At 72.5% G+C, this 111,302-nt stretch carries 113 protein-coding genes (2 of these 113 cut by a window edge); 69 read left to right on the forward strand and 44 right to left on the reverse strand.

All coding sequences use genetic code 11. From position 1 onward, the window contains the following. A protein-coding gene (locus ACZ7OH_RS06460) for a TetR/AcrR family transcriptional regulator (protein WP_257918778.1) crosses the window boundary here: on the reverse strand, positions 1–559 show its 5' portion. The gene continues 23 nt to the left of window position 1, outside the view; only the first 559 of its 582 coding nucleotides appear in the window; it begins with the start codon at positions 557–559; its stop codon lies beyond the left edge, outside the window. A gap of 186 nt (positions 560–745) precedes the next feature. Between ACZ7OH_RS06460 and ACZ7OH_RS06465 the strand changes: the two genes are divergently transcribed. From ACZ7OH_RS06465 to pip, 5 genes are all read left to right on the forward strand, one after another. Then, positions 746–1,147, forward strand: coding sequence for a hypothetical protein (locus ACZ7OH_RS06465; RefSeq protein ID WP_470279907.1), 402 nt, complete (start codon positions 746–748; stop codon positions 1,145–1,147). A gap of 2 nt (positions 1,148–1,149) precedes the next feature. Then, positions 1,150–1,773 (forward strand): DUF3558 domain-containing protein, encoded by a 624-nt coding sequence (locus ACZ7OH_RS06470; RefSeq protein WP_470279908.1) that lies wholly within the window; start codon positions 1,150–1,152, stop codon positions 1,771–1,773. Between the two features lie 3 nt (positions 1,774–1,776). Beyond that, complete coding sequence (locus ACZ7OH_RS06475; RefSeq protein WP_470279909.1) at positions 1,777–3,138, forward strand: WXG100 family type VII secretion target; 1,362 nt, start codon at positions 1,777–1,779, stop codon at positions 3,136–3,138. 35 nt (positions 3,139–3,173) lie between these two features. Then, entirely contained in the window at positions 3,174–3,902 is a 729-nt protein-coding gene (locus tag ACZ7OH_RS06480) for an ESX secretion-associated protein EspG (protein WP_470279910.1), read from the forward strand. A gap of 79 nt (positions 3,903–3,981) precedes the next feature. Then, positions 3,982–4,923: a prolyl aminopeptidase gene (gene pip, locus ACZ7OH_RS06485; RefSeq protein ID WP_470279911.1), complete on the forward strand. Its 942-nt coding sequence runs from the start codon at positions 3,982–3,984 to the stop codon at positions 4,921–4,923. 48 nt (positions 4,924–4,971) lie between these two features. Here pip and ACZ7OH_RS06490 read toward each other — a convergent pair whose 3' ends face one another. Beyond that, on the reverse strand, positions 4,972–6,171 hold the full coding sequence (locus tag ACZ7OH_RS06490; protein WP_470279912.1) for a Glu/Leu/Phe/Val dehydrogenase dimerization domain-containing protein: 1,200 nt from the start codon (positions 6,169–6,171) through the stop codon (positions 4,972–4,974). Between the two features lie 125 nt (positions 6,172–6,296). Between ACZ7OH_RS06490 and ACZ7OH_RS06495 the strand changes: the two genes are divergently transcribed. From ACZ7OH_RS06495 to ACZ7OH_RS06525, 7 genes are all read left to right on the forward strand, one after another. Continuing rightward, positions 6,297–7,223 carry a LysR family transcriptional regulator gene (locus tag ACZ7OH_RS06495; protein WP_470279913.1) on the forward strand — a complete coding sequence of 309 codons (927 nt, stop codon included), beginning with the start codon at positions 6,297–6,299 and terminating at the stop codon, positions 7,221–7,223. A 129-nt stretch (positions 7,224–7,352) separates the two neighbouring features. Next, complete coding sequence (locus tag ACZ7OH_RS06500) at positions 7,353–8,615, forward strand: glutamate-cysteine ligase family protein (RefSeq protein ID WP_470280313.1); 1,263 nt, start codon at positions 7,353–7,355, stop codon at positions 8,613–8,615. Beyond that, complete coding sequence (gene egtB, locus ACZ7OH_RS06505) at positions 8,612–9,949, forward strand: ergothioneine biosynthesis protein EgtB (protein ID WP_470279914.1); 1,338 nt, start codon at positions 8,612–8,614, stop codon at positions 9,947–9,949. Before ACZ7OH_RS06500 ends, egtB begins: the two co-directional genes overlap by 4 nt. A gap of 5 nt (positions 9,950–9,954) precedes the next feature. Continuing rightward, on the forward strand, positions 9,955–10,710 hold the full coding sequence (gene egtC, locus ACZ7OH_RS06510) for an ergothioneine biosynthesis protein EgtC (RefSeq protein WP_470279915.1): 756 nt from the start codon (positions 9,955–9,957) through the stop codon (positions 10,708–10,710). Next, positions 10,707–11,684, forward strand: a complete 978-nt coding sequence (gene egtD, locus ACZ7OH_RS06515) for an L-histidine N(alpha)-methyltransferase (protein ID WP_470279916.1) — start codon at positions 10,707–10,709, stop codon at positions 11,682–11,684. The genes egtC and egtD overlap by 4 nt, the downstream gene beginning before the upstream one ends. Before the next feature lie 46 nt (positions 11,685–11,730). Further along, complete coding sequence (locus ACZ7OH_RS06520; RefSeq protein ID WP_470280314.1) at positions 11,731–12,153, forward strand: nitroreductase family deazaflavin-dependent oxidoreductase; 423 nt, start codon at positions 11,731–11,733, stop codon at positions 12,151–12,153. A 141-nt stretch (positions 12,154–12,294) separates the two neighbouring features. Further along, a complete protein-coding gene (locus ACZ7OH_RS06525; RefSeq protein ID WP_470280315.1) occupies positions 12,295–13,899 on the forward strand; it encodes an alpha/beta hydrolase in 1,605 nt (534 codons plus the stop codon). A gap of 45 nt (positions 13,900–13,944) precedes the next feature. Here the strand turns inward: ACZ7OH_RS06525 and ACZ7OH_RS06530 are convergent, their stop codons facing one another. Beyond that, the gene (locus ACZ7OH_RS06530) at positions 13,945–14,523 is read right to left on the reverse strand and encodes a TetR/AcrR family transcriptional regulator (protein WP_470279917.1); all 579 of its coding nucleotides are present in this window, start codon (positions 14,521–14,523) and stop codon (positions 13,945–13,947) included. Positions 14,524–14,614: 91 nt separating this feature from the next. Between ACZ7OH_RS06530 and ACZ7OH_RS06535 the strand changes: the two genes are divergently transcribed. Together ACZ7OH_RS06535 and ACZ7OH_RS06540 are read left to right on the forward strand one after the other, a co-directional pair. Beyond that, a complete protein-coding gene (locus ACZ7OH_RS06535; RefSeq protein WP_470279918.1) occupies positions 14,615–15,469 on the forward strand; it encodes an alpha/beta fold hydrolase in 855 nt (284 codons plus the stop codon). Positions 15,470–15,642: 173 nt separating this feature from the next. Next, positions 15,643–16,347, forward strand: a complete 705-nt coding sequence (locus ACZ7OH_RS06540; RefSeq protein ID WP_470279919.1) for an MgtC/SapB family protein — start codon at positions 15,643–15,645, stop codon at positions 16,345–16,347. Here ACZ7OH_RS06540 and ACZ7OH_RS06545 read toward each other — a convergent pair. Then, on the reverse strand, positions 16,344–17,135 hold the full coding sequence (locus tag ACZ7OH_RS06545) for an alpha/beta fold hydrolase (protein ID WP_470279920.1): 792 nt from the start codon (positions 17,133–17,135) through the stop codon (positions 16,344–16,346). The genes ACZ7OH_RS06540 and ACZ7OH_RS06545 overlap by 4 nt on opposite strands. A 68-nt stretch (positions 17,136–17,203) precedes the next feature. Continuing rightward, the gene (locus ACZ7OH_RS06550) at positions 17,204–20,017 is read right to left on the reverse strand and encodes an aconitate hydratase (RefSeq protein WP_470279921.1); all 2,814 of its coding nucleotides are present in this window, start codon (positions 20,015–20,017) and stop codon (positions 17,204–17,206) included. Positions 20,018–20,365: 348 nt separating this feature from the next. Between ACZ7OH_RS06550 and ACZ7OH_RS06555 the strand changes: the two genes are divergently transcribed. From ACZ7OH_RS06555 to ACZ7OH_RS06580, 6 genes are all read left to right on the forward strand, one after another. Then, positions 20,366–21,682 carry an NlpC/P60 family protein gene (locus tag ACZ7OH_RS06555; protein ID WP_470280316.1) on the forward strand — a complete coding sequence of 439 codons (1,317 nt, stop codon included), beginning with the start codon at positions 20,366–20,368 and terminating at the stop codon, positions 21,680–21,682. 44 nt (positions 21,683–21,726) lie between these two features. Continuing rightward, the gene (locus ACZ7OH_RS06560; RefSeq protein ID WP_470279922.1) at positions 21,727–22,440 is read left to right on the forward strand and encodes an SAM-dependent methyltransferase; all 714 of its coding nucleotides are present in this window, start codon (positions 21,727–21,729) and stop codon (positions 22,438–22,440) included. Between the two features lie 203 nt (positions 22,441–22,643). Next, positions 22,644–23,189 (forward strand): molybdenum cofactor guanylyltransferase, encoded by a 546-nt coding sequence (gene mobA / locus ACZ7OH_RS06565; RefSeq protein ID WP_470279923.1) that lies wholly within the window; start codon positions 22,644–22,646, stop codon positions 23,187–23,189. 170 nt (positions 23,190–23,359) lie between these two features. After that, positions 23,360–24,430, forward strand: a complete 1,071-nt coding sequence (locus ACZ7OH_RS06570) for an AAA family ATPase (RefSeq protein WP_400907460.1) — start codon at positions 23,360–23,362, stop codon at positions 24,428–24,430. 7 nt (positions 24,431–24,437) lie between these two features. Further along, positions 24,438–25,382, forward strand: a complete 945-nt coding sequence (locus ACZ7OH_RS06575) for a DUF58 domain-containing protein (RefSeq protein WP_470279924.1) — start codon at positions 24,438–24,440, stop codon at positions 25,380–25,382. Further along, a complete protein-coding gene (locus ACZ7OH_RS06580; protein WP_400907454.1) occupies positions 25,379–26,359 on the forward strand; it encodes a VWA domain-containing protein in 981 nt (326 codons plus the stop codon). Before ACZ7OH_RS06575 ends, ACZ7OH_RS06580 begins: the two co-directional genes overlap by 4 nt. Position 26,360: 1 nt before the next feature. Here ACZ7OH_RS06580 and ACZ7OH_RS06585 read toward each other — a convergent pair whose 3' ends face one another. The 7 genes from ACZ7OH_RS06585 to ACZ7OH_RS06615 are packed head-to-tail and all read right to left on the reverse strand — an operon-like array spanning position 26,361 to position 32,128. Then, positions 26,361–26,870 (reverse strand): hypothetical protein, encoded by a 510-nt coding sequence (locus tag ACZ7OH_RS06585; RefSeq protein ID WP_470279925.1) that lies wholly within the window; start codon positions 26,868–26,870, stop codon positions 26,361–26,363. Positions 26,871–26,893: 23 nt separating this feature from the next. Beyond that, the gene (locus ACZ7OH_RS06590) at positions 26,894–27,355 is read right to left on the reverse strand and encodes a tRNA (cytidine(34)-2'-O)-methyltransferase (RefSeq protein ID WP_364457063.1); all 462 of its coding nucleotides are present in this window, start codon (positions 27,353–27,355) and stop codon (positions 26,894–26,896) included. Between the two features lie 5 nt (positions 27,356–27,360). After that, on the reverse strand, positions 27,361–27,783 hold the full coding sequence (locus tag ACZ7OH_RS06595) for an acyl-CoA thioesterase (protein ID WP_470279926.1): 423 nt from the start codon (positions 27,781–27,783) through the stop codon (positions 27,361–27,363). A gap of 16 nt (positions 27,784–27,799) precedes the next feature. After that, positions 27,800–28,744, reverse strand: coding sequence for a TAXI family TRAP transporter solute-binding subunit (locus tag ACZ7OH_RS06600; RefSeq protein ID WP_470279927.1), 945 nt, complete (start codon positions 28,742–28,744; stop codon positions 27,800–27,802). After that, positions 28,741–30,132 (reverse strand): sensor histidine kinase, encoded by a 1,392-nt coding sequence (locus ACZ7OH_RS06605; RefSeq protein ID WP_400907443.1) that lies wholly within the window; start codon positions 30,130–30,132, stop codon positions 28,741–28,743. The genes ACZ7OH_RS06600 and ACZ7OH_RS06605 overlap by 4 nt, the downstream gene beginning before the upstream one ends. A 4-nt stretch (positions 30,133–30,136) precedes the next feature. Continuing rightward, on the reverse strand, positions 30,137–30,805 hold the full coding sequence (locus ACZ7OH_RS06610) for a response regulator transcription factor (RefSeq protein ID WP_470279928.1): 669 nt from the start codon (positions 30,803–30,805) through the stop codon (positions 30,137–30,139). 6 nt (positions 30,806–30,811) lie between these two features. Next, positions 30,812–32,128, reverse strand: coding sequence for an MFS transporter (locus ACZ7OH_RS06615; RefSeq protein WP_470279929.1), 1,317 nt, complete (start codon positions 32,126–32,128; stop codon positions 30,812–30,814). Between the two features lie 184 nt (positions 32,129–32,312). On the opposite strand from ACZ7OH_RS06615, the gene fabG reads away from it, so the two are divergent. Together fabG and fabI are read left to right on the forward strand one after the other, a co-directional pair. After that, entirely contained in the window at positions 32,313–33,017 is a 705-nt protein-coding gene (gene fabG / locus ACZ7OH_RS06620; RefSeq protein ID WP_470279930.1) for a 3-oxoacyl-ACP reductase FabG, read from the forward strand. Positions 33,018–33,071: 54 nt separating this feature from the next. Then, positions 33,072–33,839, forward strand: a complete 768-nt coding sequence (gene fabI, locus ACZ7OH_RS06625) for an enoyl-ACP reductase FabI (RefSeq protein WP_013226770.1) — start codon at positions 33,072–33,074, stop codon at positions 33,837–33,839. Positions 33,840–33,842: 3 nt separating this feature from the next. Here fabI and ACZ7OH_RS06630 read toward each other — a convergent pair whose 3' ends face one another. Both ACZ7OH_RS06630 and ACZ7OH_RS06635 read right to left on the reverse strand, forming a co-directional pair. Continuing rightward, on the reverse strand, positions 33,843–35,003 hold the full coding sequence (locus tag ACZ7OH_RS06630; RefSeq protein ID WP_470279931.1) for a Cmx/CmrA family chloramphenicol efflux MFS transporter: 1,161 nt from the start codon (positions 35,001–35,003) through the stop codon (positions 33,843–33,845). Positions 35,004–35,071: 68 nt separating this feature from the next. Continuing rightward, a complete protein-coding gene (locus ACZ7OH_RS06635; protein ID WP_470279932.1) occupies positions 35,072–35,653 on the reverse strand; it encodes a TetR/AcrR family transcriptional regulator in 582 nt (193 codons plus the stop codon). 87 nt (positions 35,654–35,740) lie between these two features. On the opposite strand from ACZ7OH_RS06635, the gene ACZ7OH_RS06640 reads away from it, so the two are divergent. From ACZ7OH_RS06640 to ACZ7OH_RS06650, 3 genes are all read left to right on the forward strand, one after another. Further along, positions 35,741–36,784 (forward strand): ferrochelatase, encoded by a 1,044-nt coding sequence (locus ACZ7OH_RS06640; protein ID WP_470279933.1) that lies wholly within the window; start codon positions 35,741–35,743, stop codon positions 36,782–36,784. Between the two features lie 93 nt (positions 36,785–36,877). After that, on the forward strand, positions 36,878–37,534 hold the full coding sequence (locus ACZ7OH_RS06645) for a hypothetical protein (RefSeq protein WP_470279934.1): 657 nt from the start codon (positions 36,878–36,880) through the stop codon (positions 37,532–37,534). Further along, entirely contained in the window at positions 37,468–37,653 is a 186-nt protein-coding gene (locus tag ACZ7OH_RS06650) for a pentapeptide repeat-containing protein (RefSeq protein ID WP_470279935.1), read from the forward strand. The genes ACZ7OH_RS06645 and ACZ7OH_RS06650 overlap by 67 nt, the downstream gene beginning before the upstream one ends. 12 nt (positions 37,654–37,665) lie before the next feature. On the opposite strand, the gene ACZ7OH_RS06655 is transcribed toward ACZ7OH_RS06650, so the two are convergent. Next, a complete protein-coding gene (locus ACZ7OH_RS06655; protein WP_470279936.1) occupies positions 37,666–38,460 on the reverse strand; it encodes a hypothetical protein in 795 nt (264 codons plus the stop codon). A 100-nt stretch (positions 38,461–38,560) separates the two neighbouring features. Between ACZ7OH_RS06655 and ACZ7OH_RS06660 the strand changes: the two genes are divergently transcribed. Together ACZ7OH_RS06660 and ACZ7OH_RS06665 are read left to right on the forward strand one after the other, a co-directional pair. Beyond that, complete coding sequence (locus ACZ7OH_RS06660) at positions 38,561–39,958, forward strand: ATP-binding protein (protein ID WP_470279937.1); 1,398 nt, start codon at positions 38,561–38,563, stop codon at positions 39,956–39,958. After that, positions 39,955–41,919: a hypothetical protein gene (locus ACZ7OH_RS06665; protein WP_470279938.1), complete on the forward strand. Its 1,965-nt coding sequence runs from the start codon at positions 39,955–39,957 to the stop codon at positions 41,917–41,919. The genes ACZ7OH_RS06660 and ACZ7OH_RS06665 overlap by 4 nt, the downstream gene beginning before the upstream one ends. On the opposite strand, the gene ACZ7OH_RS06670 is transcribed toward ACZ7OH_RS06665, so the two are convergent. From ACZ7OH_RS06670 to ACZ7OH_RS06680, 3 genes are read right to left on the reverse strand one after another with little or no spacing between them, the layout of a single operon-like run. Further along, on the reverse strand, positions 41,895–43,223 hold the full coding sequence (locus tag ACZ7OH_RS06670) for a hypothetical protein (protein ID WP_470279939.1): 1,329 nt from the start codon (positions 43,221–43,223) through the stop codon (positions 41,895–41,897). The two genes, ACZ7OH_RS06665 and ACZ7OH_RS06670, sit on opposite strands and share 25 nt — an antisense overlap. A gap of 57 nt (positions 43,224–43,280) precedes the next feature. Then, on the reverse strand, positions 43,281–43,619 hold the full coding sequence (locus ACZ7OH_RS06675) for a hypothetical protein (protein ID WP_470279940.1): 339 nt from the start codon (positions 43,617–43,619) through the stop codon (positions 43,281–43,283). Further along, positions 43,616–44,893: an amidohydrolase family protein gene (locus ACZ7OH_RS06680; RefSeq protein ID WP_470279941.1), complete on the reverse strand. Its 1,278-nt coding sequence runs from the start codon at positions 44,891–44,893 to the stop codon at positions 43,616–43,618. The genes ACZ7OH_RS06675 and ACZ7OH_RS06680 overlap by 4 nt, the downstream gene beginning before the upstream one ends. Before the next feature lie 54 nt (positions 44,894–44,947). Here ACZ7OH_RS06680 and ACZ7OH_RS06685 point away from each other — a divergent pair, with 54 nt between their 5' ends. Then, positions 44,948–45,724, forward strand: coding sequence for a MerR family transcriptional regulator (locus tag ACZ7OH_RS06685; protein ID WP_470279942.1), 777 nt, complete (start codon positions 44,948–44,950; stop codon positions 45,722–45,724). Positions 45,725–45,749: 25 nt separating this feature from the next. Continuing rightward, positions 45,750–46,988: a cysteine--1-D-myo-inosityl 2-amino-2-deoxy-alpha-D-glucopyranoside ligase gene (gene mshC / locus ACZ7OH_RS06690; RefSeq protein WP_470279943.1), complete on the forward strand. Its 1,239-nt coding sequence runs from the start codon at positions 45,750–45,752 to the stop codon at positions 46,986–46,988. 52 nt (positions 46,989–47,040) lie between these two features. Here mshC and ACZ7OH_RS06695 read toward each other — a convergent pair whose 3' ends face one another. Both ACZ7OH_RS06695 and ACZ7OH_RS06700 read right to left on the reverse strand, forming a co-directional pair. Beyond that, complete coding sequence (locus ACZ7OH_RS06695; protein ID WP_470279944.1) at positions 47,041–48,672, reverse strand: ABC-F family ATP-binding cassette domain-containing protein; 1,632 nt, start codon at positions 48,670–48,672, stop codon at positions 47,041–47,043. 158 nt (positions 48,673–48,830) lie between these two features. Beyond that, entirely contained in the window at positions 48,831–49,307 is a 477-nt protein-coding gene (locus ACZ7OH_RS06700; protein WP_470279945.1) for a MarR family transcriptional regulator, read from the reverse strand. A gap of 147 nt (positions 49,308–49,454) precedes the next feature. On the opposite strand from ACZ7OH_RS06700, the gene ACZ7OH_RS06705 reads away from it, so the two are divergent. Genes ACZ7OH_RS06705 through ACZ7OH_RS06715 form a run of 3 tightly spaced genes read left to right on the forward strand, consistent with a single transcriptional unit; the run spans position 49,455 to position 52,110 of the window. Next, positions 49,455–50,042 carry an ArsR/SmtB family transcription factor gene (locus ACZ7OH_RS06705; RefSeq protein WP_470279946.1) on the forward strand — a complete coding sequence of 196 codons (588 nt, stop codon included), beginning with the start codon at positions 49,455–49,457 and terminating at the stop codon, positions 50,040–50,042. Then, positions 50,039–51,313 carry an MFS transporter gene (locus tag ACZ7OH_RS06710; protein WP_470279947.1) on the forward strand — a complete coding sequence of 425 codons (1,275 nt, stop codon included), beginning with the start codon at positions 50,039–50,041 and terminating at the stop codon, positions 51,311–51,313. Before ACZ7OH_RS06705 ends, ACZ7OH_RS06710 begins: the two co-directional genes overlap by 4 nt. Then, a complete protein-coding gene (locus ACZ7OH_RS06715) occupies positions 51,277–52,110 on the forward strand; it encodes a metallophosphoesterase family protein (protein WP_470279948.1) in 834 nt (277 codons plus the stop codon). The genes ACZ7OH_RS06710 and ACZ7OH_RS06715 overlap by 37 nt, the downstream gene beginning before the upstream one ends. On the opposite strand, the gene ACZ7OH_RS06720 is transcribed toward ACZ7OH_RS06715, so the two are convergent. After that, positions 52,105–52,650: a CGNR zinc finger domain-containing protein gene (locus tag ACZ7OH_RS06720; RefSeq protein WP_470279949.1), complete on the reverse strand. Its 546-nt coding sequence runs from the start codon at positions 52,648–52,650 to the stop codon at positions 52,105–52,107. The two genes, ACZ7OH_RS06715 and ACZ7OH_RS06720, sit on opposite strands and share 6 nt — an antisense overlap. A gap of 38 nt (positions 52,651–52,688) precedes the next feature. Here ACZ7OH_RS06720 and ACZ7OH_RS06725 point away from each other — a divergent pair, with 38 nt between their 5' ends. Then, a complete protein-coding gene (locus tag ACZ7OH_RS06725; protein WP_470279950.1) occupies positions 52,689–53,624 on the forward strand; it encodes a phosphotriesterase family protein in 936 nt (311 codons plus the stop codon). 3 nt (positions 53,625–53,627) lie between these two features. Here ACZ7OH_RS06725 and ACZ7OH_RS06730 read toward each other — a convergent pair whose 3' ends face one another. Continuing rightward, entirely contained in the window at positions 53,628–54,533 is a 906-nt protein-coding gene (locus tag ACZ7OH_RS06730; protein WP_400907377.1) for a PAC2 family protein, read from the reverse strand. 38 nt (positions 54,534–54,571) lie between these two features. Between ACZ7OH_RS06730 and metH the strand changes: the two genes are divergently transcribed. The 6 genes from metH (at position 54,572) to hisG (ending at position 62,066) form a co-directional block, all read left to right on the forward strand. After that, on the forward strand, positions 54,572–58,126 hold the full coding sequence (metH, locus tag ACZ7OH_RS06735; RefSeq protein WP_470279951.1) for a methionine synthase: 3,555 nt from the start codon (positions 54,572–54,574) through the stop codon (positions 58,124–58,126). A gap of 43 nt (positions 58,127–58,169) precedes the next feature. Beyond that, the gene (locus ACZ7OH_RS06740) at positions 58,170–58,802 is read left to right on the forward strand and encodes an HAD family hydrolase (RefSeq protein ID WP_470280317.1); all 633 of its coding nucleotides are present in this window, start codon (positions 58,170–58,172) and stop codon (positions 58,800–58,802) included. Between the two features lie 59 nt (positions 58,803–58,861). After that, on the forward strand, positions 58,862–60,334 hold the full coding sequence (locus tag ACZ7OH_RS06745) for an AlkA N-terminal domain-containing protein (protein ID WP_470279952.1): 1,473 nt from the start codon (positions 58,862–58,864) through the stop codon (positions 60,332–60,334). Positions 60,335–60,342: 8 nt separating this feature from the next. Further along, positions 60,343–60,849 carry a methylated-DNA--[protein]-cysteine S-methyltransferase gene (locus ACZ7OH_RS06750; RefSeq protein ID WP_470279953.1) on the forward strand — a complete coding sequence of 169 codons (507 nt, stop codon included), beginning with the start codon at positions 60,343–60,345 and terminating at the stop codon, positions 60,847–60,849. A 66-nt stretch (positions 60,850–60,915) separates the two neighbouring features. After that, positions 60,916–61,179, forward strand: a complete 264-nt coding sequence (locus tag ACZ7OH_RS06755) for a phosphoribosyl-ATP diphosphatase (protein ID WP_086681128.1) — start codon at positions 60,916–60,918, stop codon at positions 61,177–61,179. 41 nt (positions 61,180–61,220) lie between these two features. Beyond that, positions 61,221–62,066 (forward strand): ATP phosphoribosyltransferase, encoded by an 846-nt coding sequence (hisG, locus tag ACZ7OH_RS06760; RefSeq protein WP_470279954.1) that lies wholly within the window; start codon positions 61,221–61,223, stop codon positions 62,064–62,066. A 27-nt stretch (positions 62,067–62,093) separates the two neighbouring features. Here the strand turns inward: hisG and ACZ7OH_RS06765 are convergent, their stop codons facing one another. From ACZ7OH_RS06765 to ACZ7OH_RS06775, 3 genes are all read right to left on the reverse strand, one after another. Then, positions 62,094–63,029 (reverse strand): ParA family protein, encoded by a 936-nt coding sequence (locus ACZ7OH_RS06765; protein ID WP_400907358.1) that lies wholly within the window; start codon positions 63,027–63,029, stop codon positions 62,094–62,096. Between the two features lie 64 nt (positions 63,030–63,093). Continuing rightward, on the reverse strand, positions 63,094–63,885 hold the full coding sequence (locus ACZ7OH_RS06770) for a thioesterase family protein (protein WP_470279955.1): 792 nt from the start codon (positions 63,883–63,885) through the stop codon (positions 63,094–63,096). Beyond that, positions 63,885–64,787, reverse strand: coding sequence for a RecB family exonuclease (locus tag ACZ7OH_RS06775; protein WP_400907352.1), 903 nt, complete (start codon positions 64,785–64,787; stop codon positions 63,885–63,887). Before ACZ7OH_RS06775 ends, ACZ7OH_RS06770 begins: the two co-directional genes overlap by 1 nt. A 144-nt stretch (positions 64,788–64,931) precedes the next feature. Between ACZ7OH_RS06775 and ACZ7OH_RS06780 the strand changes: the two genes are divergently transcribed. From ACZ7OH_RS06780 to ACZ7OH_RS06790, 3 genes are all read left to right on the forward strand, one after another. Next, on the forward strand, positions 64,932–66,083 hold the full coding sequence (locus ACZ7OH_RS06780) for a site-2 protease family protein (protein ID WP_470279956.1): 1,152 nt from the start codon (positions 64,932–64,934) through the stop codon (positions 66,081–66,083). A gap of 62 nt (positions 66,084–66,145) precedes the next feature. After that, positions 66,146–66,976, forward strand: coding sequence for a tRNA (adenine-N1)-methyltransferase (locus tag ACZ7OH_RS06785; protein ID WP_400907346.1), 831 nt, complete (start codon positions 66,146–66,148; stop codon positions 66,974–66,976). Between the two features lie 50 nt (positions 66,977–67,026). After that, positions 67,027–67,764, forward strand: a complete 738-nt coding sequence (locus ACZ7OH_RS06790) for a pentapeptide repeat-containing protein (RefSeq protein WP_470279957.1) — start codon at positions 67,027–67,029, stop codon at positions 67,762–67,764. Here ACZ7OH_RS06790 and ACZ7OH_RS06795 read toward each other — a convergent pair. Both ACZ7OH_RS06795 and ACZ7OH_RS06800 read right to left on the reverse strand, forming a co-directional pair. After that, complete coding sequence (locus tag ACZ7OH_RS06795; RefSeq protein ID WP_470279958.1) at positions 67,761–68,207, reverse strand: hypothetical protein; 447 nt, start codon at positions 68,205–68,207, stop codon at positions 67,761–67,763. The genes ACZ7OH_RS06790 and ACZ7OH_RS06795 overlap by 4 nt on opposite strands. Positions 68,208–68,220: 13 nt before the next feature. Next, positions 68,221–69,087 (reverse strand): hypothetical protein, encoded by an 867-nt coding sequence (locus ACZ7OH_RS06800; protein WP_470279959.1) that lies wholly within the window; start codon positions 69,085–69,087, stop codon positions 68,221–68,223. A gap of 364 nt (positions 69,088–69,451) precedes the next feature. Here ACZ7OH_RS06800 and arc point away from each other — a divergent pair, with 364 nt between their 5' ends. Continuing rightward, positions 69,452–71,254 (forward strand): proteasome ATPase, encoded by a 1,803-nt coding sequence (gene arc / locus ACZ7OH_RS06805; protein ID WP_470279960.1) that lies wholly within the window; start codon positions 69,452–69,454, stop codon positions 71,252–71,254. Between the two features lie 51 nt (positions 71,255–71,305). On the opposite strand, the gene ACZ7OH_RS06810 is transcribed toward arc, so the two are convergent. Further along, a complete protein-coding gene (locus ACZ7OH_RS06810; protein ID WP_470279961.1) occupies positions 71,306–72,229 on the reverse strand; it encodes a DMT family transporter in 924 nt (307 codons plus the stop codon). A 97-nt stretch (positions 72,230–72,326) separates the two neighbouring features. Here ACZ7OH_RS06810 and ACZ7OH_RS06815 point away from each other — a divergent pair, with 97 nt between their 5' ends. Then, positions 72,327–73,166: a DUF3626 domain-containing protein gene (locus ACZ7OH_RS06815; RefSeq protein WP_470279962.1), complete on the forward strand. Its 840-nt coding sequence runs from the start codon at positions 72,327–72,329 to the stop codon at positions 73,164–73,166. Here the strand turns inward: ACZ7OH_RS06815 and ACZ7OH_RS06820 are convergent. Beyond that, complete coding sequence (locus ACZ7OH_RS06820; RefSeq protein WP_470279963.1) at positions 73,149–74,027, reverse strand: TIGR03620 family F420-dependent LLM class oxidoreductase; 879 nt, start codon at positions 74,025–74,027, stop codon at positions 73,149–73,151. The genes ACZ7OH_RS06815 and ACZ7OH_RS06820 overlap by 18 nt on opposite strands. Before the next feature lie 100 nt (positions 74,028–74,127). Here ACZ7OH_RS06820 and ACZ7OH_RS06825 point away from each other — a divergent pair, with 100 nt between their 5' ends. The 3 genes from ACZ7OH_RS06825 (at position 74,128) to ACZ7OH_RS06835 (ending at position 76,072) form a co-directional block, all read left to right on the forward strand. Next, positions 74,128–74,466, forward strand: coding sequence for a hypothetical protein (locus tag ACZ7OH_RS06825; RefSeq protein ID WP_400873441.1), 339 nt, complete (start codon positions 74,128–74,130; stop codon positions 74,464–74,466). Continuing rightward, the gene (locus tag ACZ7OH_RS06830; RefSeq protein ID WP_470279964.1) at positions 74,463–75,404 is read left to right on the forward strand and encodes an aldo/keto reductase; all 942 of its coding nucleotides are present in this window, start codon (positions 74,463–74,465) and stop codon (positions 75,402–75,404) included. Before ACZ7OH_RS06825 ends, ACZ7OH_RS06830 begins: the two co-directional genes overlap by 4 nt. Positions 75,405–75,472: 68 nt before the next feature. Beyond that, on the forward strand, positions 75,473–76,072 hold the full coding sequence (locus tag ACZ7OH_RS06835) for a hypothetical protein (protein ID WP_470279965.1): 600 nt from the start codon (positions 75,473–75,475) through the stop codon (positions 76,070–76,072). Here ACZ7OH_RS06835 and ACZ7OH_RS06840 read toward each other — a convergent pair. After that, positions 76,063–76,581 carry an NUDIX domain-containing protein gene (locus tag ACZ7OH_RS06840; protein ID WP_470279966.1) on the reverse strand — a complete coding sequence of 173 codons (519 nt, stop codon included), beginning with the start codon at positions 76,579–76,581 and terminating at the stop codon, positions 76,063–76,065. The genes ACZ7OH_RS06835 and ACZ7OH_RS06840 overlap by 10 nt on opposite strands. A 42-nt stretch (positions 76,582–76,623) precedes the next feature. Here ACZ7OH_RS06840 and dop point away from each other — a divergent pair, with 42 nt between their 5' ends. The 4 genes from dop to prcA all read left to right on the forward strand — a co-directional run bounded on the left by dop (position 76,624) and on the right by prcA (position 80,231). Further along, positions 76,624–78,126 carry a depupylase/deamidase Dop gene (gene dop / locus ACZ7OH_RS06845; protein WP_470279967.1) on the forward strand — a complete coding sequence of 501 codons (1,503 nt, stop codon included), beginning with the start codon at positions 76,624–76,626 and terminating at the stop codon, positions 78,124–78,126. An 86-nt stretch (positions 78,127–78,212) separates the two neighbouring features. Beyond that, positions 78,213–78,407, forward strand: a complete 195-nt coding sequence (locus ACZ7OH_RS06850) for a ubiquitin-like protein Pup (protein ID WP_013226725.1) — start codon at positions 78,213–78,215, stop codon at positions 78,405–78,407. 111 nt (positions 78,408–78,518) lie between these two features. After that, complete coding sequence (prcB, locus tag ACZ7OH_RS06855; RefSeq protein WP_400907318.1) at positions 78,519–79,373, forward strand: proteasome subunit beta; 855 nt, start codon at positions 78,519–78,521, stop codon at positions 79,371–79,373. A 54-nt stretch (positions 79,374–79,427) separates the two neighbouring features. Next, positions 79,428–80,231, forward strand: coding sequence for a proteasome subunit alpha (prcA, locus tag ACZ7OH_RS06860; protein WP_470279968.1), 804 nt, complete (start codon positions 79,428–79,430; stop codon positions 80,229–80,231). 49 nt (positions 80,232–80,280) lie between these two features. Here the strand turns inward: prcA and ACZ7OH_RS06865 are convergent, their stop codons facing one another. The 3 genes from ACZ7OH_RS06865 to ACZ7OH_RS06875 all read right to left on the reverse strand — a co-directional run bounded on the left by ACZ7OH_RS06865 (position 80,281) and on the right by ACZ7OH_RS06875 (position 83,819). Further along, on the reverse strand, positions 80,281–81,057 hold the full coding sequence (locus ACZ7OH_RS06865) for a class I SAM-dependent methyltransferase (RefSeq protein WP_470279969.1): 777 nt from the start codon (positions 81,055–81,057) through the stop codon (positions 80,281–80,283). A gap of 31 nt (positions 81,058–81,088) precedes the next feature. Further along, on the reverse strand, positions 81,089–82,291 hold the full coding sequence (locus ACZ7OH_RS06870) for an alpha/beta hydrolase (RefSeq protein ID WP_470279970.1): 1,203 nt from the start codon (positions 82,289–82,291) through the stop codon (positions 81,089–81,091). A gap of 103 nt (positions 82,292–82,394) precedes the next feature. Next, positions 82,395–83,819 (reverse strand): phosphatase PAP2 family protein, encoded by a 1,425-nt coding sequence (locus ACZ7OH_RS06875; protein ID WP_470280318.1) that lies wholly within the window; start codon positions 83,817–83,819, stop codon positions 82,395–82,397. 199 nt (positions 83,820–84,018) lie between these two features. Between ACZ7OH_RS06875 and pafA the strand changes: the two genes are divergently transcribed. Then, entirely contained in the window at positions 84,019–85,377 is a 1,359-nt protein-coding gene (gene pafA, locus ACZ7OH_RS06880; RefSeq protein ID WP_470279971.1) for a Pup--protein ligase, read from the forward strand. Between the two features lie 63 nt (positions 85,378–85,440). Next, a complete protein-coding gene (locus tag ACZ7OH_RS06885) occupies positions 85,441–86,463 on the forward strand; it encodes a WD40/YVTN/BNR-like repeat-containing protein (RefSeq protein WP_470279972.1) in 1,023 nt (340 codons plus the stop codon). On the opposite strand, the gene ACZ7OH_RS06890 is transcribed toward ACZ7OH_RS06885, so the two are convergent. Beyond that, positions 86,460–87,158, reverse strand: a complete 699-nt coding sequence (locus ACZ7OH_RS06890) for an SDR family oxidoreductase (protein WP_470279973.1) — start codon at positions 87,156–87,158, stop codon at positions 86,460–86,462. The two genes, ACZ7OH_RS06885 and ACZ7OH_RS06890, sit on opposite strands and share 4 nt — an antisense overlap. Before the next feature lie 21 nt (positions 87,159–87,179). Next, on the reverse strand, positions 87,180–88,103 hold the full coding sequence (locus tag ACZ7OH_RS06895) for an NADP-dependent oxidoreductase (protein WP_470279974.1): 924 nt from the start codon (positions 88,101–88,103) through the stop codon (positions 87,180–87,182). Positions 88,104–88,210: 107 nt separating this feature from the next. Here ACZ7OH_RS06895 and ACZ7OH_RS06900 point away from each other — a divergent pair, with 107 nt between their 5' ends. From ACZ7OH_RS06900 to ACZ7OH_RS06930, 7 genes are all read left to right on the forward strand, one after another. After that, positions 88,211–88,642 carry a winged helix-turn-helix transcriptional regulator gene (locus ACZ7OH_RS06900; protein ID WP_470279975.1) on the forward strand — a complete coding sequence of 144 codons (432 nt, stop codon included), beginning with the start codon at positions 88,211–88,213 and terminating at the stop codon, positions 88,640–88,642. Between the two features lie 10 nt (positions 88,643–88,652). Next, positions 88,653–89,636 carry a helix-turn-helix transcriptional regulator gene (locus tag ACZ7OH_RS06905; RefSeq protein ID WP_470279976.1) on the forward strand — a complete coding sequence of 328 codons (984 nt, stop codon included), beginning with the start codon at positions 88,653–88,655 and terminating at the stop codon, positions 89,634–89,636. Further along, entirely contained in the window at positions 89,633–90,613 is a 981-nt protein-coding gene (locus tag ACZ7OH_RS06910) for a helix-turn-helix transcriptional regulator (protein WP_470279977.1), read from the forward strand. The genes ACZ7OH_RS06905 and ACZ7OH_RS06910 overlap by 4 nt, the downstream gene beginning before the upstream one ends. A gap of 10 nt (positions 90,614–90,623) precedes the next feature. Continuing rightward, positions 90,624–90,836, forward strand: a complete 213-nt coding sequence (locus tag ACZ7OH_RS06915; protein ID WP_400907288.1) for a bacteriophage holin — start codon at positions 90,624–90,626, stop codon at positions 90,834–90,836. Between the two features lie 61 nt (positions 90,837–90,897). Further along, on the forward strand, positions 90,898–91,188 hold the full coding sequence (tatA, locus tag ACZ7OH_RS06920; RefSeq protein ID WP_470279978.1) for a Sec-independent protein translocase subunit TatA: 291 nt from the start codon (positions 90,898–90,900) through the stop codon (positions 91,186–91,188). An 84-nt stretch (positions 91,189–91,272) separates the two neighbouring features. Then, positions 91,273–92,247, forward strand: a complete 975-nt coding sequence (gene tatC / locus ACZ7OH_RS06925; RefSeq protein ID WP_470279979.1) for a twin-arginine translocase subunit TatC — start codon at positions 91,273–91,275, stop codon at positions 92,245–92,247. Next, entirely contained in the window at positions 92,247–93,128 is an 882-nt protein-coding gene (locus ACZ7OH_RS06930) for a diacylglycerol/lipid kinase family protein (protein WP_470279980.1), read from the forward strand. Before tatC ends, ACZ7OH_RS06930 begins: the two co-directional genes overlap by 1 nt. Here the strand turns inward: ACZ7OH_RS06930 and ACZ7OH_RS06935 are convergent. Further along, positions 93,125–93,688, reverse strand: coding sequence for a hypothetical protein (locus ACZ7OH_RS06935; RefSeq protein ID WP_470279981.1), 564 nt, complete (start codon positions 93,686–93,688; stop codon positions 93,125–93,127). The genes ACZ7OH_RS06930 and ACZ7OH_RS06935 overlap by 4 nt on opposite strands. A gap of 149 nt (positions 93,689–93,837) precedes the next feature. Between ACZ7OH_RS06935 and ACZ7OH_RS06940 the strand changes: the two genes are divergently transcribed. The 4 genes from ACZ7OH_RS06940 (at position 93,838) to ACZ7OH_RS06955 (ending at position 100,115) form a co-directional block, all read left to right on the forward strand. Further along, positions 93,838–96,636: a DEAD/DEAH box helicase gene (locus ACZ7OH_RS06940; RefSeq protein WP_470279982.1), complete on the forward strand. Its 2,799-nt coding sequence runs from the start codon at positions 93,838–93,840 to the stop codon at positions 96,634–96,636. A 160-nt stretch (positions 96,637–96,796) separates the two neighbouring features. Beyond that, a complete protein-coding gene (locus tag ACZ7OH_RS06945; RefSeq protein ID WP_470279983.1) occupies positions 96,797–97,567 on the forward strand; it encodes a DUF4333 domain-containing protein in 771 nt (256 codons plus the stop codon). Positions 97,568–97,638: 71 nt separating this feature from the next. Next, positions 97,639–98,841 carry a GNAT family N-acetyltransferase gene (locus ACZ7OH_RS06950; RefSeq protein ID WP_470279984.1) on the forward strand — a complete coding sequence of 401 codons (1,203 nt, stop codon included), beginning with the start codon at positions 97,639–97,641 and terminating at the stop codon, positions 98,839–98,841. 56 nt (positions 98,842–98,897) lie between these two features. After that, on the forward strand, positions 98,898–100,115 hold the full coding sequence (locus ACZ7OH_RS06955) for a GNAT family N-acetyltransferase (RefSeq protein ID WP_470279985.1): 1,218 nt from the start codon (positions 98,898–98,900) through the stop codon (positions 100,113–100,115). Here the strand turns inward: ACZ7OH_RS06955 and ACZ7OH_RS06960 are convergent. Beyond that, positions 100,112–101,059, reverse strand: a complete 948-nt coding sequence (locus ACZ7OH_RS06960) for a 5'-3' exonuclease (protein ID WP_470279986.1) — start codon at positions 101,057–101,059, stop codon at positions 100,112–100,114. The genes ACZ7OH_RS06955 and ACZ7OH_RS06960 overlap by 4 nt on opposite strands. A gap of 184 nt (positions 101,060–101,243) precedes the next feature. Between ACZ7OH_RS06960 and ACZ7OH_RS06965 the strand changes: the two genes are divergently transcribed. From ACZ7OH_RS06965 to ACZ7OH_RS06980, 4 genes are read left to right on the forward strand one after another with little or no spacing between them, the layout of a single operon-like run. Continuing rightward, positions 101,244–102,386 (forward strand): M24 family metallopeptidase, encoded by a 1,143-nt coding sequence (locus tag ACZ7OH_RS06965; RefSeq protein ID WP_470279987.1) that lies wholly within the window; start codon positions 101,244–101,246, stop codon positions 102,384–102,386. After that, on the forward strand, positions 102,383–102,838 hold the full coding sequence (locus ACZ7OH_RS06970; RefSeq protein ID WP_400907257.1) for an Lrp/AsnC family transcriptional regulator: 456 nt from the start codon (positions 102,383–102,385) through the stop codon (positions 102,836–102,838). Before ACZ7OH_RS06965 ends, ACZ7OH_RS06970 begins: the two co-directional genes overlap by 4 nt. 46 nt (positions 102,839–102,884) lie before the next feature. Beyond that, positions 102,885–103,109: a hypothetical protein gene (locus ACZ7OH_RS06975; protein ID WP_400873520.1), complete on the forward strand. Its 225-nt coding sequence runs from the start codon at positions 102,885–102,887 to the stop codon at positions 103,107–103,109. Beyond that, positions 103,096–103,395 (forward strand): hypothetical protein, encoded by a 300-nt coding sequence (locus ACZ7OH_RS06980; protein WP_086682453.1) that lies wholly within the window; start codon positions 103,096–103,098, stop codon positions 103,393–103,395. Before ACZ7OH_RS06975 ends, ACZ7OH_RS06980 begins: the two co-directional genes overlap by 14 nt. Before the next feature lie 82 nt (positions 103,396–103,477). Here the strand turns inward: ACZ7OH_RS06980 and ACZ7OH_RS06985 are convergent, their stop codons facing one another. From ACZ7OH_RS06985 to ACZ7OH_RS06995, 3 genes are all read right to left on the reverse strand, one after another. After that, entirely contained in the window at positions 103,478–104,557 is a 1,080-nt protein-coding gene (locus ACZ7OH_RS06985) for a GDSL-type esterase/lipase family protein (RefSeq protein ID WP_470279988.1), read from the reverse strand. Positions 104,558–104,606: 49 nt separating this feature from the next. Further along, the gene (locus ACZ7OH_RS06990; RefSeq protein WP_470279989.1) at positions 104,607–105,791 is read right to left on the reverse strand and encodes a cytochrome P450; all 1,185 of its coding nucleotides are present in this window, start codon (positions 105,789–105,791) and stop codon (positions 104,607–104,609) included. Between the two features lie 162 nt (positions 105,792–105,953). Next, positions 105,954–106,856 (reverse strand): LysR family transcriptional regulator, encoded by a 903-nt coding sequence (locus ACZ7OH_RS06995; RefSeq protein WP_470279990.1) that lies wholly within the window; start codon positions 106,854–106,856, stop codon positions 105,954–105,956. Between the two features lie 96 nt (positions 106,857–106,952). On the opposite strand from ACZ7OH_RS06995, the gene ACZ7OH_RS07000 reads away from it, so the two are divergent. Next, the gene (locus ACZ7OH_RS07000; RefSeq protein WP_470279991.1) at positions 106,953–107,792 is read left to right on the forward strand and encodes an oxidoreductase; all 840 of its coding nucleotides are present in this window, start codon (positions 106,953–106,955) and stop codon (positions 107,790–107,792) included. On the opposite strand, the gene ACZ7OH_RS07005 is transcribed toward ACZ7OH_RS07000, so the two are convergent. From ACZ7OH_RS07005 to ACZ7OH_RS07020, 4 genes are all read right to left on the reverse strand, one after another. Continuing rightward, positions 107,789–108,136, reverse strand: coding sequence for a VOC family protein (locus ACZ7OH_RS07005; protein WP_470279992.1), 348 nt, complete (start codon positions 108,134–108,136; stop codon positions 107,789–107,791). The two genes, ACZ7OH_RS07000 and ACZ7OH_RS07005, sit on opposite strands and share 4 nt — an antisense overlap. 92 nt (positions 108,137–108,228) lie before the next feature. Then, positions 108,229–108,897 (reverse strand): ABC transporter ATP-binding protein, encoded by a 669-nt coding sequence (locus tag ACZ7OH_RS07010; protein WP_470279993.1) that lies wholly within the window; start codon positions 108,895–108,897, stop codon positions 108,229–108,231. Beyond that, positions 108,894–109,586, reverse strand: coding sequence for an ABC transporter ATP-binding protein (locus tag ACZ7OH_RS07015; protein WP_470279994.1), 693 nt, complete (start codon positions 109,584–109,586; stop codon positions 108,894–108,896). Before ACZ7OH_RS07015 ends, ACZ7OH_RS07010 begins: the two co-directional genes overlap by 4 nt. Then, positions 109,579–111,302 carry the 3' portion of an FtsX-like permease family protein gene (locus ACZ7OH_RS07020; protein WP_470279995.1) on the reverse strand. It continues 859 nt past the right edge of the window, so 1,724 of the gene's 2,583 nt are visible here — the last part of the coding sequence; its start codon lies off the right edge, out of view; it ends in the stop codon at positions 109,579–109,581. Before ACZ7OH_RS07020 ends, ACZ7OH_RS07015 begins: the two co-directional genes overlap by 8 nt.

Genomic DNA, 111,302 nt, shown 5'->3' on the forward strand with positions numbered 1-111,302 from the left:
GCCGCACGGTCTCCTCGACGAGGTCGAGCACCGGCCCCAGGCCGGCGGCGGGCAGACCCATCGCGAGGTGCGAGACGAGTCCTTCGAGGACGAGCTCCAGGAACGCGGTCAGCACGTCGACGTCGACGTCGTCGCGCAGGTTCCCGGCTTCCCGTTGGCGCAGCAGCCGCAGCCGGGTGGCGGTGGTGAGCTGTTCGGACCGTTCGGCCCAGCGCGCGCGGAACTCGGGGTCGGTGCGCAGCCGCCGGCTGACCTCGAGCCGCGTCCCGAGCCAGTCGGCGGGGTGGTCGCCGCCGGCGAGCAGGTCGCGCATGACCTGGACGAGACCCTGTTCGGCGACGACGTCGGCCATCCGGATGGCGTCGTCTTCGGCGAGGGCGAGGAAGAGCGACTCCTTGTCGCGGAAGTGGTGGAAGATGGCCCCGCGCGACAGGCCGGTGGCTTCCTCCAGGCGCCGGACTGTGGCACCTTCATAGCCGTAGCGCGCGAAGCAGACGCGCGAGCCGTCGAGGATCTGGCGCCGGCGTGCGTCGAGGTGATCCTGGCTTACGCGTGGCATCCTGAAATCCTGGCACCGAGAGCCCGGACTTCGCAATCCGTACGTACGTACTGTGACCCGGAGTGCCCGGGAACCGAACCGAAGCCCCCATCGTCGGAACGTTGCAGCGATTCGCTGACACGGCGTGAGACAGTTGGCTAATCTTTGCACCATCACGGTGGGTGAACTGAGGGGAAGGTGCGCGGCGTGATCATCGGCGAAGCCGGGCAGGCGGTCCAGGCGGTCTGGGGTGGCGACATCCTCGGCCAGAGTGGCCGGGTCTACGGCGGCGGTGGCGGCGGGGGCGGCAAGTTCCAGATGGACCCCGAGGAGCTCGCCTCGGTGATCGGTCTCTGGGAAGACGAGCTGGACAAGATCGTCGAAGACAAGGACAAGATCAACTTCATCATCGCGTCGTTGCAGGCGCCCGGCAAGGACGCCGTCAGCAGTGGCTACGTCTCGACCACCATGGACTCCCTTTCCGCGCTTCAGGCGCAAAACGACTCGATGCTGAAGTATGTGCAGAACTACGTGAAGAAACTCAAGGAAGCCCAAACCAAGACCGTCGCCACCGACCAGGGCATGGCCGACCCGTTCCGGACGGTGTGACCGTGCGCCTGCCCGTACGCGTCCTGGCCGGTGCCCTGGCCATCGCGGCGCTGTTCGCCGGCTGCTCGACCGAAAAGTCTGGGACTGCATCGCCCGCGCCGAGCCAGCCGGTGTCGTCCGGTGCCTCCGCCAATCCGGACGTACCCAAAGTGACCACGCCGCTCGACGTTTCGAAGTACGCCACCAAGCCGTGCGACATAGTCCCCGCTTCGACGTTGTCGTCACTGCAGTTCACCGACCCCGGGGAGACCCAGTTGCAGGACAACGGAATCGGTGCCGCCGGTCCGGGCTGCAGCTGGAAAATCGCGGGCGCAGGCGTGAGCATGCAGGTCATCATCGGCACCGGTAACCGGGACCGAGGGCTGGGTGGTCTGGCGGGGTTGTACACCGCTCACCAAGACGGCCAATTGCCATTTCTCGAGAAGGCGCCGGACGTCGAGGGCTACCCGGCGATCTACATCGACAAGCGTGATCGGCGCCCGCTGGGCAACTGCAGCTTGGACATGGGGGTCGCCGATGACCTCGCGGTCGGTGTGCTGTCCGGTGGCTACCAAGGGCAGGACGATTCTTGCGCTGCGGCGAGCCAGGTGGCGGCCGCGATCATCACCACACTCAAGGGGGCATGACGAGTGGATGGCAAGCAGATCTACGACAACTTCACACAAGGCAACACCACCGGTCTGCGCTCGGCCGCCGACGAGGTCGCGAACCTCTCGAACGCCTACCTGGACCGTGCTCAAGGCATCAAGTCGCTGCAGGACCGCATGAAGCAGGCCTGGACCGGCAACGCGGCCGACGCCGCGAATGCCGGGGCCGGTCCGCTCGAACAGGCTTTCGCCGAAACCGCCCAGCCGCTGGATGTCACCAAGGCCTCGGTCGACTCCCAGGCAGCCGCGTTCGACCACTCCAGCAGCGCGGTCGTCGAGGTTCCGCCGAAGCCGGAGAAGCCGAGTGCGTGGAGCATCGGCCTCAAGGCCGCCATCCCGATCGCCGGGCCCTTCATGGCCAAGGACGACATCGACAGCTACCAAGCCGGGATCGCGAAGTACAACGCAGCCAACGAAACCAACGTCCGGGTGATGGACCAGTACAGCAGCGTCACCGACAGCACCCGGTCCGCGCTGCCCACCGACTACGGCGTCCTCGAGTCCGACGGCGCCGCCATCTCGGTCAACACGCCCGAGGGGCCTGGCCGGATCACCGAACCCACCGACCGGAGCAAGTGGCTTCCGGGCGGCCCCGGCGGCGACCCCGGCAGCAACGGCCACACCTCGACCACCGGCTTCGACCCCGGTCAGAACGGCGGCTCCGACAAGCCGGGCGGTACGGGAGGCACCGGCGGCACGGGAGGAACCGGCGGAACTGGCGGCACGGGAGGAACCGGGGGGACCGGCGGTACGGGAGGAACCGGGGGGACCGGCGGTACGGGAGGCACCGGCGACGACACCCACACCACCGGCTCCGGACGCCCGACCGTTCCCACCATCCCGACCAGGCCGGGCCAGTCCACCGACCAGCCGGGCAAGACGCCGCCCAGCGCCGGCGGGATCGACTTCTACCCCACCAACACCGGTGGGGGCGGAGGCCAGAACTACTCGAACACCTTCGGCAACGACCCCGAGTCGAGCACCGGCGGACGCGGGGCGGCCGGCGGGAACGCCGGCAGCCGGCTCCTGGACTCCAACGGCCGGCCGATCAGCGGGAGCGGCGGCACCGGAGGCAGCGGAAGCGGCGCGGCGGGGGAGCGCGGCCTCGGCAGCGGCCGCGGTTCCGGCATGGGCGGTCTGGGCAACGCGGCCGCCGCGGAGGCGGCCGCGGCGAGGTCGGCCGCGGGGCGCTCCGGGCAGATGGGGCCGATGGGCCCCGGGGGCCGGCGGGGCGAGGGCGAGGAAGATGATGAGCACCAGCGCCCGGACTTCCTGATCGAAGCGGACCCGGACGCGATCTTCGGCACCGACCAGCGGACCAGTCCGCCGGTCATCGGCGAGTAGAAGCGAACAGGCGGGTGGACGTGGCAACAGGCCGGGTGGACGTTCCGGTCGAGGCGCTGGCCGCACTGGCGGAGCGCGAGCAGGTCGGTCAGCTGCACCTCACCCTCCGTCCGGAGCCGCTGTGGCTCTCGGACGCGGAGCGCGCCGAGGCGGACAAGCGGGTCGACGCCGCGCTGGCCGAGGCCGGCTTGGTCGACTCGCGCGGCCGGGCCGGCGTCGACTTCCTCGACTGGCTCCCGCTGCTGGTCAACCCGGCGCGGGAGTGCTACGGCTGGGTCGGGGTCGACGGCCGGACCTACGGCGTGCTCGCCGCCGCGAAGGGCCTCCAAGCCGTCCTGGCCGTCTCCGACGGCACGCACGTCGGCGTCCAGGAGATCGACCGGAACCGGCTCGCCGAGTCGCTCGTCGAGCAGCTGCCACCGGTGGGGGCCGGCGGCGGCCACCCGCGCACCGTCCGGGTGGCGGACCTGGCTGAAGCGGCCCGCCGCGGTCAGGACGCCTACCCGCTCGACCCGGCGATCGCCGACGTCGTCAGCCTGGTGCAGCGGCCGGTCTCGGGCAGCGGCGAGCTCTACGTCGGCCGCCGCGACGAGGTCGGCCGGCACACCTGCCTGCAGCAGCCGCTGCACTACGCCGACACGGACTGGGGCCGCTACCTCAGCTACACCTCCGGCGCGGGCGACGACGCCGTCATCCACATCGGCCCGGCGGGCCCGCGCGAACTGGCCGACACGCTCATGGAGCTGGCCGGCGCCCTGGTCTGAGCGGCTAAAGCCCGCGCGTCCAGCCGAGCCGGGCGCTAATGTGACAGCGCTGTTGTATTCCGGGCGGAAGGACGCGCTGATGCTGTACCCCGAGATCGAGCCCTACGAGCACGGCCTGCTCGACGTCGGCGACGGGCACGAGATCTACTGGGAGACCTGCGGGAACCCGGACGGGAAACCGGCGCTCGTCGTGCACGGCGGCCCGGGTACGGGCTGCTCGGCGAACCTGCGCCGCTACTTCGACCCGGCGCGCTACCGGGTCGTGCTCGTCGACCAGCGCGGCTGCGGCCGCAGCACCCCGCACGCCGGCGCCCCGGTCGCCGACCTGTCCGCCAACACCACCGACCACCTCGTCGCGGACTTCGAGCTCCTCCGGACGCGGCTCGGCATCGAGAAGTGGCTGCTGTTCGGCGGTTCCTGGGGCTCGGTGCTCAGCCTGACGTACGCGCTGCGGCACACCGGGCGGGTCAGCGAGATGGTCCTCATGGGACTGGCGACCGACCGCTTCATCGAGATCGAAATGCTCATCCGCGGCCTGGGAGCGTACTTCCCCGAGGCCTTCGAGAAGTTCCGCCAGGGCGTGCCGGAGAGCGAGCGGGACGGCGACCTGTCCGCCGCCTACCACCGGTTGCTGATGGATCCCGACCCGGCCGTCCACCGCAAGGCGGCCGACGACTGGTGCGCCTGGGAAGACGCGATGCTCCCGGGCGTGCCCGCGTACAAGTCTTTCGAGGACCCGGCCTTCCAGCTCTGCTTCGCCCGGCTGGTCACGCACTACTTCAGCAACCGGGCCTTCCTGCCCGACGGCGAAATCTTGCGCAACCTCGGCAAGCTCGCCGGCATCCCCGCCGTGCTGGCCCAAGGTGTGCTCGACACGAGCAACATGGTCGGCACGCCCTGGCTGATGCACCACGCTTGGCCGGGCAGCGAGCTGGTGATGCTGGAGAACATCGGGCACTCGACGCAGGACGCCCCGATGCAGGACGTGCTCGTCGGCGCGACCGACCGCTTCGCGCGGTGATGAAACCGCGCGGCGCCCCCACCCGAGGCGCCGCGCGGAACCCCCGGCTCACGGGATGAGCAGCGCCGGCTCACCTTCCGGCGCGAGCGCCGCCTCGGCCCGCTGGGCCCGGTTGGCCTCGGCCAGCTTCAGCCCGGTGATGCGCAGCGGCAGCCGGTCCATGTTCCACTCGGCCAGCAGCAGCGCCACCTTCGACTGCATTTCCGTGCGCAGCCGCAGGAACGAGTCGGCCGGGTCCGCGCCGACCTCGCCCAGCAGCAGCCACCACGCCCACGCGGCCGCGCCCGCGTTGGCGACGAAGTCGGGCACGACCGCGACGCCCCGGGCCGACAGCGCGGCCTCGGCTTCCGGTGTCGTGGCCGCGTTGGCCGCCTCGACGACCACGGCCGCCTTGACCAGGTTCTCGTTGTCCGGCCGCAACGCGTAGGAGATCGCGGCCGGCACGAAGATGTCCGCGTCGACGCCGACGACCGTCTCGCGGGGCAGCGAGCGCACGCCGGCGGGCAGCCGGGACCGGTCCACCTCGCCGAAGCGGTCGCGCAGCTCCAGCAGCGCCGGGACGTCGAGCCCGACCGGGTCGTAGAGCGTGCCCGCGGCGTCGGCCACGGCGACCACCTTCATCCCGGCTTCGTGCAGGTACCAGGCCGCGCCGCCGCCCATGGTCCCGATGCCCTGGATCGCCACGGTCGTCTCGCGCACGTCCCAGTCCCACGCCGCCGCGACGCCGAGGCACGCCTGCGCCACGCCGTAGCCGCCGACGACGTCGCCGAGCAGCAGCCCGCCGGGCACCGGCGCGTTCAGGCCGGCCTGCACCCGGCGCAGGGTGCGCGCCGGATCCGCCGAACGGCCGATCGCCGCGTGGTACGACTGCTCCAGCCCGAGCTCGGCGAACACCTCGTCGATCAGGTGCTGGGGCACGCCGAGGTCCTCGGCGGTCACCCAGTGCGCGTCCAGCCACGGCCGCAGGAACGCGCAGAACCGCTTCAGCACGCCGAACGCCCGCGGGTCCTTCGGGTCGAAGTCGATGCCGCCCTTCGCCCCGCCGACCGGCAGGTTGAAGGTCGCGGTCTTGTTGGCCATGCCCCGGGCGAGGTCCTCGACCTCGCTCATCGTGCAGCCCGCCCGCATCCGGGTGCCGCCGGTGGCGACGCCCGAGACCAGGCTGTGCACCACCAGGTAGCCGTGCGCGCCGGTGATGGAATCGGTCCAGGTCAGTCGCATCAGCGGCTCGGCGTTGCGGGGGGTCATCAGGGCCACTCACCTCCAGGGAAGTCCGGGGGCGGCCCCGTCGTGACCGCCTTCCCCGAGCGTGCGCCCCGGACCGCCCACGCGTCCATTTAACGAACCTGCACGATCTCGTTTAGGTTTGGTGTATGGAGCTTTCGTTGCACCGCCTGCGGATGCTGCGCGAGCTGCACCGCCGGGGCACGGTGACAGCGGCCGCCGCTTCGCTGCACTACACCGCTTCGGCGGTATCGCAGCAGCTCGCGCAGCTCGAACGCGACGTCGGCGCGAAGCTGTTCGAGCGGCTCGGCCGGCGCGTCCAGCTGACCGAGCTGGGCAACCTCCTGACGGAGCACGCCGAGGAGATCCTCGGCTCCGTCGAACGGGCGACACTCGCCCTGGAGGAGGCCCAGGAGGCCCGCACGGTCCGGCTGACCGCCGGCGTCTGGGCGTCGGTGGCCTCGGGGCTGCTGCCGACGGCGCTGACCGCGCTGGCCGACGAACACCCCGGCATCGAGGTGCGCACGCGCGAACTGGCGCCGGAGGACACCGCCGAGGCGGTCCGCGACGGCTCGCTCGACCTGTCGTTCGTCATCGACTACTCGGACGCGCCGACGCCGTGGGACGCCGGGCTGGAACGTGCCGTCGTGGCGGTCGAGCGGCTGCACGCGGCGGTGCCGCGGGGCGCGGTGCCCTCCGGTTCGGCCTCCCTCGACGACCTCGCCGAGCACCCGTGGATCCTGGCCAGCCCGAAGTCGCACTTCGGCCGGGCGATGCGCACGGCCTGCCAGCGGCACGGCTTCGCGCCGAAGATCAACCACGAGGTCGAAGAGCAGTCCACGGCGATGGCGATGGTGGGTGCCGGGCTGGGCGTCACGCTCGTCTCGGACCTGGGCCTGCGGCTGCTGCGGCCACCCGGGATCGACGTCGTCGCACTCACCACGCCGCTGCTGCGGACGGTGTCGATCGCTTACCGGCGCACCGCGTTCCGGCTGCCCGCGCTGCACCTGGTGATCGAGGCCGTGCGGGCGTCGGCGGCCTCGCTGGGTCTCGGCACGGAGTCCGCTTTGCCCTGATCCGGGACTTCTTACGGAGTGGTGAACCCGTCTTGCACCGCAAGATCCGGCCTGATTTTGTCGTACCCCGCGTGTAGCGTCCGAAGTCAAGAAGTTCCACCACACGGAACAGGAACGGACATGACTGAGGTGTCCACGATGCACCATTTTCCCGAGAAGTCGGGGAGTGCGTCGAACCGTACCGCGCGGGTCCTGGCGGACCGCGCGGCCGGGGAGGCGTACGTCGCATCGGTGTGTTTCAAGCACGGACCGCCCCGCCTGACCGGCGTGGAGCTGGAGTTCACCGTGCACCACGCCGACGACCCGGCCAGACCCCTCGATCCCGACGTCCTCGCCGCGGCACTGGGTCCGCACACCCCGCGGACGCTCCGCCCCGACAGCCCCGCTTCACCGCTCCCGGCCGGTTCACCAGTGAGCCTCGAACCCGGGTGCCAGGTCGAAATCTCCGCTCTTCCCCAGGCCTCCCTGCGCGACCTCGACGCAGCCGTCACGGCCGACCTCCACCACCTGCGTGACCGCCTCTCCCGGCACGGCCTCGTGCTGGGCGAAACGGGCATCGACGCCCACCGCGCGCCACGCCGGCTCCTGCACACACCGCGCTACGCGGCGATGGAACGGCGGTTCGCGCCGATCGGTCCCGGGGGCATCACGATGATGTGCAGCACGGCCGGCCTGCAGGTCTGCGTCGACGCGGGGGAGCCCGAGCACTACGCCGCCCGCTGGGCGGCGGCCCACGCGATGGGCCCGCCGCTGCTCGCCCTCTTCGCCAACTCCCGCGTCCACGCCGGACGGGACACGGGACACGCCTCCGCCCGCTGGCTCGCGGTGCACGACACGGAGGCGGTCCGCACGCGCACGTCCGGCGTCGCGGACGACGACCCCGCCGGGTGGTGGGCCCAGCGCCTGATGGACACCCCGCTGATGGTGCTGCCCCGCGGCGACCGGCCGTGGGACGCGCCGGAGGGGCTGACCTTCGCCGACTGGATCGACGGCAAGGGCGCGGCCGCGCTGCTGCCGAAGCCGACGGCGGCGGACCTCGACTACCACCTCACCACGATGTTCACCCCGGTCCGGCCCCAGGGCTACCTGGAGATCCGGTACCTCGACGCGCAACCGCCGGACGAGTGGCTGGCGCCGGTGGCGCTGGTCTCGGCGCTGCTCGCCCGGCCGTCCACTGTGGACAAGGTGCGGGCGATCTGCGCGCCGGTCGTGGACCGGTGGACCGAGGCGGCGCGGCGGGGCCTGGCCGATGCGGACCTGGCGGCCGTCGCCGCGGCGCTGGCCGACCTCGGCTGCGCCGAGCTGGGCGTCACCGGGCTGGCGGCGGAGTCGATCACCGAGATCAGCGAGAGCGTGCAGGGGCGCGCGTACCGATCGAGGAGCGAAGCATGAGCACGGAAGCACTGGGTGACCTGAGCGCGCAGGACCTGCGTGCCCGGGCCGCCGAAGCACTGACCCGGGCGCGGGCGCGCAGCGTGGCGCTGACCGACGCCGTGGACGACGAAGACCTGGTCCGCCAGCACTCCAAGCTGATGTCGCCGCTGGTCTGGGACCTCGCGCACATCGGCGTCCAGGAGGAGCTGTGGCTGGTCCGCGACGTCGGCGGCCGCGAGCCGCTGCGCCCGGACATCGACGACATCTACGACGCGTTCCAGCACGCCCGCGCCGACCGGCCGGAGCTGCCGCTGCTCGGCCCGGCCGAGGCGCGCGCGTACGTCAAGCAGGTCCGCGAGAAGGCGTTCGACGTGCTGGAGCACGCGCCGATGGAGGGGCGGCGGCTGACCGAGCAGGCCTTCGCGTTCGGCATGATCACCCAGCACGAGCAGCAGCACGACGAGACCATGCTGGCCACCCACCAGCTGCGCCAGGGCGATCCGGTGCTGCACGCGCCGCAGCCGCCGCCCGCCCGGTCGGGCCCGCTGCCCGCCGAGGTGCTGGTGCCGGGGGGCACGTTCACGATGGGCACGTCGGCCGAGCCGTGGGCGCTGGACAACGAGCGCCCGGCGCACGAGATCGCCGTCGAGGCGTTCTGGATGGACACCGTCCCGGTGACGGGCGGCGCCTACGCGCGGTTCCTCGACAGCGGCGGCTACGACGACGAGCGATGGTGGAGCCCGGCGGGCTGGGCCTACCGGACGGAGCACGGCATCAGCGCGCCGCGGTTCTGGAAGCGGGAGCAGGACGGCTGGTGGCGGACCGCGTTCGGCGTCTACGAGCGCGTCCCCGCCGACGAGCCGGTCGTGCACGTCTCCTTCTACGAAGCCGAGGCGTACGCGGCCTGGGCCGGGCGGCGGCTGCCGACGGAGGCGGAGTGGGAGAAGGCCGCGCGGTTCGACCTGGCGACCGGCCGGTCGCGGCGGTTCCCGTGGGGTGACGGGGAACCGACGGCCGAGCACGCCAACCTCGGCCAGCGGCACCTGCGCCCGGCGCCGGCGGGGGCGTACCCGGCCGGCGCGTCACCGACCGGCGTGCACCAGCTGATCGGCGACGTCTGGGAGTGGACGAGCACCGACTTCCACGGCTATCCGGGCTTCGCGCCGTTCCCGTACCGGGAGTACTCGGAGGTGTTCTTCGGCCCGGAGTACAAGGTGCTGCGCGGTGGCTCGTTCGGCACCGACTCGGCGGCGATCCGGGGTACGTTCCGCAACTGGGACTACCCGATCCGGCGGCAGATCTTCGCCGGGTTCCGGACGGCCCGCGACGCGGCACCCGGCGAGGTGGGCTAGGCGTCATGTGCAGGCACCTCGCCTACCTCGGCGAGCCGGTTTCGCCCGCCGAGGCGGTTTTCCGCGCGCCGCACGCGCTGCTGGTGCAGTCCTACGCACCCGCGGACATGCGCGGCGGCGGTTCGGTCAACGCCGACGGGTTCGGGCTGGGATGGTACCCCGGCCCGGGCTCGGCGCCGCTGCGCCACCGCCGTTCGACTCCACTGTGGACGGACGAGACGCTGCCGCCGCTCGCCGCGGCGGTGACCTCGGGCGCGTTCGTCGCCGCGGTCCGCAACGGCACCACCGGCCTACCGGTGACCGAAGCGGCCGCGGCGCCGTTCACCGCCGGGCGCTGGTTGTTCAGCCACAACGGCGTCGTCCGCGGCTACCCCGACTCGCTGGCCGAACCGGCCAAGACCCTGCCGGTGACCGAACTGCTGACGCTGGAGGCGCCGACGGACTCGGTGGTGCTCTGGGCGCTGCTGCGCGCCCGGCTCGCCACGGGGGACGACCCGCTGACGGCGGTGGCGGAGCTGACCACCGCCGTCGAAGCGGCCGCGCCCGGTTCCCGGCTCAACTTCCTGCTCACCGACGGCGAAACGCTGATCGGTACCGCCTGGACGCACGCGCTGTCCGTGCTGGAGACCCCGGCCGGCGTGTGGCTCGCGTCCGAACCCCTCGACGGCGACCCGCGCTGGCGGCCCGTCCCCGACCACCACGCCGTGCGCGCCACCGCGGCCGGCGTCGACCTGCTTCCCCTGACCCAGGAGCGTTCATGACCGAGATCGACCTCGACCACCACCGCTCCGGCGACACCGTCACCGCGGAACTGCGCGCGGACGTCGTCGCCGGGCTCACCGCCGAGCGCAAGTGGCTGCCGCCCAAGTGGTTCTACGACGCCGAGGGCAGCGAGCTGTTCGAGAAGATCACCCAGCTGCCGGAGTACTACCCGACCCGCAGCGAGCGCGAGGTGCTGGCCGCGCACGCGGGCGACGTCGCAGAGCTGTCCGGGGCGCACACGCTCGTCGAGCTCGGTTCCGGTTCGAGCGAGAAGACCCGCCTGCTGCTCGACGCGCTCACCGGGCACGGCACGCTGGAGGCGTTCGTCCCGCTCGACGTGTCCGAGTCCGCGCTGGCCGAGGCCGCCGAGGCGATCTCGAAGGACTACCCGGGCCTGACCGTGCGCGGGGTCGTCGGCGACTTCACCCAGCACCTCGACCTGCTGCCCGGCGGGCAGCCGCGGGTGGTGGCGTTCCTCGGCGGCACGATCGGCAACTTCCTGCCCGCCGAGCGCGCGACCTTCCTGCGCTCGGTGCGCGAAGTGCTCGACGAAGGGGAGTGGCTGCTGCTCGGCACCGATCTCGTCAAGGACCCGGGCATCCTCGAACGCGCCTACGACGACGCCGCCGGCGTCACGGCCGAGTTCAACAAGAACGTGCTGCGCGTGATCAACGCCCTCCTCGGCGCGAACTTCGACCTCGACGAGTTCGAGCACGTGTCGCACTGGGACGCCGGCAACGAGTGGATCGAGATGCGCCTGCGCGCCCGCCGGGCGCTGACCGTCGAGATCCCCGGCGCGGACCTCACCGTCAGCTTCGCCGAGGGTGAGCACATCCGCACGGAGATCTCGGCCAAGTTCCGGCCCGCCGGCGTCGAGGCGGAGCTGGCCGCGGCCGGGTTCGCGCTGGATCGCTGGTGGACCGACTCCCAGCAGCGGTTCGGGGTGAGCCTGGCAAGATCTGTGCGTGGCTAATCCTCTCCGGGCGCTGGCCCGGGCCCTCGGAACCCGGCCGTGGCTGATGCGCACGGCCGGGTTCGTCGTGTGGGCGGACAAGAAACTGCACCGCGCGTTCGGCGGCCGGGTGAGCCTCGTGGCGCTCGCCGGGCTGCCGTCGCTGCGCATCACGACCACCGGCCGCAAGAGCGGGCAGCCCCGCGGCACGAACCTCCTGTACTTTCCCCACGGCGACGACATCGTCCTGACCGCTTCCAACTGGGGCCGCCCGAACGACCCGGCGTGGGCGCTGAACCTGCGCGCGAACCCGAAGGCGCAGGTCGCGCTGAAGGGGCGGCCCGGCGAGGTGGTGGCCCGCGAGCTGCACGGCGAGGAGTACGACGCGATGTGGCAGGAGCTGCTCGCGTTCTGGCCGGGGTACCGGATGGAGCAACGCGAGGCGGGCCGGCCGTTACCGGTTTTCGTACTCACCCGCGTCGACGGGTAGGTGCCCACCATCCTTTTGGCCGGTGACGGCTTTCACCGGTTTGTGCCAGTCTCTCCGGGGTAACGCGCCGTGACGGCTCGACCGCGCGGCTCATGCGTCACCAAGGGAGGAGACGTCTTGCCGAGATCCACACAGGGCCGGGTGCGGTCGTTCGCACTGGTGGGGGCGCTCGTGGCCGGCGCGGGACTGGCCGGGCCGGCCGGCACCGCCGTGGCGGCCGAAGACACCGTCGCCCAACCCGCCGTCGTCGGGGCGACCGCCGCGGTCGCCTGGGGTACCTGTTCGAGCGACACCCTCGCCGGCGTGCCCGCGGACCAGGTCAAGTTCTACAGCTGCGCGCGCTACCGCGTGCCGATCGACCACGACAACGCCGCGTTGGGCACCATCGACATCGCGCTGCTCAAGCGCGCCGCCCGCACGCCCGACAAGCGCGTCGGCTCGCTGTTCCTCAACCCCGGCGGCCCCGGCGGCTCGGGCCTGCGGATGCCGATCAGCGGGCAGTACTACTTCCAGCCGCAGGTGCTCGACCGGTTCGACCTCGTCGGGTTCGACCCGCGCGGCGTCGGGCAGAGCAACCCGCTGCGCTGCTTCACCACCCAGGAGGACGCCGACGAGGTCTTCGGCGCCCAGATCCCGGTGCCGCTGACCCGCGCCGAGATCTCCGGCACCCTCGCGAGCTACCGCGACTACGGCCGGTTCTGCAAGAACAACGCGGGATCGCTGCTGAACCACATGTCCACCAAGGACGTCGTGCGCGACCTCGACACGCTGCGCGCGGCGGTCGGCGACCAGAAGCTGACCTACGTCGGCTTCTCCTACGGGACGCTGATCGGCTCGACCTACACGTCGATGTTCCCCAAGCAGTCCCGGGCGATCGTCATCGACGGCAACGTCGACCCGGCGCTGCGCACCAGCGACGGCGTGGAGTACGACCGGGAACGCGCCCAGGGCTTCGAGATCTCGCTCGACGGCTTCCTGAAGCGGTGTGACCAGGCCGGCGCCAAGTGCGCGTTCAGCGGCGGCACGCCACGCGCGAAGTTCGACGAACTGCGCGAGTACCTCCGCAAGCAACCGATCACCATCCCCGGTGGCGGCACCGTGGACATCAACGCGTTCACCGGCGGGGTCTCCAGCGTCCTGTACTCGCCGGCGGCGTTCCCCGGCCTGGCCGAGGACCTGCAGGCGCTGTACACCGCGATCCACCCGGCGGGCGCGCAGGCGCAGACACTGCAGGCCAAGCAGCTGAAGGTGCTCACCGGCGGCAAGCAGGGCCTGGCCGACCAGAACCCGGACAGCCCCTACACCAGCGACGACTCGTACTTCGCCGTCAACTGCTCCGACAAGCCGTTCAAGATCAAGCAGGAGCAGGTGCCGGACATCGCCGCGAAGTGGGAGCGCGAGTCGCCCACCTTCGGCCGCTACCAGGCGTTCGCCGACACGGCGGCCTGCCCGGTGTGGCCGGCGAAGAAGCCGGACGCCTACCGCGGCCCGTGGCGGGCCAAGACCGACGTCCCGGTGGTCGTGGTGAGCAACTACTACGACCCGGCGACGCGGTACCAGTTCGGCCGGCGGATGGCGGCCGAACTCGGCAACTCGCGGCTGCTGTCGGTCGACGCGTTCGGCCACTGCATCCTCGGCGACGCGCTCGGCGTCGACAAGGCCGTGGCGGACTACCTGACCGACCTCAAGGTGCCGGCGAACGGCCAGGTGTTCCAGCCGAACGTCCAGCCGTTCGAAACCTCTTAGCAGCAAGGAAAGCGGGCCGGGGTGACACTGTCGCCCCGGCCCGTTTCACGTCCCCAGCAAGCGGTCCAGCAGGTCCCCGGCGGCCGCTTCCGCTTCGGCGGCGGTGCTCGCGTGGTCGTCGGCGCGGGCGACCAGCATCGCGATTTCGTTCATCCCGGCGAGCAGCACGTGCGCGAAGAGGTCCACGCGCGCCGCCGGGATCCGGCCGTCGCGCCGCAGCGCCGCCTTGATCTTGCCGAGCGTGCGTTCCTCGTCGATCTCCCGCCACCGCTGCCAGCCGAGCACCGCCGGCGCGTCGATGAGCATCACCTGCCGCACCACCGGATCGCGGGTGCTCCGGACCCAGGCGAGACACGCGGCGCGCAAGGCCGTCATCGGGTCGGTCAGGCCCTCCACGGCTCGCGCGCCCTCCGCGCCGACCCGCTCGTAGACGGTGTCCAGGACCGCCGCGAAGAGCGCGTCCTTGCCGGGGAAGTGGTGGTAGAGCGCGCCGCGGCTCACGTCGGCGGCCCGCAGGACGGCCTCGATCGAGGTGCCGTCGTAGCCGTGCTCGGTGAACAGGCCGGTCGCGACCGCGACGAGGTGCTCGCGGGTCGCCTGACCCCGGTCGATCTTCTTGTTCATGTGGGTTCGGCAGCCTCCGTCGTTGACAAACCGACTGTCGGTCTGTTGATACTAGACCGTCAGTCGGTTTACTTCTGGAGGGACTCTACCGATGGACTTGCGAACCTGGGAGGACCAGCGCGGACGCGTGTCGGCGGCGTCCGGCGACGTGAGCTACATCGACGTCGGCGAAGGGCCGGTGGCGCTCTTCGTGCACGGCGTCGGCACGAACAACCTGTTGTGGCGCAAGGTGATGACCGAACTGGCGGGGGAGCGCCGGTGCGTCGCGCCCGACCTGCCCGGGCACGGCGCTTCGCCGGTGACGCCGGAGCAGGACCTCAGCCTGACCGGCGTCGCCCGGCTGCTCGAAGACTTCTGCGACTCGCTGGAACTCGGCGCGGTCGACCTGGTCGCCAACGACACCGGCGGCGCGGTCGCGCAGGTCTTCGCCGCGCACCACCCCGACCGGGTCCGCACGCTCACCCTGACCAACTGCGACACGCAGGGCAACCTGCCGCCGGAGCCGTTCCGCCCGGTCGTCGAGCTGGCCGAACGCGGGAAGCTCGCGCCGCTGCTGGTCCGGCTCGCCGCGGACCCCGAACGGGCGCGGACCGCTGCGCTCGGCGGGGGCTACGAGCACCCCGAGCAGCTGTCCGACGAGGTCCTGGCCGCGTTCGTGCGGCCGGTCGGCGCCACGCTGGAGGCGGCGCGGCAGTTCGAGCGGCTGCTGACGTCGGTCCGCGGCGAGGAACTGGACGCGATCGAGCCGCTGCTCAAGGAGTTCCGCGTGCCGACTTTGCTCGTCTGGGGGACCGGCGACCCGAACTTCGGTGTCGAGTGGGCCTACCGGTTCCGCGACGCGGTGCCCGGCGTCACCGAGGTCGTCGAGGTGCCTGGAGCCAAGCTGTTCTTCCCCGACGAGCGTCCCGAGGACCTCGTGCCGCACCTGCGCCGGCACTGGAGGTAGCGCTACAGTGGGGGAGTTGATCAACCACGAGCGACGGAAGCGAGGTGAGCGGCACATGCCAGCGGACAGTCACGGGACGACCGGGCGTGCGCTCACCGGAGGCTTCCGGCTGGGCTGATCTCGTCCGGTCTCCCCTGTCCGGCAGTGCGCGCACGCCGGAAAAGAGCGAGATCATGACCATCTTCGAAATGCTGCTGCGCGTCGGCACGGGCGTCGGCCTGGGTGCCGTCATCGGGGTCGAGCGCCAGTTCCGCGCCCGGATGGCGGGGCTGCGCACCAACGCCCTGGTCGCCGTCGGCGCGACGCTGTTCGTGCTGCTGTCCGCGCACGGCTTCGGCGGGCTGACCACGAGCGGCGACGCCGACCCGACGCGGGTCGCGGCCCAGATCGTCTCGGGCATCGGGTTCCTCGGCGCCGGCGTCATCATGCGTGACGGCCTGAACGTCCGCGGCCTCAACACCGCGGCGACGCTGTGGTGCTCGGCCGCGGTCGGCGCGCTGGCCGGGGCCGGGCTGTACGCGGTCGCGGCAGCCGGGACCGCCGTCGTCGTCGGCGTGAACGTCGTGCTGCGGCCGCTGGGCCGGGTCGTCGACCGCCGGCCGGAGGCGGGCGACGAGACGCCGACGAGGTACGCGTTCCAGGCCGTCACCCGCGACGCGACCGAGGCGCACGTGCGGGCGCTGCTCGTGCAGTCGCTGACCCGCACGGACTTCCGGCTGCTGTCGGTGCTGAGCACCGATCGCGAGGACCGCACGGTCGAGGTCCGCGCCGAGCTGGTCGGCGACCAGCGCGACGACGCCCAGATGGAAGCGGCCGTCTCGCGGCTTTCACTGGAGCCGTCGGTGTCCAGCGTCCGCTGGGAAGCCGTGCCCGCTTAACGAGGGAACTCCTCGAGCAGCTCGCCGAACCGGGCGGGCTGTTCGGCGTTGACCTGGTGGCCCGCGCCGACGAGGGAGACCCGGCGGGCGTGGGGTGCTTCGCGCTCGATCAGGTCCGCGACGGCGTGGATGTCGGTGGTGTCCAGGGAACCCGTGACGACCAGGATCCGCGCCCGGAGCTCGGCGGTCCGCGTGATCGCGTGCAGTTCCGCGCCGGTGCCGAAGCCGCGGTGGCCTTTTCGCGCGTTGTCGATCAGCATGGCCGCGTAACGCGCCCGGACGTCCGGGTCGACCTGGTCCGGCATCCGGTGTGGGCCGTCGACGAGCATGCGGAGCACGCACTCGAGGGCCAGCGCGTTGTCCTGCGCGGCGATCGCCTCGGCGAACAACCGCCATTGCTCCAGGGTGAACGGGTCGCGTTCGACCATGCCGCTGATACCCGGTGAGCTCAGCAGCAGCCCGTCGACGCGGTCCGGGTGCAGGAGCGCGAAGTCGATCGCCGTACGGCTGCCCATCGAACAGCCCACCAGCACCGCGCGGTCGATCCCCAGGGCGTCGAGCAGCCGCCGGAGGTCTTCGTGGTGGGAGAACCCGGGTAGCTGGCCCGACGATTCGCCGTGGCCACGGGCGTCGTAGCGGACGACCCGGTGGTCCACGGCGAACCGGGTGACCTGCTCGTCCCAGACCGCGCTGTGGAAGGCACCCGGGTGCAGGAACACCACCGGCCGGCCGTGGCCGCGGACTTCGCAGGACAGCCCGCCGTCACCGAGCTCGAGAAAGTCCCCCATGGCACGACGGTACCGAAAACGAAGGCCTCCCCGCCGCGAGCGACGGGGAGGCCTTTCGGGCAGGAGCCTTACGCCTGCGTCATCTTCCGCAGCACGTACTGCAGGATGCCGCCGTTGCGGTAGTAGTCCGCCTCACCCGGGGTGTCGATGCGGACGTCCGCCTCGAACTCCACCATGGAGCCGTCCGCCTTGGTGGCGGTGACGTGCACCGTGCGCGGGGTCTCGCCGTCGTTCAGCTTGGTGATGCCCGAGATGTCGAACGTCTCGGTGCCGTCCAGGCCGAGCGACGAGGCCGACTCGCCCTGCGGGAACTGCAGCGGGATGACGCCCATGCCGATCAGGTTCGACCGGTGGATGCGCTCGAACGACTCGGTGATGACCGCGCGCACGCCCAGCAGCGAGGTGCCCTTGGCCGCCCAGTCACGCGACGAGCCCGAGCCGTACTCCTTGCCGCCCAGCACGACCAGCGGGGTGCCGGCCGCCGCGTAGTTCTGCGCCGCATCGTAGATGAACGCCTGCGGGGCGCCCTCCTGCGTGAAGTCGCGGGTGTAGCCGCCCTGCACGTCGTCGAGGAGCTGGTTGCGCAGCCGGATGTTCGCGAACGTGCCGCGGATCATCACCTCGTGGTTGCCGCGTCGCGAGCCGTAGGAGTTGAAGTCCTTCTTCTCCACGCCGTGCTCGGTGAGGTACTGCGCGGCCGGGGTGCCCGGCTTGATCGCGCCGGCGGGGGAGATGTGGTCGGTGGTGACCGAGTCGCCCAGCTTCGCCAGCACGCGCGCGCCGGTGATGTCGGTGACCGCCGCCGGCTCCGGGGTCATGCCCTCGAAGTACGGGGGCTTCCGGACGTAGGTGGACTCGGCGTCCCACTCGAAGGTCTTGCCCTCCGGGGTGGGCAGCGACTTCCAGCGCTCGCCGCCGTCGAAGACGTCGGCGTAGTCCTTGGTGAACATCTCCTGCGTGATCGCGTAGTCGATGGTCTCCTGGATCTCCTGCGCCGTCGGCCAGATGTCCTTCAGGAAGACGTCGTTGCCGTCCGTGTCCTGGCCCAGGGGCTGGTTCGCGAAGTCGAAGTCCATCGTGCCGGCCAGCGCGTAGGCGATGACCAGCGGCGGCGACGCGAGGTAGTTCATCTTCACGTCGGGGTTGATCCGGCCTTCGAAGTTCCGGTTGCCCGAGAGCACCGAGACCGCGGTGAGGTCGTTCTCCTGGATGGCCGCGGAGATCTCGTCCGAGAGCGGGCCGGAGTTGCCGATGCACGTGGTGCAGCCGTAGCCGACCAGGTGGTAGCCCAGCTTCTCCAGGTACGGCCACAGGTTGGCCTTGGTGTAGTAGTCGGTGACGACCTGCGAGCCGGGCGCCATCGACGTCTTCACCCACGGCTTGACCGCGAGGCCCTTGTCCACGGCGTTGCGCGCGAGCAGCGCGGCGCCGAGCATGACCGACGGGTTCGAGGTGTTGGTGCACGAGGTGATCGAGGCGATCACCACGGCGCCGTGGTCGAGGACGAACTCGCCGCGGTCCGGCGTGGAGACCTTGACCGGCTTGCTCGGGCGGCCCGACGCGCCGTTCGCGGCGGAGCTGGTGACCGGCACGGCGTCGTCCTCGGCGAACGACAGCGACGGCGCGTCGCTGGCCGGGAAGGACTCCTCCGAAGCCTCGTCCATCTTGGTGTGCGGGGTGGTGTCTTCGCCGTCCACGTAGTCGTGGATCGACTTGCGGAACGACGACTTCGCGTCCGACAGCTCGATGCGGTCCTGCGGGCGCTTCGGGCCGGCGATCGACGGGACGACCGTCGAGAGGTCCAGCTCGAGGTACTCGGAGTAGGACGCCTCGCGCGACGGGTCGTGCCAGAGGCCCTGCTCCTTGGCGTACGCCTCGACCAGCGCGACCTGCTCGGCCGAGCGGCCGGTCAGCTTGAGGTAGCGGACGGTCTCCTCGTCGATCGGGAAGATCGCCGCGGTGGAGCCGAACTCGGGGCTCATGTTGCCGATGGTCGCGCGGTTGGCCAGCGGCACCGCGGAAACGCTCTCGCCGTAGAACTCGACGAACTTGCCGACCACGCCGTGGCGGCGCAGCATCTCGGTGATCGTGAGCACGACGTCGGTGGCGGTGACGCCGGCGGGGATCTCGCCGGTCAGCTTGAAGCCGACGACGCGCGGGATCAGCATCGACACCGGCTGGCCCAGCATGGCCGCCTCGGCCTCGATGCCGCCGACGCCCCAGCCCAGCACGCCCAGGCCGTTGACCATGGTGGTGTGCGAGTCGGTGCCGACGCAGGAGTCGGGGTAGGCCTGCCCGTTGCGGGCCATCACCGTGCGGGCGAGGTGCTCGATGTTGACCTGGTGCACGATGCCGGTGCCCGGCGGGACGACCTTGAACTCGTCGAAGGCGCCCTGGCCCCAGCGCAGGAACTGGTAGCGCTCGCGGTTGCGCTCGTACTCGATCTCGACGTTGCGCTCGAAGGCGTCGGGGCGGCCGAAGACGTCGATGATGACCGAGTGGTCGATGACCAGCTCGGCCGGCGCGAGCGGGTTGACCTTGTCGGGGTCGCCGCCGAGGTCGGTGACCGCCTCGCGCATGGTGGCGAGGTCGACGACGCACGGCACGCCGGTGAAGTCCTGCATGATCACGCGGGCGGGCGTGAACTGGATCTCGATCGACGGGTCGGCGTTCGGGTCCCACGAGCCGAGCGCGGTGATGTGGTCGGCGGTGATGTTCGCGCCGTCCTCGGTGCGCAGCAGGTTCTCGAGCAGGATCTTCAGGCTGTAGGGCAGCCGCTCGGCGCCCTCGACCTTGTTCAGGCGGAACACCTCGTACGAGGCGTCGCCGACCTTCAGCGTGTCTTTGGCGCCGAAGCTGTCCTTGCTGGCAGGTGCGGTCACGTCTAACTCCAGTGGCGTGGACTTCCGCGCCGGTGCGGCGGTCGAGTCCCGGGTCAGTTCGGTCGGGTTCGGTGGTGGCGAGTCTTGCGCACCCCCACCGTAGGACCGGATTCGGGATGCCACACCTCGCGGTGCCTCAAACAGTACGCGTGTCCTGTTTACCGGACAAGACGACACGCGGTGTGGGCTGCGCCATCCGCGCCGAGGGTCCCTCAATAAGGGGAATTGGTGCCTACGGTGTGTAAGTTTCCGGTGATGCTTGTGATAGTGGTGTGACTGCAGTGACGCGCGATGTGCGCAGGTGAGCGGAGGTGGGCGGTCGTGGCGGGACGGCGTGGGGGTCCGGAGGTGCCGCGGGCCCGCCGTGGACTCACCGTGAGCGCGCTCACGCTGGTGATCTTGTTCGGCGCCGGCGGCACGGGCCTCGCGGCGCCCCCTCCGCCGCCCAACCCCAGCGACTCCGACCTCAGCTCGAGCAAGGCCGACGCCAACGCGAAGGCCGGCGAGGTCGGCCGGCTGACCAACCAGCTGGCTCAGGCCGAGCAGAAGCTGTCGCAGCTGCAGGACGACGTCGAGCTCAAGCAGGAAGAGGCCAACAAGGCCCTGGTCGACCTGCAGTCCGCGCAGGACGCGGCGGCGCAGGCGGAGAACGACGCCAAGGCCGCCCGCACCGAGGCGGACGCGGCGGCCGCGGCGATCGAGAAGGCCCGCAACGACCTCAAGACGTTCGCCGCCGCGAGCTTCCAGCAGGGCAGCACGGTCGGCTCGCTCTCGGCCTACCTGAGCGCCGACAGCCCCAAGGACATGCTGGCCCGCGCGCAGCTGCTCGACGCCGTCGGCGGCGACCGGCTCAACGCCCTCGACCGGCTCCAGCAGGCGCAGACCGAGAAGTCGAACAAGGACGCCGCGGCCCGCAAGGCCGCCGAGATCGCCCAGCAGAAGCAGGACGCCGCGCACCAGGCGAAGACCAGCGCGGACTCCGCGCAGGCCAGGGCGATCAGCGCGCAGGACAGCCAGGCCACGCAGAACACGCAGCTCGAGAAGAACAAGTCCGACGTCGAGCAGCAGCTCTACGCCGCCCAGGCGAAGGTCAACGGCCTGCAGGGCCAGCGGCAGCGCTACCAGGACTGGCTCGCCGAGAAGCAGCGCGAGGACGACGAACGCGCCCGTCAGGCCGCGCTGGGCTCGTCCGGTGGTGGTGGCGGCGGCCGGCCGGCGAGCAAGCCGGCGTCGGGGCCGGCCGGCTCGTCGATCGAGGCGGTCATCGCGCGGGCGCTGTCGAAGATCGGCCTGCCGTACGCGTGGGGCGGCGGCAACGCGAGCGGCCCGACCCGCGGCATCCGCGACGGCGGCGTCGCCGACAGCTACGGCGACTACAACAAGATCGGTTTCGACTGCTCCGGCCTGATGATCTACGCCTTCGCCGGGGTGACGTCCCTGTCGCACTACAGCGGCTACCAGTACACGGCCGGGCGGCAAGTCCCGCTGTCGCAGATGCGCCGCGGCGACATGCTGTTCTACGGCGGCCCGGGCGGCATCCACCACGTCGCGCTCTACCTCGGCAACGGCCAGATGGTCGAAGCACCGCAGTCCGGCTTGCGGGTCCGGGTCGCGCCGGTGCGCTACGGCGGGATCATGCCGTTCGCGACCCGTTTGATCGGCTGAAACTCGCTCGACGGCGGTGGCGTCCCGCCGACAGGATCGGGCGCGTGGACGACGAACTGAACGCGCTGCGGCGCTCGCGGATGCGCTGGAACACACCCCTGTCCGAGGCCCAGGCTTCGCTGCTGCTCGACCGGATGGCCCTGGGCGACGGACACCTCGTCGATCTCGGCTGCGGCTGGGGCGAGCTGCTGCTGCGGGCTTTCGAGAGGGCGCCGGGCCTGCGGGCGACGGGCGTCGACACCGACCCGACCGGCCTCGAGCGCGGGCGGGTGGCGGCCGCGGAGCGCGGCCTGGCGGTGGAGTTCTCCGAGGCGGACGCCGCGACCTGGGACGTTCCCGTCGAGCGGGCCTTCTGCGTCGGCGCCGCCCACATCTTCGGCTCCACCAAGGCGGCGCTGGAGGGGCTCGCCCGGGTGGTGCGGCCGGGCGGGCGGCTGCTCTACGGCGACGGCTTCTGGGCGGCCCCGCCGGCCCCGGCGGCGCTGGAGATCTTCGGCCCGGACACGCTGACGCTGCCGGAGCTGGTCGAGGCCGCCGGTGCCGCCGGCTGGCGCGTGCTGCACCTCAGCACCGCCGACCAGCTCGAGTGGGACGACTTCGAGTCGACCTCGCGCGCGGGCTGGGCGGAGTGGCTGGCGGCGCACCCGGCCGACCCGCGGGCGGCAGAGGTCCGGGACTGGCTCGACCGGCGGCTGCTCGAGTACGTCCGGGACTACCGGGGCGTGCTGGGCCTCGCGTACCTCGTGCTGACCCGCTGACGGCCGGGCTCGCCCGGTTGCCCGGTGCGGGAATCAGGGCCGGTGCGGGCTCACTTGATCGGCGCGGAGCCGGTTCGCGCCGGCCGTCGGCGCGGGCGCGCCGTTCGGCTCGTTGCGGCGTCAGGCAGCCGTCCGCACGGTCTCGATGCCGATACCCGGGCGCGGGCTTCACCTTCCTCGTCCCGGGCCGCTAGCCTCGCCGGATGCGCTACGCGGGGATCGTGGTGGCCGGGGGTTCGGCCCGCAGGCTGTCCGGTGTGGACAAGCCGGCGCTGTCGGTGGGGGGCAAGCCCTTGCTGGCCCGCGCGATCCACGCCCTCTCCGGGGCCGAACGCGTGATCGCCGTCGGCCCGCGGCGGCCCGGCTTCGACGTCGTGTGGACGCGCGAACCGGTGCCCGGCACCGGGCCCGTCGCGGCGCTGGCCGCCGGTCTCGCCTTCGTCCCGGACGACGTCGAGGTGGTCGTCGTGCTGGCCGCCGACCTGCCGGGGGTCCGGCGGTCCACAGTGGACCGCCTGGTCGCCGCGCTCGGCGACGGTGACGGCGCGGTCCTCGTCGACGCCGCCGGCGCCCGGCAGTGGCTGCTGGGCGCCTGGCGGGCCGCGGCGCTGCGGGCCGCGTTGCCCGAGCGGGTGGAGAACGCGGCGCTGCGGCGGGTGCTGGGGGGACTCAGCGTCACCGACGTCCCGGCGGAGCGGGGCGAAGCGGACGACATCGACACCCCCGAGGACCTCGAGCGCCACCGCTGACCCCGGGAACCGGATCAGCTTCACAGATGTCACACCGGGGGAGGTGTTGGCTACACACGGGCGAACCCGTGCGTCCGCGTGCCGGACGGACGGACGACCGGGGGACGCAGTACGGTCGCACCGCGTGATCACCGTCGCGGGGGCGGCGCACGAACTTTCGAGGAGGCAGAGTGACCGAGCCCGGCTACGCCGAGGGCGGGAACGGCCAGCAGGCGACACCGGCGCGGGACGCCCAGCTGCTGGAGCGGACCGTGTTCGAGGTCAAGCGGATCATCGTCGGCCAGGACCGCCTGGTCGAGCGGATGCTGGTCGGCCTGCTGGCCAAGGGCCACCTGCTGCTCGAAGGCGTGCCCGGCGTGGCGAAGACCCTCGCCGTCGAGACGTTCGCCCGGGTCGTCGGCGGCTCGTTCTCGCGCGTCCAGTTCACGCCGGACCTGGTGCCCGCCGACATCCTCGGCACCCGCATCTACCGCCAGGGCGCCGAGCGGTTCGACGTCGAGCTCGGCCCGGTCGTGGCGAACTTCGTGCTCGCCGACGAGATCAACCGCGCGCCCGCCAAGGTCCAGTCGGCGATGCTCGAGGTGATGGCCGAGCGGCACGTGTCGATCGGCGGGCAGACGTTCCCGATGCCCGACCCGTTCCTCGTGCTGGCCACCCAGAACCCGATCGAGAACGAGGGCGTGTACCCGCTGCCCGAAGCGCAGCGCGACCGCTTCCTGTTCAAGATCGTCGTCGAGTACCCCTCCGCCGAGGAGGAGCGCGAGATCATCTACCGGATGGGCGTCGCCCCGCCCACCCCGCACGAGGTGCTCAGCCCGGCCGAGCTGGTCCGGCTGCAGGGCGTCGCGTCGCAGGTGTTCGTGCACCACGCGCTGGTCGACTACGTCGTGCGGCTGGTGCTGACCACCCGGACGCCGAACGAGCACGGCCTCGCCGACGTCGCCGGCTGGGTGTCCTACGGCGCCTCGCCGCGCGCGAGCCTCGGCATCATCGCCGCCGCCCGCGCGCTGGCGCTGGTCCGCGGCCGCGACTACGTGCTGCCGCAGGACGTCGTCGACGTCGTGCCGGACGTCCTGCGCCACCGGCTCGTGCTGTCCTACGACGCGCTGGCCGACGGCGTGCCCATCGACCACATCATCACGCGCGTGCTGCAGACCGTGCCGCTGCCGCAGGTCTCGGCCCGGCCGCAGGGCGGGGCCGGCCAGGGCGGCCCGGTCCCGGCGGGCGCGCCGGTCAGGTAACCCGGCGATGGCGAAGAACGAGAAGGGCGACCGCCCTTCGTGGGCGCCCCCGGTGCTGCGGGGCGACCGGCTGGAGGCCGGGCTCCGGACGCTGGAGCTCGACGTCCGCCGCCGGCTCGACGGGCTGCTGCAGGGCAACCACCTCGGCCTCGTGCCGGGGCCGGGGTCCGAGCCGGGCGAGGCCCGCCCGTACCAGCCCGGCGACGACGTCCGCCGGATGGACTGGGCGGTCACCGCCCGCACCACGACCCCGCACATCCGCGAGACCGTGGCCGACCGCGAGCTGGAGACGTGGGTGGTCGCCGACCTGTCGGCGAGCCTCGACTTCGGCACGGCGCTGTGCGAGAAGCGCGATCTGGTGGTCTGCGCGGTCGCGGCGGTCGCGCACCTGACCGGGGGCGGCGGCAACCGGATCGGCGCGCTGGTCTCGACCGGCGCCGAGATGACCCGCATCCCGGCGCGCGGCGGCCTCGCGCACGCCCGCAGCATCGTGCGGAAGCTGGCCGAGACGCCCCGGGCGGCCGAAGGCACCCGCGGTGACTTCGCGCAGGCCCTCGAGGCGTTGCGCCGGCCGCCGCGGCGGCGTGGCCTGGCCGTGGTGATCTCCGACTTCCTGGGCGACACGTCCTGGGAGCGGCCGCTGCGGGCGCTGGGCGGGCGGCACGAACTGATCGCGATCGAAGTCCTCGACCCGCGCGACGTCGACCTGCCCGAAGTGGGCACCGTCGTGCTGGCCGACCCGGAGACAGGGAAGCAGCGCGAAGTGCATGCGTCGGCCTTGCTGCGCAAGGAGTTCGGGGCCGCGGCCCACGCCCACCGGCAGCAGGTGGCGGCCGGCCTGCGGCGCGCGGGCGCGGCCCACCTGACGCTGCGCACCGACGCCGACTGGATCGCCGACATGGTGCGGTTCGTCGTCGCCCGCAAGCGCCGCTGGTCGGGGGGTGTGGCGTGAGTCTGACGGGTTTCGCCGCGCCGTGGTGGTTCCTGCTGCTGCTCGCCGTCGCGGCGGTCGCGATCGGGTACGTCCTGGCGCAGCGCGCGCGGCGGAAGCGGACCATGCGGTTCGCCAACCTCGCGCTGCTGGAGAAGGTCGCGCCGAAGAGCCAGGGCTGGGTGCGGCACCTGCCGGCGGTGCTGATCGTGCTGTCGCTGCTGATCCTCACCGTGGCGCTGGCCGGCCCGACCGCTGAGCAGAAGGTCCCGCGCAACCGGGCGACCGTGATGCTGGTGATCGACGTGTCGCTGTCCATGGAGGCCACCGACGTCGCCCCGACGCGGCTGAAGGCAGCCCAGGACGCGGCGACGCAGTTCGCGCGGAACATGACCCCCGGGATCAACCTGGGCCTGATCTCGTTCGCGGGCACGGCGACGGTGCTGGTCAACCCGACCACCGACCGCAACGGCGTGATCAAGGCGATCGAGAACCTCAAGCTGGCTCAGTCGACGGCGACCGGCGAAGGCATCTTCGCGGCCCTGCAGTCGGTGGAGAGCTTCTCCAGCGTCGTAGGTGGCGCGGACGGGCCACCGCCGGCCCGGATCGTGCTGATGTCCGACGGCAAGCAGACGGTGCCGGAAGACCTGTACGCGGCGCGCGGCGGCTACACGGCCGCGCAGGCGGCGAAGCAGGCCGGGGTGCCGATCTCGTCGATCTCGTTCGGCACGACGCACGGCTCGGTCGACATCGACGGCAAGGCCCAGCCGGTGAGCGTGGACGACGAGTCGCTGCGCGAGATCGCGAGGCTGTCGGGCGGCGAGTTCTACAAGGCGGCCAGCGCCGAGGAGCTGAAGAAGGTCTACGCGGACCTCGGGGAGCAGATCGGCTACGAGCTGAAGGACGCCGACGCGAGCAAGCCGTGGGTGGTCGTGGGGACGCTGTTCCTCATGCTCGGCGCGGCGGCGAGCTTGTTCTTCGGGCAGAGACTGCCGTGACTCAGGCTCGGCGGACGCCGTAGAGGCTTCCGCCGAGCAGGGTCACCCCGGAGAGCACGCCGCTGACGAACGGCACCCACGCGGCGGCGCTCCCCAGCAGAGCGAGACCCACCACCCCGAGCACGGTCAGGACCACTCCCACCACCAGGATCGAGCGGGTCTTCCACGCCGACGCGAGCGCGACGAAGTGCAGGCCGACGATGGTGGCGATCCACGCGACGTTCGCCTGCACCGGCGCGTCGAGCAGGCTGAGGACGAAGAACCCGGCGATCAGCAGGACGACCTCGCCGATGACGATCACCCGGTAGCTGGGCCCGAACATCGGCCGGCCTTCGAGGGTGGGCCGCCCGCCGGCGCGGACGCCGAGGACCACCACGGCCGCGAGCGCGAGCACGGCGAGGGCGCGCAGCACCCAGCCGATCGCCGCGGGGAGCGGGTCGCCGGAGTTGACCAGGACGAACACGGTGCCGAACGCGGCGCCGATGAGCGCCCCCAGGAACTGCTGTCGCATCCGGCGAACCTACCGGACGGTGATCACGCGCCCGCGAAGCCGTTCTGCCGCCAGGCTTCGTAAACCGTGATGGCCGCCGTGTTGGCGACGTTCAGCGAGCGGCTCGTCGGCAGCATCGGCAGCCGCACGCGGTCGGTCACCTCCGGCGCCTCCTGCACGGAAGCCGGCAGCCCCACCGATTCCGGCCCGAACATCAGCACATCACCCGGTCCGTACGCGACATCCGTGTACAGCCGGGTCGCCGACGCGCTGAACGCGTACACCTTGGCCGGCAGCAACACTTCCCAAGCCGCGGCCAGCGACGCGTGGACGTGCACCCTTGCCAGGTCGTGGTAGTCGAGCCCGGCGCGGCGCAGCTGCTTGTCCTCCAGCGTGAAGCCGAGCGGCTCGACCAGGTGCAGCTCGCAGCCGGTGTTCGCGGCGAGCCGGATCGCGTTGCCCGTGTTCGGCGGGATTTCCGGCTGGTAGAAGAGAACGCGGAACACGGGGCTCAGTCCTCGAGCAGGGCCGCGTAGGCCTTGCGGACCGCGTCCGGCGGCGCCTGCGGGCGCAGCGTCTCCGGGTCGATGAACACGTACCGGAGGGTCGCCGCCGCGATCAGGGTCTCGCCGCGGTGGATCTCGAAGTCGAAGATCAGCGACGTCGTGCCGAGGTGGGTCAGGTACTGCGACACCACGAGTTCGTCGTCGTACCGGGCCGGCGCGCGGAACTTCAGGTTCGCCTCCGCCACGACGACGTCCGTGCGGTGGGCCAGGAACTCCTCGTGCGAACCGAAGAGCGCCTTCTCCGCCTCGAAGGAGCACATGTCCACATAGGCCAGGTAGTGGGCGTTGAACACGATGCCCTGGCCGTCGCACTCGTGGTAGCGCACGCGCAGCGGCATCTCGACGACTCTGCGGCGGGGTTCGGTCACCGGCCCAATCTAGCGCTCAGCCGTGCAGCGCCCGGTACGCGGCCGCCGCGCCCGGCTGCAGCGGCACCGGCTGCGTGCCGATGAGCGTCCGCACGTCGAGGAACTGCGTCCCGACGGCTTCGGCGGGCACCAGGTCGGTCGCCCGCTCGACGAGCAGCCGGACGACGGCCGCGGCGACGTCGTCGGGCAGGGCGGGGGAGCAGACCAGCAGGTTCGCGACGCCGATCGTGCCCAAGGCGCCGACCCCGCGGTACGCGCCGTCGGGCACCTGGACCTGGTCGTACACCGGCCCGTACGCGGCGCGCAGCGCGGGCACCACCGCGTCCAGGGACAGCAAGGCGATCGGGGTCGTGCGAGTGAGGTCGGCGAGCTTCGGCGTCGGCACCCCGCCGGACCACAGCATCGCGTCGATCCGGCGGCCGGCCAGCGCGCGGACGGCGTCGTCGAAGAGCAGGTGCCGGGCGTCCACGGTGACCCCGGCCTTCGCGAAGAGGCGCTCGCCGAGCTGGGCCGCGCCGGAGCCGCCCGCGCCGAGCGACACCGGCCGGCCGGTCAGGTCGGCGAGCCGGCGCACCGGCCCGTCCGCGCGCACCACGAGCTGCAGGTAGTTCTCGTAGACGCGGCCGAGCGCGAGCAGCGGCACCTTCCCGGCGAACGGCGCTCCGCCGGTCAACGCCGTCTGGGCGACGTCGGCCAGCACGAGCCCGAGGTCGGCCTGCCCGCGGCGCACGAGGTCGACGTTGGCGACGCTCGCCTCGGTCGGCACGGCGGTGGCGTGCAGCTTCGGCTCGGCGCGGCTCAGCTGAGCGGCGAGCAGTTCGGCGAAGGCGAGGTAGAAACCACCGCGCTCGCCGGCCGAGATGGTGACCGTCCGTTCGGGGCCGCCATAGCCGGACGTCGAGCAGCCGGCCAGCGCCAGTCCGAGGCCGCCGAGCACGGCGGTGCGCCGCGTGATCGTCATGGCGCCTCCGCCAACGGCAGCGTGACGCGGACTTCGAGCCCGCGCGGCAGTGCTTGGCGCAGTTCGAGGACGCCGCCGCGGGTGCGCACCTGCTGGTGCGCGATGGCCAGGCCGAGCCCGGTACCGCGCGGGGCGCCTTCGCCGCCGGCGCGCCAGAACCGCTCGGTCGCCCGCGCCCGGTCCTCAGTGGACAGTCCGGGTCCGTCGTCGGCGACGACCAGCGTCGCCGTGTCCGCGCCGGCTTCCCAGCCGGTCGTGATCTTCGCGCCGCGCCCGGCGTAGTGGACGGCGTTGTCCAGCAGCACATCGAGGATCTGCGCGAGTTCGCCCTCGGGGCAGCGCACGGTGACCGGCTCGTCGTGCCCCGGCGGCGGGAGGAGCGTCGCACCGGCGTCTTCGGCGGCCGGACGCCAGGCGTCGACGCGCTCGGCGAGCACCGACGCGAGGTCGCACGACTCGTCCGCGCCCCCGGCCGCGACCCGCGTCGCCGTGCTCTCGGCCAGTGCGAGGGCCAGCAGCCCGTCGAGGAGCTTCTCCAGGCGTTCGACTTCGGCGACGGTCGCCCGGTACGTCGTGTCGTCGCCCTCGACCCGCCCGGCGAGCGAGTCGACGCGCAGCCGCAACGCCGCCATGGGGTTGCGCAGCTGGTGCGAGGCGTCGGCGACCAGCCGGTGCTGCTGCTCGGCCGCCTCGAGCACGGCCTCCGACATGCGGTTGACCTCGCCGGCCAGCACCCGCAGCTCCCGCGGCCCGGCGCGCTCCGGGACGTGCGCGCGGTGCCCGGCTGCGACGGCGAGGACGCCGGTCTCCAGCTCGTGCAGCGGCCGGACCATCCACCGGGCCAACACCACGGCGAGGAGCACGAACACGACCGCGACCAGCAGCGCGCCGGCGCCGATGGTGCCCCAGCGGGTCGCGACGTCCGCGGCCGCCGTCGTCACCGACGCCCGCAGCACGACCACGCCGGACACGCGGGTGCCGGTGCCGACCGGCCGCGCGAAGTACGCGGGCCCGGCCGACCACGGGCCGAGCCGGCCGACCTGCGGCGCCGGTTGGTTGCGCATGGTCGCTTCCACCAGCGCGTGCACCGCCGGGTCGGCCGCCGTCAGCCCGCCCGCCTGGACCAGCGGATCGCGGCGCGCGTCGACGATGACAACGCCTTCGCCGTACAGCTCGGCGTAGCGGGCCGCGTCGGCCACGAGCGCCGCCGGGTCGCGCGTGTCGACGGCCTGCTGAGCCAGCACGACGAACCGGTCGACGTCGGCGGTGCGGGAGATGACCAACTGCTGGGTGCGCTGCTCGGCCGTGGACGCCAGCAGCGGCACGGCGAACGCGGCGACCACGGCGAGCGCGAGGGCGACCAGCACGACCAGCAGCCGGGTGCGCACGGGGTCAGTCCCGGCCGAGCCGGTAGCCGAAGCCGCGGATCGTCGTGAGCAGGCCCGGCCGGTCCAGCTTCGCGCGCAACCCGGTCAGGTGGACGTCGAGCGAGCGCGAGACGGCGAGGTAGGCGTCGCCCCAGACCTCGTCCATCAGCTGCTGGCGGCTGACCGCGGTGCCGGGGCGGGCCGCGAGCACCGCCAGGATCTCGAACTCCTTGGTCGTGAGCCCGATGTCGTGCCCGGCGACGAGCACCCGGCGGGCACCGAGGTCGATCTCGACGTCTTCGATCCGCACGACGTCCCCGGCGGGAGCGTCACGGGCCACCGCGCGGCGCACCACGGCGTCCATCCGGGCCAGCAGCTCGGCCAGCCGGACGGGCTTGGTGAGGTAGTCGTCCGCGCCGAGGCGCAGGCCGCGCACCACCGAGCGTTCGTCGCCGCGGGCGGTCAGCACGATGACCGGGACCGCCGACACCGCGCGGATCTTGCGGAGCACGTCCAGGCCGTCGAGGTCGGGGAGCCCGAGGTCGAGCAGGACCAGGTCGGCGTCGCGGTGGCGGTGCAGCGCGTCCGCGCCACGGCCGACGCTGGTGACGGGATGACCGCGCGCGTGCAGCGACTCGGCGAGCGCGCCGGCGACACCCGCGTCGTCTTCGACGAGGAGGACGCGCACGGCCATCCCTTCTCAGCGTTCTTCCAGCTCCGAGGTCCTGGAGGTCTCCCGCATTGTGCCGTAGACGATCAGGGAGACCAGGACGCAGCCCGCGACGTACCAGAAGAAGACCGACTCGTGGCCGGCGCTCTTCAGCGCCTGCGCGATGAGCTCCGCGGTGCCGCCGAAGATCGCGACGGTGAGCGCGTAGGGCAGGCCGACGCCGATGGCGCGGATCTTCGTGGGGAACAGCTCGGCCTTCACGATCGCGTTGATCGACGTGTAGCCCGCCACGACCACGAGCCCGGCCAGGACGAGCAGGAACGCGCCGACCGGGTTCCGGGTCGAGCCCATCACGGTCATGATCGGGACGGTGAGCAGCGTGCCCGCGATGCCGAAGAACAGCAGCAGCGGGCGGCGGCCGATCCGGTCGGACAGCTTGCCCGCCAGGGGCTGCAGGATCGCCGCGAGGAGGATCGCCGAGAACAGGATGATCGTGACCGTGCGCCGCGGGATGTGCGCGGTGTTCTCGAGGAACTTCTGGCTGTAGGTGGCGAAGGTGTAGAACGCCACCGTGCCGCCGAGCGTCAGCCCCACGACGAGCGCGATCTCCTTGGGGTACTTGGCGAGCGCGCGCAGGGTGCCGCGTTCGCCGGTCGTCCCGGCCTCGTCCGCTTCGCGGGTGTAGCTCTCGGACTCGTCCATCCCGCGGCGCAGCCACATGACGCTGAGCGCGGCCACCGTTCCGACGCCGAACGCGATCCGCCAGCCCCACGCCGTCAGCTGCTGTTCGGTGAGCAGGCCCTGCAGGATCAGCTGGAGCCCCAGCGCCAGCAGCTGGCCGCCGTAGAGCGTCACGTACTGGAAGCTCGAGTAGAAGCCGCGCTTGCCGGGAGTGGCCACTTCGGACAGGTAGGTCGCCGAGGTGGAGTATTCGCCGCCGACGGACAAGCCCTGGATGAGCCGGGCGACCAGCAACAGGATCGGAGCCGCCAGCCCGATCGTGCCGTAGCTCGGCGTGACGGCGATGAGCAGCGAGCCACCGGCCATCAGCGTGACCGAAAGCACCAGGGCGCTGCGGCGGCCGAAGCGGTCGGCGAACCGGCCGAGCATCCAGCCGCCGAGCGGGCGCATGAGGAACCCGACCGCGAACACCGCGGCCGTGCCGAGGAAGGCCGCCGTCGTGTCGGTCGTCGGGAAGAAGGACTTGGCGAAGTACGTGGTGAACGCCGCGTAGGCGTACCAGTCGTACCACTCGACCAGATTGCCGATGGAGCCGCGCAGCACGTTGCCGATCACGCGTTTCTCGCTCACGGGCCCCGTGGTCGCGGAGCTGATCCGGGTTGTCATCGTCGACCTCCTGTGTTGCGACTCACGGTGACCAACCAGCGGGTAACCAGCAAGGTCGGGAGGCAGTTCCTAACACCCGCTTAGGGCGGTCGCGGGCACCGCCGGGCGCGGGTGCGCGGCCCGGCGGAGCTGCCGATAACCTCGTGCCCGGCATCAGCGCACGTCGACGAAGAGGGAGAACACTGTGGGACGGTCGGTTCTGGTCACCGGGGGCAACCGGGGCATCGGTCTGGCGATCGCCCGGGACCTGGCGGAGCAGGGTCACCGGGTCGCCGTCACGCACCGTGGCTCGGGCGCGCCCGAAGGTCTCTTCGGGGTCCAGGCGGACGTCACCGACACCGAGCAGGTCGACGCCGCGTTCAAGCTCGTCGAGGAGCACCAGGGCCCGGTCGAGGTGCTGGTGTCCAACGCCGGGCTGACCGACGACACGCTGCTGATGCGGATGAGCGACGAGCAGTTCGAGCGCGTCGTCAACGCGAACCTCACCGGTGCCTTCCGCGTCGCGAAGCGGGCTTCGCGCGGCATGCTGCGCGGCAAGTGGGGCCGGTTCGTCTTCATCTCCTCGGTGGTCGGCCTCTCCGGCTCGGCGGGCCAGGCCAACTACGCGGCGTCGAAGGCCGGCCTGGTCGGCTTCGCGCGTTCGCTGGCGCGCGAGCTCGGCTCCCGCAACATCACCTCGAACGTCATCGCCCCCGGCTTCGTGCACACCGACATGACCGACGAGCTGCCCGAGGCACGCAAGAAGGAGATCCTCGCGCAGGTGCCCTCCGGCCGGTACGCCGAGCCGTCGGAGATCGCCGCCGCGGTCCGCTACCTGGCGTCCGAGGAAGCCGGCTACGTCAACGGCGCGGTGCTGCCGGTCGACGGCGGCCTCGGCATCGGTCACTGACGCTTTTCGAAGACACCGCGTTTCCCGTTCACCGAACCAAGACCTGGAGGACCCGTGCCCGGACTGCTCGAAGGCAAGCGCCTGCTGATCACCGGCATCATCACCGACGCTTCGCTCGCCTTCCACGCGGCCAAGATCGCGCAGCAGGAGGGTGCGAAGGTGGTGCTGACCGGCTTCGGCCGCATGTCGCTCGTCGAGCGCATCGCGAAGCGGCTGCCCGAAGAGGCGCCCGTGATCGAACTGGACGTCACCAACCAGGAGCACCTCGACGGCCTCGCCGACAAGGTCCGCGAGCACGTCGACGGCCTCGACGGCGTGCTGCACTCGATCGGCTTCGCCCCGCAGACCTGCCTCGGCGCGCCGTTCCTCGACGCGCCGGCCGAGGACGTCAAGACCGCGATCGAGATCTCGACGTACTCGTACATGTCCCTGGCGAAGGCGTGCCTGCCGCTGATGGGGCGCGGCGCGTCGTACGTCGGCATGGACTTCGACGCGCGCGTCGCGTGGCCGGTCTACAACTGGATGGGCGTCGCGAAGGCCGGCCTCGAGTCGGTCAACCGGTACCTGGCCAAGGAGCTGGGGCCGCAGGGTATCCGCGTCAACCTGGTCAGCGCGGGCCCGATGAAGACGATGGCGGCCAAGTCCATCCCGGGCTTCGTCGACCTGGAGGACGGCTGGGGCGAGCGCGCGCCGCTCGGCTGGGACAGCACGGACCCGGACCCGGTGGCGAAGAGCGTCTGCGCGGTGCTGTCGGACTGGCTCCCGGCCACGACCGGGTCGATGATCATGGTCGACGGCGGGGTCCACTTCCTCGGCATCTGAGCCTCACACGAGCACCGGTTCGCGGTCGTCGCTCCGCTGGACGGCGACCGCGACCGTGAGCGCGACCAGCGTGGCCGCACCGAGGGCGATGCCGGTCCAGGCCACGCTCGGGAACCCGAGCCCGGCGTCGATCGCGACGCCGCCCAGCCACGGGCCGACCGTGTTGCCGACGTTGAACGCCGAGGTGGTGCTGGCGCCGACGAGCGTCGGCGCGTCGCCGGCGGCCTGGTAGGCGCGGAGGTTCAGGGCCGGGTTGGCGCCGAACGCTGCCGCGCCGAAGGCGAGCACGGCCGCGACGGCGACGAGCGCGTCGGTGGTGAGGGCGAGCACGAGCAACGCGGTCAGCGCGAGGGCGAGGCAGCCGTAGAGCGTCGCGAACGGCCGCCGGTCGGCGAGCCGGCCGCCGACGCTGATCCCGATCAGCGCACCGACGCCGAACAGCGCCAGGACACCCGGCACCCACCCGCCGGGCAGGCCGTCGGTCTCGGTCAGCAACGGCGCCAGGTAGCTGAACGCGGCGAAGATCATGGCCTGGCACAAGGCGATCACGCCGAGCGCGAGCCAGACCCGCCCCCGGCGGTAGAGCCGCAGCCCACCGCGGACGCTCACCGGGCCACCGGTGGTTTCCGGCACCAGCAGCGCCACGCCGGCGGCCGCGAGCAGCGTCACCGCCGCCACCGCCCAGAAGGCCGTCCGCCAGCCCGCGTGCTGGCCGAGGAACGTGCCGGCCGGCACCCCGGCGATGTTCGCGACGGTCAGCCCGCCGACCAGCACCGCCATCGCGCGCCCGCGCCGCTCGACGGGGACGAGCGCGATCGTGGTCGCCAGGGCGACGGCCCAGAACCCCGCGCAGGCGAGGGCGGCGACCACCCGCGTCGCGAAGAGGAGGGCGTACCCCTTGGCGAGGGCGCCGACGACGTGCGCCCCGAAGAAGACCGCGAGCAGCGCGAGGAGCGTGCGGCGGCGGGGGAGGCGCAGGGTGCCGATGGCCAGCAGGGGCGCCCCGACGACCATCCCGATGGCGAACGCGGAGATCAGCAGGCCCGCGTCGGGAATGCTGACGTTCAGGTCGGCGGCCATCCCGGGGAGCAGGCCGGTGATCATGAACTCGGACGTGCCCAGCGCGAACACGCTGAGCCCGAGGACGAAGACGGCCAGCGGCATGGGGTCCCTCCCAATTCTGTATCGTTCAGTTCAAAATCAGGGCGTGCAGAGTCCGGGGTGTGCGGCGCTCAGCGCGTGATGGCGGCCAGGGCGAGGTCCGCGACCGCGTGCATGCTCTCGCGGCTGGTGCCCCGGCGGGCCATCACGCGCAGGCCCGAGGTGGTGCTGAGCAGGAACTCCGCCACGTCGGCGGGGTCGAGGCCGTCGCGGAGGCTGCCGTCGAGCACGCCTTCGCGGGCGCATTCGGCGAACATCACGAGGTTCCGGTCGGTGTCGTCCCGCAGTGCCGCGCCCACTTCGTCGTCGGGCAGGCCGAGTTCGGCGAGGGTGTTGACCACGAGACAGCCGCGGCGGCGCTGGTCGACGTCGTCTTCGATGGCCTGGTCGAGGACCGCGGCGAGCCGCTCGGCCGCGGTGCCGGGGCCGTCGAGGACCGCTTGCCGTTTGCCGAGCTGGGTGCTCGTGTAGTGCGCGAGCGAACGCTGGAAGAGCGTTCGCTTGCTGGTGAACGTGTTGTAGACGCTGCTGCGGCCGAGTCCGGTGGCCTCGCACAGGTCCTGTGTCGATGTCGCCTCGTAGCCGTGTTCCCAGAAGGCGTGCATCGCCTTCTCGACGGCGGCGGTTTCGTCGAACTCGCGTGGCCTGGCCATGGGTGGGAGCTTAGCAGAGTTTTGGACTGAGCGATTCACAACGGGCCCGCGTCAGCGTGCGGGCCGCCACATCGGCAAGATGACGGGGTGGGATACGACGCGTTGCTGTGGCTTTCGTTCGGCGGTCCGGAAGGGCCTGACGACGTCATGCCGTTCCTCGAGAACGTCACCAAGGGCCGGGGCGTGCCGCGGGAGCGGCTGCTCGAAGTCGCGGAGCACTACCAGCACTTCGGCGGGGTTTCGCCGATCAACCGGCTGAACTGCGACGCGATCGCGGCGGTCGAGAAGCAGCTCGCGGCGGCCGGCATCGACCTGCCGGTGCACTTCGGCAACCGCAACTGGCACCCGATGGTCGAGGACACCCTTTCCGAGCTGACGTCGTCCGGCGCCTCGAGGGTGCTGGTGTTCCCCACGAGCGCGTACGGCGGCTACTCGGCGTGCCGCCAGTACGACGAAGACATCGAACGCGCCCGCGCGGCGGTCGGCTCCGAGGCACCCGAACTGGTGAAAATCCGCCAGTTCTTCGACCACCCGCTGTTCGTATCGGCGGTGGCGGACGGCGTCCGGGCGGCGCACGCGTCACTGGGCGACGAGCCGGGCATCCGCACGGTGTTCACGGCGCACTCGGTCCCGTCGAGCGCGGACCGCGCGTCGGGCCCGCCCTCCGAGGGCGGCCACCGCTACTCGCGCCAGATCGCGGAGGCCGCGCGGCTGGTGGCGGCCGAGGCGGGGATTCCGGAGTACGACGTCGTGTGGCAGTCGCGCTCGGGGCCCCCGCAGGTGCCGTGGCTGGAGCCGGACATCGTCGACCACATCGACGCGCTGCACGAGTCGGGCGTCCCCGGCGTGGTGGTCTCGCCGATCGGGTTCGTGTCGGACCACCTCGAGGTGATCTGGGACCTGGACAACGAGGCAGCCGAGCGAGCGGTCGAGCACGGGATGAAGTTCGCCCGCGCGGCAACGGCGGGCTCGGACCCGAGGTTCGCGGAGCTGGTGGTGGAGCTGGTGCGCGAGCACACGCACGGGGTGGAGCCGCGGAAGCTGTCGACGTTCCCGGTAGCGGGGTGCACGGTCAATGGTGCGCCGTGTGCGGTGGGGTGTTGCGAGCCGGCGAAGCGCCCAGCTCGCTGACGGCGGGCAGCCCCCCGCGTGCGGGGTCTTCCGCTGGGCACGTCCGGTGCCGGATGACACTCGATGGCCGGCCGGACGCTTCGAGTGGCGATCGTGCCGGCGGTCACGGTTCCCGACGCCGCCACCCGGTTGCGGCTGCAGAACGAATTCCGGACGACGTTGCTACAGGGCATCGGCGGGCTCGTCGTGGTGGTGGGCGCCTACTTCACCTGGCGTCAGCTTCAGATCAGCCGCGGCCAGCTGCGGCACAGCCTGGATTCGGCGATGGCGCAGCTGCAGCTCGGTACCCGGACGCAGGTGAACGAGCAGCTCAGCAGGTCGATCGGGCAGCTCGGCCACGACCGGGCCGGAGTCCGGGTCGGCGCGATCTTCGCGCTGGAGCAGATAGCTCGCACTTCGGTCGAAGCCCGCGCGGGGATCCATGAGCTGCTCGCGGCCTACGTGCGCTCGGAGTCGCCCTGGTCGGTGCACGACCCCGTGACCCTCGTCGCGCTCGAGCCGGGGCCCAGCCCCGACGACCCGCCCGAGCTGCCGCTGCTGAAGGTCCGCTCGCCCGACGTCCAGGCGGCGCTCACTGCACTGGGTCGGTGGATCGAGGCGCCGGGCGGGGCGGTCGAACACCAGAGCGCCGACCTGAGGGCCTGCTACCAGCCTGGCTCCGGAGAGCGAACCTGCGCGGGGTCGTGGCGTCCGGGGCCGACCTTCGAGAGGCGGTGCTGCGCAACGCGATCCTGCGTGAGGCCGACCTGACCGGCGCTGACCTCCGCGGTGCCGACCTGTCGAACGCGGACCTCACCGGGGCGACGCTGGACGGTGCGCGAGTCGACGACGCGACCGCCTGGCCCGATGGCTTCGACTGGCGACCGTGATGGGGAAAAACGTCAGCCCTCGCGGGCCGTGGATTCCGCGAACACCCGCACGGCCTCGTTGACCGCCGCGCACCGGGCCGTTCGCACCGCATCCGACAACGGCCGCAAAGCCTGGGCCCGCAACGTCGATGCCGACGCCGAAATCGCTCCACCCGGGTCATCGGACGACGCGATCGCCAAGATCGCCGCGATCTCCTCCGCCCGTTGCAACACCCGCAACGCCCGCCCCGGCGTGCCCGCCGGCCAGTCCACATCCGGCCGCGACCGCAGGTGCGCCGACAGCTCCGCCCGCACCCCCGGCCGGTCCGAGGCCACGTCCAGCGCCTGCAGCGCCCCCGCGCTGTTCCGGATCGCGTCCGTCAACCCGTGCTCGGCTTCGGCCAGCCCAACGTATTCCGGCGGCGTCGGCGAAATCGAGAACACCGTCCACCGGACGAGCCCCTCGGCGATCGGCTCCGGCACCAGCCCGAACCCGAGGTCCGCGAGCACCACCGCGTCACCCGCGCGCAGTGCCGCCTCGGTGAACGGGCCTCCGCCGCCGAGGCCGCGGACGTCGCCCGGGACCGGGAGGACCAGGCGCATGCTTTTCGCTCCCTGCGAACGCAACGCCATCAGCAGCTGGACCGGGGTGGCCGCGCGGTTGAAGGCCAGCGGCAGCGCGAACGCCTCCGCCGCGGTGGCGTCGGCGGCGACCACGTCGTGGGCCTCACCCCACGCGAGCAGGGCATCGAGGACATCGTCGGATGCGGCGGCTCCGTTGAGCCACGCTGAGGACCAGACGGCGAAAGTCGCACTGGGACGGCACACGACGCCCTATTTTACCGGTCCGTTCCGTACTGGCCGAGCGCGCCCACGCTGGAGTCGCTCCACATCGACGCACCGGCGATCCGGCAGTAGCGTCGAACGGGTGAACGCTGTTCCAGACGCTCTTCCCCGGACCGCCGGGGCCCTGCGCGCGGCCGGGTACGAGCCGCGCCCGATCGCGCAAGAGATCCACGACAACCTGCTGACCGCCCTCAGGACCGGCGAAGACGCCTGGCCCGGCATCGTCGGCTTCTCCCGCACCGTGCTGCCGCAGCTCGAACGCGCGCTGCTGGCTGGCCACGACGTCGTCCTGCTCGGCGAACGCGGCCAGGGCAAGACCCGCCTGCTGCGCACCCTCGCCGGCCTGCTCGACGAGTGGACGCCCGTCATCGAGGGCTCGGAGCTGGGCGAACACCCGCTCCAGCCGATCACGCCCGCGTCGATCCGGCGCGCCGCCGAACTCGGCGACGACCTGCCCGTGGCCTGGCGCCACCGCTCCGAGCGCTACACCGAGAAGCTGGCCACGCCGGACACCTCGGTCGGCGACCTGATCGGCGACGTCGACCCGGTGAAGGTCGCCGAAGGCCGCAGCCTGGGCGACCCCGAGACCATCCACTTCGGGCTGGTCCCGCGCGCCCACCGCGGCATCGTCGCCATCAACGAGCTGCCCGACCTCGCCGAGCGCATCCAGGTCGCCCTGCTCAACGTCATGGAGGAGCGCGACATCCAGGTCCGCGGCTACACGCTGCGGCTGCCCCTGGACGTCCTGCTCGTCGCGACCGCGAACCCCGAGGACTACACCAACCGCGGCCGGATCATCACCCCGCTCAAGGACCGCTTCGGCGCCGAGATCCGCACCCACTACCCCCTGGATGTGGAAGCGGAAGTGGCGGTCGTCAAACAGGAAGCCAACCTCGTGGCCGAGGTCGGCGAGCCGCTGCTGGAGGTCCTCGCCCGGTTCGTCCGGAACCTTCGCGAATCCACGGTCATCGACCAGCGCTCCGGCGTGTCCGCCCGGTTCGCCGTCGCAGCGGCGGAGACCGTGGCGGCCGCGGCCCTGCGGCGCGCTGCTCTGACCGGTGAGGAGCCGGCCGTCGCGCGGCCGGTCGACCTCGACGCCGTGCCGTCCGTGCTGCGGGGCAAGATCGAGTTCGAACCCGGCGAAGAGGGCCGCGAGATCGAGCACCTCGTGCACCTGATGCGCCGGGCGATCGCTGAGACCGCCCGAGGCCGCTTCGCCGGGCTCGACCTGCGCCCGCTGGCCGACGCCGTCGAGGAAGGCCACCTGGTCGCCACCGGCGAGCGCGTCCCCGCCAAGGACGTCCTCGCGGCCCTGCCGGAGCTCCCGGTGCTGCACGAGGTCGCCCAGCGCGCCGGCGTGTCCGCCGACGAGCCCGCCGGCCGGATCGCGGCCGCCGTCGAACTCGCCCTCGAATCGCTGTTCCTGGCCCGGCGCCTGGCCAAGGACTCCGACGACGCGACGACCGTCTACGGCCGATGACCGCGGTCCCGCTTCCCGACGGCTACTCCTACGGCCCGTGGCACGACGGGCCGGACCCGCTCGCGCCCCCGGCCGACCTGCGCGACGCGCTCGACGAGATCGGCCGCGAGGTCATGGCCGGGGCGTCGCCGCGGTCCGCGCTGGAGGAGCTGCTCCGGCGCGGCACCGAGCGCACGTCGGGCCTGGACGAGCTGACCCGGCGCCTGTGGCAGCGCCGGTCGCAGATCCAGCGCCGCAACAACCTGAACGGCACCCTGCAGGAGGTCCAGCGCCTCCTGCAGGAGGCCCTCGACGCCGAACGGCGGGAGCTGTTCCCGGACCCGGACGACGAAGCCCGCTTCCGCGAGGCCCAGCTCGACGCGCTCCCGTCGGGTACCGCCGCGGCCGTCAACGAGCTGGCGAACTACGACTGGCGCTCCGAGCAAGGCCGCGAGAACTACCAGCAGATCCGCGACCTGCTCGGCCAGGAGCTGATGGAGTCGCGGTTCCAGGGCATGAAGCAGGCCCTGCAGAACGCCGGTCCCGAGGACGTCGAGCGGATCAACGAGATGCTCTCCGACCTCAACGACCTCCTCGCGGCCCACGCCCAAGGCGCCGAAGACATCCAGGAGCGCTTCGACGACTTCATGGCCAAGCACGGTGAGTTCTTCCCGGAGAACCCGCGCAACGTCGAAGAGCTGATCGACGCGCTCGCCGAACGGTCCGCCGCGGCGCAACGGATGCTCAACTCGATGTCGGCCGAGCAGCGCGCCGAGCTGGCCGAGCTGACCCAGCAGGCGTTCGGCGACCCGCGGCTCGCGCAGCAGCTGTCCCAGCTGGACAGTCAGCTGCGGGCCGCGCGGCCGGGCGAGGACTGGACCGGTTCGGAGCGCTTCCGCGGCAACAACCCGCTCGGCATGGGCGAAGGCGCGCAGGCGATGGCCGACCTCGCCGAGCTGGACGCGCTGGCCGAGCAGCTGAGCCAGTCCTACCCGGGCGCGAGCCTGGAGGACATCGATCTGGAGTCGCTCGAACGCCAGCTCGGCAAGGACGCCGGCGTCGACGCCCGGCGACTGTCCGAACTGGAGCGCGAGCTGCGCCGCCAGGGCTTGTTCGAACGGGCCGCCGACGGGTCGCTCCGGTTGTCGCCCAAGGCGTTGCGGCGCCTCGGCGAAACGGCGCTGGCCGACATCGTGAACGCGCTGCGCGGCAAGACCGGCGACCGCGAGACCGAGTCGGCGGGCGCGGCGGGCGAGCCGACGGGGGCCTCGCGGCCGTGGCGGTTCGGGGACATGCAGCCCTGGGACGTGCCGCGGACCATCCGCAACGCCGTCCTGCGGTCGGTTTCGGTGGGGGAGCGGGCGGTCCGGCTCGACGTCGAGGACGTCGAAGTGGTCGAGACCGAACACCGCTCCCGCGCGGCGGTCGCGCTGCTCGTCGACACGTCCTGGTCGATGGTGCAGGAAGGCCGCTGGCTGCCGATGAAACGCACCGCGCTCGCGCTGCACCAGCTGATCAGCACGCGCTTCCGCAACGACGCGCTGCAGCTGATCACGTTCGGCCGCTACGCCCAGTCGGTGGAGCTGCCGGAGCTGATCGGGCTCGAGGGCGCGTGGGAGCAGGGCACCAACGCCCACCACGGCCTGCTGCTGGCCGGCCAGCACCTGCGGCGCCACCCGGACGCCCAGCCGGTGGTGCTGATGGTCACCGACGGCGAGCCGACCGCGCACCTGGAACCGGACGGCGAAGCGGTCTTCGACTACCCGCCCCAGCCGCGGACCCTCCACAAGACACTGTCCGAAGTGGACCGGCTGGCCAAGCTGGGCGCGTCGGTGACGGTGTTCCGCCTCGGCGACGACCCGCGCCTGACGGCGTTCGTCGACGTGATCGCCCGCCGCTCGGGCGGCCGGGTGGTCGCACCGGACCTCGACGGCCTCGGCGCCGCGGTGGTCGGCGACTACCTGCGCACCCGGCGGCGCTGAGGCGGCGCCGGCGGGCTCGCCGCCCGGTCCAGCGACCGGGCGGCGAGCACGGTGTCGTCGTGGCCGGCGGGCAGGTAGGCGTCGTGGTCGGCGAGCACCTCCCGGCCGAGCGCGCGAGCCTGCGCGAACGCGCCTTCGGCCACCAGCAGGTCGACCGACCGCCGCCGCAGCCGCAGGATCGGGCCGAGCCGCGGGCCCGCGGAGACCGACGGCAGCGCCCGGAAGTGCCGCCACAGCGCGGCGGCGTGGTCGGCGAGGTCGGCCGTGTCCTCGGTGTCCAGCACGGCGAACGCCCGGTCCAGCACCTCGGCCAGGCGGTCCTCGGCGTGCAGCCGGCCCAGCACCGCGAGCCGGGTCAGGCGGTGCATCGTCACGACTTCGCCGCTGATGTCGAATTCCGCGAGCGACGCGCCTTCGAGACCGGTCAACGCCGCGTCCACCGCCACCGGGTCCGGGCCGACGCGGTGCATCAGGGCTCGTCGCACGCCCCGCGGTGCCAGTACGGCCAGGAGCTCGGCGACGACGAGGGCCCGGCCGTCCCGCGCGGCCACCGTGCGCAGGGCGGCGAGCGTGGTGTCCTCGACCCGGGGCGAATGGTCCTCACCCGGGTCGCGCTCGAGCACGAGGGTGCCCGGCAGCCGGTCGAGGTGGCCCGCGGCCCGGATCACCCCACCGGCCTGGGCGAGGGCCAGCGGCAGGTAGCCGAGCTCCCGGGCGACGTCGGCCGCATCGGCGTCCCGGCCCGATCGCGTGCGGACGAAGCCGGCGGCCGTGGCCGGGTCGAAGCCGGTCACCGGCACCGTGGCGCCGAGGATTTCGAAGTCCGGCACCGTCGTGGTCACCAGGACGCGAGCGCGGGCGGGCAGCCACCGGGTGAGCGCGTCCGGGTCGGTCGGGCCGTCGAACACGACGATGGCGCCGTCGCGTCCGTCGAGCCACGCGAGGCCCGCGTCGGGACCGGCCAAGCCCTGCCGCCGGGCCAGCTCCGCGTAGGCGCGGGCGGTGTTCGCGGGGTCCGCGGCCGCGATCCAGAGCACCGGTGAGTGAGCCTCGCGGACGAACGCGGCGGCGAGGTGGGTCTTGCCCACCCCGCCGCGGCCCAGCAGGACGCAGGAACGGCCGGCGCGGAACGTCTCTTCGATCTTCGCCAGGAGCTCGTCGCGGCGCACCGCCGCGAGGGGTTCGCGGGGGACCGGGCCGAGCACCGGCCGGGGCCGGGCCCGGCGCCGCCGCAGCAGCAGGGCGACCACCGTGACCAGCGCGATCACGGCGACCGCACCGCCCAAGACGATCATGGTGCCCATCCGGCCAGGCTAACCGCGCTCGCCGCCGGAAACCCGCTGCGGAAGAGTGACGCCCGGTCAGGGGTGGCGGCGCCGGACCGGCACGGCCCGCGGGTCGATCCACTGACCGTGCGCGGGTTGCTCGAGCAGCGGGTCGGCCCACCGGACGCGGACACGGTCCGGGTACGCCTCCTGGATGCGGGCCTCCGTCCAGCGGCCCGGTTCCGCCTCGACCCACCACAGGTCGCCCAGGCACGAGAGGCCGTCGCGGCGGACGACGTCTTCGGCGTCCTCGCGGCCGGCCGGCTCGGCCAGCGCCGCGTGGAACACCGTCAACGGCTCCCACCCCGCGTCGGCCGGACGGAGGTGGCCGAGCAGTTCGCCGTCCTCTTCGCGCCGGACTTCGATGGTGGTCATTCCCCGGCTCCGAACGTCGGCAGCAGTTCGCGGACGGCCGCGATGACCTTCTCCGTCTGGGTCCGCAAGGCGGCCAGGCCGTCCTGCTCGTCGGCCGAGCCGACGTAGGCGTCCAGGTCGGCGCGGACCCCTGCCTTCCAGACGGCCGTCAAGTGCTGCGTCCGCGTGATGTCCCGGTCGGGGTGCCCGTTCACCAGCACGACGTCCGCGCGCAGCCCGGGGCGGAGCCGGCCGCGGTCGGCCAGACCGAACACCTCGGCCGGACGCGCGGTCGCCGCCGCGAGCGCCTCCGCCGGCGGCAGGCCCGCGGCGACCAGATGCTCCAGCTCGCGGTGCAGGCTCGCGCCGTGGACCGTGCCCGGGTTGGGCGCGTCCGTGCCGGCCAGCAGCGGCACGCCGGCCTCGCGCAGCAGCCGCGCGTTGGCCCGCGCCACCGCGAAGTCCGGCAGCTGCGGCGGCAGCCAGCGCTGCCCCTGCCGCTCCAGGACCGCGCGCCAGGCCGGTCCGAGTCGCGGCGCCAAGGCCGAGGTGAGGAGCGGCATCGTGCCGTCGTGCGGGAAGCCGTCGGCGATCGACAGCGTCGTGACGACCGCGACGCCGGCGCGGGCGACCGCTTCGGCCTGGCGGCCGGTCATGGCGTCGAACGGCACGTGCGCGAGCACGTCGACGCCGGTGGACAGCAGGTCGACGGCCCCGCGGGCGGTCGAGACGTGGGCCGCGACGAGCAGTCCGGCCCGGTGCGCGGCCTCGGTCAGGGCGGCGATCGTCGGCACGTCCAGGGACGGCATCGGCAGCGGGCCGCCGGTCCCGTCGTCGTAGAGCACCTTGAGGTGGGCGGCCCCTTCGACAACGCGGTCGGCGACGAACCGCTCGGCGTCCGCCGGGCCGGTGACGTACGGGAAGGGCGCGTACATCATGCTCGGGTGCCCGCCGGGTGCGGTCGCCCCGACGCTGGAGGACCGCACGCCGGCGGCGTCCGGGCGAGCGCCGCGGACCAGGGCGTCCCGGACGGTGTCCGGCTTGCTGAACATGTCGAGCACAGTCGTGACGCCGAACGTGAGCGCCTGCCGGAGCGCGCCGGGCAGCAGGTGGACGTGCGCGTCGATGACCCCGGGCAGCAGCGTGCCGCCCCGGGCGTCGACGTGCTCGTCGCCGGGGCGCAGCAGGGTGTCGTCGCCGAGGGCTTCGACGCGGCCGCCGTCGAGCCGCACGGCGGTGTGCTCGGTGAGGCGCTCGCCGTCGAAGACGCGGGCGCCGGTGATGGTCGTGGTCACCGTGGCGACGATAAAAGTTGACATCGTGTGAAGGTCAACTCCTAAGCTGACGCGGTGCGGTACTCGATCAGCCAGGTGGCCAAGGCGTCCGGGGTGTCGGCCCGGATGCTCCGCCACTACGACGCGATCGGCCTGCTCAAGCCGTCTTCCGTGGGCGCCAACGGCTACCGCTGGTACGGCCGCGGCGAGCTGCGGCGGCTGCAGCGCATCCTGCTCCTGCGGCGGTTCGGGCTCGGCCTGGCCGAGATCGGCGCCGTGCTGGGGGAACGGGCCGGCGAGGCGGCCGCCCTGCGCGGGCACCTGGCGCAGCTGGAGGAGGAACGGCGGCGCCTGGACCGGGTGATCGCCACCGTCGAGGAGACGGTCGCCGACCTCGACGCCGCCCGGATCGACGACCCCGGCCGGTTCTTCGCCGGGCTGCGCGAGGACGCCGCCGAGATGCGGCAGGCCTACCGCGAGACGTTCGGCGAAGGCGCCGCGAAGGCCTTCGACGTCGCCGAAGCGGCCCAGGACGGGCTGACGGCCGCGGACTACGAGCACGCCGCGGCCCAGGGCGCCGCCCTGTTCCGCCGCCTGGCCGCTGTCATGCGCTCCGGTGCCGCGCCCGGCGACCCGGCCGCACTGGACGTCGTCGCCGAGCACTACGCGTCGGTCAGCCACTTCTGGCAGCCGACCGCGGAGGCCTACGCCGCGATGGGCGGGCTGTACGAGCGCGACCCCCGGCAGCGGGACCTCGCGGCGCGCGCCGATCCGGAGCTCCCGGCGTGGCTGGCCCGGGCCATCGAGGCCTACGCCCGTGAGAGACTCGTCCCACCGGTCGGGAAGACCTGACGAGCGAACGCTTACAGTCGGGGGTATGCAGACTTGGTCATCGGTCGACGTGCCCCGCATCCCCGGCACCCCCCGCCCGCTGCGGCTCCACGACACGGCCACCGGGCAGATCCGCCCGACCGCGCCCGGCGCCACCGCCCGGATGTACGTCTGCGGCATCACGCCCTACGACGCGACGCATCTCGGGCACGCCGCGACGTACTTGGCCTTCGACCTGGTGAACCGCGTGTGGCGGGACAACGGGCACGACGTCCACTACGTGCAGAACGTGACGGACATCGACGAGCCGCTGCTCGAGCGCGCGGAGCGCGACCAGGACGACTGGGTCGTGCTGGGCATGCGCGAGACGGCGCTGTTCCGCGAGGACATGGTTGCCCTGCGTGTATTGCCGCCGAAGCAGTTCGTCGGCGCGGTGGAGAGCATCCCGGAGATCGTCGAAGTCATCGCGAAGCTGCTGGCCAACGGCGCCGCCTACCGGGCCGACGACCCGGAGTTCCCGGACGTCTACTTCGACCACTCGGCGACCGGCAAGTTCGGCTACGAGTCGAACTACGACGAAGCCACCATGCGGAAGTTCTTCGCCGAGCGCGGCGGCGACCCCGACCGCGCCGGCAAGCGCCACCCGCTGGACGCGCTGCTGTGGCGCGTCGCGCGCGAGGGCGAGCCGTCGTGGGAGTCCGAGCTCGGCCCGGGCCGCCCGGGCTGGCACATCGAGTGCAGCGCGATCGCGGTGAACCGGCTGGGTCTCGGGTTCGACCTCCAGGGCGGCGGCTCGGACCTGATCTTCCCGCACCACGAGTACAGCGCGGCGCACGCGGAGGCCGTCGCCAAGGACGGGCCGTTCGCCCGCCACTACGTGCACGCCGGGATGATCGGCCTCGACGGCGAGAAGATGTCGAAGTCGCGCGGGAACCTGGTGTTCGTCTCGCGGCTGCGGGCCGACCGGGTCGACCCGGGCGCGATCCGGCTCGCGCTGTTCGCCGGCCACTACCGCGAGGACCGTGCCTGGACGTCGTCGCTGCTCACTGAGGCCGAGGCTCGGCTGGCGCGCTGGCGCGAGGCCGTCGCGCTGCCGGCCGGCCCGTCGGCGGAGGACACGGTCACGCGGCTGCGCGACCACCTCTCCGACGACCTCGACACACCGAAGGCCCTCGCGGCGATCGACGCGTGGGCGAACGAAGCCCTGCGTCGCGACGGCACGGACGCGACGGCGCCGGGCCTGATCCGCATCGCCGTCGACGCCCTCCTCGGCATCACGCTCTGACGACGACAAGGAGGGCCCGGTGCGCTGCCGGGCCCTCCTTGTGTATAACGGCCTACACGGCGGCGGGCCGGCCGTCGGCCAGTTCGAGGTGGTCGCCCGGCCAGTCCCGGCGCAGCCACCGGTCGTGGGACGCGATGACGACCGCGCCCGGCGCCGTCTCCAGCCCCGCGAACAGTTCTTCCGCCAGGGTCAGCGAAATGTGGTTCGTCGGCTCGTCCAGCAGGAGCACGTCCGGCGGCTCGGCGAGCAGGATCGCCAGCGCCAGCCGGCGCCGCTGACCGACCGAGAGCGCACCGACGGGCTGCCGGAGGTCCCGGGACGCCAGCAGGCCGAGGTGGCTCAGCGGGGGAGCGTCCTCGCCGAGCGTGTCCCGGTAGACCCGGGCCGCCGTCCGCTGCGGCTCGGCGAACACGACGTCCTGCTCCAGCAACCCGACGCGCACGCCGTGTCCGAAGTGGACGGTGCCGCTCGCGGGAGCAAGCCGGCCGGCCAGCACCGACAGCAGCGTCGACTTCCCGGCGCCGTTCCCGCCCGTGACGAGCAGCCGCGCGGAGCCGTCGACGTCCAGCCGGGGCAGGCTCAGCCGTCCCGGAACCTCCAGTGAGCGCACCGAAATCGCCGGTCCGTCGCCGGTGGCGTGCCGGGTCAGCTCGGTCCGGAACCGCAGCGGCGCCGGGGGTTTGCGCACCTGGTCGCGTTCGAGGTTCTCCAGCCGCTGCTCGGCGTCGCGCACCCGCCGCGAGATCGTCTTCTGGACGCGGGCGCCCTTGAAGTGGTGGATGAACTTGTCGTTGTCGCGCGGGCCGCGTCCGTAGGCGACGTTGTGCGCGGTGACCGCGACGGTCTCCCGCAGCTCCTTCAGCTCCTCCTGCTCTTCGGCGAACCGCTGCTCCCACCGCGCCCGCTCGGCCTTCTTGTGGCCGAGGTAGTCGGTGTAGCTGCCGCCGTAGCGGACCGCGCCGCCGGCCTGGCGGTCGGCCGCGGCCGGGTCGAGGTCGACGATGTCGGTGCAGACGGCGTCGAGGAACACCCGGTCGTGCGACGACAGCACCACGATCCCGGTCAGCTCGGTGAGGTGGCGTTCCAGGAACGCCATCGCGGCGTCGTCGAGGTGGTTGGTCGGCTCGTCCAGCAGCAGCGTCTCCGGCTGCCGGATCAGCAACGCCGCCAAGCCGAGTCGCGACCGCTGCCCGCCGGACAGCGTGCCCAGCCGCCGGTCCGGCTCGACGCCGCCGAGACCGAGCCCGTCACAGACGAGCTTCGCGCGCCGGTCGGCGTCCCAGAGGTCGTGGGCCTGGGCCCATTCCAGGACGCGGCCGTACTCGTCCAGCACCGACGAGTCGTCGGGCCGGTCGGTCATCGCCGTGGTCAGCTCGTCGAGCCGGGCGGCGGCGACGCGGATCTCGGCCAGCGCGTCGTCGAGGACGTCGCTGAAGGTCGCGTCCATGCCGAACGGCAGCTCCTGCAGCAGGAACCCGACGTCCGGGCCGCGCAGCACCTCGCCGGAGCGCGGTTCCTCGAGCCCGGCGAGCAGCCGCAGCAGCGTGGACTTGCCGGTGCCGTTCTCGCCGACCAGGCCGAGCCGCTGCCCGGCCGACGCGGTCAGCGTGACGCCGTCGAGGACGACGCGGGTGCCGTAGCCGAAGACGACGTCCTTGGCCTGCAAGGGAAAGAGGGTGGACATGTGCGATCACCGGGCCCGGGTGGGAAGAAGCGGAAATCCAGTCGGGCGTCGTGGCACACGGGAGCGTCAGGCTCGACCGGGTGCCGCCTCGGAAGCGGGATGGGCGCGGTTCAGTTCCTCATAGTGGATCCAGGTTAACGCAACATCCGTAGAGTTAGTCAACTGGTTATGGCCTGGGTCACATCCGGCAGGTTCTCCGCCGCTTGTTCGGCAGCCGCGGTGCCGTCGGTGAGGAACCCGACCAACGCCGTCAGCTGACGCCGGTCCAGGCGCGCGAGCCGTTCGCCGACGAACCGGGCCATCGGCGCGTACAGCTCGGCGAGCTCGGCCATCCGGTCGGGCAGCGGCCGGACGACGAGCCGGCGGCGGTCCGCGGGGTCCGGGGCGCGCTCGGCGAGCCGGTGCTGCTCCATCCGGTCGAGCAGCCGGGTGAACGCGCCGGTCGAGATCCCGAGCAGCCGCGCGAGCTCGGTCGGGGAGTCGCTGACGCCGCCGTGGAGCAGGTGCAGGCAGTGCAGCTCGGTGGGGGTGACGGCCATCCGCTCGGCGACCGCGGCGTGGAAGAGCGCGGTCGAGCCCACGAACCGGGGGAGGGCGAGAGCGGCGGCGGTGGCGAGTTCGCGCTGGTCGGGCAACGTCCATCCAAGGTCGGGTGACGACGCAGTCACTGCCCTGCGCAGTGACTGCCCCGGGAACGATAGCGGAGTCGCTTGACAAACCCGCAGGCGGCACCCAATCTGAAAGAGCACTTTCGAAATGACTCTTTCAGATAAGGATGGCCGATGGCCGAGCTGCCGCCGCGCAAGCGGATCGAGGACGTCGAGCTGCTGCGCGCGCTGTCGCACCCGCTGCGGTCGGCGCTGCTGAACCACCTCACCGCCGTCGGCCCGCGCACCGCGAGCGAGTGCGCGGAGGCGGTCGGCTCGACCGCGTCCAACTGCAGCTGGCACCTGCGGCAGCTCGCGCAGTACGGCCTGGTCGAGCGGGCGGACGCCGAGGACGGCCGGGAGCGGCCGTGGCGGGCCCGGCAGGTCGGGCTGGAGATGGGGGAGCTGGCCGACGACCCCGCCCACCGCGCGGCCCAGCTCGGCATGGTGGGCGCGACCCTGGGCCACGAACAGGAGCTGACCCAGCGGTACCTGGACTCGCTCGACGACCTCGACCCCGCGTGGCGCGGGGCGGCCGGGCTGGTCACGTACGCGCTGCGCGTCACGCCGGAGGAGCTGACCCGGCTGACCGACGCGATCGACGCCCTGGTCCGGCCCTACGTCGGGGCCATCCGGACCGACGCGCCGACGGCCGCCCGGTCGGTGCACGTCGGCCTGCGGGCGTTCCCGCGCATCGAACACTCGGGGAAGGCGGAGGAATGAGACAGCTGCTGGGGGTGCCCGCCTTCGCCCGGCTGTGGGTGGCCGCGTTCTTCGGCGAGACGGCCGAGTGGATGCTGCAGGTGGCGTTGCCGGTGTACGTCTTCCAGCGCACCGGTTCGGCCGCGACGACCGCGCTGAGCATCGTGCTCGGCCTGCTGCCCGCGGTGCTGCTGAGCCCGGTCGCCGGCGTCGTGGCCGATCGGTGGAACCGGCGCGCGGTGCTGTTCGGCGTCTGCTGCGGGCTGGCCGTCGTCGCGTTGCCGCTGCTCGCGTCGCCGGGCGTGACCGTCGTGTACGCCGTGATGGCCGCGCAGGCGGCGCTGGCGTCGGTGTTCGAACCCGCGCGCAACGCGCTGGTGCCGGAGCTGGTCGGCGTCGAGGAGGTCACCGGCGCGAACGGCCTGATGAGCGTGAACGGCAGCGTCGCGCGGCTGGCCGGCGGCTGGGCGGGCGGCGCGCTGCTCGGGTTCGGCGGGCTCGCCGACGTCATCACCGGCTACCTCGCGGTGCTGGTGGCCGCGGCGGCGTTGCTGGCCAAGCCGTTCCGCCGGGTGAGCGCGCCCACGCCGGCGGCCTCGCCCGAACCCGTGGTGCGCGCCTGGCTGGACGGCCTGCGCGAGCTCACGCACAACCGCCGCCTGCGGCGGACCGGGCTCACGCTGGTGTTCACGTCGCTGGCCCAGGGGATGTTCCTGGTGCTGTTCGTGGTGTACGTCCTCGACGTGCTGGGCGGCAGCGAAGCCGACGCGGGCCTGCTGCGGGGCGTGCAGGCGATCGGCGGCCTGGCCGCCGGGTTCGCGCTGGCCACGGTGGCCCGGCGGGTGGCGCCGGCGGCGCTGCTCGGCTGGGGTTCGGTCGCGCTGGGCCTGCTGTCGGCGGTGATCTGGAACCTGGCCGGGCTGACGACGGCGCTGGGGGTGTACGTCGGGCTGTTCGTCCTGGTCGGCGCCCCGGGGGTGGTCGTCGGCGCGGGAGTGCTCTCGGAGATCCAGAGCGCGGTCGCGCCGGAGCGAGCCGGCCGCGTGCTGAGCACGACGTTCGCGGTGATCGCCCTGGGCACGACGGCCGGGGCCCTGCTGGCCGGGACGCTGGTCGCGACGACCGGGCCGGCGGTGCTGCTCAACGTCCAGGCCGGGATCTACGTCCTTGCCGGGATCCTCGCGCTGGCGCGGAAACCACCCGCAATCCGCAGGTTTCGCGAAGAACCCGCCACCGCGGTGGCTACGGTGGAGGGGTGCCGCACCTCTTCGCGACCAGCGACCTCCACGTGACCCATGAGGGCAACGGCCCGATCCTCGACTCGGTCGTCCCGGAGACGCCCGAAGACTGGCTGCTCGTGGCCGGGGACGTCGCCGAGCGGGCCGAAGCCACCATCGGGACCCTGAAGACCCTGAGCGAGCGGTTCGCGAAGGTCGTCTGGGTGCCGGGCAACCACGAGCTGTGGACGACGAACGGCGACCCGTGCCAGCTGCGCGGGCAGGCCCGGTACGAGCACCTCGTCGAGGAGTGCCGGAAGCTCGGGGTCCTGACGCCGGAGGACGACTACCCCGTCTGGCCCCATGCCGACCGGCCGCTCACCATCGCGCCGCTGTTCCTGCTCTACGACTACAGCTGGCGGACCCCGGAAGCCGAGGGCAAGTCCCTGGAGGAGGCCCTTACCCAGGCCCGGGCCGCCGGCGTCGTCTGCACCGACGAGTACTTCCTCCACCCGGACCCGTACCCGAGCCGCCAGGCGTGGTGCGAGGACCGGCTCAAGCTCAGCACCGAGCGCCTGGACGCGATCCCGGACGACCACGGCACGATCCTGATGTCGCACTGGCCGCTGCACCGCCACCCGACGGCGCCGCTGTACTGGCCGGAGTTCGCGCTGTGGTGCGGCACGACGAAGACCGAGGACTGGCACCTGCGCTACCGCGCGGAGATCGCGGTGTACGGCCACCTGCACATCCCGCGCACGACCGAAGCCGACGGCGTGCGCTTCGAAGAGGTTTCGCTCGGTTACCCGCGTGAGTGGCGGAAGCGGGCGCGGGGCGCGGTGCCGATGCGCCGGATCCTCTGGCCGTCATGACTCCCCGCGTCGCCGCTCCCTGAGCGCGCGCACCCGGCCCCGGCTGGCGCAGGCGGGGGACGGGCACCAGCGCCGCCGGCCGCCCGGGTCGGCGAACACGCCGCGGCAGTCCTGCTCGGGACACGCGCGCAGGTCGTGGCGCAGCGGCCCGGTGAGCCAGTCGGCCGCCTGGTGCGCGAGCCGGGCGAACGCGGCGTCCGCGGTCGGCGGGGCACTGCGGTGCAGCCGGTCGAGGGCGGCCAGGTGCACCGGCTCGGTCTTGAGGAACGCCGCCAGCGGGCTCACCTGGTCGGCTCTCGGCGCGACGCCGTCGACCGCACCCAGCGCGAGTTCGCGGAGAGCCTCGCGCAGCCGGTGCGCCGTCCGCAGGTCGGCGTCCGTGACCGGTGCGAGCGGCGTCAGCTCGACCTGCGCCAGCCAGTCGCGCAGGCGCTCGGGCGTCGGGATGCGCTCGACCGGCTGCGCCCCGAAGTGCCGGCCGCGCGTGGCCAGCAGGTTCAGCCAGGGCGCCCCCATGTCGAGGCGGAATTCTTCGGACACCTCGCCATCGTAACGGTTGGAGCGTTACACTCGGCACCGTGACTGGGGACCCGCGGGTGCGGACGGTGCTGGGCGACATCGATCCGGCCGAACTGGGCGTGACGAACGCGCACGACCACCTCTTCTTCGCCTCGAAACTGCTGCCCGGCCAGGAGCTGGACGACCCGACGGCGGCGACCGAGCTGCTCCTGGCCTTCAGGATGGCCGGCGGCTCGGCGCTCGTGCAGTGGACGCCGTACGGGCTCTGCCGCCGGACGCGCGAGCTGGCGTGGATGTCGAACGAGATCGGTGTGCACGTGGTCGCGGCCACCGGGCTGCACCGCGCCGAGCACTACGCGCCGGTGATCCTCGACCGCGTCATCGACGGCCTGGTCAAGGAGTTCGTCGCCGACCTGACCGAGGGAACGCAGCCGGCCGACCTGCCCGACGAGCCCCGCTCCGGCCCGCGCGCCGGGCTGGTCAAGGTGGCCGGCGCGTTCCACACGATCGACTCCCACGCCCGCCTGACGATGACCGCCGCCGCCATCGCCCACCAGGAGACCGGCGCGCCGATCGCCGTGCACCTGGAACTCGGCACCGCGGCCCTGGAGACGGTCGAGCTACTGTGCGACAAGCTCGACGTGTCACCGGAAAAGGTGATTCTCGGGCACCTCAACCGGAACCCGGACCCGCGGCTCCAGCGCGAGATCGCCGAAACCGGCGTGTTCCTCGGCTTCGACGGCCCGTCGCGGGCCAACCACGCCTCCGACTGGCGGCTCTTCGACGGCCTGGAAGCCCTGGTCGAGGCCGGGCACGGCGGCCGGATCCTGCTCGGCGGCGACACGACCACCGCCGCCGCGCGGTACCAGCCGGGCGCGCCCTACCTGCTCAGGACGCTGGCGCCGCGGCTGGCGAAACGGCTGGGCGGCGACGTCGTCACCGCCATGCTGGTGGCGAACCCCGCCCGGGCGTTCGCCACCAGCTGGCTGAAGTAGCTCTCAGCGCAGGCCGAAGCCTTCCTGCCCGCCGCCCCGGCCGCGGCGGCGCAGGTACCGCTCGAACTCGGCGGCGATCTTGTCGCCGCTGACGTCCTGCTCGGCGACCTCGCTCTGGGCGTCCCCGCGCTCCTCGAGGCTGCGGACGTACTCGCTGATCTCCTCGTCCTCGTCGGCCATCTCGCTGACCGTGCGCTGCCACTCCTCGGACTGCTCCGGCAGCGCGCCCAGCGGGATCTCGACGTCGAGGATGTCCTCCAGCTTGTGCAGCAGCGCCAGCGTCGCCTTCGGGGACGGCGGGTGCGACACGTAGTGCGGCACCGCGGCCCAGATCGACACGGCCGGGATGCCCGCCTGCACGCAGTAGTCCTGCAGGATGCCGACGATGCCGGTCGGGCCCTGGTAGTTGTTCAGGTCGAGCCCGTAGAGCGACGCGGTGTCCTTGTCGTAGGCCGTGCCGGTGACCGGGACGGGCCGCGTGTGCGCGGTGTCGGCGAGCAGCGCGCCCAGCGTCACCACGGTCGCGACGTCGAGCTGCTGGATGTGCTCCAGCAGCTCGGCGCAGAAGGCGCGCCAGCGCATGTTCGGCTCGGGGCCCTGCACCAGGACCACGTCGCGGTCGAACCCGTCGGGGCGGCACACCGACAGCGTCGTCGTCGGCCAGTCCACCCGTCGAGTGACGCCGTCCACCATCCGGACGGTCGGGCGGCTGACCTGGAAGTCGTAGTAGTCGTCGGGCTCCAGTTCGGCCAGGGGCGTGGCGTCCCAGTTCAGCTGCAGGTGCTCGACCGCCCGGCTGGCCGCGTCACCCGCGTCGTTCCAGCCTTCGAAGGCGACGACCATCAGCGGCCGGGTGGGTTCGGTGCGGTCGCCGGGCGGCCGCGGGGTCTCGTCGACGGGCTCACTCACCGGACCAGCCTACGACCACCGGCCTTACGCTGTTCAGCATGTCCGATCGCATGTCGTCACCGTTGCTCGACGCCCTGCGCTCCCGCGTCCTGGTGGCCGACGGGGCGATGGGCACCGCGCTGCAGGCCCACGACCTGAGCCTGGACGATTTCGCCGGCCTCGAAGGCTGCAACGAGGTCCTCAACGTCACCCGGCCGGACGTGGTCCGCTCGGTGCACCGGGGCTACCTGGAGGCGGGCGCGGACGCCGTCGAAACGAACACTTTCGGGGCCAATTTCGCCAACTTCGCCGAGTACGACATCACCGAGCGGATCTTCGAGCTCGCCGAAGCCGGCGCGCGGCTCGCCCGCGAGACCGCCGACGAGTTCGCGACGCCGGACCGCCCGCGGTTCGTGCTCGGGTCGGCCGGGCCGGGCACCAAGCTGCCGACGCTCGGCCACGCGCCGTTCACCACGCTGCGTGACGCTTACCGCGAAGAGGTCCGCGGCCTGCTGGCCGGCGGCGTCGACGCGGTGATCGTCGAGACCACGCAGGACATCCTCCAGACGAAGGCGACGATCATCGGCGCGAAGCGGGCGATGGCCGCCGAGGGCCGCCAGGTGCCGATCCTCGCTTCGATCACCGTCGAAACGACCGGCACGATGCTGCTCGGCACCGAGGTCGGCGCCGCGCTGGCCGCCCTGGAGCCGCTCGGCGTCGACGTCATCGGGCTGAACTGCGCCACCGGCCCCGCCGAGATGAGCGAGCACCTGCGGCAGCTGGCCAAGCACGCCCGGGTGCCGCTGTCGGTGATGCCGAACGCCGGCCTGCCGGAGCTGGGCCCGAACGGCGCGGTCTACCCGCTCGGCCCGGAAGCCCTGGTCGAGGCGCTGACCGGGTTCGTGCGCGAGTTCGGCGTCGGCCTGGTCGGCGGCTGCTGCGGCACCACCGACGAGCACATCCGGCAGCTCGCCGCCGCCGTGGCGGACACCGCGCCGGTGGCCCGGCGGCCGCGGCCCGAGCCCGGCGTGTCGTCGCTGTACCAGGCGGTGCCGTTCAAGCAGGACGCCAGCGTGCTGATGATCGGCGAGCGGACCAACGCCAACGGCTCGAAGGCGTTCCGCACCGCGATGCTCGAGGGCCGCTGGGACGACTGCGTCGAGATCGCCCGCGAGCAGACCCGCGACGGCGCCCACCTGCTGGATCTGTGCGTCGACTACGTCGGCCGCGACGGCACCGCCGACATGGCCGAGCTGGCCGGGCGCCTGGCCACCGCGTCCACCCTGCCGATCATGCTCGACTCCACCGAGGTCGCCGTCCTGAAAGCCGGGTTGCAACGCCTCGGCGGGCGCTGCGCGGTCAACTCCGTCAACTACGAGGACGGCGACGGCCCCGAGTCCCGGTTCACCCAGGTCATGGAACTGGTCAGCGAGTACGGCGCCGCGGTCGTCGCGCTGACCATCGACGAAGAGGGCCAGGCGCGAACGGCCGCAAAGAAGGCCGACATCGCGACCCGGCTCATCGAGGACATCACCGGGAACTGGGGCCTGCGCACCTCCGACGTCATCATCGACGCCCTGACCTTCACCATCGCCACCGGCCAGGAGGAGTCGCGCCGCGACGGCATCGAGACGATCGAGGCGATCCGCGAGATCAAGCGCCGCCACCCCGAGGTCCAGACCACGCTCGGCCTGTCCAACATCTCCTTCGGCCTCAACCCGGCCGCGCGGCAGGTGCTGAACTCCGTGTTCCTGCACGAGTGCGTCCAGGCCGGACTGGACACCGCCATCGTGCACGCGTCGAAGATCCTGCCGATGGCGCGCATCCCGGACGACCAGCGCGCGATCGCGCTGGACCTCGTCTACGACCGCCGTCGCGAAGGCTACGACCCGCTGCAGGAGCTGATGGCCGTGTTCGAGGGCGTCAGCGCGGCGTCGTCGAAGGCTTCGCGGGCTGAAGAGCTGGCCGCGCTGCCGCTGTTCGAACGCCTCGAACGCCGGATCGTCGACGGCGAACGGGGCGGCCTCACCGACGACCTCGACGCGGCCTTGGAGCAGCGGCCCGCCCTGCAGATCATCAACGACACGCTGCTGTCCGGCATGAAGACCGTCGGCGAACTGTTCGGGTCCGGGCAGATGCAGCTGCCGTTCGTCCTGCAGTCCGCCGAGGTGATGAAGGCCGCCGTCGCCCACCTCGAACCGCACATGGAGAAGGGCGACGACGCCGGCAAGGGCCGGATCGTGCTGGCCACCGTCCGCGGCGACGTGCACGACATCGGCAAGAACCTCGTCGACATCATCCTGTCCAACAACGGCTACGAGGTCGTCAACCTCGGCATCAAGCAGCCGATCACGACCATCCTCGACGCGGCCGACGAGCACGGCGCCGACGCGATCGGGATGTCCGGGCTGCTGGTCAAGTCGACGGTGATCATGAAGGAGAACCTCCAGGAGATGAACTCCCGGGGCGTCGCCGCGCGCTGGCCGGTGCTGCTCGGCGGCGCGGCGCTGACCCGGTCCTACGTGGAGAACGACCTCACCGAGCTGTACTTCGGCGACGTCCGCTACGCCCGCGACGCGTTCGAGGGCCTGCGGCTGATGGACGCGATCATGGCCGCCAAGCGCGGGGAGTCGCCGCTGGTCGACGCCGACGCGGAGCAGAAGCGCCTGGAGCGCAAGGAACGCCGCGAACGGTCGCTGCGGATCGCCGAGGCGCGGAAAGCCCGCAAAGCCGAGGAAGAAGCTCACGAAGGGCCGCCGCCCGCGCGCTCGGACGTCGCCACCGACGTCCCGCTGCCGTCCCCGCCGTTCTGGGGTTCACGTGTGGTCAAAGGCGTCCCGCTCGCCGACTACGCCGCGATGCTGGACGAGCGCGCGACCTTCATGGGGCAGTGGGGTCTCAAGGGTGCCCGCGGCGGCGCCGGGCCGACGTACGACGAGCTCGTCGAGTCCGAAGGCCGGCCGCGGCTGCGGTACTGGCTCGACCGGCTGACCGCCGACGGCGTCCTCGCCCACGCGGCCGTCGTCTACGGCTATTTCCCGTGCGTGGCCGAGGGCGACGACCTCGTCGTGCTCAGCGAGCCGGCGCCCGACGCGCCGGAGCGGCTGCGCTTCACCTTCCCGCGCCAGCGCCGCGACCGGCGGCTCTGCCTGGCCGACTTCTACCGCCCGCGTGAGTCGGGCGAAGTCGACGTCGTGCCGTTCACCGTCGTGACCATGGGGCAGCCCATCGCCGACTACGCGAACGAGCTGTTCGCCGCCGACGCCTACCGCGACTACCTGGAGGTCCACGGCCTCGGCGTCCAGCTCACCGAAGCGCTTGCCGAGTACTGGCACTGCCGCATCCGGGGAGAGCTGACCTTCCCGGGCGGTGTGGCGGTCGCCTCAGAGGACCCCGACGACGTCGAGGACTTCTTCAAGCTCGGCTACCGTGGAGCGAGGTTCTCCCTGGGCTATGGCGCCTGTCCCGACCTCGAAGACCGGGCGAAGATCGTCGCCCTCCTCGAACCGGGCCGGATCGGCGTGAAGCTGTCGGAGGAGTACCAGCTGCACCCCGAGCAGTCGACCGACGCGATCGTCTGCCACCACCCGGAAGCCAAGTACTTCAGCACCTGAGGGAGACTCCACTGTGGACGGAATCGATGCCGTGTTGTGGGACATGGACGGCACGCTGGTCGATTCCGAGAAGCTGTGGGACATCGCCCTCTACGAGACCGCGGAATGGCTCGGCGGCAAGCTTTCCGAAGAGCAGCGGATGACGCTCGTCGGGTCCAACATGGACGACACCTCGGCGTACCTCCTCGAAGTGGTCGGCCTTCCGGTGACGCCCGAGGCGATCGCCTCGACCGGCGCGGAGATCCGCCGCCGCACGGCCGGGCTGTTCGACGACGAGCTGCCGTGGCGCCCGGGTGCCCGCGAGGCGCTGACCGCGGTGCGCGAAGCCGGTTTGCGCTCGGCCCTGGTCACCTCGACCGAGCGTGACCTGACCGAGCTGGCGCTGAACACGATCGGCCGGGACTTCTTCGACGCCACGGTCTGCGGGGACGAGGTCGAGGGCTTCAACAAGCCGCACCCGCGGCCGTACCTCAAGGGCGCGGAGCTGCTCGGCGTCGACCCGGCGCGGTGCGTCGCGGTCGAAGACTCGCCGCCGGGCACGGCGTCGGCGGTCGCGGCGGGCTGCACGGTCCTGGTCATCCCGAACGACGTCCCGGTCGAGCCGGGGGAGCGGCGCGTGTTCCGCGACTCCCTCGTCGGCATCGACGTGCCGGCGCTGGCGGCCCTGCTGGGCTGAGCACGCCCATGTCGCATTTCCGCTAGCCCTCGCCCGCGCGCTCGGCGATGCTGGGTCGCGTGCACGAAGATTTCGAGCGGTGCGTGCGGGCCGTGCAGGCGAAGGACGCCCGGTTCGACGGGTGGTTCTACACCGCCGTCCTGACGACGAAGATCTACTGCCGGCCCAGCTGCCCGGTGGTCCCGCCGAAGCCGCGGAACATGAGCTTCTACCCGAGCGCGGCGGCCGCGCAGCAGGCCGGCTTCCGCGCCTGCAAGCGCTGCCGCCCGGACGCGAGCCCGGGGTCGCCGCTGTGGAACGAGCGCGCCGACCTGGTCGCGCGCGCCATGCGGCTGATCGCCGACGGCGTCGTCGACACCGACGGCGTCCAGGGCCTCGCCGACCGGCTCGGCTACAGCGTCCGGCAGGTCCAGCGCCAGGTGTTCGCCGAGGTCGGCGCCGGCCCGCTGGCGCTGGCCCGGGCCCAGCGCGCGCAGACCGCGCGGACGCTGATCGAGACCACCACCCTGCCGATGGCCGAGCTGGCCCTGGCCGCCGGGTTCGGCAGCATCCGGGCGTTCAACGACACCGTCCGCGAGGTGTTCGCCCTCTCGCCGACCGAACTGCGGCAGCGGGCGAAGGGCAAACCGTCGGCGACGGCGGGCGCGATCCCGCTGCGGCTGCCTTACCGGAAGCCGCTCTGCCCCGACAACCTGTTCGGCCACCTCGTCGCCACCGGCGTGCCAGGCGTCGAGGAGTGGCGGGACGGCGCATACCGGCGGACCCTGCGGCTGCCGCACGGCCACGGCGTTGTCGCGCTGCGCCCCGGGGACTCCGCTGCTGGGTACATCGCCTGCCGGCTCACCTTGACCGACCTGCGCGACCTGCCCACAGCGACCAGCCGCTGCCGCCGCCTGCTGGACCTCGACGCGGACCCGGTCGCCGTCGACGACCAGCTCGCCACCGACCCGCTGCTCGCGCCGCTGGTCGAAGCCGCGCCGGGCCGCCGCGTGCCGCGCACGGTCGACGGCGCCGAGTTCGCCGTGCGGGCCGTGCTCGGGCAGCAGGTCTCGACGGCGGCGGCCCGCACCCACGCGGCCCGGCTCGTCGTGGCCCACGGCGAGCCGATCGACGACCCCGAGGGCGGCCTGACCCACCTGTTCCCGTCGCCGGACGCGCTCGCGTCCCTGGACCCGGAGACCCTGGCGATGCCGCGGTCCCGCCGTCGCACGCTGCTCGCGCTGGTCGAGGCGCTGACGGACGGCCTCGACCTCGGCGCGGGCAGCGACTGGGGCGCCACCCGGGCGGCGCTGAGCGCGTTGCCCGGCTTCGGGCCGTGGACGGTCGAGAGCATCGCCATGCGCGCCCTCGGCGACCCCGACGCGTTCCTGCCCACCGACCTCGGCATCAAGTACGCCGCGGAGACCCTCGGCCTCGGCGGCCAGGCCGCCGTCGTCGCCCGGTCGGAGGCCTGGCGCCCGTGGCGCGCCTACGCCACCCAGCACCTGTGGGCCACCGGTGACCATGCGATCAACCGGATGCCCGCCGCCTAGGAGATCCCATGCGTTCCCACAAGGTCATCGACAGTCCCTGCGGCCCGCTGACCCTCGTCGCCGAGGGCGACGCGCTCTGCGGGCTGTACATGCACGAACAGCGCCACCGGCCCGCCGAAGCGACGTTCGGCTCGCCCGGCTCGGTCGAGGTCTTCGCCCGCACCGAGACCCAGCTGACGGAGTACTTCGCCGGGCGACGCCGGGAGTTCGACGTCCCGCTGGCCTTCCGCGGCACGCCCTTCCAGCGGTCGGTGTGGGCGGCGCTGCTCGACATCCCGTACGGCGAAACCGCGTCCTACGGCGAGCTCGCGCAGCTGCTCGGCAAGCCGGCGGCCGCGCGGGCCGTGGGCTTGGCCAACGGGAAGAACCCGATTTCGATCATCGTGCCGTGTCACCGGGTCATCGGTTCGACGGGTTCGCTGACCGGGTACGGCGGCGGCCTCGTGCGGAAGCAGTACCTCCTCGACTTCGAACGCCGTCCCAGTCCTCGGGAGGCAATGTCCACTTCGGTGTGAGATCGGCGGCATCCGCGGCGGGGCGGGGCGGCGCCGCCGGGGCCGGGGTGGAAGGATCTGCAGACCGTGAAGACCTTCGATGAGCTGTTCGCGGAGCTTGCCGAGCGCGCGCGTACCCGTCCCGACGGGTCCGGCACCGTCGTCGCCCTCGACGCCGGAGTGCACGCCCAGGGCAAGAAGGTGCTCGAGGAAGCCGGCGAGGTGTGGATCGCGGCCGAGCACGAGTCCGACGACCGCCTCGCCGAGGAGATCTCCCAGCTGCTGTACCGGGTGCAGGTGCTGATGCTCGGCCGCGGCCTGTCGACCGAGGACGTCTACCGCTACCTGTGACGGGTCGCCCGAAGAACCCGAAGAACGAGGAGAAGAGCGAAATGCTGCGTGTTGCCGTGCCGAACAAGGGAGCCCTCGCCGCCGCGGCGACGGAGATGCTCGGCGAGGCGGGCTACCGGAAGCGGCATGAGCAGCGCGACCTGACCGTGCTCGACCACGTCAACGAGGTCGAGTTCTTCTTCCTGCGCCCCAAGGACATCGCGATCTACGTCGGCTCCGGCGACCTCGACCTCGGCATCACCGGCCGGGACCTGGCGCTCGACTCCGGCGCACCGGTGGAGGAGGTCCAGGCGCTCGGCTTCGGCGGCTCGACGTTCCGCTACGCCGCCCCGGCCGGCCGCGACTGGAAGCCGGCCGACCTGCACGGCAAGCGCCTCGCGACGTCGTACCCGCGGTTGGTCCGCGACGACCTCGCCCGCCACGGCGTCGAGGCCGAAGTGATCCGCCTCGACGGCGCGGTCGAGATCTCGATCCAGCTGGGCGTGGCGGACGCGATCGCGGACGTCGTCGAGTCCGGACGGTCGCTGCGGCAGAACAACCTGGTCGCGTTCGGCGACCCGATCTGCGTGTCGGAAGCGGTGCTGCTGCAGCGTCGCGGAACTCCGGAAAACAAGGCGAAGTCGCAGCTGGCGGCGCGCCTGCGCGGGGTCGTGTTCGCGCAGCAGTACATGATGCTGGACTACGACTGCCCGCGGACGCTGCTCGAGCGCGCGATCGCCATCACGCCGGGTCTCGAGTCGCCGACGGTGGCACCGCTCGCGGACGACGACTGGGTGGCCGTGCGCGCGATGGTGCCGCGCAAGAAGGTCAACCTCATCATGGACGAGCTCGCCGAGGTGGGCGCGAAGGCGATCCTGGCGTCGGACATCCGCTCCTGCCGCCTCTGACCCGGCGCCCGGCCGGCCGCGCGAACCTCAGCGCGGCCGGTTGGGCTTCTTCGGCAGCAGGTCGTAGAGGCCCTTGCGCACGCCGTTGTCGTTGACGTTGCGGGCGACCGCGACCTCCGAGATGAAGTCCTCGAAGACGAACTCCTCGTCGGCCGGGACCACCGCGGGGGCCTGGTTCTGCTCCAGGTAGCTGTCCAGCGTGCCCGCGATCTCGCGGAATGACAGCGCTTGCAGCGTCTCCGGTGCGTACGTCGTCACCGGGACGCCGTGCGCCGCCGCCTCGTTCATCACCACGCCCAGCGGCAGGTGCGAGAGCATCGGGATGCCGAACTCGTACATCTCCTGCAGCGCCGCCGCCGCGTAGTGCGAGATCGGGCGCCGGTAGAGGCTCGGCACCAGGCCGAACCACGACAGCGGCTGCCGCCCGACGGTCTGCTCGACGTACCGGACCTGGTCGGCCAGCAGCCGCAGAGCGCGGATGCTCGTCTTGTCCGGCTGGACCGGGACCAGGATTCCGTGCGACGCCGCCAGCGCGTTGTTGGTCAGCACGTCCAGCGCGGGCGGGCAGTCGATGACGCAGTGGTCGTAGTTGGCGAACTGGATGACCCGGGCCAGCTGCCAGCCGGGCACGCGGAACGAGTCGAGCCGCCGGATCAGGTCGAACATCCCCGGTGACGTCGGCACGACGTCCAGCGCGCCGCCCTTGCCGAGGTTGCTGCGCGGGTGGGGGACGACGAGCTCCTCGATCGGGCCCTTCCACGTCTTGGCCAGCGCTTTCGCCAAGGTCGGCGCGTCCCCGCGGACCTCGGACAGGCCGAGCATCTCGGTCGTCGCGTGGCCCTGCGGGTCGAGGTCGACCAGCAGCACCCGCCGGCCCCGCTCGGCCAGCGCGGCCGCGGTGCCGACGCTCAGTGAGGTCTTGCCGACCCCGCCTTTCTGGTTGACCACCGAGGTGATCTGCATGCCGGAGCGCTCCTCAAGTCGGTCGTTCCGCGAAGGTTATTGGATGCGGGGCCGTTGTGGGTGGCTATCCGCCCCCGGCCTGTCGCGGTCGCACCATGAGCGCCTGCGCGCCGGTGGCCACCGGGCCGCTCGAGTCGTGCAGGATGCTGGTCGCGGTGCCGATCCCGTGCTTGCCGACCAGCGTGACCGCGTCGAGGCCGATCCACTCGCCTGCCGGCACCCGCCGCAGGTGGACGGTCAGCTCGGAGTTGATGAACCACCACTTGCGCGGGTCGAGGAAGTTCGACACACCGTTGCCGGAGTCGGCGACGGTGAACAGCCGCTGCAGCCCGCTCGGCTCCTCGCCGTCGACCAGCGGGACGCGCTGGCGGGCCCAGACGGCCGCCGGGCCGGGCACGTCCATGCCGCCGCGCACCGCCCGCCACTCCACCGCGTCGAGGTAGCCGGCCTGCCAGCCCTCCGGCCACGGCGATTCGGTCACGGTGTCCGGTGCCGGCAGCAGCGGCCCGGCGTCGGTGGCGGCCTCGGCCGTGTCGGCCGTCGCGATGCGCCAGGCCGAAGCCCGCGCCACGACGCGGTCCGCGCTCGCCAGCTCGGCCTGCAGCAGCTCGACCGACCGGCCCGGCCGCTCGATCCGGGCCCGCACCATGAGCTCGGCGACCGGCGCGGGGCCGAGGATCTCGACGGTCACCCGCGCCAGCTCGGCCGGGTGCGCGGGTTCGACGTTTTCGAGCGCACGCACCAGCAACGCCGACGGCGGCCCGAAGTGCTGCGAGTCGGAGGACCACGGGCCGGCCGTGTGTCCGGTCGCGGCATAGCGGCCCTCGCCGAGGGGGACGTAGAACGCGTCGGCCATCAGTCGGCCCGGTCCAGCGGCGTCTCGTCGCCCGCGTCGGGCTCCGGCCAGCCGGGGTAGTCGGGCGGCGTGCCGCCGTACTCCGGGCAGTGCGCCTGGTGGTCGCACCAGTTGCACAGCTTGCTCTTGTTGGCGCGGAAGTCGCCGGTCTTGCCCGCCTTGAGGATGGCCTGCCAGATGGCTTCGAGGGTGCGTTCGAAGCGCACCAGCTCGGCCTCGTCCGGCGTGTAGGCGAGGGACTGGCCGTCGGTGAGGTACATGAGCTTGAGCTGGCGCGGCACGACGCCGCGCAGCCGCCACAGCACGACGGCGTAGAACTTCATCTGGAACATCGCCTTCGCCTCGCCGATTTCGCGGGGCGCGGCGCCGGTCTTGTAGTCGACGACCCGGATTTCGCCGGTCGGCGCGACGTCGACGCGGTCGATGTAGCCGCGCAGCAGGACGCCGGAGCCGAGCTCGATCTCGACGTGCAGCTCGCACGCCTCGGGTTCGAGCCGCCGCGGGTCCTCCAGGTCGAAGTAGGCGTCCAGCAGCTTTTCCGCCGACCGCAGCCAGTCCGCGTGGTCGTCGGGCTTCTCGCCGTCGAACAGCTCGGTCCACTCCGGACGGTCCGCCGAGAGGTCCGTCCACGCCGGGCCGAGCAGCTCCCGCGCCTTCGGCGGGACGCGCTCGGCGGCCGGCAGCGCGAACAGCCGCTCCAGCACCGAGTGGACGAGCGTGCCGCGCAGCTGGGCCTTGGTCGGGACCTCCGGCAGCCGGTCGACCGCGCGGAACCGGTAGAGCAGCGGGCACTGCTTGAAGTCGCTGGCCCGGGACGGCGACAGCGCGGGCCGCCGCCGCACCTCGGTGGCGACGGCGGTGGCTGCTGGGGGATCCGTGGTGACGGTGTCGGCGTCGGGCATGGGCAGAGCGTAACGCCGGGGTCCGACAGTTCCGGCGACCGCAACGCCCGGCACCCGGACCCGTCCGGACGGCACACGTCCGTGCGCGACACCACCGGGACCGGATCACCCGCTTCCCACACCTGGGGCTCTAGGCTCTCCGGCATGGCCGCGACCAGTGAACAGGGCACCGGGGGCACCCGGCAGGCCGTCCTCCCGGACGGCGGTCTCCAGCTGTTCCGGGTCGCCGGCGTCCCCGTGTTGCTGGCGCCGTCCTGGTGGATCGGGTCGCTGATCGTCGTCGTGCTCTACGCGCCGCTGGTCGGCCGGCTGCTCCCGGACGCGTCGACCTTGACGTCGTGGCTGCTGGCCGGCGCGTTCGCGCTGCTGCTGGGCCTTTCGGTGCTCGCGCACGAGCTCGGGCACTGCGTCGCCGCGCTGCGGCTGGGGATCCCGGTCCGGCGGGTGCGCCTGTTCCTGCTCGGCGGGCTGTCCGAAGTGGCCCGCACGCCGAAGCGGCCGGTCCACGAGGGCCTGGTCGCCGCGGCGGGCCCGGCGGTGTCGCTGCTGCTGGGCGGGTTCTGCGGCCTGCTGATGTTCGCCGTCCCGCCGGACGGCGCGGTCTGGATGCTCGTGGCCGAATGCGCGGTCGCGAACCTCGCGGTCGGCGTGTTCAACCTCCTGCCCGGCCTGCCGCTCGACGGCGGGCGGCTGGTCCGCGCCGGCGTCTGGGCGGCCACCGGGGTCCGCGCCAAGGGCACGCGCGCCGCCGTCGCCGGCGGCGGGGTCGTGGCGGCGGGACTGCTCGTGTGGGCCCTGTGGGGCCTGGCGACCGGCAGCCCGGACCGGTGGCTGCGCCTGGGCGTCTGCGTCGTCACCGCGTGGTTCGTCATCCTCGGCGCGCGTTCCGAGCTCACCGCCGAGGCGCGCCGCACCTGGCCGGAAGGTCTGGACCTCGCCGAGCTGGTGCGGCCGGTGCTGCAGCTGCCCGCCGAAAGCCCGGTGTCGGACGCGCTCGCCGCGTCGGCGGGCCGGGGCGTGGTGCTCGTCCGCGCGGACGGCGTCGCGGCCGGGCTGCTCGACACCGGCGCGGCGGAGCGCCTCGCGGGCACTTCGCCGCACGCGCCCGCCGAGCTCGCGGCGGAGCCGATCCGCGCGGAAACCGTCCTGCTGGCCTCGGAACCGGGGGAGGACGTCGTCGAGCGGGTCCGCGAGACCGCGGCGTGGCAGTTCCTCGTCGTCGACGACGAGGGCCGCCCGGCGGGCGTACTGCGCCGGGACGACCTGCGCGCCGCGCTGAACCGCCGTACCCGCTGAGGCCGCGCCCCGGACGGCCTGCGAAGATCTGTCGTCGGCCATTCGGGGTACAGGAGGAAGTGTTGTCGGTCAGCGGACCGTTTCGCGCGGGTGATCGGGTGCAGTTGACCGACTCGAAGGGGCGGCACTACACCTTGACGCTGGCCGACGGCGGGGAGTACCACACCCACCGCGGCGCGCTCGCCCACGACGACCTCATCGGCCGTCCCGAGGGCTCGGTGGTGGTGTCCGCGGGCGGGTCGACGTACCTGGCCCTGCGCCCGCTGCTGCCGGACTACATCTTGTCGATGCCCCGCGGCGCGCAGGTGATCTACCCGAAGGACGCCGCGCAGATCGTGATGTGGGGCGATATCTTCCCGGGCGCCCGCGTGCTCGAAGCCGGCGCCGGCTCGGGCGCGCTGACGTGCTCGCTGCTGCGCGCGGTCGGCTCCGAAGGGCACGTGAGCTCGTACGAGATCCGCGACGACCACGCCGTGCACGCCGAGCACAACGTCGTGAAGTTCTTCGGGGAGAAGCCGGCGAACTGGTCGCTCACCGTGGCGGACCTGGCGACCCACGAAGGCGAGGTCGACCGGGTCGTGCTGGACATGCTGGCCCCGTGGGACCAGCTGCCGAACGTCGCCGCGCACCTGGTGCCGGGCGGCGTGCTGACGGTCTACGTGGCGACGGTGACGCAGCTTTCCCGCGTCACCGAGTCGCTGCGCGAGCAGCAGTGCTGGACCGAGCCCGAATCGTGGGAAACGCTGATGCGGCCGTGGCACGTGGTGGGCCTCGCGGTGCGCCCGGACCACCGGATGGTCGCGCACACGGCGTTCCTGCTCACCGCCCGCCGGCTTGCTGACGGGACGGTTTCGCCCCGCGTGTCCCGGCGGCCGTCGAAGGGCAAGGGCTAGCGAGGGTGTCGCCGCGCCGGAAGGCCGGGTTCGCAGTGGCAGCGGCCGTCGTGACCGTCCTGGTGGTGCTGTGCGTGTTCTTCGCGCCGGCCTGGCTTGTCGGCACGTCGCCGGGGCTGGGGCCGGCGGATCGGCTGAAGGCCGTCAACGACGTTCGTGCCACGCTGCTGCAGGCGCTGGGCGGCCTGCTCGCCCTGGCGGGTGTCGGCCTGGGTGCGCTCCTCACGTCCCGGCAGCTGCTGCTCAACCGGGAGAGCCGGTCGATCGACCTGTTCACCAAGGCGATCGGCCAGCTCGGGGCCGAGCAGGGGCCGACGCGGCAAGGCGCGGTCTACGCGCTGGAGCAGCTGGCCGGCCTCGATCCCCGCTATCGCGGGCACATCCACGCGCTGCTGACGTCCTTCATCTGCTCCCGGGCACCGTGGGAACCCGAGGCAGCGGACCGCGAAGGGGGTCCGGCGGACGATGTCTCGGCCGCGATCGCGGCGCTGGACCGCGGCGGGATGATCGAGCCGGACGCGGCTTCCGAACTCGAGCGGGTCGACCTGCGGAACGCCGACCTGACCGGCCTGGCGATACCGAAAGTCTGTTTCGCCGGGGCGAACCTGGCGGGCGCGGTGCTGCGGAAAGCGAACCTCACCGGCGCGACGCTGACCGGCACGATCCTGCGGGCCGCGGATCTGCGCGGCGCCGACCTCACGGGCGCGGACCTGGCCGGCGCGGACCTCACCGGGGTCACGGCCGACGGCACCACCCGCTGGCCCGCCGGATTCACGCCGCCCCGTTAGCCCGGGACGCACCAGCGGCCGGACTCCTTGTGCAGCGGGAAGGGCGTGTCCTTCGTGCCGCCCGGGGCCTCGACGTGCACCTTCGCCGTCGCTGACTCGCCGCGGACCTCCGGCGGCTCCTTCAAGGTCGCCGTCAGCGGGCCGGCCGCGTCCCACATCCGCTGCAGCCTCCCCAGCGCCTCCGCGGTCTGCGGGCGACAGGTCAGCCTGCCGAACGCCGCCGAGTCGTGGGCCTTGATCGCGTCCACGATCGCGCGGGCCAGCACGTTCACCGCGGCGGTGTCGACCGCGCTCGGCGCCGCGGAGGCCGTGGTCCGGGGCGCCGGGGGCGGGCTCGACGGCGCGGGCGGGGAGCCGGACGGCGCGATGAGCAGCAGTCCGAGCACCACGCCCGCCCCGGCCACGCCGAGCAGCACGAGCCCGGCGGCGAGCGCGCGGTTCACCGAAGGCGCGGGCTCACGAGCCGTCCGCCTTCACGTTGGACAGGCACCACAAGCCGGATTCCTTCTGGGCCGACATCGTGCCCACCTTCGTCTTGGTGCCGTCCGTGGCCGAGTAGCGCACGGTGGACTTGTCCCCGGTGTCCTGCGGCGAGCCGGTCAGCTTGACCGTCACCTTCGGGATGTTGCCCGTGGTGCCCTCGAACACGCTCCGGCAGATCGTGTCGGCCAGCGCCTTCTCGTCACCCGCGTTGTAGGCGGCGATCGTCGTGTCGAACAGCTCCTGCGAGCTGCCCTTCCCGGACGGCGCGGGGCCGCTCGCCGGTTTGGTGCCCTGCGTGGAGGGGCTGGTCGGCGAGGTGGCCCGGGGCTTCGACGCGGACGTCTTCGGCGCGGACGTCGGCGCCGCGGAGCTGCTGCTGGCGGGCGCCGCGGTGGTGCCGCCATCCCCGTTGGCCAGGACGGCCCACGTCACCCCGCCGGCGACGAGGACCGCCGCGGCGGCCGCGATGCCGACGATGAGCCAGGTTTTCTTTTTCTTGGGCGGCGGCGGGTCACCGAAGCCGCCGCCTCCGTACGGGTCGTAACCGCCGAAGCCCGGCTGCTGCTGCGTCGGCTGGCCCCACTGGTCCTGCTGGGGCTGCTGCCCGTACTGGGGGTAGCCCTGCTGGGGCTGAGGGCCCGTCTGGGGCGGGTAACCGCCCTGCTGCGGCTGCCCGTACGGATCGGGCTGGCCGAACTGCTGGGTGCCGCCGTAGCCCGGCTGGGGCTGCGGTCCGCTCTGGGGGTAGCCGCCGGGCTGCTGGCCGTACGGCCCGGGCTGCTGCCCGTAGCCGCCGGGCTGCTGCCCGTAGCCGCCCGGTTGCTGCGGCGGGTAGGTCATGGGTGGTGCCCCCTAGCGTTCCTTCGACGGTGACCCGGCCTTCGAGACGGCCGACGTCGGCCCGATGCTAGCCATCGCGCGACACCGCCGCGCGGTTAGGGCGGAACTGGCCCGAATCGTCATCTCCGGGCGGGGTTGGGCCGTCCCGGGGCCGGGTACTCCCGACGTGCTTGGTTCGTCCAGGCCCGGACGGACCCGCGACGCGCCGGGGTCACGGCACCGAAATGGCCTCTTGCGCTGCGGGAATGTCCGTGCTGGACCAGGCGAAGAAACCGCGACGCGCCGATCTTGTGATCCGGAAAGGGCTTTTCTTGTCGGTGATCGCCGGTACCGTGGAATGAAAAGCACTCCGAGGAGGTGCCCGATGCATCATGACCTTCCCGGAGGTCGGCGCGAGGAGGCCGACCCTTCAGCAACATCCGGAGCTGGGACGACGGCGGACGAGCAGGCTCGGCAGATCCGTTTTCTCGAAGAGGAAGTGGCGCTGCTGCGCCGCAAACTGACCGACTCGCCACGGCAGAACCGAGTTCTCGAACAGCGGCTCGCCGAGGCCTCGGAAAGGGTGAGCCAGCTCACCGAGCGCAACACCAAACTGGTCGAAACCCTGCGTGAGGCGCGAGGACAGCTCCTCGCGCTGCGTGAGGAGGTCGACCGGCTGGCCCAGCCGCCGTCCGGCTACGGCGTCTTCGTCGAGGCGTACGAGGACAACACGGTGGACGTCTACACGGCGGGCCGGAAGATGCGGGTGTCGGTGTCGCCCGCGGTCGAGCTCTCTTCGTTGCGACGCGGCCAGGCGCTGCGGCTCAACGAGGCGCTCACCGTGGTCGAGGCCGGCGGTTTCGAACGCACCGGCGAGGTGTGCGCGTTGCGTGAGGTGCTCGCCGCCGACGTCGAGGGCGGCAGCCTTCGCGCGCTGGTGGTCGGGCACGCGGACGAGGAGCGGGTGGTCCTGCTCTCCGACCTGCTGGCCGAGCAGCCGCTCAAGCCGGGCGACTCGCTGCTGGTCGACTCCAAGGCCGGTTACGCGTACGAGCGCGTGCCGAAGGCGGAGGTCGAGGACCTGGTGCTGGAGGAGGTGCCCGACGTCCGCTACGAGGACATCGGTGGCCTCACCCGGCAGATCGAGCAGATCCGCGACGCGGTGGAACTGCCGTTCCTGCACGCCGACCTGTACCAGGAGTACCAGCTGCGCCCGCCCAAGGGCGTCCTGCTCTACGGCCCGCCGGGCTGCGGCAAGACGCTCATCGCCAAGGCGGTGGCGAACTCGCTGGCCAAGAAGGTGGCGGCGGCGCGGGGCGACAACGAGGACGGGAAGTCCTACTTCCTGAACATCAAGGGTCCCGAGCTGCTCAACAAGTTCGTCGGGGAGACCGAGCGGCACATCCGCTTGATCTTCCAGCGGGCGCGGGAGAAGGCCTCCGAGGGCACCCCGGTGATCGTGTTCTTCGACGAGATGGACTCGATCTTCCGGACCCGTGGGTCGGGCGTGTCGTCCGACGTCGAAACCACGATCGTGCCGCAGCTGCTGTCGGAAATCGACGGTGTCGAAGGCCTGGAGAACGTCATCGTCATCGGCGCCTCCAACCGCGAGGACATGATCGACCCGGCGATCCTGCGGCCGGGCCGGCTCGACGTCAAGATCAAGATCGAGCGTCCGGACGCCGAAGGCGCGAAAGACATCTTCTCCAAGTACCTGGCCGAAGGCCTGCCGATCCACGCCGACGACCTCGCCGAGTTCGGCGGGGACCCGAAGGCGACGTTCGACGCGATGATCCAGCACACCGTCGAGCGGATGTACGAGGAGAGCGACGAGAACCGGTTCCTCGAGGTTACCTACGCCAACGGGGACAAGGAAGTCCTGTACTTCCGCGACTTCAACTCGGGCGCGATGATCCAGAACATCGTGGACCGGGCGAAGAAGTCGGCGATCAAGTCGGTGCTGGAGACCAAGCAGCCGGGTCTCCGCGTGCAGCACCTGCTCGACGCGATCGTCGACGAGTTCGCGGAGAACGAGGACCTGCCCAACACCACCAACCCGGACGACTGGGCCCGGATCTCCGGCAAGAAGGGCGAGCGGATCGTCTACATCCGCACGCTCGTCACCGGCAAGAACCAGGACTCGGGGCGGGCGATCGACACCGCCACGAACACCGGTCAGTACCTGTAGTTTCCGACGCGCGATGGGGCGGTCGCTTCGGCGGCCGCCCCATCGGCGTGTCTAGCGGCCGGCGAGCGCGGGTTCGGGCCGGCGTCGCCGCAGGCGTCCGTGGGCCGCGAGGATGCCGATCACGATCAGGACCGCGCCGGCCGGCTGGTTCCAGCTCACCGGTTCCCCGAGGACCAGCACGCCGAGCAGCACCCCGACCACCGGTGTGAGGTAGGTCACCGCCGAGGCGTTGGCCGCGCCCCAGGCCGCGATGATCCGGACGTTCCAGACGTAGGCGATCCCCGTGCCGAAGACGCCGAGCGCCACCATGCTCGCCACCACCACGAGGTCCAGGTGCACCGGCGTGGTCGCGATCGCGGGCGCCAGCAGGCCGAGCAGGACCGTCGCCGACCCGGTCTGACCGAACGCGACGACGACCGGGTCGACACCACGCGGAGAGACGAACCGGCGCATGTAGACGAAGCACGCGCCGTAACAAGTCGTAGCGCCCAAGCACGCGAGCTGCGCCGTCAGCTGGTGCGAGACGTCGACACCGTGCCACACCCCGACGATCGTGAGCACGCCGAGGAACCCGAGCGACAGGCCGAGCACGCGCGGCGGCGTGAACCGCTCTTCGGGCAGGGCCGCGGCGGCGAGCAGCATCGTGACGAGCGGCGTCGTCGCGTTGAAGATGCTGGCCAGACCGGACGAAATGTACTGTTCCGCCCACGAGAACAGCAGGAACGGCACCACGCACAGCAGCACCGAAACGACCGCGAGGTGACCCCACAGCACGGGATCCCGGGGGAGCGGCCGCCGGCGCGCGACCAGCACGACGGCCAGCGCGAGTGCGCCCAGCGAAACCCGCGCGAGCGCGATCTGCGCGGGGGAGAGCCCGGCCAGGCCCACCTTGATGAACAGGAAACTCGCACCCCACACGACGGCCAGCAGCGCGAACCGCGCCGTGACCCCGAAACCCGCCGCACCGAACCGCATGGGCGCAGTCAAGCCGGGACGACCGGGGTGGGGCCAGCGGTTTTCGGACGTCTCAATCCGTATAACGACCTATACGCACCGGGGTAGAATGCCGCCCATGGCGCCGGGGGACGAGGGATGGCAGCGAGCGGTCGCGCACATCGCGAGCCGCGTGACCGGGCCGCCTATGCCCGAAGACCTGGACGTCACCGTCCACTTCCACCCGGACCGCCTGGTGGGGGAGGTGCCGTTGCTGCGGCACCTCGGCACGGACGGCGTCTACCGGTCGCAGTTCGAGACGGGCACGAGCAACGGCGGCCTCACCGCGCACGCCGGGGGAGACCGACGGCGCTGGGAGAGCCGCATGTTCGGCGGCGTCTACGACGACCTGCCGCCGGCCGCCCGGCCGAAGTACGGCTCGCTCAACTACCGCCGCCGCCCCGCGGGCGGTTCGGTCCGGTTCGGCTCGTCCCACCTGGTGCTGAAGCGGGAAGTGCTGGCGCGGACGACGTTCTGCTACCCGGACAGCTTCGGCGAGCCCGAGGACTTCGGCACCGCGACGCACATGCCGTTGCTGCGCCTCGCCGAAGCGGACGTCCAGGACGAGCTCGACGACCACATCGAGGCCCACGTCCACGGCCCGCTCCGGCTGGCCGCCGACGTCGAGGCGCTCGTCCTGGACCCGGCGTTCCGCGGCACCGACGTCGAGGCGGCGGCCGCCGGGCTGCCGTTTCCGGCCCGCTGGCACCACGGGTTCCGCCTGCCGGTCGAGGTGCTGGCCGAGCACGCGGACTACCGCGGCGAGGACGTCGTGCGGGCGGGCAAGGAGATCGCCGAGGACGGCCGGCTCGACGCCCGGGTCATCGGCGACGCCGTCCGCGCCGGCCGGCACGATCCGCAGGTGCTCAAGCGCGTCTGGCACTGCACCGCCCGGTTCGGCCTACGCGGCGACGGGTAGCAGCGCCTCGGCCAGCCGGCGCCAGTGCGGCATCGCCGACCCGCCCGGCTCGATGCCGATGACCTGGATGCCCACGTGGTCGGCGCCCGCGTCGAGGTGCGCGCCCAGCTTCGCGGTGATCGTCTCGAGGTCGCCCCAGAACACCAGGTCGTCGACGATCCGGTCGGCCGCGCCGTCGATCTCCTCCTGGGTGTAGCCGAGCCGCCGGAACTTCGCGATGTTGTACGGCTGCGTGAGGTACGGGTGCAGGTGCTCGCGGGCGGTCTCGCGCGCCTTCGCCGGGTCGGTCTCGAACAGCACCGCGTGCTCGACGCCGAGGAACGGGTCGCCGCCGAGGATCTCCCGCGCCTGGGCCGTGTGCTCGGGCGTGACGTGGTAGGTGTGCGCGCCGGCCGCGTGGTCGCGGGCCAGTTCCAGCATCTTGGGGCCGTAGGCGGCCAGCAGCCGCCGCATCGGGGCCCGCGGCGCGGGGTTGGCGAACGCGGCGGCGTCCATCGCGTCGAGGTAGTCGCGCACCGCTTGCAGGGGCTTCGGGCCGGGGACCCCGCCGAAGCCGAGGCCGAGCAGGTGGCGGTCCGGGTAGGCGTCGGCGAGCAGCAGGGCCGCGCCCCGCGTCGAGCGCGGCTCCCGGGAGCCGATCTGCGCGATGCCGTTGACGACGGTCAGGTTCTCCGTGGCCGCCAGCAGGAAACCGGCGTGGGTGAGCGCTTCGCGGCCGTCGGTCTCCGGGATCCAGAGCGCCGGCCAGCCGAGTTCTTCCAGTTCCCGCGCGGACTCCCGGATCAGGCTCGCCGGCCGGCTCTCGAAGTCGAACGTCCAGATGCCGTAGCGGCCGAGCCGCATCCCCTCGATGGTGGTCATGGATCGAAGTATCGCAGAACAACGATTTGAGTCAACCCGGTCAGGGTGGAGGCGTGTCGCCGCGGTGCGTCTTGCGTATAACGACCTATACTCACTGGCCGTGAGCGAAGAAACGCACCGGCCCCGCGCGCCCATCACCGAGTCCGACGTCCTGGCCTGGCTGGAGACGACGGCGGCCGCCGTCCAGGCGGGGGAGGTGGGTGCCCAGGAGCTCATCGACATCCTCGGCGAGCTCCGCCGCGCCTCGGCGGCGTGTGCCGACGCCTCCGACTGGGCGCTGCTCGCCGCGCGCGAGGGCGGCGCGAGCCTGCGCCAGATCGCGCCGGTCTTCGGCAAGGGCTACGTCCGGGCGCCGGCCGCGCGCCTGGAGAAGCTGCACCGGCAGGCGCAGAACTCCGACCAGTGGCTGGCCATCCTCCGGCACAAGCAGACGGCGTGAGGGCACCCGTGGACCGCCTCGCGCTCGGCCTGGCGGCGCTGGGCCGTCCCGCCTACATCAACCTCGGCCGCGACGGCGCCCTCCCGCCGGTGCGGGACGTGGATTCCATGCGGGCCGCGACGTTCGCGGTCCTCGACGACGCCTACGCCGCGGGCGTCCGGCACGTCGACGTCGCCCGGTCGTACGGGCGCTCGGAGGAGTTCCTGGCCGGCTGGCTCGCCGAGCGCGGGCACACCGACGTCGAGGTGTCCAGCAAGTGGGGCTACGCCTACGTCGGGGACTGGCGGCTCGACGCCGACGTGCACGAGGTCAAGGAGCACTCGGCGGCCCGGTTCGCGACGCAGTGGGCGGAAACCCTGACGCTGCTACGGGAACGCGTCGGTCTCTACCAGGTGCATTCGCTCACTGTGGACAGTCCGCTGTTCACCGACGAGCCGCTGATCGAGGCGCTGGCCGAGCTTTCCGCGAACGGCGTCGCCGTCGGGTTTTCGACGTCCGGGCCGGCGCAGGCGGCCGCGATCGAGCGGGCGTTCGCGCTGGAAGTGGTCGGGCGGCCGGTGTTTTCCGCGGTGCAGTCGACGTGGAACGTCCTCGAGCAGTCGGCCGGCCCGGCCCTCTCCGCGGCGCACGCGGCCGGAAAACGCGTGCTGGTCAAGGAAACCCTCGCCAACGGCAGGCTCGCCGTGCAGGCGCCGAAGACCGTGCTCGACATCGCGTCCGCGCACGGGATCGGCCCGGACGCCGTCGCGGTCGCCGCGGTGCTCGCCCAGGACTGGGCGGACACCGCCGTCATCGGCCCCGCCAGCCCGGGTCAGCTGGAAGCGAACCTGCGCGCCACGACGCTGGAGCTGGGCGCGGCCGACCGGGACGCGCTGGCCGGGCTCGCCGAGGACCCCGGTGCCTACTGGCGACACCGGTCCTCCTTGGCGTGGGACTGAACGGCTGCACTACCCTTCGCTGGCACGCCACGGACGACAGGAGGCCGGAGCAGGTGCGTCATCGGCAGGTGATCGCGTTGACCGCGGTCGCGTTGGTGGGTCTCACGGGCTGCGACGGGCCCGATCCGAACAACCTGGAGACGTACTACGACGATCCGGTACCCACGTCCTCGGCGGCACCCGCGGCACCGAAGACGTCGGAAGTCCCGGTGAGCCCGGCGAAGGCGACCCCGGCGGAGCCCGATCTCGGCGGGCTCGCGCAGCGGGCGCTGCTGTCCGACGCGGACGTCGCCGGGGAAGGCGTGCAGCCGGGCCCGGGTGAGGCTTCGGGCTGCCTGGCGGACGGGCCGTCGGCGGGCAGCTGGACCGCGTCCTGGCGCTACCCCAGCGGGTCGGAGCTGAGCCACCGCGTCGTGGTGTTCCCGGACCGGTCGGCCGCGCGGGCCGTCGCGGAAAACGAGTGCGCGGGCAAGACGGTGAGCGTCCCCGTCCAGCCCGGGGTCGAGCGGCAGCAGGCCTGGAGCGACGGCAAGACCTGCACGGTGCTGCTGGCCAAGGGAATGCTCGTGTCCGAGCTGACCGTCTCGGCGAGCACCGGGGCCCGCGCGGTGGACGCGGCCAAGCGCCTGCTGCCCGCGATGGCGGCGAAGCTGACCGCTCAGCCGTAGCGGCGGAACCACTCCTGGACGCCTTCGCGGCCGTCGGGGATGAAGGGCAGCTCGGGTGCCGGGTCGTCGACCCAGGCGCGGAGGTCTTCCAGCGGGATCCAGCGCCCTTCGACGATCTCTTCGGCCTGGTGGTGGATCGGGCCGTCCCAGCGGACTTCGAACGCGAAGTTGTGGCAGCGGTTGCGGCCGTCGTCGTAGACCTTGGTGAACAGCGGCACGGGTTCCACCCCGTGGACGCCGAGCTCTTCGGCCAGTTCGCGGCGGGCGCACTCGGCCGGGGTTTCGCCCGCGGCGACCACGCCGCCGGCCCAGCAGTCCCAGGTCGAGGGCCACACGTCCTTCACCGCGGTGCGGAGGTGCACGTAGACGGCGGTTCCGTCACCCGAACGGACCAGCACGACGCCGGCGGCGTGCCACAGCGCCTCCGCGCGGATCCGGGAGCGGGGGGTCGTGCCGACGACGGAGCCGGCCTGGTCATAGAGCGCAACGAGTTCGTCACTGCCTGGCATGGGTGCATCGTTCCACTAGGACGACCCCGTAGGGTGGTGGACATGCGGCGGATCATGGGAACCGAAGTCGAGTACGGCATCTCCGTGCCGGGCGACGCGACGGCGAACCCGGTACTCACCTCGACCCAGGTCGTGCTGGCCTACGCGGCCGCGGCCGACATCCCGCGCGCCCGGCGGGCGCGGTGGGACTACGAGGTGGAGTCGCCGCTGCGCGACGCGCGCGGGTTCGACCTGACCGGGCCCGGCGGGCCGGGGCACGACCCGGACGTCGAGGACCTCGGCGCGGCGAACGTCATCCTGACCAACGGCGCGCGGCTGTACGTCGACCACGCGCACCCGGAGTACTCGGCGCCCGAGGTGACGAACGCGCGCGACGCCGTCATCTGGGACAAGGCGGGGGAGCGGGTGATGGAGGAGGCCGCGCTCAAGGCGGCGTCCGTGCCCGGCCAGCCCCCGCTGCAGCTGTACAAGAACAACGTCGACGGCAAGGGCGCGAGCTACGGCACGCACGAGAACTACCTGTGCGCGCGCTCGACGCCGTTCACCGCCATCATCGCGGGGCTGACGCCGTTCTTCGTGTCGCGGCAGGTCGTGACCGGCTCGGGCCGGGTCGGGATCGGCCAGCAGAGCGAAGAGGCCGGGTTCCAGCTCTCCCAGCGTGCGGACTACATCGAGGTCGAGGTCGGCCTGGAGACGACGCTGAAGCGCGGGATCATCAACACCCGCGACGAGCCGCACGCGGACGCGGACAAGTACCGGCGGCTGCACGTCATCATCGGCGACGCGAACATGTCGGAGTACTCGACGTACCTGAAGGTCGGCACGACGGCGCTGGTGCTGGACCTGATCGAGTCGGGCATCCGGTTCGACGACCTGAAGCTCGACGAGCCGGTCAAGGCCGTACACCAGATCAGCCACGACCCGACGCTCAAGACGCAGGTCGCGCTGGCGAACGGGAAGAAGTACACCGGGCTGGACCTGCAGTTCGCCTACCACGAGATCGCTTCGCAGAACCTGGAGCGCACCGGCGCGGACGAGGCGTCCAAGGAGGTCCTGCGGGTCTGGGGCGAGGTCCTGGACGCGCTGGCCCGCGACCCGCAGGAGTGCGCGGACCGGCTGGACTGGCCGGCCAAGCTGCGGCTGCTCGAGGGCTACCGGCAGCGGGACCAGCTGGCCTGGGGCGCGCCGCGGCTGCGCCTGGTGGACCTGCAGTACTCGGACGTGCGGCTGGCGAAGGGCCTGTACAACCGGCTCGTGACGCGCGGGTCGATGAAGCGGCTGGTGACGGAGGAAGAGGTGCTGGCCGCGGTGACGACGCCGCCGTCGGACACGCGGGCCTACTTCCGGGGCCGGGCGCTGGAGAAGTACGCGACGTCGATCGCGGCGGCTTCGTGGGATTCGGTCATCTTCGACGTCGGCAAGGAGTCGCTGGTGCGGATCCCGACCCTGGAGCCGTTGCGGGGGACGAAGGCCCACGTCGGCAAGCTGCTCGACGAGTCGGCGACGGCGGAGGACCTGGTGGAGGCGCTCACCGGTTCGGACTAGGCGTGACGCACCAGCGATCGCGGCGTTGCCCCGAATGTCGGGGCCGCTGGGTAGGCTAGGAAACATCAGCCAGACCGGGAGGCGAGATGGCCCAGGAAAAGATCGAAAAGCACGGCGGTGGTGACTCCGACGAGGAGTTCGACGACACCGGCGCGGCGGGTCAGGAGCGGCGCGAGAAGCTCGGCGAGGACGTGGACACGATCCTGGACGAGATCGACGACGTGCTCGAAGAGAACGCCGAGGACTTCGTCCGGGCCTACGTGCAGAAGGGCGGCGAGTAAGCCGCTCGGGCGCCGCGCCCTTGCCGACCGTTCAGCCGGCGGCCGGGGCCCCGCGTGACGGCTGGCCGCACGCGGGGCTTCGGCCCGCACAGATGGGATTTTTGAGCACGTATGGACAACACCAGGGGCATCTCGGGTCCCGCGCTGCCGGCCGCGTACTTCTCGTCGGCGACGTCGTCGTTTTCGGACTTCCTGCGCGAGCAGGCGCCTGAGCTGCTCCCCCAGCGGAAGGTGTCGCCGGGCGTGGCGGAGCTGGGTGTGCCGCACGGGACGACGATCGTCGCCTGCACCTTCGCGAGCGGGGTGCTGATCGCGGGTGACCGGCGGGCGACGTCGGGGAACCTGATCGCGAGCCGGGACATCGAGAAGGTGCACGTCACCGACGAGTACTCGGCCGTGGGCATCGCGGGCACGGCGGGGCTGGCCGTGGAGATGGTGCGGCTGTACGCCGTGGAGCTCGCGCACTACGAGAAGATCGAGGGCGTTTCGCTGTCGCTGGACGGCAAGACGAACAAGCTGGCCGGGATGGTCAAGGGCAACCTCGAGATGGCGATGGCCGGGCTGGCGGCCATCCCGCTGTTCGTGGGGTACGACCTGGAGGCCGAGGACGCCAAGCACGCCGGGCGGATCGTCTCGTACGACGCCGCGGGCGGGCGCTACGAGGAGAACGGCGGCTACGCGGGCATCGGCTCGGGTTCGCTGTTCGCGAAGTCCGCGCTGAAGAAGCTGCACGACCCGGACGCCGACGCCGAGGGCGCGATCCGCGTCGCGGTGGAAGCGCTGTACGACGCGGCCGACGACGACACCGCGTCGGGCGGGCCGGACCTGGTGCGGCGGATCTTCCCGAGCGTCGTGACGATCACCGCCGAGCACGGGGCCGTGCAGCTGCCCGAGTCGGAGACCGCGGCGGTCGCGGAAGCCGTCGTGGCGGGGCGGATCGAACGCCAGCAGCGCCGGCTTTCCTGACGCGGGCGGAGAACCAGTGAACGTGGAACCACCGGAAGACCTGGAGCGCACACCGTGACGATGCCGTTGTATGCCTCTCCCGAGCAGCTGATGCGGGAGCGTTCCGAGCTGGCGCGCAAGGGCATCGCGCGCGGCCGGAGCGTCGTGGTGCTGAAGTACGCGGGCGGCGTGCTGTTCGTGGCGGAGAACCCCTCGGCCACGCTGCACAAGGTGTCCGAGATCTACGACCGGATCGGCTTCGCCGCGGTCGGGCGCTACAGCGAGTTCGAGAACCTGCGCGTGGCGGGCATCCGGCACGCGGACCTGAAGGGCTACCAGTACGACCGGCGTGACGTGAGCGCGCGGGCGCTGGCGAACGCGTACGCGGCGACCCTGGGCAGCATCTTCACCGAGCAGCTGAAGCCGTTCGAGGTGGAGGTCTGCGTGGCGGAGGTCGGGGCGAGCTCGGCGGAGGACCAGCTGTACCGGCTGACCTACGACGGGTCGATCTTCGACGAGCCGCAGTACATCGTGATGGGCGGCCAGAACGAGAAGATCGCGGCGAAGCTGAAGGAGACGTTCGAGGACGGCCTGGACCTGCAGGCGGCTCTGGGGGTGGCGGTGGCCGCGCTGCGGACGCCGACCCAGCCGTCGACGTCCTCGACGGCGTCGTCGAGCTCCTCGGCGTCCTCGTCCGCGTCGTCCGCTTCGGCGAACGGCAACGGCGAGGCCGACCCGATCAAGCTGGAGGTGGCGGTGCTGGACCGCGACCGCCCGCGCCGGTCGTTCCGCCGCCTGACGGGCACGGCGCTGGACTCGCTGCTGCCGGTGCCGGACCCGGTGGGCGAGGAGCCGGAGAGCAAGCCGGAAGGCGAGTAACAACTCACGGAGGCGGGGGCGTGGCCGGGTGGCCGCGCCCCCGCCTTCGTCATGCGGGCCGCCGGGCGATGGCGAGCAGGTGCGCGCTGGCGTGGATGAGCAGCGGGTCCTGTTCGACGATTCTCGCCGCCCGCGCCGCGGCTTCGACGCGGTGCGGGAACTCCGTCAGGCCCGCTTCGTCCAGTGCGGGCCAGGAAGGCCCTTCGACCCCGAAGACGGCGGTGCCGGTGAAGCCCGCCGCGGTCACTTCGTCGCGGAGTTCGGCCGCGGTGTGCCAGTGGGTGGGGACGAAGCCGACATGACCGTCGTACGCGCCGGTCTGCACGACGGCGCGGACCGGCTCGGCGAGCGCGTCGGTCAAGGTGCCCGCGGCGCCGGTCTCCAGCACGGACAGGTAGCGGCTGATGCCCGCCGCCGCGAGGAGACCGCCCGGGCGCAGGACCCGCCACGCCTCGGACAGCGCGCGAGCGCGCGCCGCCGGCTCGACGAGGTGGTACAGCGGACCCAGGAGCAGAACCACGTCTTGCGACGCGTTCCCGGCGGTGAGGTCCCGGGCATCGCCGGCTTCGGCGGTGACGCCGGGCAGCGCCGCCGCTTCGGCGACGTGGGCGGGCACGACGTCGACCAGGTGCACCCGGTGCCCGTCGGCGGCCAGCCAGGCCGCGTGAACGCCCGTGCCGCCGCCGACGTCGAGCACCCGGGAGCGCCCGGGCAGGAAGCGCCGCAGGAGCTCCCGCGTCCGCAGGAACTCGAGCCTGCCGTGCGGGGTGCGGGCGAGGCGGGTGTCTTCGGCCGGGCCGGTCAGGTAGTGCGTCTCGAGGTCCATGTCCCAGGGTCTCGGACGCCTCAACCGGATTTCAGGACGTGGCGGGGGAGGCCCGGAAGTTCTGGTCGGCGAACGCCAGCAGGTACGGCAGCGTCGCCCGGGCCGTGTGCCACGTGTGGTTGAACCCCCGCTCCGCGTGGACCACCGCGTCCTGGCCGCGGGCGTGCAGGGCGTCGGCGATCCGGCGGGCCGTCGTGACGTCCGTGGGCGCGCCGGTGCCGACCGCGAGCATCACCGAGATCTTCGCCGGGAAGTTCATCGTGGGGAGGTACCGCCGCGGGGTGTTCGCCGCGATCGCCGCCTTGTTGCCGTCCAGCACCCCGACCGAGTCGTTCAGGTCGTCGTACGGGAGGGCGATCAGCAGCGTGCCGAACTCGTCGACGTGGTGCAGGCCGATGTTCAACGCGCCGAAGCCGCCGCCGGACATGCCGCCCAGCGCGCGGTGGCCGCGGTCGGCGACCGTGCGGTAGCGCTGGTCGATCGCCGGGACCACCGTGCGCGCCAGGTACGTCTCCAGCTGCGGGCCGCCCGGGACGTCGAGGCACTCCCAGTCCGTGCTGGGCACCCCGGCCGTCAGGTCGACGCTCACCACGATCATCGGCTCGATCACGTGCGCCTGCTGCAGGGCCACCAGCGTGCCGGGCGCGTCGCCCGAGGTCAGCCAGTCGCGCGGGCCGCCGAAGGGGTAGCCGTGGATCAGGTAGACGACCGGGTAGCGGCGGGTCGCGTCAGCGGAGTAGCCCGGCGGGAGGACGACGTAGTTCGCGCCGGACGGGACGCCGTGCGCGGGGTCGGGGAGGTTCACCACGTCGATCCGCTGGCCGGCGGCCGCTTTGCCCGCACCGGGGCGCGACACCGCCGAGTCCGACTCCGACGGTGCCTCCTTGCCGTCGTCGAGCAGGCGCCCGGCCAGGTTGACGGGGCCGGGGCCCTTCTGCAGCAGTCGCGCGAGGTCGTCCGACGTGCGGACGTACCCGACGTAGCTGTTCAGGGCAGTTACTCCGGCGAGCAGCAACAGGACGCCGAAGGCGGTGAAGCCCCAGCGGCGGATCCGGCGCCGGCGCCACAGCGCGATGACGGCGGCGAGGACCGCGACGGCGGCGGAGGCGAAGGTCAGCCAGATCAGCGGCGACTCGAATGGGCCCAGGTCACGGGCGCGGGCGGTGATGTCGCCGGGCAGCACCGGATCGGTGCCGGCCCGGTGGATGCCGCTCGCCAGGCCGTACCAGTCCATCCACACCCCGTTCGTCCCCCGGCCGCGGGCAGGGTTGCCCGCAACTCGATCAAGACGCTAGCCAGGGGACGCTGAGGGTTCGTTGAGAAAAGGTAAAGCATTATTAAAGACGGTAGATGGTCAGCGCGCTCGGGCGGGAGCGGAAGCGGAACCGGTTGCCCAGCGGCCCGACCTCGCCGTCGGTGGCGACGCGGCGGTGGCCGTCCAGGAGCTCGACGTCCAGCTCGGCGACGTCGAGCTCCTGGTAGACGTGGCTCGCCGCCAGGGTGCGGGTGACCATCGCCAGCAGGAACCGGGCCCGCGAGTAGGGCAGGTCGGCGCGCAGGTACCGGACGTCGAGCAGTCCGGTGTCGAGCGCGGGCCGCCGGCTGGGCGCGAAGCCCTTCGGCGCGTACGTGCCGTTGCCGACGAACAGCAGCCAGACCTGCGTGCGCTTGCCGTTGAGCCGCACGGTCAGTGGCCGGGCGTGGCGCAGCGTGCGGGCCAGCGCGATCGCGGCCGAGGGCCACTTGGGGTGCTTCTCCTGGAGCTTCTCGCGCAGCCGGACCATCTCCGGGTAGCCGCCGAGGCTCGCGGTGTTGACGAACCAGCGGTGCGCGGTGCCGTCACCGCCCTCGATCTCGACCTCGCCGAGGTCGATGCCGACGGCGTTGCCGAGCTCGGTCGCCGCGTCGGCGTCGGGCATCGAGCTGACGCCGATGTCGCGCGCGAAGTGGTTGAGCGTCCCCGCCGGGATCAGTGCGAGCGGCAGGTCGCGTTCGGCGGCGACCGAGGCGACCGCCGCGACCGTGCCGTCGCCACCTGCTACGCCGAGCGCGCGCACCGTCCCGCGGGCGTCGATCTCGGCTTCGAGCTGGGCGCGCAGGTCCCGGTCGGGGTCCGGGTAGAGGATCTCGGCCTTGGGCCAGGCGTACCGGGCCTCGTCGGTCGGGTCCTGGCCGTCGAGCCCGGACTTCGGGTTGACCAGCACGAGCATGTCGTCGCCGTCGACCATCTCCGGCGCGTCCGCGTCGTGGGCGGTGCGGGCCGGGACGTCGTCGTGCAGCGGCCACCAGTGCCGGGTGGCCAGGCCGACGCCGACGCCGATGCCCAGGCCGACGCCCACGTCGGAGGGCCAGTGGACGCCGGTGTGGACCCGCGAGTAGGCCACGGCCAGCGCGAGCGGCGCCACGGCGAGGCCGGCGCGCGGCGACTCCATCGCCACCGCCGTCGCGAAGGCGGCCGCGGAGGCGGAGTGACCCGACGGGAACGACGACGACGTCGGGCGTTTCCGCAGGCGGCGGCGCACGGGTGTCTCCTCCTCGGCCGGGCGGCGGCGCGGGAAGAGCGGCTTGCCGATCAGGTTGGCGGCGGCGCTGGCCCCGGCGATCGCGACGACCCCGCGCAGCGCCGCGCGCCGCGTGGGGCCCTTGCGCGCCGCGAGCAGCGCCGCGACGCCCCACCAGAGGCGGGACTTGTTCGCCGATCTGGACAGCGCCATCAGCGCGTCGTCGGCTTTCGTGGCCGGGAGGGCGGCGCTGCGCCGCATCAGGGCGCGGTCGGTGCGCCCGACCCGCCGGAAGGCCTGGATCAGCTGGTGTGTCAAGGAGTCGCCTTCCCGAAGTCGTCAAGAGCAGTGCTCCAATCGTGCCTGAATCGGGGAGTTTTCACCGTCTGTGGCAGACCGGGGGCGTGTCGACGCCCGAACGGCGCACCGTCGGAGGGGGTGCAGCGCCTACTCTGGTGGGATGCAGCGGCGGATCTTTGGCATCGAGACCGAGTTCGGGGTCACGTGCACCTTCCACGGACAGCGCAGGCTCTCGCCCGACGAGGTGGCGCGCTACCTCTTCCGGCGGGTCGTCTCGTGGGGACGCTCATCGAACGTCTTCCTGTCGAACGGCTCCCGGCTCTACCTGGACGTCGGCTCGCACCCCGAGTACGCGACGGCCGAGTGCGACGACCTCGTCCAGCTGGTCACCCACGACAAGGCCGGGGAGCGCATCCTCGAGGACCTGCTGGTCGACGCCGAACGACGGCTCGCCGACGAGGGCATCGGCGGCGACATCTTCCTGTTCAAGAACAACACCGACTCCGCGGGCAACTCCTACGGCTGCCACGAGAACTACCTGGTGACCCGCGCGGGTGAGTTCTCGCGGATCGCGGACGTGCTGCTGCCGTTCCTGGTGACCCGGCAGCTCATCTGCGGCGCCGGCAAGGTGCTGCAGACCCCGCGCGGGGCGGTCTACTGCCTCTCCCAGCGTGCGGAGCACATCTGGGAGGGCGTCTCCAGCGCGACCACGAGGTCGCGGCCCATCATCAACACCCGCGACGAGCCGCACGCCGACGCCGAGCGCTACCGGCGCCTGCACGTCATCGTGGGCGACTCGAACATGGCCGAGCCGACGACCATGCTCAAGGTCGGCTCGGCGAATCTGGTGCTCGAGATGATCGAGGCCGGCGTCCAGTTCCGCGACTTCACCCTGGACAACCCGATCCGGGCGATCCGCGAGATCAGCCACGACCTCACCGGCCGCCGCCAGGTGCGTCTCGCCGGCGGGCGCGAGGCCTCGGCGCTGGACATCCAGCGCGAGTACCACGCTCGCGCCGTCCAGCACATCAAGGAAAACGGCTCGACCGCGGCGAACGAGCGCGTCGTCGAGCTGTGGGGCCGCGCGCTGGACGCGGTCGAGCAGCAGGACTTCGGCAAGATCGACACCGAGATCGACTGGGCGATCAAGCACCGGCTGGTCGAGCGCTACCGGCACAAGCACGACCTGGACCTGTCCAGCCCGCGCATCGCGCAGCTCGACCTGGCCTACCACGACATCCGCCGGGGCCGGGGCATCTTCGACCTGCTCCAGCGCAAGGGCCTGGTCCGCCGGGTCACCGACGACGGCGAGATCGAGGCCGCCAAGGACACCCCGCCCCAGACGACCCGCGCGAAGCTGCGCGGCGACTTCATCGCCGCCGCCCAGGCCGCGGGCCGCGACTTCACGGTCGACTGGGTGCACCTGAAGCTGAACGACCAGGCCCAGCGCACGGTCCTGTGCAAGGACCCGTTCCGCTCGGTCGACGAGCGCGTCGAACGCCTGATCAGCTCGCTCTAGCCCGGCCTGCCCGCCCGGTGTTCCCTACGAAAGTCGCCGGGCGGGTGCGGCAGGATCTCCGGCATGCGTGTCGTGCTGCTCGTGTGCGCCCTGCTGGTTTCGCTGTCCGCCCCGGCGTCGGCGGGTGAGCACCGGCCGGCTTGGGACCTCAAGGCGACCGGGGTGACCGCCCAGTTCCGCGGCCTGTCCGCCGTCAGCGCGCGGGTGGCGTGGGTCAGCGGCACCCAGGGGACCGTCCTGCGCACCACCGACGGCGGCGCCACCTGGAAGTCCGTGGGTCCGCCGGGCACCGAAGCCCTCCAGTTCCGCGACATCGAAGCCTTCGACGCCGACCACGCCGTGGTGCTGTCGATCGGGCCCGGAACCGACTCCCGCGTCTACCGGACCGACGACGGTGGCGCGCACTGGCGGCAGACGTTCCAGAACACCGACACCGCGGCGTTCTACGACTGCCTCGCCTTCTTCGACCCGTGGCGCGGGCTCGCGATGAGCGACCCGGTCGACGGGCGGTTCCGCGTCCAGGCCACCTTCGACGGCGGCCGCAGCTGGCGGCAGGTCCCCGACAGCGGCTTCCCGCCCGCGTTGCCCGGTGAGGCCGGGTTCGCGGCCAGCGGCCAGTGCATCACCACGTCGGGGCCGTTCGACGCCTGGCTCGCCACCGGCGGCGGCGCGACCGCCCGCGTCCTGCACTCCGGCGACGGCGGCCGCCACTGGAGCGCCTCCGACACGCCGTTGCCGAGCAGCGCGTCGGCCGGCGTGTTCGCCCTCGCGTTCCGGAACCCGCGCCAGGGCGTCGCGATCGGCGGCGACTTCGCGAACCCGACCGCGCCCGGCCCCGCCGTCGCCCTGACCGGGGACGCCGGCCGGACCTGGCGCACCCCGGCGCAGTACCCGGCGGGGTACCGCTCCGGGGTCGCCTGGCGCGGCGGCACGCTCCTGGCCGTCGGCCCGGGCGGCAGCGACTACAGCCCGGACGGCGGACGGCACTGGACGTCGTTCGACACCGGCAGCTTCGACACCGTCGACTGCACCGGGTCGAGCTGCTGGGCCAGCGGCGTCCAGGGGCGCGTGGCCCGGCTCCGCTAGAGCACCTGGCCGGTCGGGCGGACCATGATCTCGTTGACGTCGACCGACGGCGGCTGCGACAGCGCGTACAGCGCCGCGCGGGCGATGTCGTCCGCGTGCAGGTTGGGTTTCTTGCGCTGCTCGTCGCTGAGGATGTCGGTGTCGGTCATGCCGGGGTTGATCAGCGTGACGCGCACGCCGGTGCCGACGGCCTCCTCCCGGATCGCGCCGGCCAGCCCGGTCACGGCCCACTTCGTCACCGAGTACAGGCTGGCGTTGCGGATGTAGCGCCCGGCGACCGAGCCGGTGATGAGCAGGTGCCCGGCCGACTCCCGCAGCGCGGGCAGCACGGCGCGGGCGGTGTAGGCCGCGCCGAGGACGTTGGTGCGCACCATCGGCTCCCAGGCCCGCGGGTCGGGGTCGTCGTCGCCGAAGAACGACGTGCCGACGCCGATCCCGGCGTTGGCGAAGGCCGCGTCGAGCCGGCCGAACCGCTCGACGGTCGCGGCGACGGCACCGGAGATGGCCGGCCAGTCGCCGACGTCGGCGCCGAGGGCGAGGGCGTTGTCCTCGCCGAGCTCGGCGGCGAGGGACGTGACGGACTCGGCCTTGCGGGCGACGAGAGCGACCTTGAACCCGGAGGCGGCGGCGAGGCGCGCGCTGGCGGCCCCAAGTCCGCGTGAGGCACCCGTGATGAGAAGAACGCGATCATCCATGCCGCCCAGGCTAGGGAGAATTCACGGGGTCAGCACGAGCCGGCCGCGCAGGCCGCCCGCGGCCAGCCGTTCGTGGGCTTCGGCGGCCCGCGTCAGCGGCAGCACGCCGGCGACGCGCGGGGGAAGGGTTTCGGCCAGCTCGGCCAGCCGTTCGCCGTCGGCGCGGATCCAGACGTTCCGCACGCGGATCCCGCGCAGGGTGATCGGGGCGGCTCCGGCGGCGAAGGCGACGAACTCGCCGCCGCCGCGGACCGCGTCGAGCGCGTCCAGGCCGAGCAGGGCGGTGTCGAGGACGGCGTCCACCCCGCCCGGCACGGGCCCGCGCACGCGGTCGCCGAGTGCGGGGCCGCGGGGGAGGAATTCGTCCGCGCCGAAGCCGCGGACGAGGGCTTCGTCGGCCTCGGACGCGACGGCGACGACCCGCAGCTTCCGGGCGTGGGCCAGCGCGACGGCGTACCCGCCGACCGCGCCCGCCGCGCCGGTGACCAGGACGGTCCCGTCGGTTTCGACGAGGTCGAGCGCCTGGGCGGCGGTGAGGGCGTTGAGCGGGAGGGTGGCCGCTTCGACAGCGGATATGCCGGTGGGCGTGAGGGCGACAGCCGACGCGTCCAGCACGATCTGCTCGGCGTACGCGCCCAGGGGAGTGGCGATCCGGTCACGCAGTCCGATGACGGCGTCGCCGACCTGGAAAGGCGGGCGCTGCTCGGCCGGGCCGCCGACCGCGTCGACCACTCCCGCCACATCCCACCCCAGTCCGAGCACCTCCCGCGGCGGGATCACCCCGGCCCCGGTCAGGATCCCGGCGCGGGTCGCGAGATCCACCGGGTTCACCGCGGCCGCCGCCACCCGGATCCGGACCTGCCCCGGACCGGGCTCCGGCACCGGCACCTCCACCGACTCCAGCACCTCGGGACCCCCGAACCGCCGGACCACGATCGCCCGCATCGAACACTCCTCACCCACCGGAAACCTTCCCCGCGAACCTATGGGGAGCTACTCTCCATCGGGAAGTACGCGCCCACAGGTTCCCCACGTACCAGGAGGTTCGCCCGGTGCCCACGCGCACGGCGGAACAGCGGCGGCTGGCCGAAAAGGCCGCCTACGACGCCTACCTCGCCGCCTGCCCCACCCGGAAGCTGCTCGACGAGATCGCCGGCAAGTGGGTCAGCCTGGTCCTCGTCGCGCTCGGTGACGGGCCGCGGCGCTACAGCGACCTTTCGCGGCGCATCGCCGGGGTCAGCCAGAAGATGCTCACCCAGACCCTGCGGGTGCTCGAACGCGACGGGCTCATCCGCCGCGAGGTGACCGCGTCGGTGCCCGTCCGCGTCGACTATTCCCTTACGCCGCTGGGGGAAAGCCTGCGCGCGCTGATGGCCGGGTTCAAGGACTGGGCCGAGGCGAACTTCGACGCCGTCAGCACCGCCCGCGCCGATTACGACGCGCGCACCCTGGACCTCACGATCGGGCCGGGCGGCGCGGGCTAGGCTCTACCGGGTGTCCACCGCACGCGCCGAACGGCTGGTCAATCTGGTACTGGCCCTCTTGTCCACCCGGCAGTACCTCACTGCCGAGCGGATCCGCGGCATCGTGCCCGGGTACGGCGACGCGGCCAGCGACGACGCCTTCTTCCGGACGTTCGAGCGCGACAAGACCGAGCTCCGCGAGCTAGGCATCCCCCTCGAGACCGGCCGCAACTCCGCCTTCGACGCCATCGAGGGCTACCGCATCGCCCGCCGCGACTACGAGCTCGGCGAGATCGACCTGGCCCCCGACGAAGCCGCCGCCGTCGCGCTCGCGTCCCGGCTGTGGGACTCGCCGGAGCTGACCGGGCAGGCCCAGGGCGCCCTCGTGAAGCTGCGCGCCGCCGGGCTGGAGGTCGACGACCAGGCCCCCACCGTCGTCGAGCCGCGCGTGCGGGCCGAGCCGGCGTTCGGCCCCCTGCTGGCCGCGGTGCAGAACGGCCAGGCCGTCCGCTTCGAGTACCGCCGCAGCGGCTCGCCCGAACGCATCATGCGCACGCTCGAACCCTGGGGTGTGGTGTCGTGGCGGGCCCGCTGGTACGTCGTCGGGCACGACCGCGACCGAGGCGCCACCCGCTGCTTCCGCCTTTCGCGCGTCACCGGCCAGGTCCGGACGGTCGGCAAGCCCGGCGAGGTGCAGCGCCCCGAGGGCGTCAACCTGCTCAAGCTCGTCTCGGTGACGGGGGAGTCCGAACCGGCGCCGGTGACCATCGCGCGGCTGTGGGTCGCCGACGGCCGCGCCGCCGGGGTCCGCCGCCGCGGCACCGTCGTCGGCCGGTCCACCATCGACGGCGAAGAGGGCGACCTCGTCGAGGTCGGGCTCTACTTCCCGGAGTCGGCGGCCGACTGGATCACCGCGCAGGGCCCGGACGTCGTCGTGCTCGAACCCGACGTGCTGGCCAAGACCGTCCAGGACCGGCTCGAAGCCGTCGTGGCCCGGCAGGGGAGCGGCCGGTGAGCGGGTCCACCGACCGGATGCCGAGACTGCTCGCGCTCGTCCCGTACCTGCTGGCGCGCCCGGGCATCCGCGTCGACGAAGCCGCGCAGGACTTCGACGTCACGCCGAGGCAGCTGCGCAAGGACCTCGAGCTGCTGTGGATGTGCGGGCTGCCGGGCTACGGGCCCGGCGACCTGATCGACCTGTCCTTCGAGGGCGACACGATCGTCGTCACCCACGACGCCGGGATGAACCGCCCGCTGCGGCTCACCGGCGGCGAGGCCACCGCGCTGCTGGTCGCGCTGCGGGCGCTGGCCGAGACGCCGGGGGTGCTCGACGGCGACGCCGTCCGCCGTTCCATCGCCAAGATCGAGGCCGCCGCCGGGCAGGCCCAGCCGGCCGGCGTGGTCGTCGGCGGCGGGGTGCGCGAGGGCAAGAAGACCGCGCGGACCCGCGAGGAGGTCGCCCGCGCGCTGCAGGACCGGCGGGCGGTGCGGATGCGCTACTACACCGCGTCCAAGGACCAGATCACCGAGCGCACGGTCGACCCGATGCGGCTGCTGATCGTCCAGGCGGTCGGCTACCTCGAGGCCTGGTGCCGCCGCGCGGAAGGCGTCCGGCTGTTCCGGCTCGACCGGATCGACGACCTGACGATCCTCGACGAGCCCTCGCGCCCGCCCGCGCACGCGCACCCGACCGACATTTCGGAAGGCGTCTTCCGCGAGCGTCCCGACCAGCGGGAGGCGGTGCTCGTCCTCGACCCGGACGCACGCTGGGTAGCCGAGTACTACCCGTGCGAGGAGCTCGACGAGCTCGACGGCGGCCGGCTGCGGATCCGGATGCGCTACGCCGACCAGTCCTGGATGGTGCGCCTCGTGCTGGGGTTGGGCGGAGAAGTGCTGGTGGAGAGCCCGGCCGACCTCGCGTCGGACGTCGGACGCCGCGCGGCCGACGCCGTGGCCCGAGCCCGTCACCTTCCGTCAACCTGCGACCACTAGGGTGATCGACGTGCCGTACCTGCCCACCGTCGCGCTCGCCGCGCTCGGCCTGCTGCTGCTCGTGGTCCTGCTGGTGCGGACCGGCAAGGTCTTGCGTGGTTTCCGGCAGACCGCAAGCATGGTGGCTACGAACACCCAGGACCGGGCCGGTTTGCTCCGCGCCCGGTCGGCCGCGCTGCGCGTCGCCTTCGCGGAGCGCCGCCGGAAACCGGAAAACCAGTAACATCCCTACCAGACGCAGATAGGAGGCCATCTTGTTCGCCAACGGATTGCAAGGATGGCATTTGATCATCTTGGTGCTGCTCGTCGTGCTGCTGTTCGGGGCCAAGCGGCTTCCCGATGCGGCGCGGTCGATCGGCAAGTCCATGAAGATCTTCAAGGCCGAGACCAGGGACCTCGCGGGCGACAAGAGCACCTCGCACGAGGACGCCGAGCCGGTCGAGACGAAGCAGATCCCGGCCACGCCCGCCCCCGCCGGCGCGACCGACCAGCAGGTCGCCGACCTGCAGCGGCAGCTCGACGAGCTGAAGAAGCAGCAGCAGGCGGCCGACCAGCCGCAGAAGAACGCCAGCTGACGGCTGGGCCACACCCGGTCCCTGGTCCACGGAGCGCGCCGGCCCGGCGCGCTCCGGCGGACTCCGACGAGAACGGAACACCCCGTGGCGGAACCCGCCTCCGGAAACGGCACCAGCCGCCGGTCGAAGCGGCGCAAGCGTAGCCGTCGCACCAACCCCGACGGCACGATGACGCTCATCGAGCACATCTACGAGTTCCGCCGCCGTCTCGGCTTCGCGATGCTCGCCGTCGTCATCGGCGGCATCATCGGGTTCTTCTGGTTCAGCACCAAGGTCGGCGTGATCCCGTCGCTCGGCGAGATCATCAAGGACCCGTACTGCGCCATCCCGCCGGACCGGCGGCTCAACGGCGCCCAGGGCTGCCAGCTGCTGCAGACCGTGCCGTTCGAAGCGTTCATGATCCAGCTGAAGGTCGGCCTCGCCGCCGGTGCGGTGCTGTTCTCGCCGATCTGGCTGTACCAGATCTGGGCCTTCATCGCGCCGGGCCTGTACACGAAGGAACGCAAGTACGCGCTGACGTTCGTCGGGTTCGCGTCGGTGCTGTTCGCCGCGGGCGCGGTGCTCGCCTACATCCTGTTCCCGCACGCGCTGCAGCTGCTCATGGGCTTCGGCCAGGGCGAGTTCATCACGGCGCTGACGGCGGACAAGTACATCTCGTTCATGCTGTCGCTGCTGATCATCTTCGGGATCAGCTTCGAGCTGCCGCTGCTGGTGGTCATGCTCAACCGCGTCGGCGTGGTCAAGTACCGGCAGCTGAAGAAGTGGCGCCGCGGGATCGTGTTCGGGCTGTTCGTCTTCGCCGCGTTCGCGACCCCGGGTTCCGACCCGTTCTCGATGCTCGGCCTGGCCGGCGCGCTGACCGTGCTGTTCGAGCTGTCCATCCAGCTCGCGCGCATCCACGACCGCAAGAAGGACCGGGAACGCGCGGACGAGGGCTGGGACCAGCTCGACGACGACGAGGCCGCTCCGTTCAACTACACGCCGAGCACGATCGACGACGAGCCGTCCGCCCCGACCGCGTCCGGCGGCCGGTCCTCCGGCACCGACGACATCACGTAGTGGGGCTCCACGCCGCGCTCGCCGTGCACCCCGCTTCGGGACACGGCGCGGCCGCCCGGATCGCCGACACCGTCGCCGACCGGCTGCGCACCGCCGTCGACCGCCTCGACGTGCTGGTCGCCAACACGGTCGAGGAGTCCCGCGAGCTGATGCGGACCTCCCACGACGCCGGCCTCGACGTCCTGGTCGTCCTGGGCGGTGACGGCGCCGCCCACCAGGGCGTCCAGTTCTGCGCGAACCACAACGTCGCGCTCGGCCTGGTCCCGGCAGGTACCGGCAACGACTTCGCCCGCGCCCTTGGCGTCCCCGGCGAGCCGCTGCCCGCGGTCGAGGCGCTGGTGGCGGCCCTGAAATCGGGCGCCCGGCGGCGCATCGACCTCGGCCGTCTCGGCGACACCTGGTTCGCGACGGTGCTGTGCGCCGGGTTCGACGCCGGCGTCAACGAGCGCGCCAACCGGATGCGCTGGCCGTCCGGACCGCGCCGCTACGACGTCGCGATCCTCGCCGAACTGGCCGCGTTCCGCTCCCGCCCGGTCGTCGTCGACACCGGCACCGAACGCCTGGAGCTCGACGCGACCCTGGTGGCGGTCGGCAACACCCGCTTCTACGGCGGCGGCGTCCCGATCTGCCCGACGGCCGACCCCGAGGACGGCGTCTTCGACGTGACGGTCGTGGGGGACCTGACCCGCCGCGGCCTGATCCGCATGCTGCCCGGCCTGCGCACGGGCAAGCACCTCACGCACCCGGCGGTCCGGACGCTGCGCGCCCGGTCGGTCTCCCTGGCGGGCAACAGCTGGCCGGCCTACGCCGACGGCGAGCCGCAGGGGAGCGTCCCGGTGACGGTCAGCTGCGTCCCGGGTGCCCTGACCGTCCTGGCCTAACGCTCGTAACCGCCGGCGCGGGCCACGAGCTGCCGGAAGTGCGCCGGCGTCAGCAGCCGCCCGGCGTCGGCGAAGTACACCCCGCCGCAGCGGTGGCAGAACCAGCCCTGCTCCCACACCTGCCGCGCCGCCGGCACCCCGCGGCGCTGACGCCGGTGGGCCCGCACCCGCCGGACGTACAGCCAGATCACCACACCCGCGGCGACGTACACGCACAACGCGGGCAACGAGATCACCGCGATGCCCAGCGCCCCGCCCGGCGGCGGGTCGTCCAGCGACGAGAGCGGCAACGCCAGGAAGCAGCTCCCGACCAGCACCAGCGCGATGACCGCCGCCACCAGGCCGCCGCTCCGGCGCGGGGGAGGGAAGGGATCCAGCGACCGGGCCACCGCCGACACCGAAACCCCGCTGACCTGGCTGCTCGTGTAGACCAGCCCGTCCCCGGTGGGTACCGCCACCGTCGGCCCCTGCCCCCGGAAGAACTCATGTCCGCCCTGGTAGACGGCGGGCACGTGCTGCACCTGGTCCAGCTGCCCGCAGCTCGGACACGGTTCGGTCATGCAGCCTCCGACGCCGCCGCATCCGCACCGGTTCCCTGTGTATAACGACCTATACGGCGGCCGGTAAGTGTGAGCACCGCCGCGCGGTGCTCACACAAAAAAGAAGCAAGGACCGCCGACGGTCACGCGGCGTGCGGACCGGCGGGGGGATGTGGAACCCTGACGAGGTGGCCAGTAGCCCTTCTCCCTCCCCGGCCGAGGCCTATGCGGCCTCCTCGCGCCGGGGCCGGTACCCCCAGTTGACCCGCTTCGCCGCGGAGGCGTCCTTCGAATTCGACGAGTTCCAGATTCGCGGGTGCGAGGCCCTCGAGGGCGGCCACGGCGTGCTCGTCTGCGCGCCGACCGGGGCCGGCAAGACCGTCGTCGGGGAGTTCGCCGTGCACCTGGCGCTCGCCGAGGGGCGCAAGTGCTTCTACACCACGCCCATCAAGGCGCTGTCGAACCAGAAGTACGGCGACCTCGTCGCCCGCTACGGCGCGGACGCGGTCGGCCTGCTGACCGGCGACACCTCGATCAACGGCAACGCCCAGGTGGTCGTGATGACCACCGAGGTGCTGCGGAACATGCTCTATTCGGGTTCCTCGACGATCACCGACCTCGGCTACGTCGTCATGGACGAGGTGCACTACCTCGCCGACCGGTTCCGCGGGGCGGTGTGGGAAGAGGTGATCCTGCACCTGCCCGAGCACGTCCGGGTGGTCGGGCTGTCGGCGACGGTCAGCAACGCCGAGGAGTTCGGCGAGTGGCTGGTCGAGGTCCGCGGCGACACGACCGTCGTCGTCGACGAGCACCGGCCGGTGCCGCTGTGGCAGCACATGCTGGTCGGGAACCGGCTGCTCGACCTGTTCGCCGGGGACGACGTCCACGCGCCCGGGGCGGAGCTGCGGATCAACCCGACCCTGCTGCGGCGCACCGAGGAGATCGGCCGCCAGTACGCGCCCGCCGGGTTCCGCGGCGGGCCGCGCGGGCGCCGGGGCCCGCAGTCGCGGATGCCGCGGTTCCGGCCGCCGTCTCGGGTCGACGTCGTGGAGCAGCTGGACCGGGCCGGGCTGCTGCCGGCGATCGTGTTCATCTTCTCCCGGGCCGGGTGTGACGCCGCGGTGGCCCAGTGCGTCCGGTCGGGGCTGCGGCTCAACGGACCGGGCGAGGTCGAGGAGATCCGCCAGGTCATCGAGGAGCGGACGGCGGACCTGCCCGAGGGCGACCTCGGCGTGCTCGGTTACTGGGAGTGGCGGGAGGCGCTGGAGCGCGGGATCGCCGGGCACCACGCCGGGCTGCTGCCGGCGTTCAAGGAGACCGTCGAGGAGCTGTTCGTCCGCGGCTTGGTGAAGGTCGTGTTCGCGACCGAGACGCTCGCGCTCGGGATCAACATGCCGGCCCGCACGGTCGTGCTGGAGCGGCTGGTCAAGTACAACGGTGAGGCGCACGTCGACCTGACGCCGGGGGAGTACACGCAGCTGACCGGCCGGGCCGGGCGGCGGGGGATCGACGTCGAAGGGCACGCCGTCGTGGCGTGGCAGCCGGGGGTCGACCCGAAGCAGGTCGCCGGGCTGGCCTCGACGCGGACCTACCCGCTGCGGTCGTCGTTCCGGCCCGGCTACAACATGGCCGTCAACCTGGTCGCCCAGGTCGGTGCGGCGGAGGCGCGGGAGCTGCTGGAACAGTCGTTCGCGCAGTTCCAGGCCGACCGGTCGGTGGTCGGCACGGCCCGGCGGATCGAGCGGAACAAGGAGGCCCTGAAGGGCTACGCGGCCGCCATCACCGGCGACTTCGACGAGATGCTCGAGTACGTCGAGCTGCGCGCGAAGATCTCGACGCGGGAGAAGGCGCTGTCGCGGCAGAACACCGCGGTGCGCCGGGCGGGGACGGCGGAGTCGCTGGAGAAGCTGCGCAAGGGCGACGTCATCGCGGTGCCCGCGGGCCGGCGGGCCGGGCTGGCCGTGGTCGTCGACCCGGGGCTGGACCCGATCCGGGAGCCGCGTCCGGTGGTGGTGACCGAGGACCGGTGGTCGGGGCCGTTGTCGGTGGCCGACTTCCCGGCACCGGTCGAGGCGCTGGGGCGGATCAAGCTGCCCAAGCACATCGAGCTGCGGTCGCCGAAGACGCGCCGGGACATCGCCTCGACGCTGCGCAACGCCGGGATTTCCTTGCCGGGCAGGCAGAAGCGGCGGTCGGGGGCGAACGAGGACGGCGAGCTGGCGGCGTTGCGGCGGGCGTTGCGGGCGCACCCGTGCCACGGGCTGGCCGAGCGCGAGGCGAACCTCCGCTGGGTCGAGCGGTACCAGCGGCTCGCGGCGGAAACCCAGCAGCTGGAACGGAAGGTCGCCGCGACGACGCACTCGCTGGCTCGGTCGTTCGACCGGATCCTGGCTTTGCTGGGGGAGCGCGGGTACCTGGGGCCCGAGTCGGCCGGGGACGGCGAGGACCGCGTCACCGAGCACGGGCGCCGGCTGACCCGGCTCTACAGCGAGTCGGACCTGCTGGCCGCGGAGTGCATCCGCCACGGCGTGTGGCGCGGTCTCGGGGCGGCCGAGCTGGCGGCGGTCGTCTCGACGCTGGTGTTCGAAGCCCGGCGTGACACCGCGGGTGAGCCGCGGCTGCCGGGTGGTGCGGTGCCGGAGGCGTGGCAGGAGACGGTGAAGCTGTGGGTGGACCTCACCGAGGACGAGCGGCGCCACCGGCTCGACCGCACCCGCGAGCCCGACGCGGGGTTCGCGTGGCCGGTCTACCGCTGGGCGCGCGGGGAGTCGCTGGAGAAGGTGCTCACGGCGGCCGAGGCCAACGGGCAGGAGCTGTCGGCGGGAGACTTCGTGCGCTGGTCGCGTCAGGTGATCGACCTGCTCGACCAGATCCGGGACGTGCTCGGCAAGGCCGACCCGGTGGGCGCGGCGGCGGCGGACGCGGTGAAGGCGCTGCGCCGGGGTGTCGTGGCCGCGGGCGCCGCGTGAACTCTGTGTTAGCCCTGCTCCGGACGGGGCAGCGCATCGAGCGTGGACACGTGTGCTCGGCTCCGACCTGTGGTTGGATCGCCTGCAACACCGTGCGTACGCGGCTTTACGGCGGTTTCGGGGTGGACAGTGAGATGAGCGAAGCAGGCGGAGGCAGACGATGAGCACGCCGTATGGCGGCAACGACCCACAGCAGCCCCAGTACGGGCAGCAGCCGGGCGGCGCGTACCCCCCGAGCGGCCCGCAGGAGCAGCCGCAGTGGGGTCAGCAGCAGCCGCCTTCGTACGACCCGAACCAGCAGCAGCCGTGGGGCCAGCCGCAGCAGCCCCAGCAACCGCAGCAGTGGGGCCAGCAGCCCGGGGGGTACACGCCGCCGCAGCAACCGCAGTGGGGTCAGCAGCCGCCCCCCTACGGGCAGCAGCCCGGGGGTGGTTACCCGCAGAGCGGCCCGCAGGCCCAGCCGCAGTACGGGCAGCAGCCGGGCGGGGCGTACCCGCAGAGCGGGCCCCAGCAGCAGCCGCAGTACGGCCAGCAGCAGCCGGGCCAGTACGACTACGGCCAGCAGCAGTACCCCGGCCAGGGCGCGCCGGAGGGCGAGCAGCCGGCGAAGTCGAAGAAGGGCCTGCTGATCGGCGTCATCGTGCTGGTCGTGGTCGTCGCGGTGGTCGGCGTCCTCGGCTTCGTGACACCCGGCTTCTTCAAGACGCAGGTCTTCAACAACACGCAGATGCAGACCGACGTGCAGAAGCTGCTCACCGAGACGTACAAGATCGACGGGGTCACCGGCGTGACCTGCCCGGCCGAGCAGAAGGTCCAGGACGGCACGAAGTTCGAGTGCACCGCGACCATCGCGGGCAAGCCGACGCAGATCCCGATCACGGTCAAGGGTGACGGCGGGAACTACGAGGTTTCCCCGCCCGCCACGAAGTAGCTCCACCACGGGATCCGGTCGCCGCGGAATTGCGGTGGCCGGATTCCGTCGTTTCCGGAGATGATCCGGGGATGAGCGACTTCGAGATCCGGACGCTGGACCCCGGTGAGCACCGCGCGGCGAGCAACCTCTTCCGCGCGAGCCTGCACGTGCCGCCGAGTGACGACCAGGACTGGGAGCGCGCGTCCCGGGCGTTCCAGCCCGGCGGGACGATCGGCGCGTTCGACCCGGACCTGATCGGCACGGCCCGTTCGTTCGACGCCGAGCTGACGGCGCCCGGGGGCGCGCGGCGGCCGATGGCGGGGGTCACCGGGGTCGGGGTCCGGGCCGACCGGACCCGCCGGGGCGTGCTGCGGGCGCTGATGACCGCGCAGCTCGAGGACTTCGCCGGGCGTGGGGTCGTGTTCGCGAGCCTGCTCGCGTCCGAGGCGCCGATCTACGGCCGGTTCGGCTACGGCCTGGCCACCCGGTACCGCACCTACACCGTCGACCGGAACCGCGCGCGGCTGGACCCCGCCGCGCCGGCGACCGGCGAACTGGAGCTGCTGGAGCTGGACAAGGCGTTGGAGGTGCTTCCCGGCGTCTACGAGGGCCTGGCGCGGCGTCCCGGGGCGATGTCCCGGCCGGAGGTGCTGTGGCGGCTGTACGAGGGCCAGGCGCGGCGCAGCCCGCAGCCGGTGAAGGCGCTGGTGCACCACGGGCCGGACGGCCCCGACGGCTTCGCCACCTACTTCGTCGACGGGCTGCAGGCGCACCCGTGGACGAAGAGCCTGCGCCTGGTGGACCTGTTCCCGGGCACGCCGGCGGCGTTCGCCGGGCTGTGGCGGTTCCTGCTGGGTGTGGACCTCGTGGACACGATCGTCGCCGAGGCCCGGCCGCTGGACGAGCCGATCGAGCTGATCCTCGCCGACCACCGCCGGAGCACGGTCGACCGGATCGGGGACGAGCACTGGGTCCGCCTGGTCGACGTCCCGGCGGCGCTGTCCGCGCGGGAGTACGGGCACGCCGAACCGGTCGTCGTCGAGGTGACCGACCCGCTGCTGCCGGCCAACAGCGGGACCTACCGGATCACCCCGGACGGCGCCGAGCGCACCGAGGAGCCCGCGGCGCTGCGCCTGGACGTCACCACCCTCGCGATGGTGTACCTCGGGACGTGGCGGGTGTCGGCGCTGGCGGAGGCGGGCCGGATCGAGGTCCGGGACCCGGCCGCGCCGGCCGCCGCCGACCTGCTGTTCGGCACCCGGGTGGCGGCTTGGAGCGGCACGCACTACTGACGCCGCGGGCGGAAATGGAGATGCCGCGGGCGGGGCCGGGCGGCAGGATCGGCGGCATGACCGACTTCGACGTCCGCCCCGTGGCCGAGGACGAGCGCCGCGCCACGTTCGACCTGCTGGGCCGCTCGCTGCACACCAACCGGGTCAGCGACGAGTCCTGGGCCCGGTACGGGGAATCCTGGCCCGCGGCGCACAAGTTCGGCGCGTTCGACGGTGCCACCCCGATCGGGATCGCCAGTTCCTACGACACGGAGATCGCGGTGCCCGGCGGCGGTGTCCTGGCGCTCGGGGCGGTCGACGGCGTCGGCGTCCGCGCCGACCGCACCCGGCGCGGGGTGCTCACCGCGATGATGGCCGCGCAGCTGGAGGACTTCGCCGCGCGCGGGGTTCCGCTGGCCGCCCTGCACGCCAGTGAGCCCACCATCTACGGCCGGTTCGGCTACGGCTCGGCCACGCTCGGCAAGACCTTGTGGGTGCCGCGGCCCGCGGCCCGGCTCCACGACCGCGTGCCGGTGAGCGGGGACGTCCGGATGCTCACGCCCGAGGAGGCCGTGCGGGAGATCCCCGTGCTGTACCGGAAGATCGGGCTGTACCGGCCCGGGATGATCGGGCGGCCGGCCCAGTGGTGGCCGATCGCGCACGACCGGCTCGCCGGGCCGGAGGGCAGCCACGTCGTCGCCGTCCACAGTGGACCGGACGGAGACGACGGGTACGTCGTGTACGACACCGTGGACCGCCGCACGCTGGATTCGCCGGACGCCGGGCCCGTGCTGAAGATCCGCGAGCTGACCGCCGCGAACCCGGCCGCGCACGCCGCGCTCTGGCGGTTCCTGCTGTCGGTGGACCTCGTCTCCGGGATCCGCGGCCGCTACCGCCCGGTCGACGAGCCGCTGGCCCCGACGCTGACCGACCACCGCCACGCGGTCACCGCGGACGTCGAGGACGACCTGTGGCTGCGTCCGGTCGACGTCGCCGCGGCGCTCGCGGCCCGCACCTACCGCGCGGCGGACCCGGTGGTGCTCGCGGTGCGCGACCGGATGCTGCCGGCCAACGCCGGGCACTACGAGGTCGGCCCGGCCGGCGCCCGCCGCACGGACGCCGCCGCGGACCTGGCCCTCGACGTCGACACCCTCGGCATGCTCTACCTCGGGCAGTGGAGCGCGACGGCCTTGGCGCATGCCGGCCGCGTCGAGGTCGTGGACCCCGGTGCGGCGGCGCGTGCCGACGAGCTGTTCACCACGATCGCCGCGCCGTGGTGCGGCACGTACTTCTAGGCGCCGGGCAGGGCCTTGAGGAGGCGTTCGACCGAGTTGCCGAGGTTCCACCGCTCGGCCAGCTCGGCGACGCGGTCCGGGTCGGCGGGGGTGGCGGGCACGGTGTCGGGGCGGGACTGCTCGACCGGCGCGTCGACGGCGACCCGGACCACGGTCGGCGCGACGGCCAGGTAGTCGGCGGCTTCGGAGAGCCGCAACCGCGTCTTCAGGGGGACGCGGTTGTCACTGGCAGCGGAAGCCTTCAGGAGCGCGTCGAGCGACCCGAACTGCGTGATCAGCTTCGCCGCGGTCTTCTCGCCGATGCCGGCGACGCCGGGCAGGCCGTCGGAGGGGTCGCCGCGCATCATCGACATGTCCGCGTAGGCGGGGCCCGCGGTCTCGCGGGGGAGGCTGTAGCGCTCGGCGATCTCGGCGGGCCCGAGCACCTCGGCCTTGGCCCAGCCCTTGCCGACGTAGATGACCGAGGTGGGCGTGGGTTCGGTGCGGACGAGCTGGAAGAGGTCCCGGTCGCCGGTGATCACTTCGACGGGGTCGTTCTTCTCCTTGGTGGCCAGCGCGCCGATGACGTCGTCGGCCTCGTAGCCGGCGGCTTCCGCGGTCGCGAACCCGAAGGCCTCGAGGAGGTCGAGGATGATCGGGACCTGTGGGGTGAGCGTGTCGGGGACCTCTTCGACGTCGGGGCTGCCGCCGCCGGTCTCCTCGGCCACCCGGTGCGCCTTGTAGCTGGGCAGCAGGTCGGTGCGGAACTTCGGCCGCCAGTCGGCGTCGAGGCAGCACACGAGCCGCGAGGGGTGCCGGTCGGTGAGGATCCGCGCGATCGTGTCGGCGAACCCGCGCACGGCGTTGACCTGCGTCCCGTCGGCGGCGCGCATCGAGTCGGGCAGGGCGAAGAACGAACGGAAGTACAGGCTCGCGGAGTCGAGCAGGGCAAGTGGTCCGGTCACCCGCACAGCCTGCCACGCCGGGCGGCGCCGGAGGGGGCGCCACGCATCGGCGGGGGAGGGGAGCGGCTGCGGGGCGTCGCTCGCCGCCGAGTCGCAGCGCCGGTGGGGGAGGTGCGTCACCCGGCCCGGCATGTCGTGGCCCCACGCCGGCCGGCCGCGTCGCCCGCCCCACTAGGCTCGCCTCATGTCGCGCCGTTCCCTCCACACGCCCGCCCCCGACGCCGCCGCCCTCCGGGCCCGCCTGGACCGCGCCCGCACCGCCGCGGCCGCCGCGGACACCGATGCCCTGCTGATCGCGCCCGGGTCCGACCTGCGGTACCTCCTCGGCCAGGCCGGCGGGTCGTTCGAGCGGCTCACCACCCTCGTCGTGCCGGCCGACGGCACGCCCGCGCTCGTCGTGCCGAAGCTGGAGGCCCCCGGTTACGCCGACGTCCCCACCGACGAGCTCGGCGTCGAACTGCTGACCTGGGTGGACGGCGACGACCCGTACAAGCTCGTCGCGGACCGGCTCGGCAAGCCCGGCCGCGTCGCGGTCAGCGACTTCACCCCGGCCCTGCACGTCCTGGCCCTGCGCGCCGCGCTCGGGACCGCGGAGCAGACCCTGGCGGGCCCGGTCGTGCGGGAGCTGCGGATGCGCAAGGACGCCGCCGAGATCGCGTCGCTGCGGGACGCCGGCGCGGCCATCGACCGGGTGCACGCCCGCGTCCACGAGTGGCTGCGGCCGGGCCGCACCGAGGCCGAGGTCGGCGCCGACATCGCCGCGGCCATCGTCGAGGAGGGCCACACCCAGGCCGACTTCGTGATCGTCGGCTCCGGCCCGAACGGTGCCAGCCCGCACCACGACGTCTCCGACCGCGTCATCGAGCGGGGTGACGTCGTGGTCGTCGACATCGGCGGCCCGCTGCCGGCCGGCTACAACTCCGACTCCACCCGCACCTACGCGGTCGGGGCGCCGCGTGACGCCGACGTAGCCGAGACCTACGCGGTGCTGCAGCGCGCTCAGGCCGCCGCGGTGGCCGCGGTGAAGCCGGGCGTGACCGCCGAGGCCGTGGACGCGGCCGCGCGCGACGTCATCGCCGAGGCCGGGTTCGGCGAGTACTTCATCCACCGCACCGGCCACGGCATCGGCCTGGACGTGCACGAGGAGCCCTACATCATCGCCGGCAACGCGCTGCCGCTGGAGCCGGGCATGGCCTTCAGCGTCGAGCCGGGCATCTACCAGCCGGGCCGGTGGGGCGCCCGGATCGAGGACATCGTGATCGTCACCGAGGACGGCGTCGAGCCGGTCAACAACCAGCCGCACGAGCTCGTCGTGCTGGACGCATGACGGCCGGCGGCCTGGAGCCGCTGGACCAGGCGATCGTCCAGGAGCTCGCGGCCGACGGGCGGCGCAGCTTCACCGACCTCGCGGAGCGGGTCGGGCTGTCGGTGTCGGCGGTGCACCAGCGGGTGCGCCGCCTCGAGCAGCGCGGGGTCATCCTCGGCTACACCGCGCGGCTCGACGGCGAGCAGATCGGCCTGCCGTTGACGGCCCTGATCTCGCTGACGCCCAACGACCCGGCCGCGCCGGACGACTACCCGCAGCGGATCCAGCACATCAAGGAGATCGAGTCCTGCTACTCGGTGGCCGGCGACGAGTCCTACATCCTGCTGGTGCGCGTCCCGTCGCCGCTGGGGCTGGAGGACCTGCTGCGCCGGATCCGCGAGGCCGCGAAGGTGTCGACCCGGACGACGGTGGTGCTCTCTACGCCGTTCGAGGGACGTTCGCCGACGTTCTGACACCAGTGCTCCGCCCGGCGGCCGGGGCACTGGTACGGTAAAAGGTATGGCAACACGTAAGGTGACTCTTTCGCTGGACAGCGGGGCTCTGGAATTCGCCGAGCGCGCCGCGAAAGCCCACGGAATCTCGGTCTCGTCCTGGCTGTCGAAGGCGGCCAGGCGCGAGGCGGTGCGCACGGGTTACACCCCGCAGAGGCCGGAGCCGGCCGTCGCGGAATCGGACGAGGCCGAACTGAGCGCGGCCGAGAAGGATCTGCGTGCGCAGGGGTGAAGTCTGGACGTACCACCCCCCGACCGAACCGGCCCGGCAGCGCACCGTCGTGCTGCTGTCCTCGGACGGGGTGAACGAGTCCGAGCGCCCCTGGCTGCTCGGCACGGAGCTCCTCGAACGCGACCCGATGGACATCCTCGGCGTGGCGATCGACGCCCGCTACTGGGTGTCGACGCTCAACCTCACCCGGCTCTACAGGCCGTGGTTCGACGAGCGCCTCGCCGAGATCGACCAGGACGTCCAGGAACGCATCGACATCGCTCTGCGGGCCGCCCTCGATCTTTAACTGTATAACGCCCTATACTACTCAGCAGGCTTGAAAACCACGTCGGCAAGCATCCGACAAAAGCAGAGAAGCGGCCGGAGCCTCAGCGGGCCACGACCTCCGGGGCCGGGTGGAGCTTGCCGTCGGCGCCCGCCAGACAGGAGGCGTTGCCTTCGCGGGCCGCGATGAACTCCGTGATGCAGTTCGCGATCGCCGCGTGGCCGGCCGCGTTGGGGTGGAACGACTCCTGCAGCGCGTGGCCCGCTCGCTCGGCCTGGCCGAGGTCGGCCAGCTGGAGCGTCAGGCGGGTGAACCACTCCGTCGCCGGGTTCGCGCCGCCGCTGCACGCCTCGTGCTTGACGCCGGCCTTGGCGAGGTCGAGGAACCGGGCGCCGGTCTGCTGGGCGGCGGCCTTGAGGCCGGAGGACAGGACGCCGATGCCGGTCTGGGAGATCCAGCGGAGGTCTTCGACCCGGAACGGGCAGCCGTTGAGGGTGCGCAGGTCCTCCGGCAGGTCCGGGCCGATCGGGGCGGCGTAGGACTGCACGATGAGCTGGTAGTCCGCGGGCACGTACCCGGCGGCGGCCAGCACTTTCTTGACGTCGGCGACGGCGGTGGCGACCTTCGGGACCATCGCGTCCACTTTGGACTGCCAGGTTTGCTTGAGCGCGGTGCTGCACGGCGGGCCGCCGGGGTTGAACCACGCTTTGAAGCACTCGGTGACCTGGTTGGAGAACTTGGGTTCGTCGTTGGCGCCGACGGCGATCACGACGGCGGCGACGCGGTGGTCCTTGACGAGGGTGGCCAGCTGCTGGGCTTGCGAGGGTTCGGTCCACTGCTTGACGTCGCCGAGCGCGACCTGTTCGGCGGGGGCGCCGGAGCAGCCGAGGTTGACGTGGGCGGTGATGCCGGGGACGGCGATCTTGTCGACGAAGGCGTTGGGGGACCGGTGGCACCAGTTGCCGCCTTGGCCGTTGGTGGTGGCGGTGTACTGGCCGGCGCCTTCGCCGGAGACGGTGCTGTCGCCCATCGCGACGACGGTGAGGGGGCCGGTGCCGGGTGGGCCTTGGCGGGGTTGGGGGCGTCCGGGTTGGCTTTCGGAGCCGAAGAAGACGAAGAAGCCGGCCAGCAGGGCCACGCAGGCGAGGACCAAGGCCCCCCAGTACCACTTGAGACGTCGCATCGTCGTCGATTCTACGGATGGGGTGCCCGGGGCGGGGGTGCGTTGCCGATCACGCCGTGCGGGCGGTGGTTCGGCGCGGGATGAGCTCGACGGGGAGTTCGCGGACGCCGAAGATCATCGGTGAGGGGTAACCGACCTGGACGCCGTCGCGGACGCGGATGTCGGCGAAGCGGTCGAGGAGCTGTTCGAAGACGATGCGGCCTTCGAGGCGGGCGAGCGGGGCGCCGAGGCAGAAGTGGACGCCGCCGCCGAAGGCGAGGTTGGTTTCCTTGCGGGGGCGGGGGTCGAACGCGGTGGGGTCGGGGTGGTGGCGGGGGTCGCGGTTGGCGCCGAGGACCCAGGGGGTGACCATCGTTTTGGCGGGGATGGTGACGCCGCCGAGGTGGGCGTCGGTGGTGGTGATGCGCAGCAGCCGCATGATCGGCGGGCGGTGGCGGACGACTTCGTCGAGCAGGCTGGGGATGAGGGTGGGGTCGCGGCGGACCGCGGCGGCGGCGTCGGGGAAGTCGTGCAGGGACAGGACGGTGTTGCCGAGCATCATGGTGGTGGTGATGTGGCCGGCGGCGAGCAGCAGTGAGGCGAAGTTGAGGACTTCGTGGTCGGCGAGCCGTTCGCCGTCGACTTCGGCGTGGGCGAGGCCGCTGAAGAGGTCGTCTTCGGGGTGGCGGCGGCGTTGGGAGAGCAGGTCGGCGAGGTAGTCCTCCATGACTTCGGTGAGGGAGGTGCCGTCTTCGCGGGGTGCGCCGCCGGCGAGGAGGGCGTCGGCCCAGCCGCGGTAGAGGGTCCGGTCTTCGGGTGGGATGCCGATGAGGTCGCCGATGACGACGACGGGGAGTGCGTAGGCGAGGTCGCGGATGAGGTCGGGGTCGTCGCGGTCGGCCATCGCGGTGATCAGGGTGTCGGTGGCGGTGATGATCCGCGGTTCCAGATCGGCGATGACTTTCGGGGTGAACGCTTTGCTGACCAGTTTCCGCAGGCGGTGGTGAACCGGTGGGTCGACGGCGGCCATGTTGCCGCGGACGGCTTCGGCGGTGTCGGGCAGGAGCAGTCCGGGGTCGGAGGAAAAGGTTTGGTGATCGGTGAAGATCCGGCGGACGTCGGCGTGGCGGAACACGTGCCAGGTGTCGTGTTCGTCGGCGATGACCGGGGTGTTCTCGCGCATGTCGTCGACCCAGCGGAAGAGCGCGGTTCCGCCGTCCGCCAGGGAAGGGGGGCGGACTGGGGGCGAGGTCATCCCGGGACTCCTTTGCTGAAACCGATTTCTCCGGCCGGAATCGATGACTCGTCGGCTTCGAACAGGTTATGGCGATTTTCGGTTGATCGGCAACGAAAAAAGGTGATCGTTTTCGTCGACGAAATGGGCTTGCCGATCAACTTTGGGTGACAACGGGACGATTCAGCCGGCTTCGGTCAGGTCGGTGGTCGCGGCGAGTTCGACGGCGAGGTCGGTGAGCACCGGGATGGCGGGGTTGTCGTGGCCGGGTACCCACAGGAGTTCGGTGCGGGCGACGTCGCCGGTGAGGGGGACGAAGGCGACGCCGGTGCGGCGGAGGCTGTGGGACGAGCGGGTCAGCCGGGTGACGCCGACGCCGGCGGCGACGAGGCCGAGCAGGCCTTGCACGGTGGCGGCGCGCTGGACGACGCGCGGGGTGTAGCCGGCGGCGGCGAAGTCGGCGTCGTAGCTGCGGTGCCAGGGTTCCCAGCTGCTGCGTGGGGTGAGCACCCAGGGTTCGCCGGCGAGGTCGGCCAGTTCGAGCGACGTGCGGGTGGCGAGGGGGTGGTCGGCCGGGACGACGGCGCAGACCTCTTCGGTGAGCAGGGTGCGGGAGGCGAGGCTGTCGACGAGGGGCGGGCGGGTGAAGGCGAGGTCGAAGCGGCCGTCGCGCAGGCCGTCGACGAGTTCGGAGATCGACGCTTCGGCGGTCGTCACGTCGAGGTCGGGGTAGCGCTCGCGGACGGCGCGCAGGATCGGGGGCAGCAGGTAGTTCGCGGTGGTGGTGAGGAAGGCGAGCCGGATGCTGCCGATTTCGCCGCGCAGGGCGCGGCCGAGGGTGGTGAGGGCTTCGTCGGCGCGGGCCAGGACGGCGCGGGCTTCGGGGAGGAAGAGCTTGCCGACGGCGGTGAGGCGGGTGCCGCGGGGGTCGCGGTCGAACAGGCGGGTGCCGAGGCCGCGTTCGAGGACGGTGATCTGCTGGGAGAGGGATTGCTGGGCGATGTGGAGGCCGGCGGCGGCGCGGGTGAAGCTGGTTTCGTCGGCGACGGCGACGAAGTAGCGCAGCTGGCGCAGCTCGGGGGTCACAGGCTCCGACTGTAGCCGTGGCAGGGGATCGGTGTTGGCGGTGCGGTGGTGCTCGTCCTCAGGATGGGGGCAGGAATCCACTGGGAGGAAACGAAGATGGCGAACACCGACGGCCGCGTGTGGCTGATCACCGGCTGCTCGGCCGGGTTCGGCCGGGAGATCGCGCTGGCGGCGCTGGCGGCGGGTGACCGGGTGCTGGCGACGGCGCGGCGGCCGGAGACCTTGGCGGGGTTGCGGGATCGTGGTGGTGACCGGGTCCGGACCGCGGCGCTGGACGTGACCGATGCCGGGCAGGTCGACGCGGCGGTGAAGACGGCGCTCGAGGAGTTCGGCCGGATCGACGTCGTGGTGAACAACGCGGGCAACGGTTCGGTCGGCGCGGTGGAGGAGCTGACCGTGGACGAGCTGCGGGCGTTGCTGGAGGTGATGTTCTTCGGCGCGGTCACCGTGACGAAGGCGGTGGTGCCGCACCTGCGGGCGCAGGGCAGCGGGACGGTGGTGCAGATCAGTTCGATGGGCGGGCAGGTGGCGCCGCCGGGGTTCGGCGCGTACTGCGCGGCGAAGTACGCGCTGGAAGGGATTTCGGAAGCGCTGGCCGAGGAGGTGCGGCCGTTCGGGGTGCGCGTACTGATCGTCGAGCCGGGGGCGTTCCGGACGGAGTTCGGGGGCGGCCGCATGCACCGTTCCCGCACGATCGGCGCCTACGCGGTGTCGACGTCGGGTACGCGGGACGCGGTCGAGAACATGGACGGCACGCAGCCCGGCGATCCGGCGAAGGCGGCCGCGGCGATCGTGCGCGCGGTGGGCAGTGAAGACGCCCCGTTGCACCTGGCTCTGGGCGCGGATGCCGTGGAGGCGATCCGCGCCCAGCACCGGGCGCTCGCGGCGGACCTGGCGGCCTGGGAAGAGGTCAGCCGGGCCACCGCGTTGGACTAGGCGTCCTGCAGGACGCCGAGGACGTTGCCGTCGGGGTCGGTGAAGGTCGCGACCAGGCGGCCGTTGCCGACGTCCTTCGGCTCGTCCTTGACCTTGCCGCCGGCGGCGGTCACTTCGGCGAGCTTTGCCGCGATGTCGCCGACGTGCCAGTAGGTGACCGGGCCGGTCATGCCCTGCTGGGCGCCGTTCGGGACGAGGCCGATGTGCTGGCCTTCGGCGTCGTAGCCGACGTAGTAGGGCGCGTCGGCCTGCGGTTCGGTGCCGAGCAGGGCGGTGTAGACGGCCTTGGCGGCGGCCAGGTCGGTGACGGGGTGCAGGACGGTCTTGATCCCCTGGGTGCTCATCGGTGCTCCTGAAGTCGTGGTCTGCGGTACGGCTATGACGCTATTGCCGGGCCGTTGACCAGCGCTTCTCGATTCCTGATCGGTTGGATCGGTCAGTCGAGCAGGGCGGTGAGGACGCCGTCGAGGAGGCGGACGCGACGGTCGGCGATGCGGTGGACCTCGTCGTCGTGGGTCGCGACGATGACCGCGGCGCCTTCTTCGGCGCAGCGGCGCAGCAGCCGCAGGACGCGGGGGGTGCTGCCGGCGTCGAGGTGGGCGGTGGGTTCGTCGGTGAGCAGGACGCGGGGGCGGCCGGCGACGGCCCGGGCGAGGGCGACGCGTTGCTGCTGCCCGAAGGAGACTTCGAGGGGGTAGCGGTCGCCGAGGTCGCCGATGCCGAGTTCGTCGAGCAGCCCGGTGACGCGGTCGTGGATCGCGGCGCGGGAGGGACGGGGGACATCGGAACGCAGGCGCAGCGGCAGAGCGACGTTTTCGGCGATGGTGAGCTCGTTGGCCAGGCCGAGGGCTTGGGGCAGCACGGCGCAGGTGTGCCAGGGGGGTGCGCCGCTGATCGGGACGCCGTCGAGCAGGACGCAGCCGGAGTCGGGGGAGTCGAACCCGCACAGCAGGGCCAGCAGCGCGCTCTTGCCGGAGCCGGAGCGGCCGGACACGGTGACGAGCTCGCCGGCGCCGACGCGCAGTTCGAGGCCGCGCAGGGCTTCGATGTCGCCGCTGGGGTGGGCGAAGCTGCGGCGCAGGCCGACGGCTTCCACGACGGTCATCGTTGCGGCTCCCGTTCTTCGACGCGTTCGAGCGTGCCCTTGTGCAGCCGGGCCACGCGCGCGCCGAGGTCGATCAGGCGGTCGTCGTGCGAGGCGACCAGGACGGCGAAGTCCTGGTCCACCAGGTAGTGCAGGGTGTCGAGCACCAGGTCGGCGGAAGCCTCGTCCAGCTGGGACGTGGGTTCGTCGGCGAGGATGACGGTCGAGCGCGCGGCGAGCACGCACCCGAACGCCAGGCGTTGCTGCTGGCCGCCGGAGAGCGCGGAGATCTTCCAGTCACCGGTGCCGTGCAGGCCGAGCTGGCCGAGGATGTCGTCGGGGCGGCATCCGGTGCCGGCGGCTTCGGCCGCGGCACGCAGGTTGTCGGCCACCGAGAGGTAGCCGAGCAGGTTGTCGGAGGGGTTCTGGAAGACCAGGCCGAGGTGGTGACGGCGCAGGGCGCGTCGTTCGCGGTGCTTGAGCCGGTGGACGTCGGCGCCTTGGAAGGTCAGGGTGCCGCGGACCGGTTGCTCGAACAGGCCCAGGACGCGCAGCAGGGTGGATTTGCCGGAACCGGAGGGGCCGGCGAAGACGGTCATGCCGCGGGCGGGGACGTCGAAGCTGACGTCGTCGACGCCGGTGACGAGGCCGGCCGGGGTGGGGTAGTCGACGCCGATGCCGCGCAGGGTGAAGATCGGTTTGTCAGGCACGGATCAGCTCCGCGGTCCGGGCGGTGCGCACCGAGCGCACCGCGATCCAGCCGGCGAGGCCCACGACCAGGACGCCGATGAGCAGCACGGTGAGGACGAAGGGCAGCGGGTCGGGCAGTTCCGAGCGGGGTGCGAGGAACGTCGCCGGGTCGAACCGGGGTACCGACAGCCCGGCGACGGAGACACCGCAGACCACGCCGACGGCGATGGCGAGCCCGCTGAGCGCGCCGAGCTCCATGAGGTGGCTGGCGAGCAGGGTGCGGGGGCGCATGCCCATCCGCAGCACGAGCGCGCCGGCGAGGGCGTTCTGCCGGCGGCGGACTTCGACGGCGACGAGCAGGGCGAGGATGGCCACGATGCCGAGCACGGCGCCGAGCAGGGCGACGAAGGAGAACGTCCATGACACGACGAAGAAGGGCAGGCTGTCGAGGGCGGTTTCGCGGCCGATCCGGTTGGGGATGAACACGCCGGCGGCGCGCAGGGCGGCGGTGGCGTCGGCCATCGGCGCGGTGGTCAGCACGCTCCACTTGGGGACGCGGTCGAGCTGGCCGTGGTCGAGGGCGGTGCGGGAGACGACGTAGCCGGGGGAAGTGCCGATCATCGGGAACACCGGGAGGTCGGCGACGGTGACGGCGTCGCGCAGGCCGTCGGGCAGCTGGGCGGTCTGCTTGCCGGTGTGGCCGATGCGCAGCACGGGGGTGCCGCGGGAGTCCGGTCGCGCGATCTCGCGCAGGAGCCCGGCGAGGTTGTCGGTGGGGACGTCGGCGGTGGCGGCGCCCTGGGTGAAGGTGTCGGGGTCGACGACGAGGACGACGCTGCCGGTGCCGGTCAGCTCGCCGACGACGGTGCTGGTGCCGGCGAGCGGGGCGGGCATCGGGACGGTGCCCATGCCGATGGGGCTGTCGGTGTCGAGGCGGGCGTTGCTGCCGACGAAGATCGCCGACTTCGTGTCGAGGGCGGCCTCCTGGCCGTTGGCGATGCCGATGCCGGTGGCCAGCGTGCCGATGGCGAGGGTGCCGATGACCAGGACGCCGGTGACCGGGGCGCGGGCGCCGGCGAGGCGGCGGATGGCCAGCTGCAGTGCCGGGCGGGACCAGAAGCGGGCGCGGTGGGAGGCGTGCAGGGCCAGCCACGCCAGCCGCGCGGTCAGCAGCCCGACGGTCAGCACGACGAACACCGGGTAGGTCAGTGCCAGCGGGTCGACCTGGGGTAATGGATTTCCCAGGCGTGAGCCGGTGCTGTAGTGGGCGAGGCGGGTCCAGCCGAGCCACGCCATCCCCGCCGTCGCGAGCTCCCACGGGAAGTAGCCCAGCAGCCGCATCCGGTTGCCGCCGCGGCGGACGCGGCCGAGTTCGAACTCGAGGTGGGCTCGGACGGCGACGACCAGGGCCAGCAGCGCCAGGGACACCACCAGCACGCCGGCCGCGACGAGGCCGGCCTGCAGCTCCGCCTCGGGGTCGGGCACGCCGGGTGGGCCGTAGACGCCGAGCAGCAGGCGGGCGGCGGCCGCGCCGAGGACGCCGCCGAGCAGGATCGGCAGGCCGAGCTCGGCGATGGCGAGGCCGCCGAGGGCGCCCGGTCCGCTGCCGCGGGCGGACAGCAGCCGCAGCTGGGCGTGCCGGCGCTGGTACCACTGCAGGGCGACGGTGCCGAGGCCGGCGCAGCCGACCAGGACGCTGATCAGGGCGAGCGGCAGGATCGAGATGAACACGTTGT

The sequence above is a fragment of the Amycolatopsis sp. NPDC114478 genome (assembly GCF_055633805.1).

Excerpts from the sequence above, each read along its gene's own strand:
- ACZ7OH_RS06665 (WP_470279938.1), top strand. The coding sequence starts at position 39,955 with ATGACCGCGGTCCCGCTTCCCGACGGCTACTCCTACGGCCCGTGGCAC.
- ACZ7OH_RS06940 (WP_470279982.1), top strand. The coding sequence starts at position 93,838 with ATGTGGAACCCTGACGAGGTGGCCAGTAGCCCTTCTCCCTCCCCGGCC.
- ACZ7OH_RS06870 (WP_470279970.1), bottom strand. The coding sequence starts at position 82,291 with ATGGACTGGTACGGCCTGGCGAGCGGCATCCACCGGGCCGGCACCGAT.
- ACZ7OH_RS06895 (WP_470279974.1), bottom strand. The coding sequence starts at position 88,103 with ATGCGGGCGATCGTGGTCCGGCGGTTCGGGGGTCCCGAGGTGCTGGAG.
- ACZ7OH_RS07010 (WP_470279993.1), bottom strand. The coding sequence starts at position 108,897 with ATGACCGTCGTGGAAGCCGTCGGCCTGCGCCGCAGCTTCGCCCACCCC.
- ACZ7OH_RS06705 (WP_470279946.1), top strand. The coding sequence starts at position 49,455 with ATGGCCGAGCTGCCGCCGCGCAAGCGGATCGAGGACGTCGAGCTGCTG.
- ACZ7OH_RS06945 (WP_470279983.1), top strand. The coding sequence starts at position 96,797 with ATGAGCACGCCGTATGGCGGCAACGACCCACAGCAGCCCCAGTACGGG.
- ACZ7OH_RS06545 (WP_470279920.1), bottom strand. The coding sequence starts at position 17,135 with ATGGGGGACTTTCTCGAGCTCGGTGACGGCGGGCTGTCCTGCGAAGTC.
- ACZ7OH_RS06540 (WP_470279919.1), top strand. The coding sequence starts at position 15,643 with ATGACCATCTTCGAAATGCTGCTGCGCGTCGGCACGGGCGTCGGCCTG.
- ACZ7OH_RS06810 (WP_470279961.1), bottom strand. The coding sequence starts at position 72,229 with ATGCGGTTCGGTGCGGCGGGTTTCGGGGTCACGGCGCGGTTCGCGCTG.
- ACZ7OH_RS06990 (WP_470279989.1), bottom strand. The coding sequence starts at position 105,791 with ATGACCTCGCCCCCAGTCCGCCCCCCTTCCCTGGCGGACGGCGGAACC.
- ACZ7OH_RS06890 (WP_470279973.1), bottom strand. The coding sequence starts at position 87,158 with ATGGATGATCGCGTTCTTCTCATCACGGGTGCCTCACGCGGACTTGGG.
- ACZ7OH_RS06535 (WP_470279918.1), top strand. The coding sequence starts at position 14,615 with ATGGACTTGCGAACCTGGGAGGACCAGCGCGGACGCGTGTCGGCGGCG.
- ACZ7OH_RS06495 (WP_470279913.1), top strand. The coding sequence starts at position 6,297 with ATGGAGCTTTCGTTGCACCGCCTGCGGATGCTGCGCGAGCTGCACCGC.
- ACZ7OH_RS06575 (WP_470279924.1), top strand. The coding sequence starts at position 24,438 with ATGGCGAAGAACGAGAAGGGCGACCGCCCTTCGTGGGCGCCCCCGGTG.
- ACZ7OH_RS06585 (WP_470279925.1), bottom strand. The coding sequence starts at position 26,870 with ATGCGACAGCAGTTCCTGGGGGCGCTCATCGGCGCCGCGTTCGGCACC.
- egtD (WP_470279916.1), top strand. The coding sequence starts at position 10,707 with ATGACCGAGATCGACCTCGACCACCACCGCTCCGGCGACACCGTCACC.
- mobA (WP_470279923.1), top strand. The coding sequence starts at position 22,644 with ATGCGCTACGCGGGGATCGTGGTGGCCGGGGGTTCGGCCCGCAGGCTG.
- ACZ7OH_RS06750 (WP_470279953.1), top strand. The coding sequence starts at position 60,343 with ATGCGTTCCCACAAGGTCATCGACAGTCCCTGCGGCCCGCTGACCCTC.
- ACZ7OH_RS06635 (WP_470279932.1), bottom strand. The coding sequence starts at position 35,653 with ATGGCCAGGCCACGCGAGTTCGACGAAACCGCCGCCGTCGAGAAGGCG.
- ACZ7OH_RS06695 (WP_470279944.1), bottom strand. The coding sequence starts at position 48,672 with ATGTCCACCCTCTTTCCCTTGCAGGCCAAGGACGTCGTCTTCGGCTAC.
- ACZ7OH_RS06820 (WP_470279963.1), bottom strand. The coding sequence starts at position 74,027 with ATGACCACCATCGAGGGGATGCGGCTCGGCCGCTACGGCATCTGGACG.
- ACZ7OH_RS06800 (WP_470279959.1), bottom strand. The coding sequence starts at position 69,087 with ATGACCTACCCGCCGCAGCAACCGGGCGGCTACGGGCAGCAGCCCGGC.
- ACZ7OH_RS06815 (WP_470279962.1), top strand. The coding sequence starts at position 72,327 with ATGGCGCCGGGGGACGAGGGATGGCAGCGAGCGGTCGCGCACATCGCG.
- ACZ7OH_RS06975 (WP_400873520.1), top strand. The coding sequence starts at position 102,885 with ATGGCAACACGTAAGGTGACTCTTTCGCTGGACAGCGGGGCTCTGGAA.
- ACZ7OH_RS06765 (WP_400907358.1), bottom strand. The coding sequence starts at position 63,029 with ATGCAGATCACCTCGGTGGTCAACCAGAAAGGCGGGGTCGGCAAGACC.
- ACZ7OH_RS06965 (WP_470279987.1), top strand. The coding sequence starts at position 101,244 with ATGTCGCGCCGTTCCCTCCACACGCCCGCCCCCGACGCCGCCGCCCTC.
- ACZ7OH_RS06740 (WP_470280317.1), top strand. The coding sequence starts at position 58,170 with ATGGACGGCACGCTGGTCGATTCCGAGAAGCTGTGGGACATCGCCCTC.
- ACZ7OH_RS07000 (WP_470279991.1), top strand. The coding sequence starts at position 106,953 with ATGGCGAACACCGACGGCCGCGTGTGGCTGATCACCGGCTGCTCGGCC.
- egtB (WP_470279914.1), top strand. The coding sequence starts at position 8,612 with ATGAGCACGGAAGCACTGGGTGACCTGAGCGCGCAGGACCTGCGTGCC.
- ACZ7OH_RS06850 (WP_013226725.1), top strand. The coding sequence starts at position 78,213 with ATGGCCCAGGAAAAGATCGAAAAGCACGGCGGTGGTGACTCCGACGAG.
- hisG (WP_470279954.1), top strand. The coding sequence starts at position 61,221 with ATGCTGCGTGTTGCCGTGCCGAACAAGGGAGCCCTCGCCGCCGCGGCG.
- ACZ7OH_RS06610 (WP_470279928.1), bottom strand. The coding sequence starts at position 30,805 with ATGGCCGTGCGCGTCCTCCTCGTCGAAGACGACGCGGGTGTCGCCGGC.
- ACZ7OH_RS06775 (WP_400907352.1), bottom strand. The coding sequence starts at position 64,787 with ATGCCCGACGCCGACACCGTCACCACGGATCCCCCAGCAGCCACCGCC.
- ACZ7OH_RS07005 (WP_470279992.1), bottom strand. The coding sequence starts at position 108,136 with ATGAGCACCCAGGGGATCAAGACCGTCCTGCACCCCGTCACCGACCTG.
- ACZ7OH_RS06770 (WP_470279955.1), bottom strand. The coding sequence starts at position 63,885 with ATGGCCGACGCGTTCTACGTCCCCCTCGGCGAGGGCCGCTATGCCGCG.
- ACZ7OH_RS06780 (WP_470279956.1), top strand. The coding sequence starts at position 64,932 with ATGGCCGCGACCAGTGAACAGGGCACCGGGGGCACCCGGCAGGCCGTC.
- egtC (WP_470279915.1), top strand. The coding sequence starts at position 9,955 with ATGTGCAGGCACCTCGCCTACCTCGGCGAGCCGGTTTCGCCCGCCGAG.
- ACZ7OH_RS06985 (WP_470279988.1), bottom strand. The coding sequence starts at position 104,557 with ATGCGACGTCTCAAGTGGTACTGGGGGGCCTTGGTCCTCGCCTGCGTG.
- ACZ7OH_RS06885 (WP_470279972.1), top strand. The coding sequence starts at position 85,441 with ATGCGTGTCGTGCTGCTCGTGTGCGCCCTGCTGGTTTCGCTGTCCGCC.
- ACZ7OH_RS06970 (WP_400907257.1), top strand. The coding sequence starts at position 102,383 with ATGACGGCCGGCGGCCTGGAGCCGCTGGACCAGGCGATCGTCCAGGAG.
- ACZ7OH_RS06840 (WP_470279966.1), bottom strand. The coding sequence starts at position 76,581 with ATGCCAGGCAGTGACGAACTCGTTGCGCTCTATGACCAGGCCGGCTCC.
- ACZ7OH_RS06670 (WP_470279939.1), bottom strand. The coding sequence starts at position 43,223 with ATGGGCACCATGATCGTCTTGGGCGGTGCGGTCGCCGTGATCGCGCTG.
- ACZ7OH_RS06710 (WP_470279947.1), top strand. The coding sequence starts at position 50,039 with ATGAGACAGCTGCTGGGGGTGCCCGCCTTCGCCCGGCTGTGGGTGGCC.
- ACZ7OH_RS06675 (WP_470279940.1), bottom strand. The coding sequence starts at position 43,619 with ATGACCACCATCGAAGTCCGGCGCGAAGAGGACGGCGAACTGCTCGGC.
- ACZ7OH_RS06520 (WP_470280314.1), top strand. The coding sequence starts at position 11,731 with ATGCGCACGGCCGGGTTCGTCGTGTGGGCGGACAAGAAACTGCACCGC.
- prcB (WP_400907318.1), top strand. The coding sequence starts at position 78,519 with ATGGACAACACCAGGGGCATCTCGGGTCCCGCGCTGCCGGCCGCGTAC.
- ACZ7OH_RS06600 (WP_470279927.1), bottom strand. The coding sequence starts at position 28,744 with ATGACGATCACGCGGCGCACCGCCGTGCTCGGCGGCCTCGGACTGGCG.
- ACZ7OH_RS06530 (WP_470279917.1), bottom strand. The coding sequence starts at position 14,523 with ATGAACAAGAAGATCGACCGGGGTCAGGCGACCCGCGAGCACCTCGTC.
- ACZ7OH_RS06955 (WP_470279985.1), top strand. The coding sequence starts at position 98,898 with ATGACCGACTTCGACGTCCGCCCCGTGGCCGAGGACGAGCGCCGCGCC.
- ACZ7OH_RS06935 (WP_470279981.1), bottom strand. The coding sequence starts at position 93,688 with ATGACCGAACCGTGTCCGAGCTGCGGGCAGCTGGACCAGGTGCAGCAC.
- arc (WP_470279960.1), top strand. The coding sequence starts at position 69,452 with ATGCATCATGACCTTCCCGGAGGTCGGCGCGAGGAGGCCGACCCTTCA.
- ACZ7OH_RS06490 (WP_470279912.1), bottom strand. The coding sequence starts at position 6,171 with ATGACCCCCCGCAACGCCGAGCCGCTGATGCGACTGACCTGGACCGAT.
- dop (WP_470279967.1), top strand. The coding sequence starts at position 76,624 with ATGCGGCGGATCATGGGAACCGAAGTCGAGTACGGCATCTCCGTGCCG.
- ACZ7OH_RS06875 (WP_470280318.1), bottom strand. The coding sequence starts at position 83,819 with ATGCGGCGCAGCGCCGCCCTCCCGGCCACGAAAGCCGACGACGCGCTG.
- ACZ7OH_RS06950 (WP_470279984.1), top strand. The coding sequence starts at position 97,639 with ATGAGCGACTTCGAGATCCGGACGCTGGACCCCGGTGAGCACCGCGCG.
- mshC (WP_470279943.1), top strand. The coding sequence starts at position 45,750 with ATGCAGACTTGGTCATCGGTCGACGTGCCCCGCATCCCCGGCACCCCC.
- ACZ7OH_RS06865 (WP_470279969.1), bottom strand. The coding sequence starts at position 81,057 with ATGGACCTCGAGACGCACTACCTGACCGGCCCGGCCGAAGACACCCGC.
- pafA (WP_470279971.1), top strand. The coding sequence starts at position 84,019 with ATGCAGCGGCGGATCTTTGGCATCGAGACCGAGTTCGGGGTCACGTGC.
- ACZ7OH_RS06630 (WP_470279931.1), bottom strand. The coding sequence starts at position 35,003 with ATGCCGCTGGCCGTCTTCGTCCTCGGGCTCAGCGTGTTCGCGCTGGGC.
- ACZ7OH_RS06615 (WP_470279929.1), bottom strand. The coding sequence starts at position 32,128 with ATGACAACCCGGATCAGCTCCGCGACCACGGGGCCCGTGAGCGAGAAA.
- pip (WP_470279911.1), top strand. The coding sequence starts at position 3,982 with ATGCTGTACCCCGAGATCGAGCCCTACGAGCACGGCCTGCTCGACGTC.
- metH (WP_470279951.1), top strand. The coding sequence starts at position 54,572 with ATGTCCGATCGCATGTCGTCACCGTTGCTCGACGCCCTGCGCTCCCGC.